The organism is Vibrio sp. 2130-1 (assembly GCF_033339515.1).
The window spans coordinates 1-115343 of sequence record NZ_JAWOUT010000002.1 but is presented as its reverse complement, the minus strand read 5'-3'; the positions used below and the strand labels follow the sequence as shown (position 1 = coordinate 115343).

95 protein-coding genes, 1 tRNA gene, 1 other RNA gene and 1 riboswitch (1 of these 98 running past the window's edge) are annotated in these 115343 nt (G+C 44.0%); of the genes, 45 read left to right on the top strand and 52 right to left on the bottom strand.

Annotated features, from left to right (window positions below; translation table 11 throughout):
* A protein-coding gene (gene aspS, locus R7Q09_RS03080) for an aspartate--tRNA ligase (protein ID WP_005378401.1) crosses the window boundary here: on the bottom strand, positions 1 to 373 show its start. It extends 1406 nt beyond the left edge of the window; only the first 373 of its 1779 coding nucleotides appear in the window; it begins with the start codon at positions 371 to 373; the stop codon falls past the left edge of the window.
* Positions 374 to 646: 273 nt separating this feature from the next.
* Between aspS and R7Q09_RS03075 the strand changes: the two genes are divergently transcribed.
* From R7Q09_RS03075 to R7Q09_RS03045, 7 genes are all read left to right on the top strand, one after another.
* Positions 647 to 1513, top strand: coding sequence for a DUF72 domain-containing protein (locus R7Q09_RS03075; RefSeq protein WP_239932280.1), 867 nt, complete (start codon positions 647 to 649; stop codon positions 1511 to 1513).
* A gap of 93 nt (positions 1514 to 1606) precedes the next feature.
* Positions 1607 to 2344, top strand: a complete 738-nt coding sequence (gene cmoA, locus R7Q09_RS03070) for a carboxy-S-adenosyl-L-methionine synthase CmoA (protein WP_054575109.1) — start codon at positions 1607 to 1609, stop codon at positions 2342 to 2344.
* A gap of 81 nt (positions 2345 to 2425) precedes the next feature.
* Entirely contained in the window at positions 2426 to 3397 is a 972-nt protein-coding gene (cmoB, locus tag R7Q09_RS03065; protein ID WP_005387902.1) for a tRNA 5-methoxyuridine(34)/uridine 5-oxyacetic acid(34) synthase CmoB, read from the top strand.
* 276 nt (positions 3398 to 3673) lie between these two features.
* Entirely contained in the window at positions 3674 to 4420 is a 747-nt protein-coding gene (locus R7Q09_RS03060) for an ATP-dependent zinc protease (RefSeq protein ID WP_005378391.1), read from the top strand.
* Between the two features lie 11 nt (positions 4421 to 4431).
* Positions 4432 to 5937, top strand: a complete 1506-nt coding sequence (locus R7Q09_RS03055) for an inactive transglutaminase family protein (RefSeq protein WP_005378389.1) — start codon at positions 4432 to 4434, stop codon at positions 5935 to 5937.
* Between the two features lie 3 nt (positions 5938 to 5940).
* Positions 5941 to 6909, top strand: coding sequence for an alpha-L-glutamate ligase-like protein (locus R7Q09_RS03050; protein ID WP_005378387.1), 969 nt, complete (start codon positions 5941 to 5943; stop codon positions 6907 to 6909).
* Positions 6910 to 7136: 227 nt separating this feature from the next.
* Positions 7137 to 7289 carry a hypothetical protein gene (locus R7Q09_RS03045; RefSeq protein ID WP_005378381.1) on the top strand — a complete coding sequence of 51 codons (153 nt, stop codon included), beginning with the start codon at positions 7137 to 7139 and terminating at the stop codon, positions 7287 to 7289.
* Between the two features lie 143 nt (positions 7290 to 7432).
* Here the strand turns inward: R7Q09_RS03045 and mukB are convergent, their stop codons facing one another.
* Genes mukB through cmoM form a run of 4 tightly spaced genes read right to left on the bottom strand, consistent with a single transcriptional unit; the run spans position 7433 to position 14736 of the window.
* Positions 7433 to 11896, bottom strand: coding sequence for a chromosome partition protein MukB (mukB, locus tag R7Q09_RS03040; protein WP_318070547.1), 4464 nt, complete (start codon positions 11894 to 11896; stop codon positions 7433 to 7435).
* Positions 11897 to 11898: 2 nt separating this feature from the next.
* A complete protein-coding gene (mukE, locus tag R7Q09_RS03035; RefSeq protein ID WP_005378379.1) occupies positions 11899 to 12624 on the bottom strand; it encodes a chromosome partition protein MukE in 726 nt (241 codons plus the stop codon).
* Positions 12605 to 13942 carry a chromosome partition protein MukF gene (gene mukF / locus R7Q09_RS03030; protein WP_017634722.1) on the bottom strand — a complete coding sequence of 446 codons (1338 nt, stop codon included), beginning with the start codon at positions 13940 to 13942 and terminating at the stop codon, positions 12605 to 12607. The genes mukE and mukF overlap by 20 nt, the downstream gene beginning before the upstream one ends.
* Before the next feature lie 2 nt (positions 13943 to 13944).
* On the bottom strand, positions 13945 to 14736 hold the full coding sequence (gene cmoM, locus R7Q09_RS03025; RefSeq protein WP_065275056.1) for a tRNA uridine 5-oxyacetic acid(34) methyltransferase CmoM: 792 nt from the start codon (positions 14734 to 14736) through the stop codon (positions 13945 to 13947).
* 114 nt (positions 14737 to 14850) lie between these two features.
* On the opposite strand from cmoM, the gene elyC reads away from it, so the two are divergent.
* Entirely contained in the window at positions 14851 to 15636 is a 786-nt protein-coding gene (elyC, locus tag R7Q09_RS03020; protein WP_005387893.1) for an envelope biogenesis factor ElyC, read from the top strand.
* A gap of 72 nt (positions 15637 to 15708) precedes the next feature.
* Here elyC and torR read toward each other — a convergent pair whose 3' ends face one another.
* Positions 15709 to 16419: a two-component system response regulator TorR gene (torR, locus tag R7Q09_RS03015; RefSeq protein WP_005378370.1), complete on the bottom strand. Its 711-nt coding sequence runs from the start codon at positions 16417 to 16419 to the stop codon at positions 15709 to 15711.
* 266 nt (positions 16420 to 16685) lie between these two features.
* Between torR and torD the strand changes: the two genes are divergently transcribed.
* The 5 genes from torD (at position 16686) to R7Q09_RS02990 (ending at position 21032) form a co-directional block, all read left to right on the top strand.
* Positions 16686 to 17333, top strand: a complete 648-nt coding sequence (gene torD / locus R7Q09_RS03010; protein WP_318070496.1) for a molecular chaperone TorD — start codon at positions 16686 to 16688, stop codon at positions 17331 to 17333.
* Positions 17334 to 17801: 468 nt separating this feature from the next.
* Entirely contained in the window at positions 17802 to 18806 is a 1005-nt protein-coding gene (purR, locus tag R7Q09_RS03005) for an HTH-type transcriptional repressor PurR (protein WP_318070495.1), read from the top strand.
* Positions 18807 to 19093: 287 nt separating this feature from the next.
* Positions 19094 to 19183, top strand: a riboswitch (cyclic di-GMP riboswitch).
* A 116-nt stretch (positions 19184 to 19299) separates the two neighbouring features.
* A complete protein-coding gene (locus R7Q09_RS03000) occupies positions 19300 to 19890 on the top strand; it encodes a TfoX/Sxy family DNA transformation protein (protein ID WP_318070494.1) in 591 nt (196 codons plus the stop codon).
* A gap of 114 nt (positions 19891 to 20004) precedes the next feature.
* On the top strand, positions 20005 to 20691 hold the full coding sequence (locus R7Q09_RS02995; RefSeq protein WP_005378366.1) for a TVP38/TMEM64 family protein: 687 nt from the start codon (positions 20005 to 20007) through the stop codon (positions 20689 to 20691).
* 20 nt (positions 20692 to 20711) lie between these two features.
* Complete coding sequence (locus tag R7Q09_RS02990; protein ID WP_017820033.1) at positions 20712 to 21032, top strand: DUF2007 domain-containing protein; 321 nt, start codon at positions 20712 to 20714, stop codon at positions 21030 to 21032.
* A gap of 31 nt (positions 21033 to 21063) precedes the next feature.
* On the opposite strand, the gene R7Q09_RS02985 is transcribed toward R7Q09_RS02990, so the two are convergent.
* From R7Q09_RS02985 to topA, 4 genes are all read right to left on the bottom strand, one after another.
* Positions 21064 to 21867, bottom strand: a complete 804-nt coding sequence (locus R7Q09_RS02985; protein WP_005387891.1) for an alpha/beta fold hydrolase — start codon at positions 21865 to 21867, stop codon at positions 21064 to 21066.
* Positions 21868 to 21976: 109 nt separating this feature from the next.
* Positions 21977 to 23434 carry a glycogen synthase GlgA gene (gene glgA / locus R7Q09_RS02980; protein ID WP_017820031.1) on the bottom strand — a complete coding sequence of 486 codons (1458 nt, stop codon included), beginning with the start codon at positions 23432 to 23434 and terminating at the stop codon, positions 21977 to 21979.
* Positions 23424 to 24641, bottom strand: coding sequence for a glucose-1-phosphate adenylyltransferase (gene glgC / locus R7Q09_RS02975; protein ID WP_017634726.1), 1218 nt, complete (start codon positions 24639 to 24641; stop codon positions 23424 to 23426). The genes glgA and glgC overlap by 11 nt, the downstream gene beginning before the upstream one ends.
* Positions 24642 to 25249: 608 nt before the next feature.
* Positions 25250 to 27880 (bottom strand): type I DNA topoisomerase, encoded by a 2631-nt coding sequence (gene topA, locus R7Q09_RS02970; protein ID WP_005378351.1) that lies wholly within the window; start codon positions 27878 to 27880, stop codon positions 25250 to 25252.
* 434 nt (positions 27881 to 28314) lie between these two features.
* Here topA and R7Q09_RS02965 point away from each other — a divergent pair, with 434 nt between their 5' ends.
* Entirely contained in the window at positions 28315 to 28563 is a 249-nt protein-coding gene (locus R7Q09_RS02965) for a YciN family protein (RefSeq protein WP_005387884.1), read from the top strand.
* A gap of 63 nt (positions 28564 to 28626) precedes the next feature.
* Here the strand turns inward: R7Q09_RS02965 and aroA are convergent, their stop codons facing one another.
* Both aroA and R7Q09_RS02955 read right to left on the bottom strand, forming a co-directional pair.
* The gene (aroA, locus tag R7Q09_RS02960; RefSeq protein WP_005387883.1) at positions 28627 to 29907 is read right to left on the bottom strand and encodes a 3-phosphoshikimate 1-carboxyvinyltransferase; all 1281 of its coding nucleotides are present in this window, start codon (positions 29905 to 29907) and stop codon (positions 28627 to 28629) included.
* A gap of 290 nt (positions 29908 to 30197) precedes the next feature.
* Complete coding sequence (locus tag R7Q09_RS02955) at positions 30198 to 30674, bottom strand: glycine zipper 2TM domain-containing protein (protein ID WP_005378348.1); 477 nt, start codon at positions 30672 to 30674, stop codon at positions 30198 to 30200.
* 39 nt (positions 30675 to 30713) lie between these two features.
* Between R7Q09_RS02955 and aat the strand changes: the two genes are divergently transcribed.
* The 3 genes from aat (at position 30714) to infA (ending at position 32419) form a co-directional block, all read left to right on the top strand.
* A complete protein-coding gene (gene aat / locus R7Q09_RS02950; RefSeq protein WP_005387881.1) occupies positions 30714 to 31421 on the top strand; it encodes a leucyl/phenylalanyl-tRNA--protein transferase in 708 nt (235 codons plus the stop codon).
* Positions 31418 to 32119, top strand: coding sequence for an arginyltransferase (locus R7Q09_RS02945; RefSeq protein WP_005378346.1), 702 nt, complete (start codon positions 31418 to 31420; stop codon positions 32117 to 32119). The genes aat and R7Q09_RS02945 overlap by 4 nt, the downstream gene beginning before the upstream one ends.
* 81 nt (positions 32120 to 32200) lie before the next feature.
* A complete protein-coding gene (gene infA, locus R7Q09_RS02940; RefSeq protein ID WP_001040192.1) occupies positions 32201 to 32419 on the top strand; it encodes a translation initiation factor IF-1 in 219 nt (72 codons plus the stop codon).
* Between the two features lie 135 nt (positions 32420 to 32554).
* On the opposite strand, the gene clpA is transcribed toward infA, so the two are convergent.
* Both clpA and clpS read right to left on the bottom strand, forming a co-directional pair.
* Positions 32555 to 34822 (bottom strand): ATP-dependent Clp protease ATP-binding subunit ClpA, encoded by a 2268-nt coding sequence (clpA, locus tag R7Q09_RS02935; protein ID WP_005387879.1) that lies wholly within the window; start codon positions 34820 to 34822, stop codon positions 32555 to 32557.
* 50 nt (positions 34823 to 34872) lie between these two features.
* Positions 34873 to 35193: an ATP-dependent Clp protease adapter ClpS gene (gene clpS, locus R7Q09_RS02930; RefSeq protein WP_005378419.1), complete on the bottom strand. Its 321-nt coding sequence runs from the start codon at positions 35191 to 35193 to the stop codon at positions 34873 to 34875.
* Between the two features lie 704 nt (positions 35194 to 35897).
* On the opposite strand from clpS, the gene cspD reads away from it, so the two are divergent.
* Complete coding sequence (gene cspD / locus R7Q09_RS02925; protein WP_005378407.1) at positions 35898 to 36116, top strand: cold shock domain-containing protein CspD; 219 nt, start codon at positions 35898 to 35900, stop codon at positions 36114 to 36116.
* A 183-nt stretch (positions 36117 to 36299) separates the two neighbouring features.
* On the opposite strand, the gene R7Q09_RS02920 is transcribed toward cspD, so the two are convergent.
* A complete protein-coding gene (locus tag R7Q09_RS02920; protein ID WP_005387876.1) occupies positions 36300 to 38525 on the bottom strand; it encodes an NADP-dependent isocitrate dehydrogenase in 2226 nt (741 codons plus the stop codon).
* Positions 38526 to 38836: 311 nt separating this feature from the next.
* On the opposite strand from R7Q09_RS02920, the gene R7Q09_RS02915 reads away from it, so the two are divergent.
* On the top strand, positions 38837 to 39538 hold the full coding sequence (locus R7Q09_RS02915; protein ID WP_005387874.1) for a pseudouridine synthase: 702 nt from the start codon (positions 38837 to 38839) through the stop codon (positions 39536 to 39538).
* Positions 39539 to 39623: 85 nt separating this feature from the next.
* Here R7Q09_RS02915 and R7Q09_RS02910 read toward each other — a convergent pair whose 3' ends face one another.
* A complete protein-coding gene (locus tag R7Q09_RS02910; RefSeq protein WP_017634732.1) occupies positions 39624 to 40301 on the bottom strand; it encodes a DUF2057 family protein in 678 nt (225 codons plus the stop codon).
* 76 nt (positions 40302 to 40377) lie between these two features.
* Positions 40378 to 41457, bottom strand: a complete 1080-nt coding sequence (locus R7Q09_RS02905) for a porin (RefSeq protein ID WP_318070493.1) — start codon at positions 41455 to 41457, stop codon at positions 40378 to 40380.
* A 514-nt stretch (positions 41458 to 41971) separates the two neighbouring features.
* Between R7Q09_RS02905 and dinG the strand changes: the two genes are divergently transcribed.
* From dinG to xthA, 5 genes are all read left to right on the top strand, one after another.
* Positions 41972 to 44047 (top strand): ATP-dependent DNA helicase DinG, encoded by a 2076-nt coding sequence (dinG, locus tag R7Q09_RS02900; RefSeq protein ID WP_318070492.1) that lies wholly within the window; start codon positions 41972 to 41974, stop codon positions 44045 to 44047.
* 14 nt (positions 44048 to 44061) lie between these two features.
* Positions 44062 to 44847 (top strand): sulfite exporter TauE/SafE family protein, encoded by a 786-nt coding sequence (locus R7Q09_RS02895; RefSeq protein WP_005387866.1) that lies wholly within the window; start codon positions 44062 to 44064, stop codon positions 44845 to 44847.
* Positions 44844 to 45389, top strand: a complete 546-nt coding sequence (locus R7Q09_RS02890) for a primosomal replication protein (protein ID WP_171345296.1) — start codon at positions 44844 to 44846, stop codon at positions 45387 to 45389. Before R7Q09_RS02895 ends, R7Q09_RS02890 begins: the two co-directional genes overlap by 4 nt.
* Entirely contained in the window at positions 45389 to 45553 is a 165-nt protein-coding gene (rsmS, locus tag R7Q09_RS02885) for a pleiotropic regulatory protein RsmS (protein ID WP_005378432.1), read from the top strand. Before R7Q09_RS02890 ends, rsmS begins: the two co-directional genes overlap by 1 nt.
* Before the next feature lie 93 nt (positions 45554 to 45646).
* Entirely contained in the window at positions 45647 to 46453 is an 807-nt protein-coding gene (gene xthA, locus R7Q09_RS02880; RefSeq protein WP_005378433.1) for an exodeoxyribonuclease III, read from the top strand.
* A 93-nt stretch (positions 46454 to 46546) separates the two neighbouring features.
* Here the strand turns inward: xthA and R7Q09_RS02875 are convergent, their stop codons facing one another.
* The 6 genes from R7Q09_RS02875 to R7Q09_RS02850 form a co-directional block, all read right to left on the bottom strand.
* On the bottom strand, positions 46547 to 49270 hold the full coding sequence (locus tag R7Q09_RS02875) for an ImpA family metalloprotease (RefSeq protein ID WP_318070491.1): 2724 nt from the start codon (positions 49268 to 49270) through the stop codon (positions 46547 to 46549).
* A 154-nt stretch (positions 49271 to 49424) separates the two neighbouring features.
* Positions 49425 to 50102: an ABC transporter permease gene (locus R7Q09_RS02870; protein WP_213871536.1), complete on the bottom strand. Its 678-nt coding sequence runs from the start codon at positions 50100 to 50102 to the stop codon at positions 49425 to 49427.
* 3 nt (positions 50103 to 50105) lie between these two features.
* Positions 50106 to 50846: an ABC transporter permease gene (locus R7Q09_RS02865; protein WP_005378436.1), complete on the bottom strand. Its 741-nt coding sequence runs from the start codon at positions 50844 to 50846 to the stop codon at positions 50106 to 50108.
* A gap of 81 nt (positions 50847 to 50927) precedes the next feature.
* Positions 50928 to 51698, bottom strand: coding sequence for an ABC transporter substrate-binding protein (locus tag R7Q09_RS02860; RefSeq protein WP_005378437.1), 771 nt, complete (start codon positions 51696 to 51698; stop codon positions 50928 to 50930).
* Positions 51699 to 51781: 83 nt separating this feature from the next.
* Positions 51782 to 52552 carry an ABC transporter ATP-binding protein gene (locus R7Q09_RS02855; RefSeq protein ID WP_005378438.1) on the bottom strand — a complete coding sequence of 257 codons (771 nt, stop codon included), beginning with the start codon at positions 52550 to 52552 and terminating at the stop codon, positions 51782 to 51784.
* Positions 52553 to 52816: 264 nt separating this feature from the next.
* Positions 52817 to 54292, bottom strand: coding sequence for a hypothetical protein (locus R7Q09_RS02850; protein ID WP_017820023.1), 1476 nt, complete (start codon positions 54290 to 54292; stop codon positions 52817 to 52819).
* A 453-nt stretch (positions 54293 to 54745) separates the two neighbouring features.
* Between R7Q09_RS02850 and R7Q09_RS02845 the strand changes: the two genes are divergently transcribed.
* The 9 genes from R7Q09_RS02845 to R7Q09_RS02805 all read left to right on the top strand — a co-directional run bounded on the left by R7Q09_RS02845 (position 54746) and on the right by R7Q09_RS02805 (position 67732).
* Entirely contained in the window at positions 54746 to 56293 is a 1548-nt protein-coding gene (locus tag R7Q09_RS02845) for a DUF3360 family protein (RefSeq protein ID WP_005378441.1), read from the top strand.
* A 303-nt stretch (positions 56294 to 56596) separates the two neighbouring features.
* Positions 56597 to 58873, top strand: coding sequence for a formate C-acetyltransferase (gene pflB, locus R7Q09_RS02840; protein ID WP_005378442.1), 2277 nt, complete (start codon positions 56597 to 56599; stop codon positions 58871 to 58873).
* Positions 58874 to 59026: 153 nt separating this feature from the next.
* Positions 59027 to 60004, top strand: coding sequence for a lipid A deacylase LpxR family protein (locus tag R7Q09_RS02835; RefSeq protein WP_167415101.1), 978 nt, complete (start codon positions 59027 to 59029; stop codon positions 60002 to 60004).
* A gap of 211 nt (positions 60005 to 60215) precedes the next feature.
* Entirely contained in the window at positions 60216 to 60956 is a 741-nt protein-coding gene (gene pflA, locus R7Q09_RS02830) for a pyruvate formate lyase 1-activating protein (protein ID WP_005378444.1), read from the top strand.
* A 155-nt stretch (positions 60957 to 61111) separates the two neighbouring features.
* Positions 61112 to 61777 carry an energy-coupling factor ABC transporter permease gene (locus R7Q09_RS02825; protein WP_318070490.1) on the top strand — a complete coding sequence of 222 codons (666 nt, stop codon included), beginning with the start codon at positions 61112 to 61114 and terminating at the stop codon, positions 61775 to 61777.
* A gap of 136 nt (positions 61778 to 61913) precedes the next feature.
* Entirely contained in the window at positions 61914 to 62414 is a 501-nt protein-coding gene (locus R7Q09_RS02820) for a YfbU family protein (RefSeq protein ID WP_318070489.1), read from the top strand.
* A 493-nt stretch (positions 62415 to 62907) separates the two neighbouring features.
* The gene (locus tag R7Q09_RS02815; RefSeq protein WP_005378447.1) at positions 62908 to 64842 is read left to right on the top strand and encodes a PrkA family serine protein kinase; all 1935 of its coding nucleotides are present in this window, start codon (positions 62908 to 62910) and stop codon (positions 64840 to 64842) included.
* 47 nt (positions 64843 to 64889) lie between these two features.
* The gene (locus tag R7Q09_RS02810) at positions 64890 to 66161 is read left to right on the top strand and encodes a YeaH/YhbH family protein (protein WP_005378448.1); all 1272 of its coding nucleotides are present in this window, start codon (positions 64890 to 64892) and stop codon (positions 66159 to 66161) included.
* 11 nt (positions 66162 to 66172) lie between these two features.
* Positions 66173 to 67732 (top strand): SpoVR family protein, encoded by a 1560-nt coding sequence (locus R7Q09_RS02805; protein WP_005378449.1) that lies wholly within the window; start codon positions 66173 to 66175, stop codon positions 67730 to 67732.
* A 79-nt stretch (positions 67733 to 67811) separates the two neighbouring features.
* Here R7Q09_RS02805 and kdsB read toward each other — a convergent pair whose 3' ends face one another.
* Genes kdsB through R7Q09_RS02780 form a run of 5 tightly spaced genes read right to left on the bottom strand, consistent with a single transcriptional unit; the run spans position 67812 to position 73775 of the window.
* Positions 67812 to 68567 (bottom strand): 3-deoxy-manno-octulosonate cytidylyltransferase, encoded by a 756-nt coding sequence (gene kdsB, locus R7Q09_RS02800; RefSeq protein WP_171344554.1) that lies wholly within the window; start codon positions 68565 to 68567, stop codon positions 67812 to 67814.
* On the bottom strand, positions 68567 to 68746 hold the full coding sequence (locus R7Q09_RS02795) for a Trm112 family protein (RefSeq protein ID WP_005378451.1): 180 nt from the start codon (positions 68744 to 68746) through the stop codon (positions 68567 to 68569). The genes kdsB and R7Q09_RS02795 overlap by 1 nt, the downstream gene beginning before the upstream one ends.
* The gene (gene lpxK / locus R7Q09_RS02790) at positions 68727 to 69734 is read right to left on the bottom strand and encodes a tetraacyldisaccharide 4'-kinase (RefSeq protein ID WP_054729263.1); all 1008 of its coding nucleotides are present in this window, start codon (positions 69732 to 69734) and stop codon (positions 68727 to 68729) included. Before lpxK ends, R7Q09_RS02795 begins: the two co-directional genes overlap by 20 nt.
* A gap of 5 nt (positions 69735 to 69739) precedes the next feature.
* Positions 69740 to 71488, bottom strand: a complete 1749-nt coding sequence (msbA, locus tag R7Q09_RS02785; protein WP_042522131.1) for a lipid A ABC transporter ATP-binding protein/permease MsbA — start codon at positions 71486 to 71488, stop codon at positions 69740 to 69742.
* Between the two features lie 31 nt (positions 71489 to 71519).
* Positions 71520 to 73775 (bottom strand): DNA internalization-related competence protein ComEC/Rec2, encoded by a 2256-nt coding sequence (locus R7Q09_RS02780; protein WP_318070488.1) that lies wholly within the window; start codon positions 73773 to 73775, stop codon positions 71520 to 71522.
* Between the two features lie 8 nt (positions 73776 to 73783).
* On the opposite strand from R7Q09_RS02780, the gene R7Q09_RS02775 reads away from it, so the two are divergent.
* Entirely contained in the window at positions 73784 to 74293 is a 510-nt protein-coding gene (locus R7Q09_RS02775) for a DUF2062 domain-containing protein (protein ID WP_005387834.1), read from the top strand.
* A gap of 149 nt (positions 74294 to 74442) precedes the next feature.
* On the opposite strand, the gene lolE is transcribed toward R7Q09_RS02775, so the two are convergent.
* From lolE to lolC, 3 genes are read right to left on the bottom strand one after another with little or no spacing between them, the layout of a single operon-like run.
* The gene (gene lolE, locus R7Q09_RS02770; protein ID WP_017820016.1) at positions 74443 to 75687 is read right to left on the bottom strand and encodes a lipoprotein-releasing ABC transporter permease subunit LolE; all 1245 of its coding nucleotides are present in this window, start codon (positions 75685 to 75687) and stop codon (positions 74443 to 74445) included.
* 2 nt (positions 75688 to 75689) lie between these two features.
* The gene (gene lolD, locus R7Q09_RS02765) at positions 75690 to 76397 is read right to left on the bottom strand and encodes a lipoprotein-releasing ABC transporter ATP-binding protein LolD (protein ID WP_005378457.1); all 708 of its coding nucleotides are present in this window, start codon (positions 76395 to 76397) and stop codon (positions 75690 to 75692) included.
* Positions 76390 to 77598 (bottom strand): lipoprotein-releasing ABC transporter permease subunit LolC, encoded by a 1209-nt coding sequence (lolC, locus tag R7Q09_RS02760; protein WP_318070487.1) that lies wholly within the window; start codon positions 77596 to 77598, stop codon positions 76390 to 76392. Before lolC ends, lolD begins: the two co-directional genes overlap by 8 nt.
* A 249-nt stretch (positions 77599 to 77847) precedes the next feature.
* Between lolC and R7Q09_RS02755 the strand changes: the two genes are divergently transcribed.
* The 4 genes from R7Q09_RS02755 to R7Q09_RS02740 all read left to right on the top strand — a co-directional run bounded on the left by R7Q09_RS02755 (position 77848) and on the right by R7Q09_RS02740 (position 83374).
* Positions 77848 to 78417 (top strand): hypothetical protein, encoded by a 570-nt coding sequence (locus tag R7Q09_RS02755; protein ID WP_054576371.1) that lies wholly within the window; start codon positions 77848 to 77850, stop codon positions 78415 to 78417.
* A 5-nt stretch (positions 78418 to 78422) separates the two neighbouring features.
* Complete coding sequence (gene mfd / locus R7Q09_RS02750; protein WP_132936528.1) at positions 78423 to 81884, top strand: transcription-repair coupling factor; 3462 nt, start codon at positions 78423 to 78425, stop codon at positions 81882 to 81884.
* A 7-nt stretch (positions 81885 to 81891) separates the two neighbouring features.
* A complete protein-coding gene (locus tag R7Q09_RS02745; RefSeq protein WP_005387825.1) occupies positions 81892 to 82665 on the top strand; it encodes a peptidoglycan binding protein CsiV in 774 nt (257 codons plus the stop codon).
* Positions 82666 to 82825: 160 nt separating this feature from the next.
* Positions 82826 to 83374 carry a GNAT family N-acetyltransferase gene (locus tag R7Q09_RS02740; protein ID WP_005387823.1) on the top strand — a complete coding sequence of 183 codons (549 nt, stop codon included), beginning with the start codon at positions 82826 to 82828 and terminating at the stop codon, positions 83372 to 83374.
* A gap of 76 nt (positions 83375 to 83450) precedes the next feature.
* Here R7Q09_RS02740 and R7Q09_RS02735 read toward each other — a convergent pair whose 3' ends face one another.
* The 7 genes from R7Q09_RS02735 to hinT form a co-directional block, all read right to left on the bottom strand.
* Entirely contained in the window at positions 83451 to 84740 is a 1290-nt protein-coding gene (locus R7Q09_RS02735) for an NAD(P)/FAD-dependent oxidoreductase (protein ID WP_005378463.1), read from the bottom strand.
* Between the two features lie 533 nt (positions 84741 to 85273).
* Positions 85274 to 85816, bottom strand: a complete 543-nt coding sequence (gene ycfP / locus R7Q09_RS02730) for an alpha/beta hydrolase YcfP (RefSeq protein ID WP_005378464.1) — start codon at positions 85814 to 85816, stop codon at positions 85274 to 85276.
* A 75-nt stretch (positions 85817 to 85891) separates the two neighbouring features.
* The gene (gene thiK, locus R7Q09_RS02725) at positions 85892 to 86773 is read right to left on the bottom strand and encodes a thiamine kinase (RefSeq protein WP_318070486.1); all 882 of its coding nucleotides are present in this window, start codon (positions 86771 to 86773) and stop codon (positions 85892 to 85894) included.
* Positions 86774 to 86797: 24 nt separating this feature from the next.
* Positions 86798 to 87388, bottom strand: coding sequence for a penicillin-binding protein activator LpoB (lpoB, locus tag R7Q09_RS02720; RefSeq protein WP_005378467.1), 591 nt, complete (start codon positions 87386 to 87388; stop codon positions 86798 to 86800).
* A gap of 66 nt (positions 87389 to 87454) precedes the next feature.
* On the bottom strand, positions 87455 to 87847 hold the full coding sequence (locus R7Q09_RS02715) for a YcfL family protein (RefSeq protein ID WP_005378469.1): 393 nt from the start codon (positions 87845 to 87847) through the stop codon (positions 87455 to 87457).
* Positions 87847 to 89244 carry a COG3014 family protein gene (locus tag R7Q09_RS02710; RefSeq protein WP_025766940.1) on the bottom strand — a complete coding sequence of 466 codons (1398 nt, stop codon included), beginning with the start codon at positions 89242 to 89244 and terminating at the stop codon, positions 87847 to 87849. Before R7Q09_RS02710 ends, R7Q09_RS02715 begins: the two co-directional genes overlap by 1 nt.
* A 69-nt stretch (positions 89245 to 89313) precedes the next feature.
* Positions 89314 to 89664, bottom strand: a complete 351-nt coding sequence (gene hinT / locus R7Q09_RS02705) for a purine nucleoside phosphoramidase (protein ID WP_005378473.1) — start codon at positions 89662 to 89664, stop codon at positions 89314 to 89316.
* 269 nt (positions 89665 to 89933) lie between these two features.
* On the opposite strand from hinT, the gene R7Q09_RS02700 reads away from it, so the two are divergent.
* The gene (locus R7Q09_RS02700; protein WP_318070485.1) at positions 89934 to 91925 is read left to right on the top strand and encodes a methyl-accepting chemotaxis protein; all 1992 of its coding nucleotides are present in this window, start codon (positions 89934 to 89936) and stop codon (positions 91923 to 91925) included.
* A 163-nt stretch (positions 91926 to 92088) separates the two neighbouring features.
* Positions 92089 to 93249 (top strand): DUF1887 family protein, encoded by a 1161-nt coding sequence (locus tag R7Q09_RS02695; RefSeq protein ID WP_005378476.1) that lies wholly within the window; start codon positions 92089 to 92091, stop codon positions 93247 to 93249.
* 156 nt (positions 93250 to 93405) lie between these two features.
* On the opposite strand, the gene udp is transcribed toward R7Q09_RS02695, so the two are convergent.
* The 7 genes from udp to R7Q09_RS02660 form a co-directional block, all read right to left on the bottom strand.
* Complete coding sequence (gene udp, locus R7Q09_RS02690; RefSeq protein WP_005378479.1) at positions 93406 to 94164, bottom strand: uridine phosphorylase; 759 nt, start codon at positions 94162 to 94164, stop codon at positions 93406 to 93408.
* Positions 94165 to 94478: 314 nt separating this feature from the next.
* The gene (locus R7Q09_RS02685) at positions 94479 to 96785 is read right to left on the bottom strand and encodes a zinc/cadmium/mercury/lead-transporting ATPase (protein WP_262627735.1); all 2307 of its coding nucleotides are present in this window, start codon (positions 96783 to 96785) and stop codon (positions 94479 to 94481) included.
* Positions 96786 to 96957: 172 nt separating this feature from the next.
* Positions 96958 to 97377: a CBS domain-containing protein gene (locus tag R7Q09_RS02680; protein ID WP_005378483.1), complete on the bottom strand. Its 420-nt coding sequence runs from the start codon at positions 97375 to 97377 to the stop codon at positions 96958 to 96960.
* A gap of 247 nt (positions 97378 to 97624) precedes the next feature.
* Positions 97625 to 98359, bottom strand: coding sequence for an RNA methyltransferase (locus R7Q09_RS02675; RefSeq protein WP_104975981.1), 735 nt, complete (start codon positions 98357 to 98359; stop codon positions 97625 to 97627).
* Between the two features lie 212 nt (positions 98360 to 98571).
* Positions 98572 to 98668, bottom strand: an RNA gene (ffs, locus tag R7Q09_RS02670) — signal recognition particle sRNA small type.
* 137 nt (positions 98669 to 98805) lie between these two features.
* Positions 98806 to 100809 carry a GGDEF domain-containing protein gene (locus tag R7Q09_RS02665; RefSeq protein ID WP_151514634.1) on the bottom strand — a complete coding sequence of 668 codons (2004 nt, stop codon included), beginning with the start codon at positions 100807 to 100809 and terminating at the stop codon, positions 98806 to 98808.
* A 152-nt stretch (positions 100810 to 100961) separates the two neighbouring features.
* Positions 100962 to 101705, bottom strand: a complete 744-nt coding sequence (locus R7Q09_RS02660; RefSeq protein ID WP_005389942.1) for a hypothetical protein — start codon at positions 101703 to 101705, stop codon at positions 100962 to 100964.
* A gap of 257 nt (positions 101706 to 101962) precedes the next feature.
* On the opposite strand from R7Q09_RS02660, the gene R7Q09_RS02655 reads away from it, so the two are divergent.
* Positions 101963 to 102265 (top strand): DNA base-flipping protein, encoded by a 303-nt coding sequence (locus R7Q09_RS02655; protein WP_005378570.1) that lies wholly within the window; start codon positions 101963 to 101965, stop codon positions 102263 to 102265.
* Positions 102266 to 102295: 30 nt separating this feature from the next.
* On the opposite strand, the gene R7Q09_RS02650 is transcribed toward R7Q09_RS02655, so the two are convergent.
* A complete protein-coding gene (locus R7Q09_RS02650; protein ID WP_005378572.1) occupies positions 102296 to 102730 on the bottom strand; it encodes a YbaY family lipoprotein in 435 nt (144 codons plus the stop codon).
* A 240-nt stretch (positions 102731 to 102970) separates the two neighbouring features.
* On the opposite strand from R7Q09_RS02650, the gene tesB reads away from it, so the two are divergent.
* Entirely contained in the window at positions 102971 to 103831 is an 861-nt protein-coding gene (tesB, locus tag R7Q09_RS02645) for an acyl-CoA thioesterase II (RefSeq protein ID WP_005378575.1), read from the top strand.
* 68 nt (positions 103832 to 103899) lie between these two features.
* On the opposite strand, the gene R7Q09_RS02640 is transcribed toward tesB, so the two are convergent.
* Positions 103900 to 106941, bottom strand: coding sequence for a cadherin repeat domain-containing protein (locus R7Q09_RS02640; RefSeq protein ID WP_318070484.1), 3042 nt, complete (start codon positions 106939 to 106941; stop codon positions 103900 to 103902).
* A 456-nt stretch (positions 106942 to 107397) separates the two neighbouring features.
* A complete protein-coding gene (locus R7Q09_RS02635) occupies positions 107398 to 107862 on the bottom strand; it encodes an Lrp/AsnC family transcriptional regulator (protein ID WP_025998626.1) in 465 nt (154 codons plus the stop codon).
* 140 nt (positions 107863 to 108002) lie between these two features.
* Here R7Q09_RS02635 and R7Q09_RS02630 point away from each other — a divergent pair, with 140 nt between their 5' ends.
* Positions 108003 to 109097, top strand: a complete 1095-nt coding sequence (locus tag R7Q09_RS02630) for a PLP-dependent cysteine synthase family protein (RefSeq protein ID WP_318070483.1) — start codon at positions 108003 to 108005, stop codon at positions 109095 to 109097.
* Between the two features lie 62 nt (positions 109098 to 109159).
* Here the strand turns inward: R7Q09_RS02630 and R7Q09_RS02625 are convergent, their stop codons facing one another.
* The gene (locus tag R7Q09_RS02625) at positions 109160 to 109477 is read right to left on the bottom strand and encodes a DUF1244 domain-containing protein (RefSeq protein ID WP_005378586.1); all 318 of its coding nucleotides are present in this window, start codon (positions 109475 to 109477) and stop codon (positions 109160 to 109162) included.
* Positions 109478 to 109691: 214 nt separating this feature from the next.
* Here R7Q09_RS02625 and R7Q09_RS02620 point away from each other — a divergent pair, with 214 nt between their 5' ends.
* Positions 109692 to 110267: a porin family protein gene (locus R7Q09_RS02620; RefSeq protein WP_318070482.1), complete on the top strand. Its 576-nt coding sequence runs from the start codon at positions 109692 to 109694 to the stop codon at positions 110265 to 110267.
* Positions 110268 to 110357: 90 nt separating this feature from the next.
* On the opposite strand, the gene R7Q09_RS02615 is transcribed toward R7Q09_RS02620, so the two are convergent.
* The 3 genes from R7Q09_RS02615 to R7Q09_RS02605 all read right to left on the bottom strand — a co-directional run bounded on the left by R7Q09_RS02615 (position 110358) and on the right by R7Q09_RS02605 (position 114984).
* Positions 110358 to 110555 (bottom strand): type II secretion system protein, encoded by a 198-nt coding sequence (locus R7Q09_RS02615; RefSeq protein ID WP_031781369.1) that lies wholly within the window; start codon positions 110553 to 110555, stop codon positions 110358 to 110360.
* A 221-nt stretch (positions 110556 to 110776) separates the two neighbouring features.
* Positions 110777 to 113890, bottom strand: coding sequence for a multidrug efflux RND transporter permease subunit VmeF (vmeF, locus tag R7Q09_RS02610; RefSeq protein ID WP_318070481.1), 3114 nt, complete (start codon positions 113888 to 113890; stop codon positions 110777 to 110779).
* Complete coding sequence (locus tag R7Q09_RS02605) at positions 113890 to 114984, bottom strand: efflux RND transporter periplasmic adaptor subunit (protein ID WP_318070480.1); 1095 nt, start codon at positions 114982 to 114984, stop codon at positions 113890 to 113892. Before R7Q09_RS02605 ends, vmeF begins: the two co-directional genes overlap by 1 nt.
* Before the next feature lie 292 nt (positions 114985 to 115276).
* Here R7Q09_RS02605 and R7Q09_RS02600 point away from each other — a divergent pair.
* Positions 115277 to 115343, top strand: a tRNA-Tyr gene (locus R7Q09_RS02600).

Genomic DNA, 115343 nt, shown 5'->3' with positions numbered 1-115343 from the left:
GATACTTCAGGCGCTGCTCTTCAGAGTTCTTTTGGTTGAAGTCTAGAGGCAGAACATCAGAACGGTTGATGATTTCAAGACCTTTCGCAAGGATCTCGACTTCACCTGTTGCCATGTCTTTGTTTGCTTGGCTCTCTGGGCGAACGCGCACTTCACCCGTTAGTTTGATACAGAATTCATTACGAAGTGTGTTCGCCACTTCATACGCATCCGCCATATCTGGATCAACAACTACCTGAACGATACCTTCGCGATCTCGCATATCAATAAAAATAAGACCGCCTAAATCACGACGACGGTTAACCCAGCCGCAAAGTTCTACAGTTTGTCCTGCAAGGGACTTGTTCAGGTGACCACAGTAATGGGTACGCATAATGAAATTCCCAATCTCTCAAATGTTGTTAACTACGCTCTGTCAGCCTCATTGCTAAGCAGAGTAAAGATTCAGTTATACGCTGAATGTCCACGAAAATCGACTACTCAACATACAATTACGTGTGTTTTATCATTCACTGGTGCTTTTTAGTACAACAAATGTTCAAAAGCGCACCAAAGCGAAAAAATTGGGGAGGATTATAGCGTGAAATTACCTATTTCAGCAAAACTCTCGTAAAGTATTCACACGAGTAGCAAGCAGTAAAGAATAATGGATAACTTACCTCTTCGACTTGGATTGACAATGTGGTCACACAATCAATGGCAACAAAGTTTTTACGGCAGCGGGACAAAGCCCGCTGAACGTTTAGAAAGGTATGCGCAAGTGTTTCATACCGTGGAAGGCAACACGACATTTTATGCCACACCGACGCTCAATACAGTGCAAAACTGGAGAGCCGCAACCCACGATGATTTTCGCTTTACTTTCAAACTTCCTAAAGCCATCACTCATGAGCAAATGCTAAGAGGTTGCAGCGAACAACTGAGAGACTTCATGAAGGTCATGGAGCCTTTGCATGACCGTGTGGGCCAATGGACAATTCAATTACCAGCCGCATTTGGTCCTGAGCACCTTGATCGACTGAAAAAGTTCTGTGCGAGCTTTCCACCTAACTTCCCTCTCGGTGTTGAGGTTCGTCATATGGCATTTTTCTCCAAAGGCGAAGAAGAGCGAGCACTTAACCAATGGTTAGTAGAGAATAATATTGACCGTATTATTATGGATAGCCGCCCAGTCTTTGCCGCTAAGCCCGACAATGAGGCGATCATTGATGCGCAAATGAAAAAACCACGAGTCCCTGTCCACGCCATTGCTACCGCTTCACACCCTTTGATTCGCTTTATTGGTCATCCAGAAGAACAGCAAAATTACGAGTTTTTTAAACCATGGCTCAGCAAGTTGCCACAATGGATTGCCGAAGGTAAACAGCCATATGTCATGATCCATACCGCAGACAATATAATTGCTCCAGAGTTGGCCGCAAACCTATATAAAGACATACAAAAGCGTATCACGATCCCTGAGTTAGCACCTTTCCCTGCTGACGATGGCAACTCGCAGTTACAGATGTTCTAACGCAACACATGACAGAGGCGCGAAATTCCCATAAAATACGCGCCTTTTTTGGTGCCTGACATTTTCAGGCGGCTTGTATGCAGAGACTTAGTTATGAACCCTAAGAGCAATCCAGATACTATTTTTTCGGCTCCAATCGATAAAATTGGGGATTTCACGTTCGATGAACGCGTAGCGGAAGTATTTCCTGACATGATTCAACGATCGGTACCGGGTTACAGCAATATCATTTCTGCAATCGGTATGCTGGCAGAGCGTTTTGTAAAACCTCACTCAAACATCTATGACCTTGGCTGTTCTTTGGGTGCTGCAACATTGTCTATGCGTCGCCATATCAAACAAGAAGGTTGCCAAATCATCGCAGTGGACAACTCTCCTGCGATGGTTGAGCGTTGTAAACTTCACGTCAACGCTTACCGCAGTGACACTCCTGTGGATGTAGTAGAAGCAGACATTCGCAATATCGAAATTGAAAACGCATCCGTTGTGGTATTGAACTTCACACTGCAGTTCCTTTCTCCAGAAGACCGCTATGCTCTACTAGAGAAAATCTACGCGGGTCTGCGTCCGGGCGGTATTTTGATTCTGTCTGAAAAGTTCGTGTTTGAAGATGAAGTGTCGAACGAACTGTTAATTGACCTTCACCACGACTTTAAACGTGCGAATGGTTATAGCGAACTAGAAATCAGCCAAAAGCGCAGCGCGATAGAAAACGTAATGCGCCCAGATTCAAAGAAAGAACATAAAGAGCGTTTCGCTAAAATTGGCTTTTCTAGCTACGATGTTTGGTTCCAATGCTTTAACTTCGGCTCCATGTTCGCGATTAAATAGACCATGCATACCAAACCTGAACCATACCGATTTCGGCTTTTGTTAATAATTTATACCCATCAACTCAGCGATTAACTAACTATGTTTAACTTTGCAAATTTCTACCAATTGATTGCCCAAGACACTCGTCTTCAACCTTGGCTTAATGTGCTTCCACAACAGCTAACGGATTGGCAAAATGCAGAGCACGGTGACTTTGGTCGCTGGTTGAAAGCCCTGAACAAAATCCCAGCGGGTAGACCGGACAACATCGACATTGTTGATTCTGTCACGATTTCAAACAATGAGCCGATGCCTCAAGGGGAACTTAAAAAGCTAGAAAGCTTACTTCGTACATTCCATCCTTGGCGCAAAGGCCCATACCACGTACACGGCATCCATATTGATACTGAGTGGCGCAGTGATTGGAAATGGGACCGCGTGCTTCCACATATTTCTCCATTAAAGAATCGCAGCGTACTCGATGTAGGTTGTGGTAACGGCTACCACATGTGGCGCATGCTAGGCGAAGGTGCACGCTTAACTGTCGGTATCGATCCATCTCACCTGTTCCTGATTCAGTTCGAAGCAATTCGTAAACTAATGGGCGATGACCAACGTGCACACTTATTGCCATTGGGCATTGAACAACTACCTAAGTTAGAAGCGTTCGATACGGTATTCAGCATGGGCGTGCTTTACCATCGCCGCTCGCCTCTCGATCATTTAGTGCAACTAAAAGATCAATTAGTATCTGGAGGTGAACTCGTATTGGAAACACTCGTGATTGAAGGTGATGAGAATGCAGTACTGGTCCCGACTTCTCGTTACGCGCAAATGCGTAATGTCTATTTCTTCCCTTCAGCAAAAGCCCTAAAAGTGTGGCTAGAATTGGTCGGTTTTGAAGATGTTCGTATCGTTGATGAAAACATCACGTCCGTAGACGAACAACGTACCACAGATTGGATGACGCATAACTCTCTACCTGACTACTTAGATCCGAACGACCCAAGCAAGACTGTAGAAGGCTACCCTGCCCCTCGCCGCGCGGTTCTTGTCGCTCGCAAATCATAATTCGCTGAGATTCCTGACATTGTCTTAACTCATTTTACGAGTTAAGACATTACCCTCTTTCCTCGTAATGAGCGAGTTTGTTTTTTGAATCCATTTGTCACGTCAAAATATAAGCACGCTCTAAATAAGGATGCGCTTTTATGTCCTTGATTTTTGGCTTTTCATCACTATTCCTCAAACAATAAGTAATAGAGAAACATTCTTACTTGTGAGGCTTTATCGATATAAGCTAAACTCCTAAAAAATAAACAACTTAATCCAATCCCAAGGTTTTCAATGTTATTACGATTGACCCCGATTGTTGCCATCGCCTTACTATCTGGATGCTCACTAACCAAAGGCGAACAGTACCACCAAGAAACGTTAGCGGCGATTCAAAATTCAGAAGCGAATGTCAATAATCGCATTACCAACCTAGAGCTGCAGCTCAGCAACCAATCGGACTATATCGACAGCCTTGAAGAACAAGTCGATAAACTACAGGTTGAACTTCTTACATTTCGCGATGAAGCAATGGCAGAAGTAAAAAAACCGAAAGAGCCGATTATTGTCCAATCTCCCGCTCCTGTGGAACCAACCCCAACTCACGATATTGTCCTTGGCTCTATCGAAAAGGTCACTGTAGAGTCGATTAAGCAAACTTTTGATGCACGTATCGACACTGGTGCCGCGACGTCGTCTTTAAATGCCGTTGATATTGAAGAGTTCGAAAGAAATGGCAAAAAATGGGTCCGATTCCACTTAGCAGACACCAGTAAATCCGAAGAAGAGAAAAGTACTTGGATCGAAGCTCCTGTCATTCGCTACGTCAAAATCCGCCAGGTTACCAGTGAAGAGTTAGAACGCCGCGCTGTGGTAGAACTTTGGGTGCGCGTTGGAAAAATTCATGAAAAAGCGCAATTTACGTTGGCAGATCGCTCACATATGAACCATCCTATTTTACTGGGTAGAGAATTTATGCGCGACATAGCACTTGTCGATGTAAGTCGTACCTATATCCAAACGGACGAAGATAAAAAATAATAAGGTAGATTATGACGTCAAAAATACCGTTTTACCTTTCTATCATCTTATTGGTGATTGCGGGCATTGCTCTGAGTGTTTTCAGACATGAAAACTACGGCGTGCCTTGGACGCCAGGCGAAACTCGCCAGGTGTGGGATGTAGAAGCTCGTATTGAGTTCAATGCTAACGGCAACGAAGTAAAAGCGTCACTTGCAGCACCGCATACGCAAAGTGGTTACACACTTATTGGTGAATCTGCTTCCTCATCAGGTTATGGCGTTTCCTACATCAATGACGATTCAGGCCGTCGTGCAGAATGGTCAATTCGCCAAGCTCAAGGGCCACAAACCATATACTACAAAGCCCAGTTCTTAGTAGACCCTCAGGCTAAAGTCACTCCTTTACCGCCAACGGAAGACATTACGCCACCAACGCTTTCAGCACCACAAGCAGCAGCGGCAAATGCCCTTATCGAACGTGCGATGAGTCGCTCAGCCGATAATGTGACGTTTACTCGTGAGCTTATCAAAGCGCTTAATGACCCTGATAGCCAAAACTCGTCGCTACTACTGAACGATTTCAGCCGTACTGATGCACTGCATAACATTTTGCTTACCGCAGGTATACAGAGCAAAACCGTCGGTGTTATCGAACTAGAAGATGGTCGTCGACGCCAAACAATTCAACCAATGGTTCAGGTTTGGTCAGGTAAAGATTGGGTACTGTTTTCGCCAAAATCCGAACAAAAAGCAGTGAAACCCAACTTGTTAGTGTGGGACGAATCAAACGTATCCTTACTTGACCTTGTTGGTGGTAAAAATAGCCAAGTGCATTTCTCGATGATTAAGCAAGAAATGACACCACAACAAGCTACAAACAACAAAATAGAAGCAGATGGATTACTGAATATTTCAATTCATAGCCTACCTTTGGAAGAGCAAGCGATGTTCAAAACCATCATGCTCATCCCTATTGGTGCTCTGATCGTTGTGTTCTTGCGTGTGATTATCGGCCTGAAAACATCCGGTACCTTCATGCCTGTGTTGATTGCCGTTGCTTTTGTTCAAACTCAACTATTAACGGGTATTGTCGGTTTCTTGCTAATTGTAGGTACAGGCTTGATTATTCGAAGCTATTTGTCTAGGTTGAACTTATTGCTGGTAGCAAGGATATCTGCGGTCATTATTACCGTTATTATGATCATCTCGGTGTTCACCGTTGTTGCGTTTAAAATGGGCTTAACAGAAGGCCTAACAATTACCTTCTTCCCTATGATCATCTTGTCTTGGACGATTGAACGTATGTCAATCCTATGGGAAGAAGAAGGTGCGAAGGAAGTTGCTCTGCAAGGTGGTGGTTCATTGCTGACAGCGGTATTAGTTTACCTTGCAATGACGAACTCATACATTCAACACTTAACCTTTAACTTCATTGGTCTACAGTTGATTGTTCTGGCCGGTATTCTATTACTAGGTACTTACACAGGTTACCGCCTCACTGAGCTACGACGCTTCAAACCACTAGCGGAGGACTAAACGATGTTCGAAAGTTTTACTTCGCCGTCTAAGCTTCGCCATAAAGGCATTATGGGGATGAACAAGCGTAACCACAGCTATATTGGCCGTTACAATGATCGTTCTAAATACCCACTTGTCGATGACAAGCTAAAGACCAAAATTATTGCACAGGCAGCAGGAGCAACAGTTCCTGCCCTGATCGGTGTCATTCATAACCAAGCTGAAGTTAAGACTATCCACAAAATGGTTGAGAACTGGCCTGGTTTTGTAATCAAACCTGCACAAGGTAGTGGCGGTAAAGGCATTCTGGTTGTTACGTCTCACAAAAACGGGGTATATACCAAACCCTCCGGCTCTACAATTGGTAGGGATGAGGTCGAGCGTCACATTAGTAATGCGCTTGCTGGCCTTTTCTCTCTTGGTGGTAAAAATGACGTTGCTGTGGTTGAAAACTTAATCAAGTTTGATGACTGTTTTGATGGCTTCAGTTATGAAGGCGTACCAGATGTTCGGATCATCGTATTTAAAGGTTATCCAGTTATGGCGATGATGCGCTGTTCTACAGCGGCTTCCGACGGCAAAGCAAACCTTCACCAAGGTGCGGTAGGAGTAGGCATTGACATCGCGACAGGTAAAGCCGTCAGAGCGGTGCAGTTCGATCATCCAGTTACTCATCACCCTGATACAGGTAAAGACCTTTCGACCCTTCAAGTACCGCATTGGGAGCGCTTGCTGGAGCTTGCGTCAAGTGCCTGGGAAATGACAGGTTTGGGATACATGGGTACGGATATGGTGCTGGATAAAGATGAAGGACCTATGGTTTTAGAGCTTAACGCTCGCCCTGGTCTGGCAATCCAAATCGCTAATGGTGCAGGCTTACTTCCTCGTTTGAAACACATAGAGAGCCTTGGCACACCTGCTGAGTATCCAAAACCGATTGAACGCGTCGCTTACGCGGCAGAGCAGTTCGGTGTGAAGCCGTTGTTCTAACCCTCCGACATAATGTTCGTTATTACTCGCCAGTAATTGTCATGATTACTGGCGTTTTTGATCCCGCATCCAAAAACCTTGCACTTACTCTCCTTATTAAACACATCCTTCTCATATATAAGTTGAATCAATGATCGAGCTAACAAAATCAACATAGATCGTTTCTTTTCTACTTTGCCTTTTGAGTATGATGAGAGCTCCCCTTACTCAACTTGAGAGGTTGGGAAATGCTAATAAAAGAAACAAATAATGATGAACCAGAGCTTGAAGAACAAGAGAGCTTAGACCAACACCTACAACGCTTGTCTGAGCTTTCTGTCCAAGCACTCGAAGAGCTTGCTGAAATGATCGAAGTCAGGGACGATATTCCAGAGGAATAAACGTCGCTTCCTCGTGAAGTTCCGCTAATAAGCCGAGACTGCCGTCCTACAGTCTCGGCTTGTCTTATGTTGTTCGAAGCCTACCTCGTAAATAGATACAAAAACGCCCGCGTTCATTGCGGGCGTTTTATTAGATTCGGGGTTTACGATTCAAACTCTTCAATCATCTCTTGCGCTTCAGTCTTAGGCTTATCCGTTTGACCAAAACCACGCAGACCAACTACGTGTACGTGCTCGTGGTCTTTAAACACCTTACGCACCAGTTTGTAGGTCGTACCTTTCTCTGGGCTGATGTTTTCAGGTGCCGCGATGAGAAGCTGCATATCCAGACGGTCACACAATTCGAACAATGTCGCGATCGATTTCGCATCCAGACGCGCGGCTTCATCCAAGAAGAGCAGACGACAAGGCACAATGTCTTTGCTGCGTAGACGACGAGACTCTTCTTCCCAGCTTTGTACTACCATCAATAGGATTGACTGACCAGTACCGATCGCTTCACCTGTTGATAGCGCGCCAGACTCAGCCTGTAGCCAACCATCTGTACCACGGTTCACTTCTACACTTAGCTCTAGGTAGTTACGGTAATCCAGTAGCTCTTCACCCAGAACCTGAGGAGAACGTTGACCCATATCAATATGTGGGTTCACACGTTGGAACAGCTTCGCCATTGCTTCGGAGAAAGTAAAGCGAGTCGATTCAAACAGGTCTTTGTGCTGCTCTTGCTGTGTCGCTAGACCGTTCAGTAGCACTTCGTGACTTTCGCGGATCTTCACGTTTAGACGTACGCCCTTCACCTGACCAAACGAGATGTTCGACAGGCCTTGGTTCAGCATACGAATACGGTTTTGCTCACGCTGAATCGTCTTCTTGATGATGCTCGCTACTGACTCAGAGCTGATCGCTAAGCGATTTTCACGTTGCGTTAGCTCTTCCGTTAGACGCGCCAGCTCTACTTCCATCTCTTCGATCGCTTCTACAGGATCATCAGTACGGATGATATCCTGACGAATACGCTCACGAAGATGTTGGTAAACCGCAATGTAGAACAGAACTTTACGCTCTGGGCGAGCGTTGTCTTCTGATAGACGCAGCGCATCACGCAGGTCGTCATTGTTCGCAACCGCTAGACGCAGCGCACCCAGTGATTTATCCGACATCGAACGCAGTTCATCCGCTGACATGTAAGCCAGTTCACGCTTGTGTAGACGACGCTCAACATCGTTCTCACGCGCCAAACGAAGTACTGAACACCAGCCAGCTTTCGCAGCAACCACGAACGTACGCAGCTCAACGTATTCTTTCTGAACTTTCTTCAGACGTTTTGCCAAGCCTTTCATCTCTAGTTCAGTAGAGGTGATCGTGCGCTCGTATTCGCTCTTACGGCTGCGAGACGTGTGTAGACGCTCGTGCAATTCGTCACGACGACGCATTGCACGTTCTTCCGCACCTTCGTCTGCATTAACACCAAACTCTTGAAGTTCTTGTTTGAACTCTTGAATCGTTTCCAGTTTCGCTTGGTGTGAACTCTTCAATGATGCCAATACTTGGTTGTATTGGTTCATTTGACCTTGCGATTGCTTCAACTCTTCACGAGAGCGAGTACGCATTTGTTCAGCTTGAACCAGTTTAGCTTTTAGCTGTTCACTCAGTTCGCTGCTCTTGTTCAGTAGGTCTACTGAATCAGAGTAAGCGAAGTAGTGGCGGCGTTCAACGAGATCCGAGAGTGCAAAGATTTGCTTCTTAAGATCTTGTAGCCGCTCGTCTGCCGCTTTGTATTCTGCTTCTAGTGCATCGAATTGCTCTGGGTCAGCATCAAGCGCAGACGCAATATTCTCTAATTGCGCGACGGCTTTTGCATGGTTGCTTAAGAAGTTCTTCGCCTCTGCAAGCTGAGCGATTTTCTCTTCTAGCTCATCAAAACGCGCTTGCAATGACTCATCTTCAACAAGCACCATGTGTGACGCTAGCTTGTCCAGAGAAGACAACGCTTGCTTGCTGGTTTGAAGCTGAGAACGTTGTTGTTGCTCTTTCGCATCCAGATCCGCCAGCACGCGAGCAATTTGGTTACGCTTATCACGAATAGTTGCCAGTGCTTGTTCTGGATCGGCGTCAAAAGCAACCTGAATGTGGTTAGACACAAATAAGTTAAACGCTTGGTACAAGCGCTGCATTTTCTGAGAATCAAACGCCGCTTTTGCGTGTTTCTCTACCACTTCTTCTCGTTCGTTACGCAGCAACTCTAGACGCTGCTCACGTGCCGCACGGCCAAACAATGGGATCTCAGGCAAGCGAGAGTAACGCATTTGGCGATCGTTCATACGAACGCAAACCGCGCCCTCTAACTCTTCTGCATCGAACGAGCTGTCATCAAAGGCATCGATGTCACCTTCAATGATGTACAAGTCTTCTGGACAGTCGTCTAGCTCTACCAGTTTCTCTTCGATGCCTGACAAGTCAGAAACAACGATAGCGTGACGAGCCGGACCGTACATCGCACTGAAGTAAGGCGCGTCATCAATCGTGATGTCATCGTAGATCTCAGACAGCAATACACCGCCCAGCGTATCTGCCAAACCTTTCAGGCGAGGGTCATTTGAACCACCAGGAGAAGCAAGACGCTCAATCTCAGAGTCTAGCTGGCTACGGCGCTCAGCAAGCTTATCTTTAGCTAAAGACAACTCCCTTTCTTGTTCAAGGACAACTTGCATGTGGTTCATTACCGCATGGCGATCATCAAGCTCTTCACCGCTCTGCTCTCTCAGTTTCTCTAGCGCATCGTTCGCCGCAATCCAAGCTGGTGCTATTGCTTCAAGCTTACTGATTTCTGCCACCGCGTTTTGCTCTAGACGGCGCTGTTCACCACGCTGATCACGAACTTCTTCTTGAGCTATCTCTAGTGATTCGATTTGCGTCGCATGACGTTCACGTTCTTGTTCAAACGTAACCTCATCGGTTAGTTCAACGTGATATTGCTTTTTGTATTCAGCAACCAGTTCACATGCTTGACGCTGCTGGTTAAGGCTGCGTTCGAGATCACGGTGTTGTGCTCGCCATTGTTGTTCGTTTTGTGCAATTTGTTGTGACTCACGCGCTTTCGCAATTGCAGTTTTCGCATGCTCAGACGCGTCTTTGCGCTCAACTTGACCAACGATGCTTTGTACCAGTTTAAGCGCGGTTTCAAACTGCTCTGCCGCTGCAGAAGACATGTCCAGTTTGTGCTTAACCGATAGCAACGCATTGGTGCTTTCTGATTCTTTGCTCTTAAGCTCAGAGACAAGCGCTTGAGCCGATTCCGCCGTTAGGCTGTCATCGCCAAGTAGCTGCTTCGCTTTCTCCAGCGCTTGAACTGCTTGTTGATATTGAAGGGCGCGAGTTTGCTGAACGTCAAGAGCTTGCTGGTAATCAGCAAGTTGCGTCTTAAGGCTATCCACCTCTTCTTCTGCAACGGTAGCTTGCTCTTCAGCCATCATCACGCGTTCTTGCGCTTCTTCGACTACCATCATTTGTTCTTCAAGACGCTCGCTCAGCTCTTCAAGATCTTCTTGGTAGCGTTCGATCTTCTCTTGCTGACGCAGCGCGTTTTGCACCAGTTGCAAGTGATCAGAAGCCGCTTGGTAGTCTTGCTCTAAAGAAGATTCTGACTCGATCAGCAGTTCCAGCTCTTCTTGAACGCGGTTAAGCAGATTGTTTTGCTCAATCAAGGTCTCGCGAGAACCAAATAACTCTGAACGCAAAGACAATGTCTGTTCTAGTTTTTTACGACGCTCGTTAGCATGGCGCATATAGTCCGCTGCCACGTAGTTGGTCGACTCTGTAATCAAATGTTTGAACAAGTCACGGTCTGCTTGCGTGGTTTTGATCGCTTCTAGCGTCATGCGGTTTTCACGCAGCGCCGATTCCATATCTTGGAACGCTTTCTTCACGCCGCCGTTTTGTGGCAGAAGGTAGTCACGTAGCGAACGGGTAATCGCACTTGAGATACCACCGTAAAGCGATGCTTCGATCAGGCGGTAGAATTTAGAACGGTCACCAGAGTTACGCAGTTTCTTCGGAATCACACCGAATTCGAACATCTGCGAGTGGTAATCCACGATAGAAGAGAACGCTTTGAATTGAACGCCTTCAAATTCTGCGATTGATTCTTTTACTTCATTGATTTGACGTACACGAGCTTGAGTCGCAGATACGCTTTCAACCAAGATATCCGTTGGTTTCACATGGCTTGGAAGACCTTGGATCACAAACGGTTTGATGTCTACTTTCTTATCACGACCCGCAACTTGCTGTAGTTTTACTGCAAACAATAGGCGTTGGTTACGTGAGTTCACCACGTCTAGCGCCGCATAACATGCGCCCGGCTGTAGCTTACCGTACAAACCTTTGTCGCGAGACGATTGGCTGCTGCCCGCTTCTGTCGTGTTACGGAAGTGCAGCAGCGTTTGGTCAGGAATCAATGCGGTGATGAACGCCGCCATTGTGGTTGATTTACCTGCACCGTTACCACCTGATAGCGTGGTGACCAGACCATCGATGTCAAACGTACGGGCAAAGAAGCCGTTCCAGTTGACCATGGTCAGCGATTGGTATTTACCGCGTTCAATCATGCTCATGCTTCACCCTCTTCTGTTGTTTCTTCTTGGGCTTGGTCGTCTTGATCTTCTTCAGACAATAAGCTGCCTTGGCTTGGCTCTTTGGTGTGCACTACTGCTTCACCATCACGGATTAGACGCAGCTGCGCTTCACGCATGTCATCGCCAATACGTACATCGGCACCAAAGCGGAATACCGCTTCACTGATGCTGAATTTACCGGTTTCACCGATGTTGATGATCATGCCTAGGCGACGCAAACGACGAAGTGACGTACGTACTTTTTCAAACAGCTTTTCTTTATCAAGGTCAGAACCAGTCGCACGGTTCGTCACTAGCTTCATCAGCTTGTTTTCGTCTGCTAGAGCAAGCAGTTCGTCGTACAGCTCTTGGTTAGTAAAGATGCCTTCGTGCGCAAGACGCTCTGGGCTTAGGTAAAGGAAACACAGTACCTTCCCCACCAGCATATCCAGTTCAGAAAGAACACTACGGCCAATCAGAGACGTTGAACGAGGACGAAGGTAGAAGAAACCTTCTGGCGCTTTCACCAATTCGGTGTTGTAGCGTTGGTAGAAAGAAGAAAGCTCAAGTTCGAAATCCGACAACAACGCGTGGTTGTCTAGATCTTCACTTGAGATATGACGCCCTGCTCGAAGCATGCTGTCTAGCGCTGGGAACAGAGGGTTAGAAATTGCTTTTGCCAGATTCTCTGACATGTATTCATTAGTATCGGTCGATGACATTCGCTTGTACCTTTGCCCCAAATTCGTTGATTGCTTTCCAGTCTGGTTGAATCGCTTGGTAATCCGATTCTGAATACCCTAGACGTACAGCTTGATCGACGATAATGCGAGCTAAATCAAAATGATGAGTGTAAGGGTGCTGTGCAAGGTAATCTCGCAGTACCACACTCAAATCGATTGGTGTGCCTTGATCTTTATGCGCTTTTAGCATGTCACCAATTCGTTCAGACAACTCATCATTGACTTGTTGAAACTCTTCGTATTCTACTTCCATCGGAACTTGACCCGTGACCTCGTCATCACGCAGTACTAGGGCCTCATCACGAAGGTCGGAAAGCCTCTCCGCATCTGCATAAGTCAGATACCAAGGCGCATCGAAGTAATCTTTGACAGATTGACGCAGACGCGAGCTAAACGCACGATTCTTATCCATATCGATTGCAGTACGGATAAACTTGTGCACGTGTCGGTCGTAACCAATCCAAAGGTCGATAGCTTGCTGGCCCCAGCTTGTGATTCGGTCCAGCTTCATTTGCAGACCAAACAAGGCTTCTTCGATAAACTCCAGCTCAGGGTCACCGTAAACAATTTCTTGAATATCGAGGATCTGAGTTTGCAGTTCATCACTGGCGGCTTGCAGCGTATCTTGAAGTTCACGCAACGTGCTTGATGTTTCTGACAGAAGTGCTTCACAGTTGTTGATCGCTTCACGCCAGTCTTTGTTAAGCAGGTCAGCAATCTGTTGTTTCACTGACTGTTGCTGCTCATCCATAACACGTTGGTTGAGGTCAATTTGATCGAAAATTTCGCCTACAGAATATTTTAAAACACCGTATACGTTTTTCTTCCAGTGACCCGGTGTACCACCTTTTTGTGCTGCCTCAATCGCTTTCGCCATTTCATCCGCTACCATGGATAGCTGGATAGATAGACGCAGTTTTGAGAACTCACGATGACGCACGTAGTAGTCGGTTATTCCTATCGCTAATGGCGACAAGCGGTAAATGCTCGCTCCGTCAGTAATCTCACTGACAAAACGGCTCATAAGACGCTGCTTAACCATCTCGTTGATCGCATTGTTCGCACGAAAAGCGGAGGCTTCGCCGGTCTCATCAAATAGTCGAGTGACGATGGCAAATGCATCATGCAGTTCACCTTCACCCAGTTCTTCATCGAACCTTTCATTACTCAGTACGGCAATGGCTATCAAAAATGCCAATCGCTCTGTGGTCAGGTTCAACGAGAAATCGTGCTGCTTAACCCAGCCAACCAGCTCATCGATTGGTTGCTCTGCAGCATTGAGAGTCATCTCACTCATTGTTATTCCTGTTTATCGTTCTTTTTAGCCCACACATGAATGTAGCGGCCTAATGAGAGGTATGGCTCTTGTCGACAAAGTTGTTTTTCTAGCGCCAACACATCTTCAAACTCGTAATCACCCATGTATTCCATATTGCCTATGTAATCACTAAATGAGCGAATACCAGATTTGCCACAAATATTAAAACCTGAATTTTCTATCCACTGGTAGACTTCTTCAGGTTTTAAGCCTTTTTGCGGCTGTAGTTTAAATCTTTTTCGGTGAGGCATGCCGTCTAATATATGAGGAATGTTGCCACAAACCACGTTTTTATAGACTAAACCGTGGTGGTTGTAGAACATGACTGATGCGATGCCTCCCGGTTTTACTTGTTCTAGAACTGTTTCAAGTGCGGCCTTAGGATCAACCAGCCACTCCATCACAGCGTGGAACATAACCAGATCGACCCGTCCATCCATATGTTCACCGATGGATTGGACAGGCGAATGAATCAGGCGATACTGCTCAAGCAAACCGTTTTTTTCAATATCCTGCTTAGCCAACTGCAGCATTTCCGAAGATAGATCACATAAAGCGATTCGATGTCCGAGCTTAGCAAGCTTTTGCGACATTTGTGCCAAACCACCACCAGCGTCTAACACTTCTAGGGGTTGCTGGTCAGCATCTAATTCACTTAGAATCTGTAGAAAATCTTCCCACACAATGATTTGGCGGATCTCCCCTTTATCGGAGCCGTAAATATTTTTTGCAAATTTGTGGGCGATATCGTCGAAATTGCGGTCTTCTGTCACTTCTGCTGAGTTATCATAACGGATTGTGCCGCTATTCTGGCACAAGGAAAGCAGGAATAAAGAGGGATACCCTCATTTTTATTATCAATTGATGTTTTTTCGGACTATTTATGTATGTTTGAGCTGAAAAAAGTAGTGTCAGCCATGCTTATGCCCCTTCCGGCATTGCTGCTGATAGGCTTGTTGGGTCTTGCTCTCATTAGTTTTACTACAAAACGTAAAACTGGCTGCTTCGTTGTTCTATTCTCTTTTGTTGGCATTTTTCTTGTTGCCTTCCAACCTGTTTCAACCAAGCTTCTTATGCCGTTAGAGCGAGAGCATAAAGCCTTTTTGCCAGTTTCTGGCACCATCGACTACGTGATGGTTTTGGGGAATGGTCATGTTATCGATGACGAAATTCCACCCACCTCGCAGTTAAGCCGTGCAGCATTAATGCGCTTAACTGAGGGCATTCGTATTTTAAGAATGTATCCAGGCGCGAAATTAATCTTATCCGGCTATGCTGGCGGATCTGAAATTAGCCACGCGCGAATGATGGCGAACGTTGCCCTAGCCTTAGGTGTAGCAAAATCCGATATCATTTTATTAGAGGATGCAAAGGATACGTGGGAAGAGGCACGTCAAGCTGCTGCATTCGTTCAGCAAAAGGAGATTGTGTTAGTCACTTCTGCGAGTCACATGAGCCGTGCATTGTATGAGTTCAACGCAGCAGGCATTAAACCAATCCCAGCCCCGACCAACTTCTTAGCTATTAGCGAAATCAGTCAACCTTGGGATAAATACTCACCTAAAGCGCGTTACTTAGAACAAACAGAGCTTTATTGGCATGAGTACTTGGGCAGTATTTGGCAAAGGTTGCGTGATACTGTCGGGCAAACACCAATGGTTGAAGCAAACTAGTATTATCTTGAAGCCACAAAAAAGGAGAGCCGAAGCTCTCCTTTTTCTTTTTACGATTGAGTTATGCTCAAACTAGTCACCAGCAAACATATAGCCTTCGCCGTGTACCGTTACAAAAATCTGTGGGTTCTTAGGATCGAACTCCATTTTTGCGCGCATACGTCGAATAAGAACATCAATGGTGCGGTCATTCGGCGCATCCACTCGATGGCTGATCATGTTCAAAATACGCTCACGACTTAACACCTGGTTAGGGTAAGACGATAATGCCACCAAAAGTTCATACTCTGCTTTAGTTAGTTTTACTGGCTCACCGTTGCGGCTAAGTGCGCGACGTTGAATGTCGAATGTCCACTCCCCAAAGCGCACAATGTGCTCTTCACTGGTTTCATTCGCTTTCGAGCTGCCACTGCGCGCTGCTGAAATACGCCACAGCAAGTTTTTAACGCGAACTAACAGCTCTCTCAATTCAAAAGGTTTTGTCACATAATCGTCAGCACCCATTTCTAGGCCTACGATTTTATCAATGCTATCCGTGCGTCCTGTTACTAATATGATACCAATATCCGATTGGCTACGTAACTCACGAGTAAGCATCAGGCCGTCTTCACCAGGCAGGTTAATATCCAGCATGATCAGGTCTACATCGCCCGCTTGCAAAACTTCACGCATTTCTGCGCCACTCTCTGCTTCGCTGACTTGGTAGCCCTCATTTTGGAAATATCCCGCAAGCTTACTACGAGTTACAACATCATCTTCTACGACTAATACGTGATAGCTCATTTACACCACTTTTCTGTCTTCTTATTATCCAAGACGTATTCTATTCATAACTAGTAACATTTCTAGTCATAGATACATTAAAACGCAAGATTTAGCGTTTTTATTGATTCAAAACAAGCTTGCCCATTGCTATTAATAAACGGTCATTTTTGACCATAAAACATAACAATTATAGTTACTGCTATTCATTTTAATTGATTACACTTAGGGGATATCCCTAATTGACTTTGTGATGCATGACTTGAAGCATCATTCAGGAGCCCAAAATGCAAGAAGTGAAAGCTTTTAATGAAAAACGCGCTGAAATTTACTGGTGGTTTTCGAGCTTGTTCGCAAAAGAACTAACAGAGAAAGAATTGGAAGCCTATCACAGTGTTGAAATTCGCAGTTTTCTCGCAGGTTTAGGTGAAAATGAGTCGCTGAAACCAGCTGTTGATAGCCTAGTTGATGCATTGAATCGGTTACAAGATCGTGAAGATGCACAACTAGAGCTTGCAGCTGACTTTTGTGAACTGTTTTTGAAGACAGAAAAATACGGCGCTCTTCCTTACGCATCCATGTACATTGGTGAATCAGGTTTACTGAATGACAAGCCAGCTGAGGAAATGGAAAAGTTGATGGCTGAATTTGGCGTTCAAGTAGACGAAAAACTAAAGGAACCTGCGGATCACTTAGCCGTTGAGCTCGACTTTCTCGGGAACATGATTATCCGCTCAAACGAGCTTGAACAAGAAAAACACATGGAAGAAGCCTTCGTTAAACAAAACGACTTTATCCAGCAACAATTGATGTCTTGGTTACCTCAGTTTTCAGACAAATGTAAAAAATTCGACGAATTTGGATTTTACTCGAGTGTCGCGAAACTATTAGTTGCATTTTGTAAACTAGACAGCGCCTACCTTCTTGGTGAATAATTGCCGCCTATTTTTAGGGAGCCTGCCTATCGGGCTTCCTGTATGCCTGAAAGTGACCAATTGTAAGTAACTTGGGTATAATATTCGTTTGCCTTAACTTAGCGCAAAGACGCTTGGTTATTTAGCAGTCAAAATGTGACTTCAAATACACAAATCTCTTGCTGAAAACATTGCTAGTCAGTCCACATAGGGCTAAAATGTGAGCGCAAACGATTAAATATGATTTATATGTAAACCGCTGAAATATAGCGGTTTTTGTGTTTTCTTAACAGGTTGATGGCAATTTCTCATCAGATAGAAAAAAGATAAAATTCATCGACCGATGCTGCTACGCACCCTTTTGTCGCACTTGGATCAACCGCTGCCGAGACACTTAGCGCCAATTTTAGATTGCTAGGTGTGAAACCATTAGAGCATCAGGTACATCCAATACGACATATTTCAGTAGCTCGATACAGGACACCATTTATGGCCACGATAAAAGACGTTGCTCGCTTAGCCGGCGTTTCCACTACGACAGTTTCGCACGTTATCAATAAAACGCGTTTCGTTGCAGAAGCAACGCAAGAAAAAGTAATGAAAGCCGTTGACGAGCTGAATTACGCGCCAAGTGCCGTTGCACGCAGCCTAAAATGCAACTCAACTCGTACGATTGGCATGTTAGTAACTCAATCAACTAACCTATTTTTCTCAGAAGTGATTGATGGCGTTGAGAGCTACTGTTACCGCCAAGGCTATACTCTGATTTTATGTAACACAGGCGGGATTTACGAAAAACAACGCGATTACATTCGTATGCTGGCTGAAAAGCGCGTTGATGGCATCCTAGTGATGTGTTCTGACTTAACCGAAGAACTAAAAGAGATGCTTGACCGTCATGCGGACATTCCTAAAGTGGTCATGGATTGGGGCCCAGAGAGCTCACAAGCAGACAAGATCATGGATAACTCAGAAGAAGGTGGCTACATTGCAACCAAACATCTGATTGACAATGGTCATACGGATATCGCTTGTCTAAGCGGTCATTTTGAAAAGCTTGCTTGCCAAGAGCGCATTGCAGGTTTCCGTCGCGCAATGAGCGAAGCGAACCTAGCTGTAAATGAAGACTGGATCCTTGAAGGTAACTTTGAATGTGATACGGCCGTATTAGTTGCAGATAAAATTACCGCAATGGACAAGCGCCCGACGGCGGTATTCTGTTTTAACGACACAATGGCTCTAGGCGTAATGAGCCGCTTGCAACAAAACGGGATCAAAATTCCTGAAGATATTTCAGTGATCGGCTACGACAACATCGAGCTTGCAGAATACTTCTCTCCACCGCTAACGACTATCCACCAGCCTAAACGTCGTGTTGGTAAAAATGCATTCGAAATTCTACTTGAGCGTATCAAAGATAAAGAACACGAAAAACGAATTTTCGAAATGCAACCTGAGCTTGTAATTCGAAATACTGTGAAAAAAATGAACTAAATTTCACTGTATTTAACCGTGTTAAATAAGCGCTCTACAGGGGCGCTTATTTTTTTGGAAAAATTAAGCAATCTCTAATACTTCACCCCGCTCTAATAACAATTGACTAACGTTAACTCCCTGTTTTATATAAATGTAATATATATTAAGAACTCCTTTTCAAAGGCCAATTTGCACCTTTCCATATGCAAAATAGAGCATTCAATCTATCATTTTTATTGAACTAAAATCACACTTTTAACGCTAAACCGTGATGTTAATTCAATATAAGAAGTATGCTCATTGTGTCACGCACAGGGCAAACCATTCGAAAGAGTGGGACGCAAAGCCTCCGGCCTGAACCATATTACGATATGGAAGGTAGCGGGGTTACCGATGGCAAGTGTGTAAGCAATGACTTTACTCTGTAATGACATTGTTTTTACGCATGTTTGCTACTCTCTCGGACCTGACTTTTGGTGGCGTAATATTAATTACACCGAGATAACAAAACATGGATAAACCGATACTCAAAGACTCTATGAAGCTATTTGAGGCACTTGGTAATATCAAGTCGCGCTCAATGTTTGGTGGCTTCGGACTATTCGCTGATGAAACAATGTTTGCACTAGTGGTAAACAATCAGCTTCATATCAGAGCAGACCAAAAAACTTCATCTGACTTCGAGCAACAAGGGCTAAAGCCTTACGTTTATAAAAAACGTGGCTTCCCAGTCGTTACAAAGTACTACGCTATTTCCAGCGATTTATGGGAATCAAGCGAACGCTTAATCGAAGTAGCGAATCAATCATTGAAAAAGGCAAAGCTTGAGAAAGAACAGCAAGCAAGTACAAAGCCTAACCGTTTGAAAGATTTGCCTAACTTACGACTGGCTACCGAGCGCATGCTAAAAAAAGCCGGCATCGAATCCGTAGAGAAGCTTGAAGAGGAAGGTGCGCTTAACGCCTATAAAGCGATAAGAGATACGCACTCTGCAACCGTCAACATTGAGTTGCTATGGGCACTAGAAGGTGCTATCAACGGCACTCATTGGAGTGTGGTACCTCAAGCTCGCCGAGATGAGTTGATGAACGGCCTCCAATAAAAGTCGGCCTAAAAACTATCTTGTAAAACCGCAGTCTAATCTGCGGTTTTTTTGTGAAATTTTTTCGGTTTTCCTACTGTCTTATTACATATATCCCAAATTGGAATCAAAATTATGAATAAGAAACTGATTTTAGGTCTCATCCTACTAGCGGCTATCGTCTTTTTAGGTATTAACTTTGGCCAGTATTTAACCTTAGAGAATGCAAAAGCCCAACAAGAAGCACTAACTACATACATCGATCAGAATTTTGTATTCTCGGCTGCGATTTACTTTTTTACCTACATTGCAATTACCGCTTTTTCTATCCCAGGAGCGGCAGTAGTCACCTTACTTGGTGCAGCCTTATTTGGTTTTTGGACAAGCTTGCTACTGGTTTCTTTCGCTAGCACTATGGGGGCAACACTGGCCTTCTTGAGCAGCCGATACTTATTGCGTGACTGGGTACAAAACAAATTCGGAAATAAACTCAACGCAATTAATCAAGGTGTCGAAAAAGACGGAGCTTTTTATCTATTTTCCTTGCGTCTAATCCCTGTATTCCCCTTCTTTCTAATCAACTTACTGATGGGCTTAACGCCGATGTCTGTAGGTAGATTTTATCTCACTAGCCAAATAGGTATGCTGCCAGGCACAGCTGTATATCTGAATGCAGGTACTCAATTAGCAACAATTGAAAGCCTATCGGGCATTGTTTCACCCGCAGTATTAGCGTCTTTTGCGCTATTGGGACTATTTCCAATCATCACTAAATGGGTTATGAATAAAGTAAGGCCGACACCAAGTCAGCAAAATTCGTAATTGGTGAAGTGGGTATTTTGATGAAAATATTTATCGCTAAAAACCCAGCAGAAGCACACATTGTATGTGAGCTGCTTAAAGTGGAACAAATTTACTGTGAAGTTCGTGGAGAAGGTATTTTCGGCTTAAAAGGAGAACTGCCGTTTGGTGATGATACCGATCCTTATGTGTGGCTTTTTGACACTGCACAAAAGATGAAAGCTGAAGAAATAGTAAAAGCATATCGAAAACAATCCGATAGGCATGAGTATCAAGATTGGCAATGCCCAAAATGTCATGAAATAAACGAAGGGCAATTTGGTGCATGTTGGCAATGTGGATATCAACTAGGAGAGTTATAGCGGCTCTCCTATTCAGTGGATGCACTCAGTTTTAAGCACATACAGCTTGCTGTTTAATAAACTCGATGGAGTGTTGATTGAAGTCTTCTGGACGCTCTACATTGCATACATGACCACAATTCGGGATTTCTCGTAGAATGCTGAGCTTATGTGCTGCAACCATTTCTTTGACAGGTTTAATAAACATGTAATCCCTGTCGCCCATTAAGTAGAGAGTCGGAATGGGTAACTCTCGATCTTTAAAATATTTCATTAACGGATTTACATCAGCAGCAAGAATAAACCAACGTTTAAATTCTTTTTGGCAAAGCTTCTTGGCTTCGCGAATAAAAAGGTGGCGAGATTCTCGTTGGCTTCTTTGAGGCATAACAATATAAGCGAACAGTTTGTAGAGCCACATGTACGGTAGGATATGCTTACAAAAATTACCTAATTTCACCAATATCTGAGAACGAGTGTTAAGCCTTGTGACAGCACCGCCGAGCACCATCGAACGTACGCGCTCTGATGACAATTCAGCAAGGTTTCGAACAATAATAGTACCAAGCGACATACCGACAAAATGAGCGGATTGGATCTTTAAATGGTCCAATACTTTCAAAATATCTTGGGTAACTTCCGTAAAGGTATAACGGCTAGCAATGAGCTCTTTAAGTAACTGATTTGACTTTCCATGACCTCTTAAATCGATCAGCAATAAGTTAAAGTGTTGCTTGTAAGCTTTAATTTGCTTGAACCAGATAGAAGAGCTACCACCAGCACCGTGCACAAATACAACCCACTCATGACTAGTAGGGTGCAAATAGGTTTTATGAAAAAGTAGCGGCTGGGTCATATTGAGTATCAAAAAGATCGTGCTATTGAGTAAAAAGCCATCCTACCACACTCCCCTTACTCAAGATAATAAAGGCACCTCATTCGGTGCCTTTCGTTACAATTTTAAGTCAAACTAACGCTGAGTGGTAAAGCTGCAAATAAGATTCTGCGGCCTTTTGCCAACAAAAGTCTTGTTGCATCGCGTGCAACTGTACTTTATTCACTTCAGGCTCGTTTTGAGCGTAGAGCAACAGTGCCCTTAGCATCGTTAACAACAATGCCTGCGGTGTCGGTTCGAAAAAAACAAACCCCGTTGCTTCAGATGGGTTTACATCATAATCGCTAACGCTGTCCTTTAAGCCACCAACACCGCGTACTATCGGTAATGTCCCATAAGCCATACTATAGATTTGGTTTAAGCCACATGGTTCAAACTCAGAAGGCATCAAGAAGAAATCAGAACCAGCTTCAACGATATGCGCAAGTTCATTGTCATACGCTTCTACAAAGGCAAATTTGCTAGAAAACTGCGCGGCAACCTCTCGTAACTGAGCGGCAAGAACAGGGTCTCCGGTCCCAACGACAACTAGCTGAACATCGTGCTTCAAAAAATCGGCCAAAGCAGGCAACAAGTAATGAACGCCTTTCTGCTGGGTCAACCGACAAACCATACCGAACATAGCTACATTTTTTTCGGGCAAATTTAGTCGTTGTTGTAATGCTTTTTTACAAGCTTTCTTCCCTTGCGACATACTTTGCTGGTCGGCGCAGTAATTAACCGGCAAGTAGGTATCAGTTTCCGGATTCCAAGCGCTGTAATCACAACCATTCAAGATGCCGACTAAGTCCTGCGCACGTTGCTGAAACTCCCAAGCCATGCCGTGACTGCCAAGCTCTGTTTTTAGTTCCTCTGCGTACGTAGGGCTAACCGCGTTTATCTTATCTGCATTCATTACACCAGCTTTAAGCATCGTAATATGCGTTGCACTCACCGCAGCATCGGGAACGTTTCTACAATGAAACTCTGGCAAACACTGCACGTCTTCATAACTAAATACGCCTTTAAAGACCGCATTGTGAATTGAAATGACGCTTTTAGTATGAGCAAAAAACGGATCATTGCCATACCTGTGCTTGAGCAAAAATGGAACAAGACCTGTGTGCCAATCGTTCGCGTGTATGATATTAGGTTGAAAGGCGAGCTTGGGTAACATATCGAGACATGCTGCACTAAAAAACGCAAAGCGCTCGCCGTTATCAGTATACGCTTGGTTGTTCTCCGCATACATTGATGGTCGATTGAAATACGGCGGACAATCAATCAGGTAAACAGGATTTTGACCTAACATGAGCCGCAAAACTCGATACTCCGTATGCGGCCATGATGTTAATTCTGTTTCTAATACAACTTCTGCGTCTGCGAGTTTATCAATACTGCTGTACGCAGGGATGGTAATTCTTACGTCTTGCTGTAGGTTTTGAAGGGCTTCCGGTAGTGCCTTGGCAACATCTGCCAAGCCACCACTTTTAATGAGGCCTTCAACCTCAGAAGCTACAAACAGAATAGATAAGTTGTTAGTAGCCAACTCGAGCTCCTTTCGGAATAACAACAATGCCCTCCTCAGACACGTGGAAGTGTTTTTTATCTTCTTGAAGATTCACACCAATCTGAGTACCAGGAGCAATATCGGCATCCTTGTCGACAATCACACGACGTAAAACACAGCCTTCGCCAATTTTTACGTCACCAAGAAGTATACATTCGCTGATATCGCAAGCAGAAGCAATATTACTGCGAAAACCAAGCACCGACTTTTCGATTCTTGAGCCTCTAACATAGCTGCCATTACACACTAAACTATCGATTATCTGCACACGACCATTATCAGAGTCGGTAAATGTCGCAGGTGGCAATGGTGGGTAGTAGGTGTGCAATGGCCATTTACGGTTGTACAGCGAAAATGGAGCATCTTTTTCTAGCAGATCCATATGCGCTTGCCAGTACGCATCAATAGTTCCGACATCACGCCAGTACACCTCTTCTTTTTCGCCACTGATTTTGTTGGTACTGAAGTCATACACGAACACATCACCTCTAGGGAACATCTTTGGAATGATGTCCTTTCCAAAATCATGTGATGAAGCTTCATTATCCGCATCTTCGACCAACTCTGAGAACAGTACCTGAGCTTCAAAAACATAGTTACCCATTGAAACTAAAGCGTAATCAGGGTCACCAGGAATCGACTTCGGATTTGCTGGTTTTTCTTCAAAGCCAATCATACGACCTTCACTATCCACTTCGATAACCCCAAATTGCGACGCCTCTTTTAGTGGCATGCGCAATGCAGATACCGTCAGAGAAGCCTGCTTTTCTGAGTGAAAGTTCAGCATTTGTTTGATATCCATCTTATAGATATGGTCAGAGCCAAAAATACAAACTTGCTCTGGTTCCTCTAATTCCATAAAACGCAGGTTTTGATAGATCGCGTCCGCCGTCCCTTCGTACCAACGTTTACCAGTACGCATTTGAGCGGGAATAGGATCGATAAAGCGGTCTGTAATGCCGTTGATGTTCCACCCCTTTTTTAAGTGATGGAATAAAGATTGAGATTTAAATTGGGTTAGGACGTAAATGCGCATCAGATCCGCATTAACAAAATTGTTTAGAGCAAAATCGATCAATCGATAACTACCACCAAACGGTACCGAAGGTTTACTGCGAGATTCCGTTAAAGGTCTCAAACGAGAGCCTTCACCGCCAGCAAGAATCATTCCCAAAACACCAGCCATTTGTTGTTCTCCATATCGTTATAGCTTGGATTTGGTACTCGCTTGAATGAGTCATACTCGGGGAGTCAAGCGAATACATTTAGCAACCGTCTCTGAGTTTCTGTGAACTCTTACAACACGGATAAAAAAGCTACGGCACTTCCAGTATGCAACGTCCACTCTTTCCTTATTTTTTGACGCAAACAATGCACACAGTTGCACTAATTTTTGTAATAAATTATCTAAGCGGGTTCTAAATTACAATTTTTAATACGCCATTCTGTGTACCATACAGCTCTTGCGTACTCAAGACGATATCTAGATCACACATGGAAAAGCAAACGATTACATTGTGAAAACAATTTACGAACGGATTCACTACACCGCCGATTTTTTAGCCCAATGTATAACAAATATGTGAATGCAAAATGAAAGTTACAACGAATATTTTTTACATAAAAAATACATCAGCGACTACGAAATATTGATGCTGGGATCTTCTCGCGTCAGCAAAACTCAGTCAAAGCAGCAAAGATCTATACGAACAACACAGTGGCCTTTACGCAAAAACAAAACGCAAAAAAGGCAGCGATATCGCTGCCTTTTTACATTACTTAGATCGTACGTTTTTATGCTTTCGCTTTTTTACGCTTATCAGTGACTTCCCACTTACCGTCAACAAAGAGCGCTGTCCAACCACTTGGTTTGCCATTCTCTTCCGAACGAACGTAGTTCTCTTTTGTTTTGCGACTAAAGCGTACAACAGCAGGACGACCATCAGGATCTTCTTGCGGCGCAGTTGCTAGGTATTTGAACTTCTCAGGTAAACGCTCTTCAAAACGTGCCAGTTCAGCAACCAAAGGAGCACGTGTCTCGCGCGATTTCGGGAAATTGCTTGCCGCCATAAATAGACCCGAAGCACCATCACGAAGTACGAAATACGCATCTGAGTTTTCACATGGCAACTCGGGGAAATGAACAGGATCTTCTTTCGGGGGCGCGACTTCGCCATTCTTCAAGATCTTACGAGTGTTCTTACACGTTTCGCTCGTACAATCCATGTATTTACCAAAGCGACCGTTCTTAAGCACCATATCAGAGCCACATTTGTCACATTCAACAACTGGACCATCGTAGCCTTTTACTTTGAACTCGCCGTATTCAACAAGGTAGCCTTCACAGTTCGGGTTATTACCACAAACATGCATCTTACGCTTGTCATCAATCAGGTATGCGTCCATCGCTGTTTCACAGATCGGACAACGCTTTTTAGCACGAAGAGCTGCGGTTTCAACGTCTTCTTCTAGAACGTTAATAATACCTTCTTCGTCACCCAAGTTGATGGTTGTCTTACAACGCTCTTTTGGTGGTAACGCGTAACCTGAACAGCCTAAGAACACACCTGTTGAAGCAGTACGGATGCCCATTGGACGGCTACACGTCGGACACTCGATATCCGTCATGACGATGTGGTTTAACTTCATACCGCCTTCTGACTCATCCAGCTCCGCTTTTTCAAGATCGCCAGTAAAATCAGCAAAGAAGTTGTCTAACACAGCTTTCCAGTTCACTTCACCTTCAGCGATTTGGTCCAATTTCTGTTCCATACGCGCAGTAAAGTCGTAGTTCATCAAATCGTTAAAGCTGTCATCAAGGCGGTCAGTAACAATTTCACCCATTTTTTCAGCGTAGAAACGGCGCTGATCAACTTTCACGTAGCCACGATCTTGAATCGTAGAAATGATCGATGCGTAAGTCGACGGACGACCAATGCCTCGTTTCTCCAGCTCTTTAACCAGTGCTGCTTCAGTGTAGCGCGCAGGTGGCTTTGTAAAGTGCTGTTTAGGGTCAAGTGACTCTAAGCTTAGCTTATCGCCAAGTTGTACCGCTGGAAGGATTGTATCCTCGTTTTTGCCCATTGGACGCTGTACACGAGTCCAGCCGTCAAATTTAAGGATACGGCCTTTCGCTTTAAGCGTGTATTCTGCCGCTTTTACGCTAATGGTTGTTGAATCGTATTCTGCTGGCGTCATTTGACACGCTACAAACTGATTCCAAATCAAAGCATAAAGTTTGTGCGCATCAGCATCGACACCTTGCAGGTCTTCCGCCTTAACACCCACATTTGAAGGGCGGATCGCTTCGTGCGCTTCCTGTGCTCCTTCTTTGCTACCGTACGTCAATGGTTTCGCTGGTAGGTACTTATCACCAAACTCAGAACCAATAAAGTCACGTACAGCGTCCACAGCCTCGGCACTTAGGTTAGTCGAGTCAGTACGCATATAAGTGATGTAACCGGCCTCATAGAGGCGCTGAGCTAGCATCATGGTCTTTTTCACGCCGTAGCCCAGACGTGTACTTGCTGCCTGTTGAAGCGTAGAGGTGATGTAAGGTGCTGAGGGCTTGCTCTTTGTAGGGCGGTCTTCACGCTTACATACTTCGTAACTTGCATTCTCAAGTACAGACATCGCTGCTTTGGTTTCTGCCTCATTAACTGGCTTAAACGCAGAACCGTCTTTCTGAGCAACAAGCAGTTTAAAGTCCGCTTTGTCTTTCGTTTTCGTATTCGCATGAATGTCCCAGAATTCTTCTGGTACAAACGCGTTAATCTCACGCTCGCGCTCAACTAACAGTTTCACCGCAACAGACTGCACGCGACCAGCAGATAAACCACGAGCCACTTTTTTCCAAAGTAAAGGTGAAACCATAAAACCAACGACACGGTCCATGAAGCGACGTGCTTGTTGGGCATTTACACCATCCATGTTCAGCTCGCCAGGTGTCTGGAAAGCTTGTTGGATCGCGTTTTTCGTAATTTCGTTAAAAACTACACGTTTGTATCGCTCTTCATCGCCACCGATGATCTCACGAAGGTGCCATGCGATTGCTTCTCCTTCGCGGTCCAAATCGGTTGCGAGATAAACGCAATCTGCGTCTTTGGCGAGTTTTTGTAGTTCGTTGACAACTTTTTCTTTGCCTGGAAGGATTTGGTAATTCGCTTCCCAGTCATGATATGGGTTAATCCCCATCTTTTTGATCAACGCTTTGCGGTCTTTCTCTTTTTTAACGCGCGCTTTCTCTTCCGGACTCATCCCTTTAGTTGAGATGGCTGCGGCTTTTTTCTCACCAGTGCTTTGACCGGCCGTAGGCAGATCACGCACATGACCAACACTAGACTTAACAATAAAGTCTTTACCAAGGTACTTATTTATCGTCTTTGCCTTGGCTGGTGACTCCACTATAACGAGTGATTTACCCATAACTGACTCTAACGTCCTTCATAATAATGCGGGTAGAAACCTTGTTTAAAGGCCACCCGCATAATGTTCTATTTCATTGCTTCTTTTTTTACTATTGTGCGAGATGAAAAGAAGATCAACTGCTTTTTTGAAATTCAGATCCGATTGGTTGACAATTCATCGTCTTTATACTTCAAAGAGACAGGGTTCTGAAAGGTATTGAGCGGCATATCTAAACAGGCAAACTTAGCATCCGCTAATCCAATGCAATAAATTTTGTTACCCATCACAAAATAGTTTGGTTCAATGCTCTGCCATCTTCCTCCGCATCATGCTTATACTCTAAAAATTGATCTGTTTAGTCTTACTGAACGATTGACTGAATTAATCATGCAAACCCATTTTAGTTGTAGGTATACTCAGCGTTCTTAACTGAATAGGATGGTAGAAAGAATATGTCTGATAGAACGTTTATCGAAGAGTTCGACCTTCTTTTGATCGCTAACCAAATCATCCAAGAGCACGATGATTACATCGAGGGGATGCGAGCAACAAGCGTAGAAGAAAAAGAAGGTGTTTTAGTTTTTAAAGGTGAATACTTCCTTGATGACAAAGGTTTACCAACTTCAAATACGACTGCAGTATTCAATATGTTCAAATACTTAGCGCATCACCTTTCTAAGGAATTTACGCTGGTTAAATAGTATTGGGAAACAAAAAAGCCAGAGTGTTATTCACTCTGGCTTTCCTGTTTTAGGTCAGAATATTTAGCAACTTAAAGCCTTAAGTTTGTCGAAGTAGTCAGGGAACGTTTTCGACGTACACTTTGGATCGTTAATCGTCACAGGCGTATCACTAAGTGCCACCAGCGAAAAACACATCGCCATACGATGATCATCGTAAGTATCAATCGCTGCATGCTTTAACTGAGAAACAGGTTTGACGATGATGTAGTCTTCCCCTTCTTCCACTTCCGCACCAACTTTACGTAACTCAGTCGCCATAGCTGACAAACGGTCTGTTTCTTTTACACGCCAGTTATAAACGTTACGAATAGCGGTAGTGCCTTCGGCAAATAACGCTGTTGTCGCGATGGTCATTGCAGCATCAGGGATATGGTTGTAATCCATATCAATGCCTTTTAATTGACCAACACGTGAAATTACGTAGTCATCACCCCATTCAATTTCTGCACCCATTTTTTCAAGCGCATCAGCAAATTGAATATCACCTTGAATGCTGTTTTTACCGATACCCGTGACTTTAACTTCTCCACCTTTGATGGCTGCCGCCGCCAAGAAGTAAGAAGCAGAAGACGCGTCACCTTCAACCAAGAAATCACCTGGAGCGATGTATTGCTGACCGGCTGGAATCACAAACTCTTGATAGTCGTTGTTGATCACATCGACCCCAAACTGCTTCATAATATGCAGGGTGATATCGATATAAGGCTTAGAAACCAAATCGCCTTCGATGTTGATGCGAATTTCACCTTCAGCCAATGGCGCAGACATTAAGAAAGCGGTCAAGAACTGACTTGAAATGGACCCATCGATAGAAACTGTACCTGCTTTTAGGCCAGTACCAATTATTTTGAGAGGTGGAAAGTTCTCGTTTTCCATGTACTCAACGTTCGCACCAGCATCTTTCAGTGCCGTGACAAGGTGACCAATTGGACGCTCTTTCATACGAGGTTCGCCCGTCAGTACATACTCCCCTTCTCCAAGACAAAGAGCCGCAGCTAATGGTCGCATCGCAGTGCCAGCATTGCCGAGAAATAATTCTACTGGTTCTGAGACAGAAAACGGACGCCCAAGGCCTTCAACGAGACATTCTGTTTTATCTTCGGAAAGTTGGTATTGAACGCCTAGTTTAGTCAGCGCATTCAGCATATGACGAATATCATCACTGTCGAGGAGATTAGTAAGGCGAGTTCTGCCTTTAGCAAGAGCAGCAAGTAAAAGAGCTCGATTAGAAACGCTTTTAGAGCCAGGAAGGTTCACTTCCCCTTGAATTTTATTGATAGGTTGTAACGTTAGGCTTTCCATTAAAAGTTGATAATCCTTTGTGCCCTCAACATACGATTTTTTATGAGGGCTAAACAATTCTTCGTGAATTCAGACTACCCAAAAAAACATGACAAAACCAGAGTAAATCGGCGCTAATTTATGAATATCCTCAAGCAGCCTAAAGATACAGAATTAAAGGCATTGCCAGCGATGTAAATAAGAGCGAAAGAAGCACGGCGAAACAGCAAACTATTTCGACTTGATTTGACAATAAGCCAGCCCGACTGTACATGCCTGATTAGGCTTCGTTAGGCTAAAACAACCTAGGGTTAATAAGTGATATCAACCCTGACTCCATCATCAAAATATAAAATACGAACTTCATCCCCTCGACTAAATAACATATTTTTATCAACATCTTGGATGACATTAATTAGCTTATCACCCTTCACTTTGATGAGTAGCTCAACTAACTTATATTCAACCGTGTATTGGTAATTACTTTGGTTTTGAGCAACTGCGGCACCTGCAAGCGCACCCACTGCCGTCGCGACTTCTCTTCCCGTACCGCCACCAAATTGATTACCGACTAAACCACCGATAGTGGCACCAAGTAGTGTCTTCCAACCGTTACTTTTCGATTGAACAACCTCTTGTTGAGTAATATAACGGACAGAGTCAATCTTCCCGTAAACTACTTCATTAACTGGCTTGGCAACATTTCTTTCATAGGCTGCGTTGGCGACAAGTGGTAAAAACAGTATGATCCCAAGCCATACTTTTACGATATTTCTTAACCAGGTCATCATAAACTCCTCTGACTCCAATGTTGGTAACGACTTCTTATGGCTATTTATTTAACTGAACTCGATGAAACGTTCAACTTTCCCTCACCCTATAAAGCACTCAGCGACCCCAATGGTTTGCTGGCTTTTGGTGGTGACTTAAACCCCATGAGAATCCTCAATGGTTACTATCAAGGCATTTTCCCTTGGTATGGTCCTGGTGAACCTATTTTATGGTGGAGCCCTTCTCCGCGCGCTGTGTTTGACCCATTGCAGTTTAAGCCATCTAAAAGTCTCAAAAAATTTCAGCGTAAACATAACTATAAAGTAACACTCAATTTCGCGACAGAAGAAGTGATTAGACTATGTTCTTCAACACGCCCTGCAGAGGAAACATGGCTCAACGAGGAAATGCAAGCTTCCTACATTGAGTTAGCCAAACTTGGTCACTGTCACTCTGTAGAAGTATGGCATGACAACAACCTGATTGGCGGACTATATGGCATTTGCGTGGGCCAACTTTTTTGCGGAGAGTCGATGTTTAGTCTAAAAGATAACGCATCCAAAATTGCATTGTGGTACTTATGCAACCATTTGGCGTCAAAGCAAGGTCAATTAATCGATTGCCAAGTTATGAATTCTCACTTGGCATCACTTGGCGCATTTGAACTTGAGCGTGACGAATTTATGCAAAAACTACTATCTTTAAGAGAAAAGCAAACACTATTTGATGCCTATCAGCCCCAAGTTTTGCAGGATTCAGTATGAGTACGGATATACAACATATTCGAATAGGGTTGACGAATAATCACCCTTGTAGTTATTTGCCTGAACGGCAAGAGCGGGTTGCGGTGGCGCTTGATGAAAGGCTGCATACTGAAGAAAATTACCAGTTGCTCATGGCTAACGGTTTTCGTCGTAGCGGAGATACCATATATAAACCGCATTGCGAGCATTGCACCGCTTGCCAGCCAATTCGAGTCTCGATTCCAGACGTTAGATTATCAAAAAGTCAGAAGAGGCTGCTTAATAAAGCACAGTCTTTACGCTGGGAAATGAAACCTGAAATGGATGAGGAATGGTTTGAGCTTTACAGTCGGTACATCTGCAAACGGCATAAAAACGGCACTATGTACCCACCAAAGCGTGATGAGTTTGCTCGATTTGCTCAAACGAGCTGGCTGACAACGTCGTTTTTACACATTTACGATGAATCAGATCAATTGCTCGCCATTGCAGTGACAGATTTGATGCCACAATGCTCGAGTGCTTTTTATACTTTTTTTGACCCTGACTACGAGTTATCTCTTGGCACGTTAGCAGTGCTTTATCAAATTAAATACTGCCAAGAAAACAAACAACAGTGGCTATATTTGGGATATCAGATTGATGAGTGCCCAGCAATGAGCTACAAAACACGCTTTCAACGCCACCAAAGGCTAGTAAATCAGCGTTGGCGAGGGTAGAATACGCCTCAACTTTACATAATTACTATTTAGCGGCAGAATATAGCCCGCTAATATTGCCTAATTTCTAAAGAGGATTAAATGGCTAAAGAAGACGTAATCGAGATGCAAGGCACAGTCCTTGACACTCTACCAAACACTATGTTCCGTGTTGAACTTGAAAACGGTCACGTTGTGACTGCTCACATCTCTGGCAAGATGCGTAAGAACTACATCCGTATCCTAACGGGTGACAAAGTAACTGTAGAGATGACTCCATACGACCTGTCAAAAGGCCGCATCGTCTTCCGCGCTCGTTAATCTCTGATTTTCGGATGCAATAAAAAACGGAGCAAGCTGCTCCGTTTTTTATTGCACAATTTTTTCCGATTTAGTTCAGATAAAAAAAAGCGTACGATCTTCTCGTACGCTTTTGCGTTTGTTACCGACTAACGATTAATGCATCGCTGTCTCTTTCTCACTTAAGTATTCAAACTCAAGCGTATCGTTGACCAGCGTTACCTTCACTGTACCGCCGTCAACTAAAGATCCAAACAACAGTTCGTTAGCCAAAGGCTTCTTAAGCTGTTCTTGGATAACACGCCCCATTGGGCGAGCCCCCATAGCTTTGTCATAACCTTTATGTGCTAACCAATGGCGAGCGTCTTGCGATACTTCCATTGAAACGCCTCTCGCATCAAGTTGCACTTGCAGTTCGACAATGAACTTATCAACCACTTGATGGATAACGCTTTCATCAAGGCTGTTAAACCAGATGATGTTATCAAGACGGTTACGGAACTCAGGAGTAAACACCTTCTTAATTTCCGCCATTGCATCGTGACTGTTGTCTTGTTGAATCAAACCAATTGATTTCTTCTCGGTTTCCGCCACACCTGCGTTAGTTGTCATAACAAGAATGACATTACGGAAGTCTGCTTTGCGACCATTGTTGTCCGTTAGCGTACCGTTATCCATGACTTGCAACAACAGGTTAAAGATATCAGGGTGCGCTTTTTCAATCTCATCAAGTAATACGACTGAATGTGGGTGCTTAATAACAGCATCAGTTAGCAAACCACCTTGGTCATAACCGACATAGCCAGGAGGCGCACCAATTAAGCGACTTACGGAGTGACGCTCACCATACTCAGACATATCAAAACGAAGTAGCTCGATACCTAGAAGCTTAGATAACTGCACCGTCACCTCTGTTTTACCAACCCCTGTTGGGCCTGCAAACAAGAATGAACCAACAGGTTTGTTGTCTACACCTAAACCTGCACGTGTCAGCTTGATCGCCTCGGACAATGCATCAATCGCATTATCTTGACCAAATACCAACATCTTCATTTTGCTATCTAAGTTTTTCAAAATGTCTTTATCTGAAGAAGAAACCGACTTCTCTGGAATTCGCGCCATTTTGGCAACCATTGATTCGATATCAGCCACTCCGACTGTTTTTTTACGACGGCTTGCAGGAGCAAGACGACTACGCGCACCAGCTTCATCAATGACATCAATGGCCTTATCTGGTAGATGGCGTTCATTAATGTATTTAGCCGACAGTTCTACCGCGGCACGCAGAGCTTTATTGGTATAACGTACTTCATGGTGAGCTTCGTACTTCGGCTTCAAGCCCATCAAGATTTTAGTTGTGTCATCTAATGAAGGCTCTACAACGTCTATCTTTTGGAAACGGCGAGACAACGCACGCTCTTTCTCGAAAATGTTGCTGTATTCTTGGTATGTCGTCGAACCAATACAACGCAACTTACCGCTACTCAAAAGAGGCTTAATAAGATTTGCTGCATCGACTTGCCCCCCAGATGCCGCGCCTGCACCGATGATGGTATGTATTTCATCGATGAACAAAATGGCATCCTCTTCTTTTTCAAGTTGTTTCAAAATCGCCTTGAAGCGTTTTTCAAAATCACCGCGATATTTGGTACCAGCGAGCAAAGAGCCAATATCTAGTGAATAAATCACGCTGTTTTGAATGACCTCAGGGACCTGCCCTTCGACAATTCTCCATGCAAGACCTTCCGCAATAGCTGTTTTACCAACCCCTGCCTCACCCACTAGTAGTGGATTATTCTTGCGGCGTCGACAAAGTACCTGAATAGTGCGCTCTAACTCTTTATCACGTCCAATGAGTGGGTCGATGTTTCCATCTTTAGCGACTTGATTAAGATTCGTCGCAAAGCTTTCTAGGCGTTCTTCAGAATTAGGCTCTTCAACACTTTCTGAGCTAAACGAGTCTGATGATGAATCCTCACCTGCACCTGATGCTTTAGTAATACCGTGGGAGATGAAGTTAACAATATCTAATCGGGAGATGTCATTTTTCTTCAGAAGGTAAGCGGCATGCGACTCTTGCTCACTGAAGATAGCAACAAGCACGTTGGCGCCTGTTACTTCATTACGACCAGACGACTGTACATGAAAGACGGCGCGTTGTAGTACACGTTGAAAACTCAAAGTCGGCTGCGTTTCACGCGTCTCATCACTATCTGGGATAAGAGGCGTAGTTTGATCGATGAAAATATCGAGTTCGTTGCGTAAAGCGTCAAGATCCGCCTTACAAGCTAGAAGGGCTTCCTTAGCTGCATCATTTTCCAACAATGCAAGTAGGAGGTGTTCGACAGTCATAAACTCGTGGCGTTTATCTCGCGCCCGAGCAAATGCACCGTTAAGGCTTGACTCTAGTTCTTTATTTAGCATAAGTACCTCCCGAAAAAACAACTGGGGTTGTTCGAGCAAGTCTTCTTTGTTTACGCTTGCTCCATAGTGCAAAGTAGCGGATGTTCATTTTCCCTTGCGTACATCGTAACTTGCGCTACTTTTGTCTCGGCAATTTCTGCGCTGTATGTGCCGCAGATTGCCTTTCCTTCATAGTGGACCTGAAGCATGATTTGAGTTGCTTTATCAATATCATGTGAGAAAAATCGCTCAAGCACCTCTATGACGAAATCCATAGGTGTATAGTCATCATTATTGAGTACGACATTGTACAGCTTAGGTGGCTGGACTTTCGTACTTTCTCGCTCCAGAAGATCAGAGTCCGGAGTGACCCATTCAAAATTTTTACTCATGGCAATCTAAAGATATCGTATCAAAGGGTTGATGTTTTCGACCTATAAAAACAATCTACCACAAGCATGCAGCGCGGTGTAGTGAGTTATGGCACCGAATTCGATCTTTGATCGATAAAAGTTGCTACCTAATATAGAGACTAATGCACGTCTTGATACGGCGCAAATAAAAGATGCTTGTCGATAAGTTACACATTTTTTCTTATAAAAGAACTTTCTATTTATTGCTCTCGGACTATTGCAAACCACCCCATCATCTTCTATCTGGGTCACACTTCCTCATTGAGAATACGGTAATTATCACGAAAACTTCATTTTTTATTCAGTCAGAGGATTCTTCTCCCATAAGCAACACGGACAGTATGGCTTTTTCAGTATGAGCCACTTTATAGGCAAATTGACTAAACTTCTGCGTATATACGAAAAACTGTTTGCAAATTTGTTAATCTCAAAAGTGATTTGTTTTCAATTATGTTTCTGTTTGTTGCTCACTGCTATTGACTGTCGAAATTCATTGACTACAGTGGAAAGTGTCGATGCATAAATCATCATTTTGAAACTTCTCTTCTTTAAGTGGTTTGATGAATGTGACTTATCATTGATTTGACGTTTGTTGGCATTCGCTGACAATGGTAGTACCAAGTTAAAGGTATAACTTGGTTGCAGTAACAACATCAGTAAAAAATGCATGAGGGATGTAAAGCATGGCTACAGGTACAGTAAAGTGGTTTAATAATGCCAAAGGATTTGGGTTTATTTGTTCAGATGAAGAAGAGGGAGATATCTTTGCCCACTACTCAACTATCCAGATGGACGGTTATCGTACACTGAAAGCAGGCCAACAAGTCTCTTACGAGATTGAAAAAGGTCCCAAAGGCTGTCACGCGAGTAGCGTCGTGCCTCTTGAAGGCCAAGCCAAATAATTAGAGCGCTGTCGAAATATAAAAATATTGCTCTCGAAACGCCACGTTGATGTTTTGAAGAGAAAAATAAACCCGCCAAGATAGCGGGTTTCTTACTATTTAGAGCACGTGTTACAAAAGGAACACTTACAACGCACTTACAGGATAGGAAACACGCCGAAAACGACGTGTTTTTACACTAACTTACTTGTTAATGATTGCGTTAAAGGTTTCGCTTGGACGCATCAATTTAGAAACCAATGCATCGTCTAGTAAGTAGTAACCTCCTAGCTCACCTTTCACGCCTTGCGCATTATTTAGCTCAGCAACGATCGTTTCTTCCTGCTCTGACAGCGCTTTTGCAATTGGTGCAAATTCAGCAGCAAGATCCGCATCATCCGTTTGCTCTGAAAGCGCTTTCGCCCAGTAAAGTGCAAGATAGAAGTGGCTTCCACGGTTATCTAGCTCACCCACTTTGCGTGACGGAGATTTGTTGGTGTCTAAAAACTCACCGGTCGCTTTATCTAGTGTATCTGCGAGAACCTGAGCCTTAGGATTGTTTGTCGCTACACTTAAATGCTCTAACGAAGCTGCAAGCGCTAGGAACTCGCCCAAAGAATCCCAACGAAGGTGATTCTCTTTTTCTACTTGTTGAACGTGCTTAGGAGCAGAACCACCAGCGCCTGTTTCAAATAGACCACCACCATTCATCAATGGAACAATAGATAGCATCTTAGCAGACGTACCTAACTCTAGAATTGGGAACAAGTCTGTTAGGTAGTCGCGAAGAACATTACCTGTAACAGAGATAGTATCTAGGCCCGCTTTCATACGCTCTAGTGAGTACTTACAAGCTTCAACAGGAGATAGGATCTTAATCTCTAGACCGTCAGTATCGTGATCTGGTAGGTAGGCGTTTACTTTCTTGATGAGCTCAGCATCGTGCGCGCGGTTTTCATCTAGCCAGAATACAGCTGGAACACCTGTTGCACGTGCGCGAGTCACTGCTAGTTTAACCCAATCTTGGATTGGTGCGTCTTTAACCTGACACATACGGAAGATATCACCTTCTTCAACCGCTTGCTCTAACAGTACGTTACCTGAAGCATCAACAACGCGAACAGTACCCGCAGCGTCTAGAATGAATGTCTTGTCGTGAGAACCATACTCTTCAGCTTTCTGAGCCATTAGACCAACGTTAGGTACGCTACCCATAGTGGTTGGATCAAATGCGCCGTGCTCTTTACAGAAATCAATAACCGCTTGGTAAATACCTGCGTAGCTACGATCTGGAATCATCGCTTTGGTGTCTTTTTGTTTACCATCTGGTCCCCACATTTGACCCGAAGAGCGAAGCATTGCTGGCATAGAAGCATCTACAATAATGTCACTTGGTACATGTAAGTTTGTGATACCACGATCAGAGTCAACCATCGCAAGTTCTGGTTGAGTTTGGTAAACCGCTTGAATGGCCGCTTCAATTTCTGCTTTTTGCGCTTCAGGTAGAGACTCAATTTTTGAGTAAACATCACCGATGCCATTGTTTACATCAACGCCTAGCTCTTCAAACAGCTTACCGTACTTATCGAAAACGTCTTTGTAGTAAACTTTTACGGCATGGCCGAAAATGACAGGGTCAGAAACTTTCATCATCGTCGCTTTCATATGAAGAGACAGCAGCACGTCTTGTGCTTTCGCTTCAGCAATCTCTTTCTCGAAAAATTCAACCAACGCCTTCTTCTTCATTACTGAAGTATCAATGACTTCTTTATCTAGTAATGGGAACGCAGACTTAAGCTCTTTAACTGTACCATCATTACCGACAAACTCGATTTTGACATCTGTTGCACCAGAGATAGTTGTAGACTTTTCGCTACCAAAGAAGTCATTGTCTGACATGCTCGCAACATGAGACTTAGATTCTGCTGACCATGCACCCATTGAGTGTGGGTTTTTCTTCGCGTAGTTCTTAACCGAAGTCGGAGCACGACGGTCTGAGTTACCTTCACGAAGTACTGGGTTAACCGCACTACCTTTGATTTTGTCGTAAGCCGCTTTAATCGCTTTCTCTTCGTACGTGCTCGGCTCTTCTGGGTAGTTTGGTAAATCGTAACCTTTCGCCTGAAGCTCTTTAATCGCCGCTTTAAGCTGAGGAACTGAAGCTGAAATGTTAGGTAGCTTGATGATATTTGCTTCTGGAGTTTGAGCTAGTTCACCAAGCTCAGTCAACGCATCGCCAATGCGCTGTTCTTCTTTTAGATGCTCTGGGAAGTTAGCGATAATTCGACCTGCTAGTGAAATATCACGAGTATCTACATTGATGCCAGACGATGCTGTGAATGATTGAATGATTGGTAGTAATGAATAAGTTGCTAGCGCCGGCGCTTCATCAGTGATGGTGTAGATAATTGTAGGTTTTTCTGTAGGCATGAAATTTCCCTATTTTTTAATCAACTTGTTGGCTGATCAACTCAGCGTCTGAGTTGGTTTAATTGACGCATTGCTGCACGTTAGCAGTACATGTCTCCTCACTAACGCCACATGCGGTTCGCACTCTTTGTTGTAGTTTGAAGCTCTAAGCTCTGAATCCATGAGTGCACTGATATAATTAAACAAATAACACGAATTAGTCTATCATTCTGTGCGCGTTTGTTAGTTTTAGGCGCGCAAATCATATCCGATCATGAGAAAACTTAAAACTTTCAAACACAGTTCATTTACATTTTTGCAGGGTAGTTAACATGTCATCTCGTACAGGTCAGGAAAAAGGTCGCAGTCGTAACCAGTCTAAAACGGGCCATTTTAAACACTCAGGAGCTCGCAATGGCTCGAAGACTCGTACTCAGCAAGACCGCCGCCCTAATCGCCCAACAAAAAGCCAAAAGCCAAAAGTGGCCCCTAAAGATCGTAAAGTCATTATTTTCAATAAGCCTTACGATACGCTCAGTCAATTTACCGATGGCGATGGTCGCAAAACGTTAGCGGACTATATCCCAATCAAAAATGTCTATGCGGCTGGCCGATTGGACCGAGACAGCGAAGGTTTGATGGTACTCACTAACGATGGCATCTTGCAGGCGAAGTTAACGCAGCCAAAGTCAAAATCGCCGAAGACTTATTGGGTTCAAGTCGATGGCGCTCCTCAGGAGCAAGATCTTGAAAAATTGAGGAAGGGAGTAGAGCTAAAAGATGGTATGACTCTACCAGCCGAAGTTGAAGTTATTCCAGAACCACAAGTCTGGGACAGAACGCCTCCGGTTCGTTTTCGCGCAAATATCCCTACCACTTGGTTAGCCATTACCATTATCGAAGGAAGAAATCGTCAGGTGCGTCGCATGACTGCGCACATTGGCTTCCCTACTTTGCGCCTCATTCGTCATTCGATGGGTGATATCGTCCTTAACGACCTAATGCCTGGTGAATGGAGAGAAATCTCTCTCTAATAAGCAGAAAAGATAAAAGCAGGCTTAAAGCCTGCTTTTTAGATTCGTACTTTTTCAGTTAAGCCCTATCTAATGAACTAAGGGATTACTGCTCAGCAAGCCAGTTTTTAAATGCCTCTTTTTCCGCCGGAGACGCTTTCTGGTACATAGTCTTTAATACATCAACCATTGGGCTGTCGTTCGATGCGGCTGTTGAACGGGTATCACTAGTCTCAACTCGAGGCTCGATATCACTTACTGATTGTTGATGCTGATTCACAGTTACATAACTAACGGCAACACTCGCGATACCGCCAGCAATATTGTAGTTACGAGATTCTTGAGGGTAATTACGACCAATTTGAACACCATCTGACTCTAATACATCTTCGACCAAAGCAATAGGTTGGCCTTTGGTATCCAGTAATTGCCAATCTAGAGGCGAGATGTTGTTTTGCGCTTGGCGAAGAGTTTTAAACTCTGGCAGTTCAAACGTTAGCTTTTCGTTTTCAGCATCAAATTTAGCAACGATTACATCACTGTAAACCGTCTTAAGGTTTTCGTTAATTTCGAATGTAGGTTGATATTTGAAGACAATTTGATTCGTTCCGTCAGGTAGTTCGATTGTCTTCTCACTAGAAAAAAGACCACCTTCTAGATCTGGCTTCTCCATGTTGACGGCCAATAACTTCACGTCTTCTGGAACCACTAAAGTCGTTGCAGCGTAGAGGTTTGTACTGGCAAAAATAGACAGTGCCATTGCCACTTTTAATGATAACTGCATAGAATTTTTCATCCTTATCTTCATAGTAAAAGACCCAGCATATAGCTGGGTCTTACAATATCAAACTGGGTATTGATTACCAGTAGAAACGAGCACCAACACCGAAGTTAGTTGCGTCGTCTGTGTCTTTGTTGTCGAAGTCAGTACCTTCGAAAGTGTAACCCGCTTCTGCGAATACACGTGCCCATTTAGAGAACTTGTATTCAACACCAGCGTAGAACCAAGAAGAGTCTGCGTCTACTTTACCTGCTTCGTCAGTAGACTGAGCTAAGTACTCGTAACCAGAGTATAGAGTTGTTTTAGGAGCAACAGCGAACATACCAGCTACAACGATGTAGTGTGAATCAACTGTTGATTTACCTAGCTTATCTTCGTTTTCGTTGTAGTAGTACGTAGCACCTAGAGTGTGCTCGTTTAGTGCGTACTCAGCAGTTACTTCAAAAGATAGGTTTTCGTTATCAGTACGCTCTGTGTGAGAAACTGTTTGCTCTACACCATTAAGAACTAGTTTTTTCTCTTTAGTTACGTTGATGTCGTTGTTTGCAGTAAGTACACCAGCGTGTAGAGATAGGTCGTTGAAAGATTTACCAACGAATACTTCTAGTACTTCTTCGTTAGAATCTTTTTCGCCTAGCGCGTAACCAGCTTTTAGCCAGAATGCGTCACTTTCGTAAGCGTATTTGATTTGAGAATCGTTGTTCCAAGCGTGACCGTATGCAGTTTCCGCTGCGTTACCACCGAAGAAGTAAGAGTAATCTGCGAAGTATACGTCATCAGCCCAAGTACCTTCTTTACCGAAGCGAAGAGTACCCATATCACCCATATCAAAGCCGATGATGTGGCGACGTACGTATACAGAGTCATCTGTACGCTCGCTTGAATCAGCACCTGCGTCGTAGTTGTCACCTAGAGCAACACCGATTTCAACTTCACCCAGAACTTTTAGGCTTTCGTCAACAACGTAAACCGCGTTCACACCAGTACGAGAAGAGCTAGTGTTTAGCTCTGCTGTGTGATCAGTTTTTTCTGTGAATAGAAGAGTTGGACGTAGCTGACCGTAGAAATCTACAGAACCTTCTTCAGATTTGAATACTTCAGCTGCGTTCACTGAAGTTGCAGACGCAACTACAGCTAGTGCTAATAGAGTTTTTTTCATAATTAATCCACTGCCTTTTCTTAGTTCGGGATATCCTTGTCCGGTTCCCTTTTTTATATGTTTGAGGTAGAGCGTTAACAAAACGTTATACAGCACCTCCTCAAAATCTGGAGCTAAGAGTGCAAAAGATTATTCTGGCTGTCAAATTTTCTAAATACCAATGTAAAAAAAACAAAATACCATTACAAAACAACAACTTAATAGGTTTACCTTTATTTATTCGACGAACATCTAACCAATCCCCATTATTATTTGTAATTTACAAAATTATTAACAAATGGTTTTTTAATCCAATAAGTAAATTTTAAAAAAACAAAAAAAGAATAAAAACCTACAAATAAGACCAAGTTGGAGTTTTATATTTTTCATATAATGAAATTAATTTCATTAAGATAAGGTTCAATATTTTTTTGTGAAGGAGATCTACATTCCTTATAAAAGCATTCCGTTTTGTGAACTACTGTACAACTAGTGATGTGTGCTACTATTCGCCTCCAACGCATTTGAGGCCCGTATGCTGACCAGTAACATTCAAAAATCGATTCGTAATAGCTATCAAAACCTTCAAGATCAACTTGATAACTTTGTGCCTAGAAGAGCACAAAACTACCTTGTTGCAGAGATTGCAAAAACGCTGTGCGGTCAGTATCACAAATCTAACCGAATACTCGTTGCAGAAGCAGGGACTGGAATTGGTAAATCGCTCTCCTATCTAATGGCGACCATTCCCGTGGCTGTACATAACAATAGAAAAGTGGTTATCTCAACGGCGACCGTCGCTCTGCAAGAGCAGCTCATAAATAAAGACCTCCCTCTTTTTCGTCGGATTACTGACCGCGAGTTTTCTTTTATTTTGGCAAAAGGCCGTCAACGCTATTGTTGTGCAGAAAAGCTCGCCACTGCTAGCGGTGCTGATGGTGGTCAGTTAGCCATGTTCGAAACCAAGCCTAAGCAAAAAGATATAGAGCTGTTGGAAACAATGCATCGCTCTCTTGCGCAAGGTAAATGGGACGGTGACCGTGATTCTTGGCCTAAACCCATCGACGATAAGCTTTGGCAACTGATTGTCAGTGATAAACACAGTTGCAATAACAGTTTACCAGGCCACCGCGGCTGCCCATTCCAAAAAGCGCGCTCAGAGTTGGATAAAAACGATGTCATCATTGCTAACCACTCTCTCGTCATGGCAGACGCAGATTTAGGTGGCGGCGTGATTTTACCTGAGCCAGAAAATACAATATACGTCTTCGACGAGGCACATCACTTACCTCACGTCGCTCGTGACCATGCTTCAGCATCTGCGAGTTTAAAAGGCGCGGCAGCATGGCTTGAGAAGTTAAATCAGTCGATTAGTAAGTTTTCATCACTCGCAGACGAGAAACGCGTAGCTCGATTTCGCAACGACCTTCAAGACGCGGTTCAGAACTTGATACCGGCACTGACTCAATTGCCCAAACAGTTCGACCCAGCTCAATTTGAAGAGGGTATCTACCGCTTCGAAAACGGTGAACTACCTGAGTGGCTAGAGAACCAATCCAAAGAACTAAAACAGTTCAGTAAAAAAGCAAATCAGAGTGTGGCAAAAATTGCCGACCTTATTGCGGAAAGAGTAAAAGACGGGGAGCTTGCGACAAGGTTGGCTGAACCAGCGCTTGCAGAGCTCGGTTTCTACATTCAAAGGTTAGAAAACCTAGCGCAAGTATGGCATTTAATGGCTGAACCAACTCGTGAAAAAGGTGCGCCTTTAGCTCGCTGGTTAGAAACCCACCCCGATCGCGAGGGTGATTTCATTGTGAGTGTTTCGCCACTTGAAATTGGATGGCAACTCGACCAACAGATTTGGAGCAGATGTATTGGCGCCATTTTGGTTTCCGCAACGATGCGTGCATTAAACTCTTTCCATTACTTTTGCCATCAGGTTGGTATTGATGGAAAACCAGAATCAGGCACTCAGTTTTTAGCGCTTGCGTCACCATTCGATTACCAAAACCAGGCAGAATTGCTCATCCCTGCGATGAAATATGAACCACCAGCGCCTCAATTTACTGAATATCTTATCGAGATATTGCCTAAGTACTTGGAAGACAAGAAAGCCAACTTAGTATTATTCTCATCCTATTGGCAGATGAACCAAGTCGCGAAGGCACTCTCTTCGGAGTTCATAAAAAAAGGCTGGGCGTTGCAAGTTCAAGGTGAAAGCTCACGTCAAGAAATTCTAAAAAAACATAAAAAGCTAATAGAATCAAATAAAACCAGCGTCTTATTTGGTACTGGCAGTTTCTCTGAGGGGCTAGACTTACCTGGCGAATTACTTGAAAACTTGGTGATTACAAAAATTCCATTTGGCGTTCCAACCTCCCCTGTTGAGCAGGCGCATTCCGAATACATTGAGAAAAAAGGAGGAAACCCGTTTATGCAAATAACTGTACCAGACGCAAGCAAAAAGCTGATCCAGAGCGTAGGTCGCTTACTGCGTAAAGAGAGAGATTCTGGTAGAGTAACGATTCTTGATCGACGCCTAGTCACTAAGCGATACGGACAAGCCTTAATCGACTCACTACCTCCATTTAAACGTAAAATAGAATATTAGAAGAATCACCATTTATGGAAATGATTGAGCCAACCATGCTGTTGGTGTTGGCGCTTGTCGCTTTTGTCGCAGGATTTATTGATGCAGTTGCCGGTGGTGGTGGCATGCTTACCGTACCTGCTCTACTGTCGCTAGGCTTGCCGCCTCATATTGCACTAGGCACCAATAAACTTGCCGCTACCTTTGCTTCTTCTACTGCAGCATTTACGTACTACAAAAAACGTCTATTCAAACCTCAATGCTGGAGGCGTGCATTCGTGGCAACACTCGTCGGAGCCACATTAGGTACGCTATTTGTAGATGCGATTAGTACGGATTGGCTGGAAAAAGGATTGCCGCTTGTTATTTTGGCGGCAGCGTTGTATACCGTTTTTCATAAAACACCCCACTCTGCTCATCAAAGTCCAATACCCGAGCCTTGCCCAAAACTTCATAAAAAACAGTACATGCAAGGCTTATCCATAGGATTCTACGACGGACTCGCAGGGCCTGGAACTGGGGCTTTTTGGACAGTAAGTTCAATGGCGCTGTACCGGCTGAATATCTTGCTCGCCTCTGGCTTAGCAAAAGCAATGAACTTTACCAGTAACTTTACCTCTTTGATCACTTTTGCATTCCTCGGACATATCAACTGGGTGCTAGGCTTAACAATGGGAGTATGTTTAATGGCTGGTGCTTTTGTTGGCGCGCACTCCGCTATTAGATTTGGTTCTAAATTCATTCGTCCTGTATTTGTTACTGTCGTCAGCATACTAGCCATTAAATTGGCTTATGACGCATGGTTTGTAGGTTTGTCATGAACATTTCTCAACTCCAGGAAAATCTAGAACAAATGGCGAAGCAAGCCGCTGTTCTTGACCGTCAAAGAGGCGAACATCATGTTCCGCTTTTTGATGAGCGTTTATTTGGTTGCCGCTCTCGCTTACTTACTCCTTGCGTAAAAGAAGCAAAAGCCACGCTGGATGCGATTGTGCGTGAGCAAAATGAAGGTAAGCTCACCGCTTTGCGTGCTGAGTACCTCACTGAACGGTTAGTGGCGCAAATCGGTGCGATTCAACGCGAGATTTCTACCACTAAAATTCGTAAGAATGAAATCAAACATAGCAGCCATTTCCGCAAGCCTATCAACGTGCTTTATCAGGAGCTCGCTCAACACCAAGAGTGGGCAAGACGCTTGCGCGAGATGGTGTTAGAAAAAGAACGTGCTGTCGAAAGTGCTCCTAGTTTTATGCGTGCCGACGCTCAAAAAGTATTACTAGCAACCGAGCAACGTTTAGAGCGTTGTGAAGCAGCACTTCTTAAGCTAGAGAACCAAATTACACATAGGGAAAAACATCAATAATGGCTGACCAACCAACCTCGCCTTTAGATGACGCACCTGAAGAGATCAAACTGGCTGTCGATTTAATCTATTTGCTTGAGAGCAATGAGATAGATCCAGAAGTTGCGCTTAACGCTTTAAAGATCGTGCAAAACGACTTAGAAAACAAATTAAAAGCAAAGTAGCTCAGAGCGTTTCACTCCTCTCACCGAGACTCATTTTCAGTGCTCTTACACAATGATACTATTCATAAAAAGTACGCCCCAAAAGGATAAATAATGAAAGTAATCAGCTTTAACATCAATGGACTACGTGCGCGACTGCACCAACTCCAAGCGCTAATCGACAAACACCAACCTGATGTGATTGGTCTTCAGGAAATTAAAGTTCACGATGAAGCATTCCCGATTGAAGCTGTCGAAGCCATGGGCTACAAAGTGTATTTCCATGGTCAAAAAGCACATTACGGCGTAGCAATGCTTTGTAAGCAAGAGCCTCTACACGTACAAAAAGGGTTCCCGACGGATAACGAGGAACATCAAAAGCGCATGATCATGGCAACGTTTTTAAATGAAAACGGCGAAAAGGTCACTGTGCTAAACGGCTATTTCCCTCAAGGGGATAACATCAGCCACGAAACCAAATTCCCATACAAGCGCCAATTCTATAAAGATCTGATGACCTACCTAAACGATCATCACAATAACGACGAGCAATTGATTGTTATGGGTGACATCAACATCAGCCCTATTGATGCAGATATCGGTATCGGCGAGCCAAACCGTAAACGTTGGCTAAAAACAGGTAAATGTTCATTCCAACCTGAAGAGCGCGAATGGTTGAAAACCTTACTAGACTGGGGCTTTGTGGACACCTTCCGTAAGCTATACCCAGAGGTGAACGATCAATTTTCGTGGTTTGACTACCGTTCTCGCGGTTTTGATGATAACCGTGGCCTACGAATTGATGTCATTTTGGCAACCCCTTCTCTAGCGGAAAAGTGTATTGAATCTGGTATCGACTATGAGCTTCGTGGTATCGAGAAGCCTTCAGATCACGCACCAATCTGGTCAACATTTAAGTAATATATTGCAAAGCTATAAGCGAGACTCAACGCTAAGCTTAGTCCAATAAAAAGGGAGACTCAGTCTCCCTTTTTCATACAAATTACCATTTAATCACTGATTCAGCGGCCAAACCGTTTGACCATCAATAGTTATCGGTGTTTGAGCAAATTCGTTCAGACAGTAGCCTGTATTACTACTTGCAAAGTAAGTGAGCGGCATCGGCGGTAGATTCAGCGCCACAACCTGCTGTTTCGCTTTTTCTGTGAACGAGAACCCCCACATATCGAGATAGTTAGTCATATCTCGCTGAGAGATGTAGCTCAGAGCAATAAGCAACCAGTCGTTGTTCGAGATGCTATTTGCTTCTTCCCGAGAGTAGTTGGCGAAACCAATGCTCAATCGTCTCTCATCCCAAAGCGCATCGTCCGATTTTAAGCGGTTAAACTCACGTTCAATCAGGTGCAAGCGCGCCAATAAATGCCAACCATTTTTAAGCACACCTTCATGCTGCGCCGCCATCATCATTTGAATGTAAACACGAGCGCCCCAACTCCAACTGGTTTGATTTTGCGCAGCCATGTATGCGTTTGGATCCGCTTGAGTTCGGCTAGCTTGCAATAATTCAAACTGGCCTTTGAAATCCAAGCTTTGGCAAGTTGAAACTTTTCCCGTATTCTGGAAGAAACGAGACTTACTGTAATACGAGTAGTAATTGGTCGTTGAATGCCCTTCCCAGCCTGAAAATCGGAATCGACCTTTTTCTAAACCATGACCAAGCTCATGTAAATCACCGTGACCGAGTGGGCTGAATGACCAGTAAGCATCGTAAGGGTTACCCGAACAACCATAACCACACGTCGCTTGGTCAGCGTTCATGTGCTTCACTATATCAATATTGGCGATTTCCCAACCTTGGTTTTGGGCGTATTGAATAATTTCAGGCACTTCATCTATGCCCGGCCCTTGGAAACCTGCCAGCACATGCGGGTAGTTGTGAACATATTCTTCTGTTGCAAGCGCCATTTCCGAAGGGGTAGACCACATTTCATCGTTGACCGACTCCAACATTTTGTCGCGCTTTGAGTGTACTTCAAACCCAGGAGTGATCAGCTCAGCCCAATCGAATAAATTGGCTTCTAACTGTTGAATAAAAGCGTCGTTGTCCTTCTCACTTCTCCAAACTGGATGCTGTGCCACATGATTAAATTTCAGTTCAACCGGAACATCATTTTTGTCAAAGTGAACCTGTACTGGACCACCATAAGGAGAAGTCAGCGTGATGGTTTCACCCGGCTTCACTTCATAGCCGAATGAAGTCAGCAGTTTTGGTCGCGTGTATCCATCTTTGCTGAACTCATGAGTTGCACCACTTCTTAAAGTGTTGATGACAATCTTAGTCGCCACATCATTGCTGTCATTACGTTTAACCGTAAAGGTTTCCCCAGGAAGCGCATACACACCAGCCGAACGGAAGTTACGCTTTGATTCCATATTAATCGTTGCACTGATTCTCTTTATGTCAGGGCTAAACTCACTACGGCTGAAGTTCCCCATATTTGGTTGTTTTGGGTTTACGCTTCGGCTGTTGTATTGCACGTAATCGGCAAAGTACGACTTTAGGAATTCGGTCGTTTGGGTTGATTGTTTGTCCATCGGGAAGACAACCGTTTGACGATAATGATCAGCCAGCAATACCATGAGTTTTTCGTATTGGTAGCCGTTTTGATTAAACAAATCTACTTTTTGTTCATCAAGCTTTTGCAACCAATGGCGAATGCTGTTTGCCCCTGCATAAAATTGACTGTCCATATTCGCAGTGTCAGGGCAGGTTTTGTCATCACACTGTGACAAGTCAACGTTGAAATTTTGAGATTCAAAACGAGACAACAGCGCTTGTTGTGTGATGACAGAGTCCGGCACAACGTTCATCAACGATGAAGGTTCCCAGTCGACCAAGCCTAACTTACGCCAATAGTTATCTCCCACATAATCAACATGGAATTTTTCCAAAATGTCTTGGCCAAGATCAGTTAGTCCTCCATCCCAATGCAGGTATAGAACAGGAATTTGGGCTTGCTCAGCGTATTCCAAAGCTTCGAGTACTGGTTTGTTGGTATCTCCAGATTGCAGATGCTGTGACAAGATCAATAAGTTTGGAGTATTGGTTTGCAAGCAGCTAAGTAGCTTCGAACCATCGCATAGGTTGGCCTCGTTAAACGCCAGCTCTTGTGAAACATTGTCTTTCAGCCAATTCCGAGTCGCTTGCTCATCCGGAAAGTAATAAGACTGATCCATTTGCGCGATGACGACGTTTGAAGTAACTCCGCCCGACAACCAAGTGACCAGGTTACTTAACCATTTCGTCATCGCTGCGTTGGAAGAGTCGGGAAAACGTTGTGCCGTTCTAAATGGGTTACTACCTAATAGTGCGTAACGTTGACCATTAGACTTTTCCCCGGCAACGCCAATTGACAGAGCTTGATCTTTGTAACCGCTTGCCATGGCCGTATTGGTCATCAAGATGGTGTCGTTGAAGCCATACTGAGGTGCCAAGATCGCGGCATCATGGGTTGGATCCCAATAAAGACCTGAAAGGCTTTTCGCAATTGCAGATTTGATCGTATTCGACTGCATCTTGTGAGCTTCCACAACCTGATGACTTTTACGAATGAAATCGCTCGGGTCAGAAACGAGCAGTGCATTACCAGTTTCCAGAGCTTGTTGAACTGGAGCTGGCGTTGGTTTTACTTGAGCATTAGGTTGTGATTCTCCCTCTCCCCCACCACATCCTGTGGCTAAGGCGGCAATGCCCAACGATAGAATTGTTTTTTTCATTTTTACTTACTAAACAATGAGTTTACTGAATGTTAATGTAAGTTAATGAATAATAAGAAAGAGTCTTTTATATCGGCTGGAAAAATAGGAATGAAGATAACAAAATTATCAAAAGCAATAGCACCCATTCCGGTGCTATTGCCTCTATTGATAATTAGCTTAAAGGACGTAGATAAGCTAAGAAACGCCTCTCTGCCACTTTGAAACACCACAAAATCATAAACGTCAGTGCCATGTAGAACAGCCCCGCCGTCAGGAAAGACTCAAATGGTGCATAGTAGCGCGAGTTAACTAGACGCGCAGCACCAGTTAAATCCATGATGGTAACGATGCCCGCGACTGCACTTCCGTGCAGCATAAATATGACCTCGTTTGAATAAGCTGGTAATGCTCGACGCAATGCACTCGGCAAGATAATACGTCTGTATGTCATAAACTTACTCATGCCATACGCTTTCGCAGCTTCCACCTCACCTTTCAGCAAACCATTAATCGCACCACGAATAATTTCTGCGGTGTAAGCCGATGTATTAAGAATAAAAGCGACCAAAGCACAGAACCAAGCGTTCTCCCATAAGGTATCTTTCACAGGGAAAAACTGATCCATGCCGTAGTAAATCAAATACAGCTGAACCAATAGCGGCGTTCCACGGAAAAAGTAAATGAATCCCCAAGAAGGTAAGCTTAGAGCGTAATTGGTACTATTGCGTGCCACGGCTAATGGGATAGAGACACACAAGCCAATAACCAACGCTAATCCCACTAACCAAACTGTTGTCCAAAGTCCCTGAAGATAAGTTGGAAAGCTTTCAATAATCAAAGAAAAGTCCATAACTTACCTCGCATGAATACTGAACTTACGCTCAACAAGCTTGAGTAGCCCGGTCGAAACGCTGGTAAAAAATAGAAAGATGAGCGCGACAGCCATGTAAAAGGTGAACGGCATTTTGGTTGTACCTGCTGCCAATGAGCTCATTCTCACCATGTCATCCAGACCAATAATGGAAACTAACGCAGTGGTCTTAAGTAACACTAACCAGTTATTACCAAATCCAGGTAATGCATGACGAATCATCTGAGGCAGTAAGATTCTTCTAAACGATAAAGCAGAACTCATCCCATAAGCTTTCGCCGCTTCTAGCTCACCTTTGTCCACCGCCATGATCGCTCCACGAAAAGTCTCCGCCATGTAGGCGCCAAAGATAAAACCAATCGTGAGTACACCAGCAATAAATGGGCTGACATCAATATAATCAGGTAAGTAAGACGTCCATTCATGGTTTGGATCACTCGAGGCAAACCACTCGTTGAGCGTTTCGTTGATGGAGTAAAGGCTGTTATTTAAAAGTATTTGTCCACCAAAGAAAATTAGCATCATCAGAACCAAATCTGGAATGCCGCGAATGACGGTGGTGTAAAGAGTGGCAATCGCCCTTGCCCATTTGTAAGGCGCTAACTTAGCTAATGCGCCAAGCATGCCTAAGACCATGGCGAGAATGAGTGAAAGCACTGCAACTTCTATTGTTACTAAAGCTCCTTTCAAAATCGAAGCTTCGTATCCTTGTAAATCTAGCATAGGTGAGTTCCTAATCCCTAAACTCAAAAAATCGACCGTTGACTACTTCTAGGAACAAGCCAACGGTCGCTTAATTACGGTTTATTCACCGTACACATCGTAGTTAAAGTATTTACCAGCAATTTCTTGGTAAACACCTTTCTCACGTAGTGAAATAATTGCTGCGTCGAGTTTCTTCGTCAGATCTTTGTCTTGTTTACGAACAGCGATCCCCATACCTTCACCAAACCATTTTGGATCGGTTAACGACGGTCCAACAAACTCATAAGCTTCTCCACCTGCTTTGTTGATCACACCCTCTTCTAGAGCCGACGCATCACCTAAAACGGCAGCAATTCGACCATTTTCTAGATCAAGATACGCTTCATCAAAAGAGCCATAACGCACAATTTCAACATCATCGCCGTAGTTGTCAGTTAAGTACTTGTCATGTGTCGTCGCACGTTGCACGCCAATTTTGACATCTTTAAGATTATCAAAATCTAGACCAGCACCTTTCTTAGCGATAAATTTATTTGGAATTTGTGCGTACTTGCCAGTGAAATCGACTTTTTTCTTGCGCTCTTCAGTGATAGACATTGCTGCGATGATGGCATCGTACTTACGTGCAAGCAGAGAAGGAATAATACCATCCCAATCTTGAGCGACGATTTTGCACTTCACTTGCATCTCTTCACAGAGTGCATTTGCCATGTCTACGTCAAAGCCTTTTATTGAGCCATCAGTTTCTGTCCAGCTAAACGGAGGGTAAGCACCTTCGATACCAAAGCGAACTGTTTTCCATTCTTTCGCTTGAGCAACACCTGATACTGCCGTTGCAGCAATCGTTGCTGCTAATAACCACTTTTTCATTTCCATACTCCTGTGATTGCTATTTTATTTCGTTTTGTTTGTTGTGTTGGCTTAGGAGGCAATAGTCTGCCGCCTAACAAATATTAGTAAATGGATGAGATAAACTGCTGTAATCGTTCTGAATCCGGGTTTGTAAATAGCTTAGCTGGATTTCCCTGTTCTTCCACTAAGCCTTGATGTAAAAACATCACATGGTTTGATACGTCACGTGCAAACGCCATTTCGTGCGTGACCACCAGCATAGTTCGCCCTTCATCTGCCAAATCTCTCATTACCCCCAAAACTTCTCCTACAAGTTCTGGGTCAAGCGCAGAAGTTGGCTCGTCAAACAACATCACCTCTGGGTCAACTGCTAGCGCACGGGCAATAGCTGCACGTTGCTGCTGGCCGCCAGATAAGTGCCCAGGGTAATAATCTTTACGCTCATACAAGCCTACTTTCTTAAGCAAGACTTCTGCATTTTCAATCGCTTGAGCTTTTGGCACGCCTAAGACATGAACAGGCGCCTCAATCACGTTTTCTAGTACGGTTAGGTGAGACCAGAGGTTGAAACCTTGGAAAACCATTGCCAGGCGCGAGCGAATACGTTGGACTTGCTTTTCATTAGCAGGAACAGATTCACCTGCTCTGTTGTTCTTCATTTGGATTAATTCACCATTTACCCAAATTTCGCCCGCGGTAGGCGTTTCTAGCAAGTTGATACATCTGAGAAAGGTACTCTTACCTGAGCCGGAAGAGCCAATGATGGAGATAACATCTCCTTTGTGCGCGGCAAGTGAAATGCCTTTTAAAACTTCATTTTGTCCAAATGTTTTGTGCAGGTCTTTTATATCTAGCGCTGGTACATCATTCATGCGCCCTACTCCCTGTGTTTTTGTCACTGCAATTAAGGGACTCCGCCCTCTCTAATTCGGAACAAATTAGCACCGCCCCTTGAAACTTGCAACAAATTATTAACCTAAATAATTCGAATAGAAAGATACGATAGGCAAATTAATATGCAATATATAGCAACATATTCTTCAAAAGTTGAATATTAAATATAAAAAAGCCCCTTTCAAAGGGGCTTAATAAATTTACAAAAGTGTTAATTGAAACCTATTCGAGGTCGCAATGAATTAATTAAAACGACTGACTACCAACGAGTTTGAAGTACGTAATGTCACTTCATTTTCTAAGCCTTCTTTTTCAGAAGTAATGATGCCATCTAGGTCTTCATCTAGTTCAGGCTCTGACGCTTCACCATTGGAAAAGAAGCTCATGAAAACTTTAGAATCAATATTACTATCTTCATTCACTACCAAAGCAGTGCGATTAAAATCGTCCGAAGCTGAAACTTTCAAACCGTTAACGGCCGATGTTGGGAAGTTGTAGTAATGCAATTCTGGAACAACAACAGAATCACTATCACTTGTTGTGAAAATGCGATGTGTGACTCTGTAGTCGCCTGAAGTTGCAAAGTAAGCGACACGAGTAAAGCCTTCAGTAGACGATGTTAAGCCCATGTCCAGATCAATCACGGACTCTGCACTTCCTTGCGTTGATACACTTGGTTTTGTGTTCGGCAGGTTATCAATATTTAAGTAAGCACTCGGATCAACGTCAATATCCCATCCGTCAGAGATCGTTTCGTTAAGTAGAGACTCCCAACCATTAACTTGATTCTCTGAGAACGCCATGTATACCCAAGTTTCTTTATTCGTTGCACTAGGGCGATTATATTCAACGGCCGTTTTATCCAGCTTCAACGCGTCATATGCAAAGCCGTTAGTAACAAAGCCAATGTTGAGCGAGTCGTAAGTATAGTCAGAAGACGAATAAATGTTTGACGTATTATCCGCTCTAACTAAGGCTATCTCACCAGTTCCCCACGAACCAATACCATACTGGTAAAGCGCTTTGTCGCTTGAACCTGATTCATACTGAAACAATGCCGTTGGTTCACCTTTAAGCCCCATCAGTTCATCAGTAGGCAACATATCAGGGTTCGGAGACGTGAAAATATCGGTTTGCGAGACAAAGTTGTAATCTCCGCCACCTGATTCAGCGTTTCGGTAATCTAAGTTAGTAAACTTATTGCTTGCTAAGTTACCGCCAGTAAAGCATTTGTTCAAAGAGTCTCGGTTTAGTGCAAAAGTAGCATTACGTAGTTTCTTATCTTGCAAGAACTCTTTTGAAAACGTGTTTACGCGAGCTTCTTTGCCGTTAAATTCTATTGCTTGAAACGTTACAAAGCCGCCGTCAGGGATATCTTCAAGATAAAACTTAAAGTTATCAGTGGTAGGTTTGATAATGTCTCCGGATCTTTTGCCATCGGCATCAGAGTAGTAACCGATAACATAGTTGGTCACTTGCTCTTTTGACGCTGCACTATAGGTTAAAACCGTTTTATCGCCGTTCAGCTCAGTTTTGTGGTCATATACAGTACAACCTTTCGTAGTTGCTTCACTTTCAGTCATTGTTGCTGGTATAGCAAAATCAAAAGTAAACGCAGTTTTCGGCGCTGCACCACCGCCACCGCCGCCACCGCCGCCACAACCGACCATTAACCCTGAGATGATTGCCACTAGTGGCAGTACTTTAAGCTGTTTCATGTCTTTTTCCTAAACTGAGCGGCAATGATTAGCCAAAAAATTGTCTTTGCTCTGTCCAAAGCAAGAATAAAGCCAGCTTTATATAATCATCGTGAATATTGACATTTAATCTGCATCTCGTGCAAAAGGACAAAAAGTTCTAATTTTATGCAACTTGTGTAATGAAATTACACAAGTTCTCCGCATCTCATTCGCATGCCAGAAACTTTCTGTAGTTTTATTTCACAACCATTCTTAAAGTGATCTAAATCAATCACCCTAAATGGCTATCTTGCTAGACTCCTGCCAAAAGATGAGGCTTTTTTTGTGCCTCAACACAATAAGTTATTAGCTATGCTTAGGCACAGTGTCGACGTGTAACAAATCTAATAATAGCTAGCATAAGCGTGCCGCAGGATGCGGACTAACACAATTGAATGAAGAATTCATAACTTTTAAATATATGAGGAATCTATGTCAGACGCAGTTAACAAAACGCACTCTGATTCAGATATCGAGACCAAGAGCTACCGTGAGCTTCATCGTCCAGCATCTGAGTTCGCAAGCCGTTCAGACTACCTAGACCACGAACTACAAATTATGAAGCCACGTCGTTTTGGCTTGAACTTGCCAGGTCGTGACTTCCGCTTTGAGCTTGAAGACCTTGTTCCAGCGCTTGCTGGTACTATCGGTATTATCGCAATGTACTCTGCGGTAATGATGTCTTGGGCTGAAGGTCTTACTGCAGCATGGGACCACGTAAACTTAGGCAAGGACTTTGCTATCGAAGTTGCGCGTGTAGAAATGCTCATCCCTGCACTTCTTTTCTGTGTACTTGCCTCTGGTTTTATTAACCCTAAAGCCAACCTAGCAGGCAACCACGGCCCAATGATCCCTCTTATTGGTACCATCGCTCTTGCTGGTGCTCACCCTCTTGCATTAGCAATTCTCATTGGTGTGTTTGGTTTGATTTTGAGCCTCTTAAAAGGTGGGTCAAAACTGGTTAACCTCACCTCTGAAGGTACGGCTGGTGGCCTTCTTATTTTCCTAGGTTTAACCGGAACCATGAGCCAAATTAACTCTATTCAAGCTTGGGCTGTTGGTTTGCAATCCGATACGGTTGCCGCTGGTAGCATGGGTTACATCGGTCTAATTGTTCTTGCGGTTACCATTGGCTTATACGCGTTCCTTGCTAAAGTGAACAAACGCTGGCTAGCGATCCCTGTTTGTGCCTTCACTGGGCTTGCAATCGCACTTGCTCTTGGCGCAGGCTTCGATATTAAATTCGTAACCGAGACAGGCCTTCCAAACCTAAATCCAATCTACTGGTGGGGTTCAACAGAAGAAGGTTGGATGCTTGGTCTTCCTAATATGGAACACTTCATCGCTTCTCTACCATTCGCCATTCTTGCGGTAGCAATGTGGTCACCTGACTTCTTGGGTCACCGTATCTTCCAAGAGATGAACTATCCACGTAAGAGTGAGAAAGTGCTGATGGACGTTGATGACACAATGACAATGTGTTCCGTTCGCCAAATGGTCGGTACTGCAGTGGGTGGTGGTAACATCACATCATCTTGGGGGACTTACATGATCCCTGCTGCAATCGCGAAACGCCCTATTCCTGCTGGTGCCATCTTACTAGGCTCTCTATGTATTATTGTTGCAATCCTTGGTTTTCCTATGGACGTTGCAGTATGGCCTCCAGTTATGCGCGTTGCTCTTCTCGTTGGTGTATCTCTACCACTGCTTGAAGCTGGCATGCAGATGGTGAAGGACTCAAAAGACTCACAAGCAGCAGGTATCTGTATCTTTGGTTCTGCCGTTGTTAACCCAGTTCTAGCTTGGGCACTAACTATGCTTTTAGATAACAACGGTTTAATTGGAGATAAAGAGCGCGCGTCTCGCCTATCATTTGTAGACAAGATTGTGATCCCAGTAAGCGTACTCGTTATCTGTTTAGTTGCTATGCTTGCAGTTGGTATGCTTGAAGGCCAGTATGGCATCCAAGCTTGGCTATAAGCTAGCAGTCCAGAAATTTGTGGGTAGCGCTCGTCGCTACCCCATTTTTATCGAGATTTTTGAGGATTTATTGATTTAGTTTAAGGTTTGCAAAAAAATTTTAGTTTAACCTCTAACTGTTGCTTAAAAAGAGAAACGTTAAAACTAGTGACAATATTTATAGTTTTGTAAATCGAATACGTAAATTTAAGACTATAAATATTGTTATTCATAAGAGTGTACTGTTCCCCTCTTTTATCTGGGGATAGCTGGCTCAACGGCGAAGCAGTACGTATTTTTTTCTACTAAAAAGGTAGGTATGTCATGGCAGAGCAATTTGCTAAAGCTTGGGAAGGTTTTGCTGCAGGCGACTGGCAAAACGAAGTAAACGTTCGTGATTTCATTCAGAAGAACTACACTCCGTACGAAGGCGACGAATCTTTCCTAGTTTCTGAAGGTACTGAAGCGACTAACAAGCTTTGGGCTAAGGTAATGGAAGGCATCAAACAAGAGAACGCGACTCACGCTCCTGTTGATTTTGATACTTCAGTTATCTCTACCATCACTGCTCACGATGCAGGCTACATCGAAAAAGACCTAGAAACTATCGTAGGTCTTCAAACTGACGCTCCTCTAAAACGTGCGATCATCCCTAACGGTGGTATCCGCATGGTTGAAGGTTCATGTAAAGCCTACGACCGCGAGCTAGACCCACAAGTTAAAAAAATCTATACAGAATACCGTAAAACTCACAACCAAGGCGTTTTCGATATCTACACTCCTCAAATCATGGCGTGTCGTAAATCTGGCGTACTGACTGGTCTTCCAGATGCATACGGTCGTGGTCGTATCATCGGTGACTACCGTCGTGTTGCTCTATACGGTATTGACTTCCTAATGAAGGATAAATTCGCGCAGTTCTCTTCTCTACAAGAGCGTTTTGAGAACGGCGAAGACCTACAAATGACAATGCAGCTTCGTGAAGAGATCGCAGAGCAACACCGTGCTCTAGGTCAAATCAAAGAAATGGCTGCAAAATACGGTTGTGATATTTCTCGTCCTGCTGAAACTGCGCAAGAAGCTATTCAGTGGACTTACTTCGGTTACCTAGCTGCTGTTAAATCTCAAAACGGTGCGGCTATGTCTCTAGGTCGTACTTCTACGTTCCTAGACATCTTCATCGAACGTGATATCGCGGCTGGTAAGCTAACTGAAGAACAAGCTCAGGAAATGATCGACCACTTCGTAATGAAACTACGTATGGTTCGTTTCCTACGTACTCCTGAGTACGATGATCTATTCTCTGGCGACCCTATCTGGGCAACTGAGTCTATGGGTGGTATGGGTCTTGACGGTCGTACGCTAGTTACTCGTACAAACTTCCGTTTCCTAAACTCACTATACACTATGGGTCCTTCTCCAGAGCCAAACATCACTGTTCTTTGGTCTGAGCAACTACCTGAAGGCTTCAAGAAGTTCTGTGCGAAAGTATCTATCGATACTTCTTCTATTCAGTACGAAAATGACGACCTAATGCGTCCAGACATGAACTCTGACGACTACGCGATCGCATGTTGTGTATCTCCAATGGTTGTTGGTAAGCAAATGCAGTTCTTCGGTGCTCGTGCGAACCTTGCAAAAACAATGCTTTACACCATCAACGGTGGTGTGGATGAGAAGCTAAAAATCCAAGTTGGCCCGCAAATGCCTAAGATCGAAGGCGATGTTCTTAACTACGATGAACTGTGGGAGAAAATGGACCACTTCATGGATTGGCTAGCGAAACAATATGTGACTGCACTAAACGCTATCCACTTCATGCACGATAAGTACAGCTACGAAGCGGCACTAATGGCTCTACACGACCGTGACGTTAAACGTACTATGGCTTGTGGTATTGCTGGTCTATCTGTTGCGGCTGACTCACTATCTGCAATTAAATACGCAAAAGTTAAGCCAATTCGTGACGAAGACGGTCTAGCAATCGACTTCGAAATCGAAGGCGATTACCCTAAATTCGGTAACAACGACCCACGCGTTGATGACATTGCATGTGAACTTGTTTCTGTATTTATGGGCAAAATCCGTAAGCTTAAGACTTACCGTGATGCAATCCCTACTCAGTCAATTCTTACTATCACTTCAAACGTGGTTTACGGTAAGAAAACTGGTAACACGCCTGACGGTCGTCGTGCTGGTGCTCCATTTGCTCCAGGTGCAAACCCAATGCACGGTCGTGACGAGAAAGGTGCTGTAGCATCACTAACTTCAGTTGCTAAACTGCCGTTTGCTGACGCACAAGATGGTATCTCTTACACATTCTCTATCGTACCTAACGCGCTAGGTAAAGATGAGGGTTCACAACGCGCTAACCTTGCTGGTCTTATGGATGGTTACTTCCACCACGAAGCGGGTATCGAAGGTGGCCAACACCTAAACGTGAACGTTCTTAACCGTGAAACTCTAGAAGACGCAGTTAAGCACCCAGAGAAATACCCTCAGCTAACAATCCGTGTATCTGGTTACGCTGTTCGCTTCAACTCTCTAACTGCAGAGCAACAAGCTGACGTAATCGCGCGTACATTCACTGAGTCTCTATAAGACTATAGCGAAATAACGTTCTAGTAATACAACAAAGGCTGATGCTAAGTAGCATCAGCCTTTTTTTATTTCTTGAATGAAAGTTGTGATATCGCGAAAGACTTTTGCCCGCATTCTTACGTATGATGCGAAAAAAGTTAGCAAATAAAGTCTATGAGATTTAGTAAATTAATTATTCTTACCCTTCTTTCTCCAGTTGCAATAGCATCCACTAAGTCTACGGTTTCTTTTACCATCGACAACGATGGTATTTTTGGCGTCGATCAAGACTATACGAATGGTGTTTTCCTTTCTTACGCGACAGGCCAACTGATACAAGAAAGCCAATGGAAATGGCTGAGTCTAGCTAACTCAGAGCACGCCAATATCGATAAAATAGAGTTGGTTCTTGGCCACAAAATGTGGACTCCAAGCGACATTGAAGCCGATTATCCACTAATCAATGATCGCCCATATGCCGGTTACCTACACACCGAAATCAACTACCTTTCCCTAACGAGTGACAAAGCTGTACGGTACAATTTCACCATAGGAGCTACGGGTGAAAGTTCGCTATCAGAAAAGGCGCAAGAAATCGTTCACGGCATAACAGGATCGACGGACCCTCAAGGTTGGGATTACCAGATTGAAGATAAAGTTGCGTTCAGCCTTGGTTACCGCGTATTTAACAAATTGATGCGCAGCGAAGAACAAAAAACACAATGGGAGATCACCAACATTAACGACATCAATGCGGGTAACTTCCGTAGTGATGTCTCTCAAGGCGTCATGTTTCGTTGGGGTACAAACCTAGCAAATAGCATCGGAGCCGCCAATATCAGTGTCGAAAGCCCTTTCTCAGCAAGTATGATCGCTCAGAACACGTCGAGTTGGTTCTTGTTCACCGGGTTTGAAGGTCGTTACCGCTTTAATGACATGACTATCGAAGGAGATCGTCCTGGCATTCCTGAACCGTCAGCGCCATACGACGTCACACTGCAAAATTGGCAAGCAAGTGCCGTCGCGGGGGTATCTTGGTACAACCAAAATTACGGTGCAAGCATCACCTTTACGATTAAAACACCGGATTATGAAGAAGCCCAAACCGATGTTTATGGGACAGGCTCGTTCTCCGTGTTCGCCTTTTTCTAAAAACTGGATTATCCCAGCATCGAAGTCAATCTAGATACACGGCAAGTTCTCGGGGTAGGTATTAACCACCTCGTGTTCAAGCGTTTATGTAGATTGGCTCCATCTATTTTCTTTCTTCAAATAACCTTGCCTTTAGTACCGACAAAGCTGTTTTAACCCTGCTTTTTGTAATAAAATAACAGCTAGAATTTACTAGTAATGAGAGCAAAAGATGTCAACAGCTGGTCGTATTCACTCATTTGAGTCATGTGGTACCGTAGACGGACCTGGTATTCGATTTATCGTCTTCTTGCAAGGTTGTTTAATGCGCTGTAAGTATTGCCATAACCGCGATACTTGGGACACGCATGATGGCAAAGAAGTCACGGTTGAAGAAATCATTTCCGAAGCGAAAAGTTACCGCCACTTCATGAATGCATCAGGTGGTGGCGTTACTTGTTCTGGCGGCGAAGCGATGCTTCAACCGGAATTCGTACGTGATTTTTTCCGCGCAGCTAAAGCCGAAGGCATTCATACATGTCTAGATACTAACGGTTATGTTCGTAAGCACACTGATGTTATCGATGAAGTACTGGATGCAACAGACTTAGTCATGCTTGACATCAAACACATGAAAGACGAAGTGCACCAAGATCTCATCGGTGTATCCAACCGACGCACATTGGACTTTGCTCGTTACTTGCAAAAAATCGGAAAGAAAACATGGATTCGCTATGTCGTCGTGCCTGGTTACACAGATGACCCAGAAGCAGCACACATGCTTGGTGAATTTATTAAAGACATGGATAACATCGAAAAGGTCGAGTTACTTCCTTACCACAAATTAGGGGCTCATAAGTGGGAAGCGTTAGGCTTAGAATACCCACTCGAAGGCGTAAACCCGCCACCAAAAGAAACCATGGATGAAATTCAATCCATTCTTGCTCAATACAACGATAACGTAAAATACTAAGTGAACCGCAAGACTAACCTCTTTAAAATACCAGCTTATTGCTGGTATTTTTTTTGATTATATCTAAGCCTTATCAGTGAGTTTCTCTGCGGTTATTTAGGTATAAAAAGAACGATAGAAATGATTGCGTCATGTTCGCATAGGAAGGAAGTAACATGGATATGTTTAACTTAGGCTCTCTTGTTGTCTCAATTTGGATAGTAGTAGTCTACTGCCTACCAGATTGGAAAAAAGTCGTTTGGCCCAAACTGGAAAAAGAGAAAGGATTTCAGCACCTCGTTTTTGCAACGCTCTTCTTTTTCAGTATTTTATGGGCCGCTCAAGCAGGTGTAAAAGAAGGATTACAGATTCATTTTCTTGCACTAACAACGCTGACGATGATGTATGGTTGGCGCATGGCATTTCTACTCAGCATTCCCGCTATGTTGGTCAACCACCTACTACATGATGTGTCCTTGCTACTCTTACCCACGTCGTTAGTTCTATCTGCCCTAATTCCGATTTTCATTAGTTACTTAGTGTTTCTTCTGAGTTACCACTACTTGCCACGAAACATTTTTGTTTTCATCTTCGTTGCTGGATTTTTCAATGGCGCGATAACAGGAAGTCTGCACCTCATCATTAACTCTTTTTATCACCTATCAGTTGGTCACTACGATTGGGAAACCATTCAACATAACTACTTTGTTTTTGTGCCGTTGCTCGCCTTTCCAGAAGGTCTATTAAATGGTATGGCACTGGCGGTTTTAACCGTATTCAAGCCAGAGTGGCTGAGAGTATTTTCAGACCGAGACTACATATACAATCATTACCATAAATAAGTGTTTTCAAACTGGTCAAAAGTGACAGTTCTTGCCATTTTTTAGTATTAAATATGTGTTGAGATCATGTTTCACTCATGTCTTAAGCGTTAACCTAAGCACATTAAAAATGTATTAGATATCTAGTGAGGTCACCATGGAAATGTCAAACGCTCAACGTTTGATTCTATCAAACCAATACAACCTTATGTCTCAACTTGATCCAAGTAATGCGGCCAAATACAAACGCTTACAAACGATCGTTGAACGTGGTTATGAACTACAAATGCGAGAGTTGAACAAAGATTTCGGCTGCCTCTCAGAAGCAGAGTGTCGTGAGCTCATCGACGTTATGGAGATGTATCATGCGATGCAAGAATCTTACAACATGCTAGACGATGAAGATCGCAGCAACGTAGATCAGCGCCGCTTGAAGTTCTTGGGATTTGATATTGCTTCAGAAGCGCAACAAGTACATTACGTACGTTTTCTCATCGATTCTGAAGGTTTGTACCCTCAGTTTGACAAGGCAGATCATCACTTTAACAGCCAAATGCCGATGCTAGATAAATACCGCCGTATGCTGCAAACTTGGCGTAACTGCCCTCGTCAGTATCATTTATGTGAAAACGAACTAGCGCAAATCTTCAGCGCATAAAATGGTCGTCTAAGAATGAGGAGAGCGCCCGCTCTCCTTGTTATTTACCCTGTCACAAACTTATCTAAGACTTTGCTCTCTTCCTACCTCTTTCACTTACCTTGCTCAATGTAGAACAACGAATCACTGAGACTCTTCTGTCTTTGCCAAATATTTGATTTCTATTGCACCTATTCACGACATAAATTCGTCCTTAATAAAAGAGTGATTCAAATGTCACTTTTACAATAAATTCATAATTGTTAAGCAAAATTGCAAATCCCCGACTAGGCTTAAGTAGAGAAAGGCTGTGATTGAAAAATTCATATCCACCGCTCACCGTTGTAACGAAAAAACCGTCCATAAAGCAAAGTCTTTGGTGTCGCCAATCTTACATTCTGTACGAACCAAATGTGATAACAGGACGTATATTCAAACAACAACGAGCATAACTGTTGGTGGAAAGCCTGAATCAACGTTCGTCGGTAGACTGACTATTAAAGGGGAAAGCGACATGAGTATTTTCGACCACTATCAATCAAGATATGAAGCTGCAAAAGATGAAGAGATGTCGTTACAGGAGTTTTTAGCCCTGTGTAAAGATGACAAAAGCGCTTATGCTAATGCAGCAGAACGCCTACTGATGGCGATTGGTGAACCAGAGATAATCGATACGGCAAAGGATCCGAGACTAAGCCGAATCTTCTCGAATCGTGTTATCTCTCGTTATGAAACCTTTAAAGACTTTTATGGCATGGAAGATGCCATAGAACAAATTGTGTCTTACCTAAAACATGCGGCGCAAGGCCTAGAAGAGCGTAAGCAGATTCTTTACTTACTCGGCCCTGTAGGTGGCGGTAAGTCTTCGCTTGCAGAAAAGCTTAAGGCTCTGATGGAACAGATGCCTATTTATGTTCTTACTGCTAACGGCGAACGCAGCCCAGTGAATGACCATCCGTTCTGCCTATTCAAAGCCACAGAAGATGGCGATATTTTGAAAAAAGAATATGGCATCGAGCACCGTTATCTTCGCTCGATCATGTCTCCTTGGGCCGCTAAACGTCTTCACGAGTTTGGTGGTGATATCACCAAATTTAAAGTAGTGAAAGTACGCCCTTCTATCCTTGACCAAATCGGTATTGCCAAAACTGAACCAGGCGATGAAAACAACCAAGATATCTCATCATTGGTTGGTAAAGTCGATATTCGTAAGCTTGAACACTATTCGCAAGACGATCCAGACGCTTACAGCTACTCCGGTGCGCTGTGTAAAGCAAACCAAGGTTTAATGGAATTCGTTGAGATGTTCAAAGCACCAATCAAAGTGCTTCACCCGCTGTTAACAGCAACGCAAGAAGGCAACTTCAACGGTACAGAAGGCCTTTCTGCGATTCCATTCGACGGTATGATTCTGGCTCACTCAAACGAATCTGAGTGGCAGACCTTCCGTAACAACAAGAACAATGAAGCGTTCTTGGACCGTGTTTATATTGTGAAAGTACCTTACTGTCTACGTGTTTCAGAAGAAGTCAAAATCTACCAAAAACTTCTTGAAAACAGTGAGTTGTCTCAAGCCCCTTGTTCACCAAGCACGCTCGAGACTCTGGCACAATTCAGTATTCTTTCTCGACTTAAAGAGCCTGAAAACTCGTCCATCTTCTCTAAGATGCGCGTATACGACGGTGAAACGCTGAAAGATACGGATCCAAAGGCAAAAAGCTATCAAGAGTATCGTGATTATGCTGGTGTCGATGAAGGCATGAACGGTCTCTCAACACGTTTTGCCTTTAAGATTCTGTCACGCGTATTTAACTTCGACCAAACCGAAGTGGCAGCCAACCCTGTACATCTATTCTATGTGATTGAACAACAGGTTGAGCGCGAACAGTTCCCTGCTGAAACAGCAGAGAAATATCTCGAGTTCTTGAAAGGCTACCTAGTACCTCGATACGTTGAATTTATCGGTAAAGAGATTCAGACCGCTTATCTTGAGTCTTACTCTGAGTACGGCCAAAACATCTTCGACCGATATGTCACCTATGCAGACTTCTGGATTCAAGACCAAGAGTACCGAGATCCAGAAACTGGTCAGCTATTTGATCGCTCTTCACTGAATGCTGAGCTAGAGAAGATCGAAAAAACAGCTGGTATTTCTAACCCGAAAGATTTCCGAAACGAAATCGTTAACTTTGTGCTTCGTGCGAAAGCGAATAACAATGGTCAAAACCCGGTTTGGACCAGCTACGAAAAACTGCGCACAGTAATCGAGAAGAAAATGTTCTCCAATACCGAAGAGCTACTTCCGGTTATCTCATTTAATGCGAAAACCTCTTCTGAAGATCAGAAGAAGCACGACGACTTTGTCGCTCGCATGATGGAAAAAGGCTATACCGAGAAACAGGTTCGCCTACTTTCTGAGTGGTACCTACGAGTACGTAAGTCATCCTAACCCAGTATTGAGTTAGGTCGCTTGTGAAACATGAAGAGGGCTATTTCATGGCGCAATTTATAGACCGAAGGCTCAATGGCAAGAACAAGAGCGCTGTTAATCGACAGCGCTTCTTGAAGCGCCACAAAGAGCAAATAAAAGAGTCGGTAGCAGACGCAGTGAATCGACGCTCGATTACGAATACGGAAACGGGCGAAGACGTCTCTATCCCTCACAAAGACATCAATGAGCCTATATTTCATCAAGGCAAAGGTGGTGTTCGCGAACGAGTTCATCCCGGTAACGACCAATTCATTACTGGTGATAAAATTGAGCGTCCCAAAGGTGGCGGTCAAGGTAGCGGCTCTGGAGAAGGGAACGCCAGTCCAGATGGAGAAGGCCAAGACGAATTTGTATTCCAAATATCAAAAGATGAGTACCTCGATATTTTGTTCGAAGATCTCGAGCTGCCTAATCTAGAAAAAAACCAAATTGCCAAAATCACAGAATGGAAAACGCACCGTGCAGGCTTTCAAACTGCCGGTATCCCTTCCAATATCGCCGTAGTACGCTCTCTGCAACAATCTCTTGCGCGCCGTACTGCAATGACTGCTGGTAAGAAACGACTTCTCAAAGAGCTAGAAGACGAACTTGCTCGCATCAAAAATATTGAGCCTGCTCAGCAGTTTGAAGAGAACCGCTTGAAGGCTGAAATTGAAGAACTGCGCAAGAAAATCGAAAGCGTGCCGTTCATCGATACCTTCGACTTACGCTTCAAGAACTATGAGAAACGCCCGGTACCATCGAGCCAAGCGGTCATGTTCTGTCTAATGGACGTATCCGGTTCTATGGATCAGGCAACGAAAGACATCGCAAAACGCTTCTATGTTCTTTTGTACTTGTTCTTAACTCGTACCTACGAGAATGTCGAAGTCGTCTTTATCCGCCACCATACCCAAGCGAAGGAAGTGGACGAGCACGAATTTTTCTACTCACAAGAAACCGGGGGTACCATTGTATCTAGCGCGCTCAAGTTAATGGATGAAATAGTAAAAGAGCGATACCCGATTGGTCAGTGGAACATATATGCAGCTCAAGCATCCGACGGTGACAACTGGGCAGATGATTCGCCAAGATGCCGGGATCTGTTAGTGAACAAATTACTTCCAAACTGTCAGTACTACTCTTACATAGAGATCACGCGGCGCTCGCATCAAACTCTATGGCATGAGTACGAAAAACTCACTGAAGAGTTTCCTAATTTCGCAATGAAAAACATTCGCTCTGTGGAGGATATTTTCCCAGTCTTTCGTGAACTATTCCAAAAAGAAACGGCGTAAGGAGGCTAGCGATGAATACCGCAACGAGAAACCTCTCAGGAGAGGCGCCTAAAAAGCGTAACAGTAAAGTGTTGCCAGATGGACCAGATTGGACATTTGAGCTGTTAGAGCGATACCACAAAGAAATTAAGCGTGTCGCGGAGCATTATCGCCTAGACACTTACCCTAACCAAATAGAAGTGATTACTTCAGAACAGATGATGGATGCCTACTCAAGTATCGGCATGCCAATCAATTACAACCACTGGTCATTTGGTAAAAAATTCATTCAAACAGAGCAGAACTATAAACATGGTCAAATGGGGTTAGCCTACGAGATTGTGATTAACTCCGACCCTTGTATTGCTTATTTGATGGAAGAAAATACGGTAACAATGCAAGCACTCGTTATAGCGCACGCGTGTTACGGCCATAACTCTTTTTTCAAAGGTAATTACCTATTCCAAACGTGGACTGACGCCAGCTCTATTATCGACTATCTGCTGTTCGCCAAAAAGTATTTAGCCGAGTGTGAAGAACGATATGGCGTAAAAGAAGTGGAAAAACTGCTCGACTCTTGTCACGCGTTAATGAACTTTGGTGTAGACCGCTACAAGCGTCCAGAGAAAATCTCAATTACAGAGGAAAAAGCAAGACAAGAAGAACGCGAAGCATACCTACAATCTCAAGTTAATGAGCTTTGGCGCACGGTACCGACAGCCAAGACGAAAGAGGAAGACATTAAAGAGCGATTCCCAAGCGAGCCTCAGGAAAACTTGCTCTACTTCTTCGAAAAACATGCGCCGTTGCTAGAGCCGTGGCAACGTGAAGTTGTTCGGATCGTCCGTAAGATCAGTCAGTATTTTTATCCGCAAAAACAAACGCAAGTTATGAATGAGGGCTGGGCAACGTTCTGGCACTACACCATACTCAACCATCTTTATGATGAGGGCTTGGTGTCTGAAAAATTCATTCTAGAGTTCTTACATAGCCACACCAGTGTCGTGGCTCAGCCGCCTTATAACAGTCCTTACTTTAATGGCATTAACCCCTACGCGTTAGGCTTTGCCATGTTCCGAGATATTAAGCGTATCTGTGAAGAACCAACTGATGAGGACAAAGAGTGGTTTCCAGACCTAGCAGGAACCGACTGGTTAGATGCAGTGCATTTCGCGATGCATAATTTCAAAGATGAAAGCTTTATTAGCCAATACCTTTCTCCGAAATTAATGCGTGATTTCAAGCTGTTTGCGATCAACGATGATGATCATAAGAACTTTATTGAAGTCGCTGCGATACACGATGAGATGGGTTATAAACGCATTAGAGAAACCTTAGCTGCTCAGTATAACTTATCTAATCTTGAGCCAAACATTCAGGTGTTTAATGTCGATGTCCGTGGTGATAGATCGCTTACGTTGCAGTACGTTCCTCACAACCGCATCCCACTTGATGATAGTTACGAAGAAGTTCTAAAGCACGTGTACCGATTATGGGGCTTTGATGTCATTCTCCAAGAAGTGAAAGACACCGGTCACCGAGAAGTGTTAGCAACCTGCCCTAAACGGAACCAATACGACACTAACATTTAACTAATACCGCGATACAAGTAAAACAAAAAGGCTCCTAATTCAGGAGCCTTGTTTATTCTTAAATCTATATGAGCATTTGTTACGCTTGCTTTGCAACAATCGCGCGCACGGCTTCTAGGTCTTCGGGCGTATCAACCCCTGCCGCTGGTGCTTCTTTCGCTACCGCCACATGAATTTTTTCACCGTACCAAAGCACTCGCAGTTGCTCAAGACACTCAATCTGCTCTAATGCACTTGGTGCCCAGTTGACATACGTATTAATGAAACCAGCTCGATAAGCATAAATACCAATATGACGCATTAATGGGTTGGCAATAATTTTGTCTTGTTTAGCAAAGTTATCGCGATCCCAAGGGATGGTTGCTCGACTAAAGTACAACGCATAGCCTTGCTCATCTGCGACAACTTTAACAGCGTTCGGATTGAACACTTCCTCTTCCGAGTCTATTTCTACAGCTAACGTCGCCATCGGGGCTTCACACCCAGATAAGTTATCAGCAACCTGACGAATGATGGACGGCGGAATCAAAGGCTCATCCCCTTGCACATTAACAATAATGTGGTCTGACGGAATAGCCATCTTTTCAACAACTTCGGCAAGACGCTCCGTACCTGATTCGTGGTGGGGAGAGGTCATACAAACTTTACCACCAAATGACGAAACCGCTTTCGCAACACGCTCGTCATCAGTTGCAACGATGACATCTTCCGCACCCGCTTGTAGCGCTTGTTCATAAACCCACTGAACCATAGGCTTACCACCAATATCCGCTAGCGGTTTACCAGGCAAACGGCTCGATGCGTAGCGCGAAGGGATGACAACCGTAAAAGACATTAGCGTCCCTCATCCATGCTCATAGTGCGAGCTTCAGGCTCTAGCAGAACTGGAATACCCTCTTTGATCGGGTAAGCAAGGCGATCCAATTTGCAGATCAACTCTTGATTATCTTTATCGTACGTCAGCTTACCTTTGCAAACAGGGCAAGCTACAATCTCAAGTAGACGGTGATCCATAAGCCGCTTTAACCTCTTTTATTCTATTTAAAATTTGCTCTGCATCGTTTGACTCAAACTGGGCAGATACAGGCAGATACCACCAATTATCTTGCGCATAATGGCTGCACTTGACGGCATCTTTCTCGGTCATAATCACATTGGTCCCTTGTTGAGCCAATGCTTCTAATTCTTGTTGATCAAAGTCTTGATGGTCAGCAAAACCTTTTGTGACTTTAACATCTGCGTTCATCGAGTTTAGTGTATGAAAAAAACGCGGAGGATGCCCAATGCCCGCAAATGCGACGAGATCTTTCAACTCCGAGACATCCACATGTTGCTTAGTCTTAAGATTAATAGCTTTAGAGGGTGCTAAAGCCATTGCGATTTCGCCCGTATGCGCTTGACCGCCATTGGTGATGATAAAGTCGACTTCTTTAAGTCGCTCAATACCTTCACGTAAAGGACCTAATGGAATCAGGCTTTCATTCCCAAACCGGCGATTCCCATCCACAATCACTAACTCAATATCACGGCCTAACGCATAATGTTGTAATCCATCATCTGTAATTATGATATCCACATCCAAATCTAGCAGTGCTTTCACTGCATTTGAACGCACAGGATCTACCGCAACAGGTGCTCCTGTACGGCGATGAATCAACTTAGGTTCATCGCCACAATGCTTCGCAGGCGTATCTTCTTTTAGCACTAACGGATAGGCAGGAGCCTTTGCCCCATAACCACGAGAAACAACCCCCGGCTTAAAGCCCATTTGCTGTAGTTGCTCAACAAGCCACACAACAACTGGTGTTTTACCATTGCCACCAGCAGTGATATTGCCAACCACAACAACAGGTATAGGCGCATTATAAGCTTGCTTGCGGCCAGTTTGGTATTGCTTTCGCTTTGACTTGCTTATCGCTCCAAATAATAAACTCAGTGGCCACAAAAGCGGCCACAAGAGATATTTTATTGGATGGCTTTCAAACCAGATTTTTTCAATCACCGCGCTTATTCACCAAACTGAATACGGTGCAATTGTGCATACGCACCATTTTTCTCAATAAGCTCAGCGTGGTTGCCACGTTCAATGATGGCACCATCATCAACCACAAGAATTTCATCGGCTTTCTCGATTGTGGATAAGCGGTGCGCTATTACAAGTACCGTTTTGTCTTTTTGCAGCTCATCAAGTGCAGCTTGAATAGCTCGCTCGGATTCGGTATCCAAAGCCGAAGTTGCCTCATCAAGAATCAGCACTGGAGCATCACGCAATAGAGCTCGCGCAATCGCAACACGTTGGCGTTGACCACCAGACAAGCTAGCACCATTTTCACCAATCATGGTATCAAGTCCATCATCCATTTTGCCGATGAACTCCATCGCATGCGCGAGTGTTGCCGCTTTCTCGATATCACTGCGCTCATATTGGCCATCCGTTGCGTACGCAATATTGTTTGCTATCGTGTCATTAAACAAATGAACATTTTGCGATACTAGTGCAAATTGCTGGCGTAAATTCTTTAGCTCGTAATCACGAATATCATGCCCATCTAATGTGATAGATCCACTGTCAACATCGTAGAAGCGGTTGAACAAGTTCGCGATGGTACTTTTACCTGAGCCAGAACGGCCAACTAGCGCCACCGTTTTTCCTCTTGGAATATCGAAGCTGACATTTTCCAATGCTGGTTTTTCTGCACCAGTGTAAGTAAAGCTTACGTTTTTAACTGAAACATCGCCATTTGCGCGTTCAACTGTCAACTTACCTTCGTTTTTCTCAGGCTCGAGGTCAATTAACGCGAAGAGCGTTTGGCTCGCGGCCATACCACGTTGGAACTGAGAAGTAACGTTAGTCAGCGCTTTAAGTGGGCGCATCAGACCAAACATTGCAGAGAAGACAACAGTAAATGTACCTGGAGTCAGTTGCTCTTTAATCGAATCAATACTTGCCAAATAAAGAACGGCAACAATTGCAAGTGATGCAATCATTTGGATGATTGGGTTAGCCGCCGCTTGAGCCGTCACCAACTTCATGCTTTGTTGACGCATTTGGTTGCTGACTTTTTCAAATCGTTTACGTTCGATGTCTTGGCCGCCATAGCTCAACACAACTTTATGGCCTTTCAGCATCTGCTCTGCTGATGCAGTTACGTTACCCATCATGGTCTGCATATTTTTGGATATTTTTCTAAAACGTTTAGAAACAACACCAATACCCCATGCCACAACGGGAGCAACAGCAAACAGCACTAGCGACAATTGCCAGCTGTTGTAAAACATCAAGACTAACAGACCAATGATACTTGCGCCTTCACGGACAATGCTCACCAACGCTTGGCTAGTTGCCGCTGACACTTGCTCTGAGTCGTAGGTTATACGCGACAATAAATTGCCCGTCTTTTCCTTATCAAAGTAAGACACTGGCATATGCATAAAGTGATTGAACACCATGCGACGGACTTGCATAACTACGTTGCCAGATACCCAGCTCAAACAGTAGGTGGAGACAAATCCACTTATGCCACGGATGAACATCATGGCAAAAATAATCAATGGAAGCGTGCGTAAAAAATCAGATTCAGCGTTCCCAAAACCTTCATCGAGTAGTGGTTTTAGCAGGGAAATCATATAGGTATCTGATATGGCATTAATAACTAATGCAATGACTGCAACGACAAGACCTGACTTATAAAGGCGAATAAATTGCCATAGACGCTTAAACGTCTGCCAAGTCGTTTCATCAGTATTTATCGACATAGAAGTGCTTTATTTTCTTACATTAAGACTCTCATTCTACTCCCTTACGCAGCATCTGCCTATACCAAGGCTCAAATGTATCGCTACGTTTGGTTTCTGAGCGCCAATTATCACGGTGAATAAAGAAGCTTACCTGACCACCCTCACCAGTATCAAGCCAAGTGACGCCAAGTTTTCGGTATGAAGCAACGACACTTTCCGCTGGCATTCCCCATCGATTGTTTTTTGCTAAAGAAGCAACCGCCACACTCGGGCTCACCGCCTCGATAAATCGAGGATTCGATGAACTTTTACTCCCGTGGTGAGGGACTAGCATCACATCGCTTTGTAACTTTCCGGGTTCTCTAAGCAAAATCCACTCGCTAATGGCCTCAATATCACCAGTAAAAAGCATACTAAAGTTAGAAATAGGGTCAGTAAGTCGTAATACACAGGAGTGCGGATTATACGCACGTTGAACAAGTGCAGGAGGCCAGAGCACTTCCATGTTTAATCCTTGCCATTTCCATTGGTCGCCTCTAGTGCAAGGCTCATATTCGATAAAGAATTGACTACTAAGTTTACGCTGTGGAGAAAAGGCATCTTCAATGAAAAAGCGGCCGCCTGCGTGATCATTATCGGAATGGCTTAGAATCAGTGTATCTATGCTTTCATAACCTCGTTGATGCAAAACCGGAGTGACGACCTGCTCTGCGATACTGCCGCTTTGCCATGCTTTACCAGTGTCATACAGCAACACCTTGTCGTCTTTTTCTACAACCACTGCAAGGCCATGACCTACATCTAATACATCGATACGCCAATGCGGTTCATACTCCGCTGCAAACTTGATACTAATAACGATGCCGAGTAACAAATACCACGCGTACTGAGACATGAACCGTTGAAATATTAAGCAAACCACTATCACCATAACCAGCATTGTCATTTCCATGCTAATGGGTTGCCAAGAACCTACTGCGTACTGTATTGACGTGCTCAATGGCTGTAATGACCAGTCCACCAAATGCCACAGAGGCTTCGCTATCATTTCAAGAAACAAAGATGAGAACAGGGCTAGAAACATCAAAGGTACAACGATAAATCCGAACCAAGGAATAAATACCAAGTTGTAGGCTATTGAGGACAAACTAAAACCGGAGAAGAAATGGCCACTAACAGGTACGATTAAAGCGCTCAACATCAATTGAGTAAGCAATAACGCTTTTAATCGCGCTTTCCAACCTCCCCTTTGATGTCGAATCAAATTAATTGCGAACAATACCGCACAAACGGAGAGGTACGATAACCAAAAGCTCATTCTGTAGGATGCAAAAGGTTGGACAAGCAGTTGTAGAGATACTGCAAGCAAAAGAACTCGCCAAGAAGTCCAGTGCACCAGAGTATACTTCAGGAGAACGTAAACAACGCATACCGACACTGCTCGCGTAGTAGGCAGAGAGAAATCCGCTAACCAAGCGTAGGCAACAGCGAAGATCAGCCCATATAAGCTAGGTAACAACTGGTATTGGGGTAATAGATAACGAACGGTACCGCCCACGACTAGCCCAAAAGTAAACGCCATACCAATATGTAAACCAGAAATGGAGACCAAATGCAGTAAACCACTGTCCCTGAGCGCTTGCCAATCTTCCTTAGACAACCAAGAACGGTCAGCAAAAACTAACGCACTTATTAACGAGAAATGATGAAGGGAAGACACATCATCAGCGACATCGGCAATAATGGATTGACGCAGAGATACATTAGAACGAACAATCCACTTAGCATCTTTGTTAACAACCGCTCGGGCGATAATATTTTTACCCATCGCGTGCTTTTCAGCATCAAAGCCAGCTTCGTTGCGTAGACCTGTAATCGGCTTTAACGAGATGGATGTCGTAAACTCACTGTTAACATCGAGTGGAAAAGGCGTAATAAGACGGATTTTAGGTTTAAGAAAAGGTAACAGAGTTTGAGAATTTACCGCTTCTATAGCGACAATACCTTCATAACCGTGACTTATTTGCGTAAAAGGGCTGTCAACTTTACCAATTATGGTAATATTCTCCCCTGCTTGAAAAAGGGCTTGTCTCTGAGACTCCAATACATTGCCGTGGACGATGACAACCATAAAGCCCGCAATTGCGCCTATGCTAATTAAGCCACGACGTAATTTGATTATTGAGCCAGTGGTTATTATTCCCAGCAGCAACCAACGCCAATCTGGTATTGTCGGCCACCAAGCTGACGAGATTACGCTCGCTACAAATAACGCCAAGGTCCAACTTTTTTCTGAGAGAGTCATGCTGTCCTATGCCTAGAAAGCTGATAAAACGCTTCATGCCAGATCATGAATTGATCAAACGCCAAAAAGCATTGAAGGTCTTCGGCAATGTGTTGTACAACCCGAACTTGTGGTGCTTAAACCGCCGCTCGGCATCAGGGGCTTTTGCTGTCGGGTTATTTATGGCTTTTGTTCCGCTGCCGAGCCAAATGATCATGGCCGCTGGCTTGGCCATTATGTTGGGTGTCAATCTGCCCCTCTCCGTCGCTTTGGTATGGATCAGCAACCCTATCACTATGCCTGTGCTATTTTACTTTGCGTACAAGCTAGGTGCTCTAGTGATGCGTCTTCCCCCGCAACCTTTTCACTTTGAACTATCGTGGGAATTCATCATGCAGCAAATGAGTACCATTGGACCTCCATTTCTATTGGGCTGCGCAATTTGTGGGGTTGTATCCGCGATTATTGGCTACTTCGGAATTCGAGGGCTTTGGCGCTACTCAGTGGTACGGAGCTGGCAAAAACGCAAAATAAGATAAGACCTTACTGCGTAAAAATCAGCATTTGAGCTATCAGTTGAGGGGCATCTAACAGTTAGAATGAAACGCGATGTTACTCAAGTCGGATAAATACAAAAAAGGACCGAATTCGGTCCTTTTTTGTTTTTCGCATATTGTAAAACAATCAGCTATTTAGAACTCAGTACAGCCGCCGGATTCAACCTTGCGGCACGAGAAGCAGGATACCACGTCGCAAGTAAACTAAGCACTATCGCCGTCACTGACACCAATGCCACATCTGGCCAGTGTAGTTGTGATGGTAAGAAGTCGACGAAGTAAATATCGCCCGATAAAAACTGATGACCAATTAAGCTCTCTAACCCTTTAATTAACGGAGTCAGGTTTAACGCCACTAAGACACCGATAACACTGCCGACGAGACTGCCAAATACACCAGAGAATACACCTTGCCAAACAAAGATCCGTTTGATTAGGCTATCTTTTGCTCCCATTGTTCGCAAAATTGCGATTTCCGCCGCTCGGTCTTTCACTGCCATCATCAACGTAGACACAATATTAAAACATGCCACGCCAATCACCAGTACCATCACCAAGTACATAATGGTGCGCACGAGCTGAATATCGCGATACAAAAAACCAAACTTTTGCTGCCAGCTTTTCAAATACACATAAACATCAATCATGCTACCAACCTCGCGAACAATAGAAGGCGCATTGAGAACATCGTCAGTTTTTAGTGAAATGCCAGTGACCCCTTCCCCTAATCTCGCGTATTGCTGAGCATCCGCTAATGGTACTAACGCTAGAGAGTGGTCGATTTGGCCATTCAATGTTAAGAACCCTGACACCTTCACGCGCACTCGCTTAGGAGCCTGCACTTTATTTGCGCCGCCTGTTTGCGGAATCATCAACGTAACGTAATCCCCCACGGCGACATTTAGCTCGTTTGCTACACCTCGTCCTAAGATCACTTGCTGCTGACCGGCATAAAAGTTTTGCCAAGCTTCTTGGTCAATAAAATTCGATAAGCTCGACACCGCTTGCTCGAAAGTAGGCTCTACACCACGAACTTCTATCGCTTTTAGCTTACTGCCTTTTTCTGCCAAGCCCGTAAAGCGAACGTACGGTGCTGCCGCAACAACATGTTCATGTTTTAGAGCTTGATTCATCGTTTTGGTGTAGTCATGAAGTGGTCCATTAACACCTTCTAACTCGCCGTGTGGGATCACAGACAACACACGCGATTGCAGCTCGCGCTCAAAGCCATTCATTGCAGACAAACCGATAATGATCACAGCAACGCCAACCGCAATACCAATAGTCGAAGAAAGCGATATGAAAGACACCATCTTGTTGCGCTTTTTCGCTCGACTGAAGCGACCACCAATCATCAAAGCTAAAGAGGTAAACAAAACTAGCCCTCCGCAGATGCTGTATCAGTCACAAAACGATCTACGAGCAAACCATCTTGCATGTGCATTTGACGATCCATTTTTGCTGCCAGCTCTTTGTCATGCGTGACAACCAAAAATGCAATGTTTGACTCTTTATTGAGCTCGCGCATCAAATCATAGATAGACAGTGCCGTATTGTGATCTAAGTTCCCCGTAGGTTCATCAGCCAAGACCAGATCAGGTTTATTCACCAATGCACGCGCAATCGCAACACGCTGACGCTCACCGCCCGATAACTCGGAGGGTCTATGTTGCATCCGATGACTCAAACCAACTTTATCTAACAGCGCTTTAGCCGCCTGTTTTGCATCCGCTACTTTAGCACCGCCAATCATCAGTGGCATCGCCACATTTTCAAGCGCAGTAAAGTCAGCCAACAAGTGATGAAACTGGTATACAAAACCAAGGTGCTTGTTGCGTAATGCCGCCTGTTTGTTCGAGCTCAAAGCTGATAGGTTTTGCCCTAGAAAATCAACTTCACCATGAGTTGCGTCATCTAACGCACCTAAAATATGCAATAAGGTACTTTTTCCCGAACCAGAAGAGCCAACAATAGAAACCAACTCCCCTTTGTCGATATCGAAACTTACGCCTTTCAACACTTCCGTATCTAACGAACCCTCTCGGTAGACTTTACGAATATCACGACATTCTAATAGCTTATTCATAGCGAAGTGCCTCAGCAGGTTTAACAGAAGATGCTCGATAAGAAGGATAAAGCGTAGCAGCAAGGCTAAGAGCAATCGCCAACACCACCACTAAAAGAATTTGCAGTGAATCAATCAAGATGGGTAGATGACCACCAAAGCTGAATAGCGCCACACCAGCAGATTCAAGAATCGCATTTAGATTAAGTGACAAGATCACGCCCGCAGCGCCACCAACAATCGCGCCAATTACACCACTGCTTGCACCTTGCACCATGAAAATGGTCATCACTTGAGATTGAGTCATGCCTTGAGTTTTCAATATTGCGACTTCTGATTGTTTCTCCATTACCACCATGATCAAAGCGGAGATAATATTGAATGCAGCGACACCCACAATTAGACCTAGCATAAGTCCCATCATGTTCTTTTCCATTTTCACCGCTTGGAAAAGCTCACCACGCTGTTCGCGCCAATCACTCCATTCCCATCCATCAGGCATGGGTTGGTCAGCAAAATCCGTCACCATAAATGGGTCAGAGAAAAAGACACGCCAACCAGAAACCGTGTCTTTAGGGAAACGCATCAGCTTAGATGCATCCGTCATGTTCACAATCATTAATTGACCATCAACGTCCGATCCCGTATTGAAAATGCTTGAGACAGTGAAGTTTCGCTGGCTAGGAATACGACCAAGTGGGGTAAACTGCGTCGCGTTGGTCACCATCAAGCGTACTTTATCCCCGATTGAGACCTTTAGTGAACGTGCCAAACTGTGACCCAAAAATACATTGTAGTCACCTGCTTGAAGTGACGATAATCGTCCGGCAATCAAATGGGTGCTAATCGGATCGCCTTTCTTAGGTTCAATACCGATGAGGTAACCAGCCGTCAGCTGTGCAGAACTCTGAATAACAGCCTCTCCTCTAACGATAGGCTCCGGCTGGGATTCACTCGACATCGCTTGAACAAATGGAGGAGCAGACTCGGTCATAGGCGTTTTTCCATCGTGTTGCGAAACAACGGCATGAGGTAGCACACCTAAAATGCGTTCTTTTAACTGCGATTCAAACCCGTTCATCACAGAAAGAACCGTCACCAACGCCATTACACCGATCGTAATACCCGCCGTCGACATATAAGAAACAAATCGGCTGAACCTATCTCCAGAGCGTCCCCGAAGATACCTTAAGCCAATAAACAATGAGATAGGATGATACATATAAGACAAACCAACTGGTTGTTTTGATATAAAGCTTTAGCGGATTATCTTACCTTACTCTTCTCATTAAGAAGACAAGAGAATCGCTAAATTTGTCAACGACATGCAATAAGTCTGTATTTAAGGCAAAAAGTTCAAGGACAAATCGGCTAAACTTGATAACTTCATTCAGTTAGCGATAATCAGTGCCCTATTTCTCTTTGTTTGTTGAGTGAACAGGGAGCGCTCACTGGCAAAAGGATCGACTATATGACAGAGCAAGAATACTTTACCGTCCATCATAACCTCACCATCAACGTCGAAACGTTAAGTGCGGACTTTGCTTTGCCAGATGAAGAAACATTTGTCTCCGAAATTCCAGCACCATTTATTGTCGCCAGTGAATTTAGTCACTTAGATATGTTGGCAGACAACGCGCGTCTAGAGCTGAAAAACAAAGAGTTAAAGCATGTGATCAACTTGCTTGATACGCAAAACGCGAAACTTAACCTCTTGTTGAGCTTTATGCTTTCACAACAAGATGACGCCTCCATTCGCTATCAAACGACGCAGTTTGGTGCTAGTCAACTCAGTTTCCGCTCAGATACAGCGTTAACTACTCAACAACTCGTTCGTGTTAAACTGTTCCTCGATCACCCTGCTGCGGCGATTTACTGTTACGCTCAAGTAGAAGAATGTGATGCTTCAGAGCAAGATTTCATTATCACGCTTAGATACAAGATGCTCCGAGAATCTGATCAAGATTTACTGATAAAGGCAGCACTGTATCAACAACAAAAACTTTTACGTCAGCGCTCGATGGAGCGAGATAAAAAATAATTCCTATGACAAAAGCAACGATTCTTTCCGTCACCAACCCTTCAGAGCGTGGCGACAAAAAACAGCTAGGTAATTTGCCGGGCGCAGCTCTACCTCTAGCCATTGCAGAGCTAGCCAAACAGCATTCGAGTCACTCGCTACTCGTTGTGCCTGACCCGCAAATTGCTTTAAAGCTTCAGGCAGAGATTGAGCAATTCACCGACCAAACGGTAAGCCTGTTCCCCGACTGGGAAACGCTGCCTTACGATAACTTTTCTCCGCATCAAGAAATCATCTCTGAACGTATCGCACGCCTATACCAACTGCCAAGTCAACGTGATGGCATAACCATCGTCCCGGTCAGTACAGTATTGCAACGCCAATCGCCACGTGATTTTTTGTTGCAACACACTTTAATGGTGAAAACTGGTGATCGAATCTCGCTAGAGAAGTTACGTGTACAACTTGAAAATTCAGGCTACCGCCATGTAGATCAAGTATTTGGGCCAGGTGAATATGCAAGTCGTGGGTCTATTCTGGATCTCTTTCCTATGGGCAGCAATGACCCGTACCGCATCGACTTCTTTGATGATGAAATAGATACCATTCGCACATTTGATCCAGAGAACCAACGCTCTATCGACGATATTCAGCAAATCCAATTGCTGCCTGCACATGAGTTCCCAACCACTAAAGAAGCGATTGAAGATTTCCGTACACGTTGGCGCACCCAGTTCGACGCACGCCGCGAGCCTGAATCAATCTACATGCAAGTGACCAAAGGCACGTGGCCCGCTGGTATTGAGTATTGGCAGCCGCTGTTTTTTGACCATACCGAGACTTTATTTGAATATTTGCCAGAAGACTCTCAAGTCATCACATATGGTGATATCGAATCTGCGGTCGATACTTTCTTAACCGATGTCGAATATCGATACGACCAGAAAAAAGTTGATCCGTTGCGTCCTCTTTTGACTCCTGAACAGCTTTGGTTGAAAAAAGACGAACTTTTCAGTCAACTAAAACAGCTCCCTATCGCTCAATTGAGCCTAGATAAAGTGGTTAAGCGTGCCGGTCGTCAAAACCTACCCGTACAATCGTTAGCCGAGCTTGGCGTTCAGCAACAAAATAAAGAGCCGCTCTCGCGCCTTCGTCAGTTTAGTGAGCAATTCAGCGGCAAAATCGTTTTCTCGGTAGAGTCAGAAGGTCGTCGTGAAGCACTAACGGAGCTGTTGCAAGGCATCAAAGTTCGGCCAGTCGTACATGGCTCACTTTACCAAGCTCTAGACTCGGGTGATCGATTCAGCTTGATCTTAGGCGCAGCAGAGCATGGTTTCATTCACGAAGAGCTGAACTTCGCTCTGATCTGTGAAAGTGATCTACTCGGTGACCGTGTTATCCAGCGACGCCGCAAAGATAAAAAAGCCGTCAACAGTGACACCGTTATTCGCCACCTTGCGGAGTTAAAACCCGGTCAACCTGTGGTTCATATTGATCACGGTATTGGCCGCTACATCGGTTTACAAACACTTGAAGCCGGTGGCATGAAAACGGAATACGTCACCCTTGAGTATCAAAACGATGCCAAGCTCTACGTACCAGTTTCATCACTGAATCTTATCAGCCGTTATTCTGGCGGCGCTGAAGAGAGTGCGCCACTGCATAAATTAGGTGGTGAAGCGTGGGCAAAAGCACGTCGTAAAGCGGCAGAAAAAGTGCGTGATGTCGCGGCAGAATTGCTGGATGTGTATGCAAAACGAGAATTAAAACCGGGCTTCAAATTTGAGCTAGATCGTGGGCAATACGCAACATTTAAAGCAACATTCCCGTTTGAAGAAACAGATGACCAAGCGATGGCCATCAATGCTGTCTTGTCAGATATGTGCCAAGCAAAAGCGATGGATCGCTTAGTGTGTGGTGACGTGGGCTTTGGTAAAACGGAAGTCGCTATGCGCGCAGCATTTGTCGCAACGGATAACAGTAAACAGGTCGCCGTACTCGTACCAACAACCTTGCTTGCTCAGCAGCATTTCGAAAACTTCCGTGACCGTTTTGCCAACTTACCAATCCGAGTTGAAGTACTGTCTCGTTTTAAATCTGCCAAAGAACAAAAAGTCATTTTGCAAGACGTTGCCGATGGTAAAGTCGATATTGTCGTTGGTACGCATAAGCTGCTTTCGAGCGACATTAAATTCAAAGATTTAGGTTTGTTGATCGTTGATGAGGAACACCGCTTCGGGGTTCGTCAAAAAGAAAAGGTCAAAGCAATGCGTGCGGATGTGGACATTCTTACCCTCACCGCAACACCAATTCCACGCACACTGAATATGGCAATGAGTGGCATGCGAGACCTGTCGATCATCGCTACACCTCCTGCACGCCGTTTAGCCATTAAAACCTTTGTTCGACAAAAAGAAGAGCCAGTGGTCCGTGAAGCGGTACTGCGTGAAATTATGCGTGGTGGTCAGGTTTACTTCCTGCACAATCAGGTTGAAACCATTGAAAAAACGGCAGAAGACTTACAGAAACTCATCCCAGAGGCACGCATTACCGTGGCTCATGGTCAAATGCGCGAGCGCGAACTTGAGCGAATCATGAATGACTTCTACCATCAGCGCTTTAATGTGTTGGTGTGTACAACCATCATCGAAACCGGTATCGACGTACCAACGGCAAATACCATAATCATGGATCGTGCGGACAATCTTGGCTTGGCGCAGTTGCATCAATTGCGTGGCCGTGTTGGACGTTCACACCATCAGGCCTATGCTTACTTATTAACGCCACATCCAAAAGCCATGACCAAAGATGCCATCAAGCGTCTTGATGCGATTGCTTCACTGGAAGACTTAGGTGCTGGCTTTACGTTAGCAACCCACGATTTAGAAATCCGTGGTGCTGGTGAGCTGCTTGGTGATGAGCAAAGTGGGCAAATTCAATCCGTTGGTTTTACACTTTATATGGAAATGCTGGAACAAGCAGTGCAAGCATTAAAAGAAGGCAAGGAGCCATCTTTGGATGAGCTGCTTCGTGAGCAAACTGAAGTGGAAATGCGAATCCCAGCGCTCTTACCAGATGATTACATTCCGGATGTAAACACACGACTGTCGATGTACAAACGCATTGCGAGTGTCACAAGCAGTGATGAACTATCAGAGCTAAAAGTGGAACTGATTGATCGCTTTGGTCTGCTTCCAGACGCAACAAAGAACTTACTTGCCGTCTCAGAATTGAAAATTTCGGCTGGTAGTTTAAAAGCGAAAAAGATAGAAGCCCATGATAAAGGTGGATTTATCGAGTTTTACCCTGATGCTGACATAAATCCAGCGTATTTAGTTAAACTGCTGCAATCACAGCCGCAAAAATTTGCAATGGAAGGTCCAACTAAGTTCAAGTTTAGCGTACCATTGGTGGACCGACGTAAACGCATTCAGTTTGTTCAAGACTTACTGAATGATTTTAAACAGAATTTATTACCAACGAGCTAATAGTCGAATGAGAATACTGATCCCGTTATTGCTTCTATGTGTCTCAATGCCCTCTTGGGCACAGCGCCAATTTGATATTGAAGTGATCATTTTCAAGCGAGCAGTCGACGCTGAAAGCACAACAGAATCTTGGCCGAATCAACTGCCAAAAATCGATATGGAAAATGTCGGTAGCCTAGAGAGTGAATCCTACCGCCGCTCTAAAGGCGTGACACTTTTGCCAAGTTCTTCTTTCCGTCTCAACGCGCAAGAAGCGGCACTAAATAATCATGCCGGCTTTAAAGTGCTTAAACACGTAGCCTGGCGTCAAGGTGACCGAGGTAAATCTAGCGCCCCAATTTTCCGCATCGTTGGCGGGCGAGATTTCTCTGATTCTTATCAAGCAGATGGCCGCCCAATCAATGGCAATAGCAATCAAACATTTTCCAGCGACGGTTACAGTGAAGAGACGGTCAATGGTCCTTTATATGAACTAGATGGTCGATTCCAAATATACGTACAGCATTACCTCTTCGCCGAAACAACACTAGATCTGCGCGAACCAAGTGTTAGAGAGGTGCGTTTTGAACCAACCTCAACTGAGCAATTGGCGGATGACTTAGGTGAAGTAGATGGTAACGTCCAAGTCGGTAACTTGGCAGAAATATCGCCGACAGTAACCGAAGAGAAATTCCTGAAGAGTTATCGAATGGATCAAAAACGTCGTATGCGTAGCAGCGAGACTCATTACCTAGATAACCCGTTGATGGGTATGATCATTCAAGTTCGTCGGGTTCGATAAGCACGAGCGGTTCGACAAAGCGCAGCAAAGCTGCGCTTTGTTTTTATCTGCTATACCTCAATTATTCCTAACCAACGCAGAGCAAGGAAAATAGCTGCGTTCAAGTATAAATAGACAGCTTTCAATTTACTTACACTCAACATGGAAGTCGTATTAGTTCATGAGTCCAGACTTTGAAATCATTGCGCCCCGCTTAGCGCTCAAGCTCATCCCTGCTGAAGAAGCACATTCACTACAACGATTACTTGCAGAATCCCCTTCGCTGCACCAATGGCTTGATTGGTGTGATAAAAACGTCACATTGAAAACCGCGCAGGACTTTCTGTTGGCAACCCGTCTTAACTGGGTCAAAACTGAGGCTTTTGGTTTCGGTATCTATGAGCGGCAAAGTAACACTTTGGTTGGAATGGCAGCGGTTAATGAGTTATATCATACGTTTAATATGGCGAGTATTGGTTACTGGGTTGCCGACCGCTATCAACGGCAAGGCTATGCCCAAGAAGCCGTTAAAGCCTTAGCAGAATTCTGCTTCGCAAAGCTAAGTTTAACTCGACTAGAGATTGTTTGTGACCCCGACAACGAAGCTAGCCAAGCCTTAATTGAGTCCGTCGGTGCACAAAAAGAAGCCATCGCCAGAAACCGGTTTATTTTTCAGGGTAAGCCTAAAGATGGCGTTGTGTTCTCACTTTTACCGACAGATCTAACATAAACAAAAAGCCACCGACTTGCGGTGGCTTCTGCATTTTTTAAGATACAACACATCCACACAGAGTGGATTTAAAACCTTAGTGCAGCTTAAGGTTTGGACGCAGCACGCGATTAATGCGGCCGACGAGCATCATCAGACCGGTTTTGAATACACCGTGCAACGCCATTAGGTGCATGCGATACAATGAGATGTAAACGACACGAGCAATACGGCCTTCTACCATCATCGACCCTTTAGTTAGGTTCCCCATCAGACTACCAACGGTTGAGAAGCGACTTAGAGACACTAATGAACCGTGATCTTTATATACGTAGTCTTTCAACTCGCGCCCGTTGATCTTCGCGACGATGTTACTAAATGCCTGGCTTGCCATTTGGTGTGCAGCTTGAGCGCGTGGCGGCACGAACGAACCGTCAGACTGGGTGCATTGTGCTAAGTCACCAATAACAAAGATGTCATCATCTCGTGTTGTCTGTAGTGTGTTTTTCACTACAAGCTGATTGATACGGTTCGTTTCTAAGCCAGCGATATCTTTAATAAAGTCTGGAGCTTTGATACCCGCAGCCCAAACCATGATTTGAGCTGGGATCTTCTCACCATCTTTTGTAGTAAGGCCATCTTTTTCAGCTTTAGTCACCATAGTGGCGGTGCGCACGTTTACGCCCAACTTCACCAACTCTTGATGAGCAGCAGAAGAAATACGTGGAGGTAACGCTGGTAAAATACGCTCACCTGCTTCAATCAGATTGACGTTCAACTTGCTAGAATCAAGATCACCGAAGCCATAAGTGCGCAGCTCTTTAACAGCATTATGTAACTCAGCTGATAGTTCAACGCCAGTTGCACCAGCACCAACAATCGCAATATCGACCGTACCGTTACCGTTTTTCGCGTGCAGCTTTAGGAACTCGTTGTTCATTTCTGTACGGAAACGGTGTGCTTGCTCAGGGCTGTCTAGGAAAATACAGTTTTCACGAACGCCAGGCGTGTTGAAGTCGTTTGATGTCGAGCCAATCGCCATCACTAGAATGTCGTATTCTAGCTCACGGCTTGGCATAAGAAGTTCACCGTGTTCGTCTTTAAGCTCACTTAAGATGATCACTTTACGTTCACGGTCGATGTCTTGAAGGCTACCCATTTGGAAGTCGAAGCTGTGGTTTTTTGCATGAGCTCGATAGCTCAGTGCATCTACTCCTTCGTCCAAAGAACCTGTAGCAACCTCATGCAATAATGGCTTCCACAAGTGGCTCGCTTTTCGATCGACTAGCGTAATTTGCGCACGGTTTTTGCGACCTAGAGTTCGACCAAGCTTAGTTGCCAACTCAAGACCACCTGCACCGCCGCCTACAACGATAATGCGTGTCACAATGATTTTCCTCTACAAAAATGAATATATGGGGTTCAGCTCGATGCATGACTCACAAATATTTGTGGCATCCATCCAACCGATGAATTCTTGGTTCTTAGAGGTGTCTCAATTACTTGGATTAAAAAACTGCCACTCACCTTGATTCTTTATCTATCAATGACTTGTCAGGGTTTGGCATGTTTATCTGGTACGCATACGACGCCAGAATTTTTTGGGCAAGTTTATTACTCGCTCTCAATTTTTTTTGATATTTATCAAATTATTTTAGTCCGGTTCATTATATAGAGACCAACTTTGAAGGCAACCAAAATCCGTGTAACGAGTACGGATTGACTACTTTTCGACTACTCTACAACAAGGTGTTCGTGCTACATAGGAGGGAAGTAAGAAAACGGTAAGGAGAACACAATATTCAAAGCGTTAAACCAAGAAAATGTGCCTTTCAAAGAGACAGTGGCTCGGCATACTCAAGAGAAGGAATCGCAGCAAAGCAGCCGATAAAAACGCCGCTTTACTGTCTACACTCAACATTAATAAGTATTTTTAAATGCCTTTATCGCTTGTAAATGATGAGAGATTTTTTTGAACTTATGAGACTGAGTTTCATCCCAAATAATTTGATAGTGTTTTTCTAGCTCAGCTGCCGTTTTCGAATTGTCATGCACTTCATCATCTTTAGAGAGAATCACTAAGCAGTGAGCTTGATTTTTCGCTCGGAACTGATCAACACATTTTGTTGCGATATCTTCGTACTCTTCTGGACGATCGATTCGACCAGCCATCGTTTTTTCTGGGTGCAAGTTCGGGTTGAACATCACTTGCTTGATACCGCATAGAAAACCAATTCGCTCAGACCAGTAACCACCTAAACCAACCCCGCAGATTAATGGGTTTGGGTCATCAGATTGATCGATAACTTTAGACACTTCTTTTAACAAGTGTTGCATGTCGTGCTTTGGGTGAAGGGTGCTGTAATTGATAAAACGAACGTCGTCGTCGATAAATTGCAGTTGAAGAACTTTTTCGTGGTTACCCGGGCTTGTACTGTCAAAGCCGTGTAAGTAAATAATCATGTGTACCTCTCCCTGTGTGTATCTGGTACTTTTATTAAAACTACCACTATTTCCTTACTGTTAAAGGGGAAAATATCACGAGTTCTCAAAACAGTGATCTTCCATACACAATGAGCCTTTCAACTCATACGCACTGTTTAAGTATTGTTCATCTCCCCACAATTTATAGGCAAGTAGATACCAGAGCATCGCCATCACCAAGGTTCTTGGTTGCCAAGCGTGTACACCTCTCAGCCAAAGAGACACATCTTCGATACCTCGAATTTGGCAATACTGCTTTACCGCTTCTTCCACAGGCGCATTCGCGACCTGAATAGTTAAGGTCAAATCAAGCCTAGGGTCAGCAATCCCGGCATACTCCCAATCAATGACTTTCACCCCACTCTCTCCTCGCACTAGGTTGTAACACCCCAAATCGAAGTGACATAGGGCAAGCGGAACAGGTGCAACGTTCGGTTCCGTGCGCCACTTCATGTACAAAGCCTCAAACTCCGTACCCACATACTGACCATCAAGCTCAAGCCAATAATGATCGATGCGAGAAATATATGAAAATGGAACCAAAGGAATTGCGCTTATCGGATATTGATGAATCTTCGCCGCAATGGATAATAAATCGCTTAATGCTAAGCCTGACTCCGTCAGTGCCTCTCCTTCTATCCATTCCACCAGCAACCCTTGCTCATGAATAAAAACTGGCTTGGGGCCAATTTCCAATGAAGAGACTGCATTCAGCACTTGATATTCACCGTGACGAGAAATTGAAAAAGCCTTGCAGACATGACTGGTCGGTCGCCAGATGTATGCAAGGCCTTGAGAAGATTCCAACCGCCAACAGCGGTTGGTTAGCCCCCCGGTAACAGTTTGTACTTTTACCGGAGGCTCCGTAAAGAAGCCATCGAGAGATTTAAGACTCGGATCTAACTGTTTTGCTTGTTGCCAAGAAAACCATGCCATTGATGACTTCTCCACCCTGTTCGATTAAAGACCGAATAGGCTCTTAGATTGCGCTTTACGAATTTCAGTTTCATCCGCCCACTCAATCAAACCTGTTTCTAGGTCCATTAGGCGCATGGTCATCTTGTAGTATACATCTTTATCGCTACCTGCATTTTTCACAATGCTAGATAGGTTGCCGTAAAGCATGTATTGAGCACCAACCATTTTACCAAATTGGATCGCTGTGCTTTGGTTAACAAGCTCATCCGTATTTTGGAAGTTAAGTTGTTCACGCACAGACTCAACACGATCCATATCAACAAAACGGAACTTACCTGAGTTCAACATCTTAGTAGAGATCGTGTCAGTAATGGATTCAGTGTCAATATGTTCACTGGTTTTGTTCTTAATTCGCTCAACAAAAACGATAGGACGTTGGTCACGAGTAATTGCTGCTACAGAGCCCGACATCATCATGCTATCCACCATTTCAGCCGCGATTTTTTGTAAATCTGTTGAGCCAAAATCGATAGTCGTGGTTTCTGTTGCTTGCGCATCGCCGTAAGAGACTTTGTTAGAACAGCCACCTAAAATGACGGCAAGACCTAAAAGAGCAATAATACTTTTTTTCATGAGAGTTCCTTAGTTTTTCAATACCAGCGCATCGTTAGCGCGGCAGCTTCGGCAGAGCCGTTAAGATTAATCGTCTTGTGCTTCTCTAATTTGCACACGGAATTTTGTGCCATTTGGATTCACAGTAACTTCAGATAACGTGACTTGCTCAAATCCTCGCACAATCATTTTTCGCCACGGACCAGGTTTGGTATTCACTTCTAAACCATTGTTGTCATACCAATAAAATCGGTAAAGAATGTGCTGATCACCTTTGTAATTGCTACTCAGCTGCACGACTCCTCGTGGGCGATCATCAACGTAAGTGGTGGTGATGTTGTCAACTAATAAGCGACTACCTAAAACGTTATCATTAAAAAATACTTTTTGCGTTTGGCCATCAATTCGAATACCAGCCGTGTTTTCGGCGCATCCAACTAAACCAATAGCCATTGCTAAACAAACAAGCCATGCTTTCATTACAGTCTCCCTAGCTGTTTATGCCACACGGTTGAGTGTGCTCCCTGACGAGATACCCATACCAATGTAGTCTGCTGTGCAGGCACTTCAAACTGATAGGTTTGATCACCCAAGTTTAAACTTTGTGTTCCCGGTTTCACGATTTTTGAAGCCGTTTTCACTTGCGCTGGCAATGTTTGCCAACTTCTTGTATCTGGCTGTTCGGTCAATGTGTTCCATACATTGAAAAGTATGTTGCCCACATCATCGCCTTTTTTCGCCGCCTCTTTTCGGATTCGATCTTTTGCCCAAACACGAAGAGCTTGACGGATCACTATTGTAGTAAGACGTTCATTAAGATCGTTTTGCGCCATCGCATTAACATCAGTCAGCGTACTGGAAGGCAATACCTGACCATTTAAAACAACATCGCTAAAACGTTGAGCACCTCGGTTCTGATAATAAGGAAGCGCCAACGAATAAATCGCGCCATTATCGCGACTGTCGTAAATCGGTAAATCAATACGCCACCCTTTCATCGCCTCAACAACACCCTGCTCATCAATAACGATGACTCGCCCTTGTGACTGAGTTAATCCAGAAGGTGCTTTACCATACCGCTTCTCTAGCATGCGCAAGTCTTCACGCATGCCCAGCTTCTTAGCAGCGTATAAGGTGCTTTCCACAACTTGCTTGTTGTCTGGCATTACAGCGAGTGCTCGTCGGTAATCAACGTAAGCACTGTTTAAGTCTCGCGACGCTTCATATAACAAGCCAGAAAGATAGAACAGATAACCATTTTGTACCGCGCTTAGTTTTTTACCAGCATCAGGGTAGTTCGCTAACACACTGCCTAAATTGGCAGACATGCCTTGCTTGTTAAGGTCTTTCTCTGCTGCTTTTAGCTCTTTTTCACGCGCCTTTCTTGCCGCTTCCTGAACTTGATTAGCTCGACGCACTTCAACTAGTGCTCCTTCTAAATCGTTTTTCTGTAAGTAATTTAGTCCTAGATACAGGTGCAAAAAGCCAAGTTCGTAATCGGCGGGATGATAGTCTTGGAGATTGTCGTTCACTGCGAGAGAGCCGACGCTCGTTGCCGTGTCTGACACAGATATCGTCGCTCGATCTTGTTGAACACGTACGGCACGATCGCTGCTTTCTAGCGCATTCAAACTTGTCGGGTAATCTTCAGCAAGAAAAGAGATACGACCTTTTTCAAAATTGCCAAGTATCTCGCCACCCACTTCACTTGATTGAAGTTGTTTTGCTTTGGCATATTCCCCTGCAACAACGGCTTGATAAACTTCTTGATTCTGGTTGCTGTAATGACTAAACAGATTGCCCGCAGATAAATTCGCGCAGCCAGAGGCCATTAAAGCCCAGCTCATCAGCCCTAACAGCTTTACACCTAGTTTCACATTTATCTCCACAAATGTGTCATTCGACAGGAAAAAGAAGTGGGTGAATCACCACCCACTTTTAAAAGCTTAGCTCAATACCATTGGACCTAGAGGGCGGCCGCCTAGTAGGTGCATGTGAATATGGTAAACCTCTTGGCCACCATGTGGATTACAATTAACGATCAGGCGATAGCCGTCTTCAGCAATACCTTCTTCTTTAGCTAACTTTCTAGCAACAGTGAACAAACGCCCCATCATTGCCTCATCTTCAGCTTCTACATCATTCGTTGTTGGGATCAGTTTATTCGGAATAATGAGAATATGGCTTGGTGTGCGAGGGTTAATGTCGCGAAACGCAGTCACCAAATCATCTTGATAAAGGATATCGGCAGGGATTTCCTTGCGAATAATTTTACTAAAGATCGTTTCTTCCGCCATGAGGACTCCATTTTATAAACGTAATTAGACCCCAGTTAGTATGCGCCAACCAAAAGCGGAGCTCAATAAAAACAGTGTTCACTTAACATTATTAATCAAATGCTAATTAACGAAGCTTTTTTTGTCGTGTGCGTCATAAAATGCGCGTCACAAACTGAATACAATCCAATGAATTTTGTTACTTTTTTAAGACAATTATTATTTTTATACCCAAGTAAACTCAAAAATGCTTGGGTAGCTTGTCTATTTTTGGGAGAGGAAGCTCACTTATGCGAGGTTCAGTTATTAAAAGGATGTATGCCGGCTTTGCACTGATCATCATCCTATTTGCCGTCACAATTGCCATTATGATGGGAGGAATGAGTGATATTCACGGAAAATTTGGCACGGTTTCTAAATCATCCCTACCGTTGGTATCGTTATCTAATCAAACCAGTGTTGAGCTGCTTTCTGCCGACAAATCATTTAAAGACTTCCTGACGACAGAGAATAAACAACGCATGGATGAAATGCGTCAGGAATTTGCTAGATCTCAACAACGCTTCGAATCCACATTGGCTCAACTGAAAACCGCAAGCCAAATCTACCCTTCTCTTGCCGAACCGTTTTCACAGTTAAAAACGTTAGAGCAGAGCTATTTTACAGAAGCTCTAGAGGCCATGGACAACTACGAAGCAATGTTCGCGGCTCAAGAAGAAGTGCAAAAATCCTCACGCCGCTTCCAAAAACTGAATACCGAACTTTCGGTTGGTCTTAAAGAATATGTGGCAGATCAAACCAGCATTTCTGTCAAAGTCATGGCAAAGAGCTACTTTATCAAGTTAAAAGATGCCGAAGTAATTACCTCTGATGCCCTCGCCAGTTCCAACCCTGAGTTTGTTACGCAAGCCGTAGCTAAAAACCGCAAAGCAGTAACGCACTTGAATTACGCATTCCGCGGGTTGGTGACTCAACTTCCTGAGCTAGAAAAAGCATTTGGCGAATCTGTAGAGCAATTTACTCGCGACGTTGGTATGCGTGGCGGTGTGTTAGACCAACATAATAATTACCTCAATGCTCGCGCCGCTTTGTATAACAATATCGCCAACCTAGCAAATAAAGTGGATTCAACCATGGCGATTCTTGAGCAATTCACGACAACCGCAACAGATAAGCTCAATGAATCATTGGCAGATGCAGGTGACATATATTCAGCGGGTGTAACGAAAGCCATCATCATTGGCGTTATTGTCGTTTTACTCGCGACAGCGATTGGCTACCACATCGCACAAAGCGTTCGCGAACCGTTGACTCGTATTCTAAAAGTGTTAGAAGGCCTGACTGAAGGTGATATGACACAGCGTATCGATATTCGCTATAACAACGAATTCAGCCGTGTGAGTGGACACATTAACTCACTGGCCGACAACCTTCACGAGATCTTGGTGAAACTCAACGAAGCGTCAGAAAACCTATCGTCAACCGCGACAACCAACGAACGCACCTCTTCGCAAGCACAAATTAAATTGAGCTCTCAACGCGAACAAACGGCAAACGTCGCTACTGCGATGACAGAAATGTCTCATTCAGTGCAAGAAGTCGCGCAAAGTGCGCAAGGCTCGCTAGAAATGGTGCAACGCGTCGAAGCTGCCTCTGAAGAAGGCAGAAATGTTATGAGCAGTAACATCTCAACCATTAATCAACTAGAAACACGTTTGAACGAATCGGTTTCCGCAGTTTCTGAGCTACAAAAGATGAGTGGTCAAATTGGATCTATCCTTGATGTGATCCGCAACATTGCGGAGCAAACCAACCTACTGGCATTGAACGCGGCAATTGAAGCGGCTCGCGCTGGTGAACAAGGTCGCGGCTTCGCGGTAGTGGCAGATGAAGTACGAGTACTCGCATCAAGAACGACTCAATCAACCACTGAAATTGAATCTATGATCTGTAATCTGCAATCTAGCTCACAATCGGCAAACCAAGTCATACAAAGCTGTATGAGCGATATGGAGATGTCGGTTGAGCAAGCGTCAAAAGCGAACAGCTCAATGGAAGAGATCCAGGCGCTAATCATCGAAATCAGCCAAATGAGTACGCACATTTCACAAGCAGCAGCAGAGCAAAGTGAAACATCAACAGACATTGCTCGCAGCATCGAAGATATCAACAGCATCGCCGATGAAAGTTTCCATGCCATGTCGAGTATCGCACAAACCAGTGAATCACTGACCCACTTGGCTCATCAGCAAAATGAATTGGTCCACCGATTTAAGTTATAAATACTTTATAATTAAGAGCATTAATTAGTGCAATCAACTGTATAAGGGCGACTTTTTGTTAAGTCGCCCTTGTTTTTTGTCGGCCATGTCTACATATGATTAATAAGGCCAGCTCATCCCCTTGCACAACTCTTTTCGAGCGGCCTCATAAAAAGGAAAATCTATGGCTGTTCATGTTGGTATTATCGACCAAGACCCAGTGAGATTGGTCACTCCTCTATTAGATAATCGTACGCTAAGCACACATATCGTCTTCATCGGAGACAAGAGCCAGTTAGATATATTTGACCGACTGAGTGCCGTTTTAGATCAACGAGAAATTACTTCTGAATTTTTTGAAATTCCATCCGCTGTTAATACATCTCTGATCAAACAAGCAATTCAAAAACTGGCAAAAGATCTCCATGAACGCGGCGAAGATGTAAAATTGAACGCGAGCTGTGGTCTTCGTCATCGCTTGTTGTCGGTGTACGAAGTTTTCCGTACCTATCGCTGGCCAATTTTTGTGGTTGAGCCTAGTAGCGATAAGCTTTGTTGGTTATACCCTGATGGCAAAGAAGATACCCAAGTCGAAGATCACATTACGATTGCAGATTACCTCACTATCTTTGGTGCACGCGGCGAGTTTCACCACGTTGATTTACCACCTCTTCTTGATAAAAAATTGTATGAACTTGGTGAACGATGGGCCTCAAATGCGCTTGAGCTTGGGCCAGGTCTAGCAACACTTAACTACCTTGCAACCACATGCCGCAAAGAACAAAAGCTTGATGTCGAGCTCTCCGAAAAACAGCAGGGCTACCGTGAGCTCAACATGTTGCTTTCAGATTTAGTAGAAGCAGAAATCGCCACCTATGAGAATGGCGTTTTAACGTTTGCAGATGAAGATGCTCGACGCTTTTCAAACGGTGAGTGGTTAGAAACTTTGGTTCACAGCACCGTGAAGCAAATCCAAGACACCATGCCGACGATTCAAGATCGATCGTTAAATGTTCAGGTTTATCGTAAACTTGGTGAAAGTGAAGTACGCAATGAGTTAGATGTCGCAACAGTTGTAAACAACAAGCTGCACATCATCGAGTGCAAAACCAAAGGCATGAGAGATGACGGCGACGATACTTTATATAAGTTAGAATCGCTTCGCGATCTATTAGGTGGCTTACAAGCGCGCGCAATGTTGGTGAGCTTCCGTCCTCTTCGTCACAATGACATTACTCGTGCTGAAGACTTAGGGCTAGCCCTGATTGGCCCTGATGAGCTTAAAGATTTAAGAACGCACTTAACTGCTTGGTTTAAAGACGCGGGCGGTTCAGACGAGATATAGTGCCATTAAGAAAAGCTAAAATTCACAACGATAAAAAGCAGCATTAATGCTGCTTTTTTATACCTAAATTTTAGCTGTACGCATTTCTATAAGTAGAAAAAAACCAGAGGTTAGCCTCTGGTTTTTTCTGTTTGTTTAAATGCCAACTATAGCGGCTTAAAGCATTTTACGCGCTGCTTCTACAACCACTTTAATTGAACGCGCTTCCGTTTCTTTCAGAGTTGAATGATCTGGAATCTCTTTTTGTGTACGGTTGATGATAACACCAGCCACACAACCCGCTTTTAAACCAGAGCTCGCACACATTGTTAGCAGTGTTGCAGACTCCATCTCGAAGTTAAGTACGCCCATGTCTTGCCATTCTTGCATAGAGCCTTGGAAACGCTTAACAACACGACCAGAGAACGTATCGTAACGTTCTTGACCAGGGTAGAACGTGTCGCTTGATGCAGTCACACCCATGTGAACTGTAGCGCCAGACTCTTCTACTGCTGCTTTCATTGCGGTTGCTACTTCAAAGTCAGCAACTGCTGGGAATTCCATAGGAGCAAAGTGTAGGCTCGCACCGTCAAGACGAACTGACCCCGTCGTTACGATCATGTCACCCACGTTTACATGTGGTTGAATTGCACCCGTTGTACCAACACGTAGGAAAGTACGAACACCAAGCTGTGCCAATTCCTCAACTGCGATAGAGGTAGAAGGACCACCAATACCTGTAGAACAAACCACAACAGGTTTACCGTCTAACTCTGCACGGTATAGCGTGTATTCACGATGGCTTGCTAGAAATACTGGATTTTCCATTTGTTCTGCGATTTTTTGAACACGCGCTGGGTCACCAGGAATGATCGCTAGAGTCGCACCATTAAGATCAGCTTCAGTAACACCTAAATGGAATACAGCTTGAGACATAAGTCGCTCCTTATTGTGGCTTATTTTATGAACAATAAGCTCATTAATCAGTTATTGGGTACAGATGCACTGTAGCGAACCTTTCACCAACATAGAGTGATCACAATCACAATGACAAAATGTAATGAAAATTAAATTTCAAACAAAACTGGTATTGATCACACTTTAAGGGGCGTTAGATCATTTTGTTGCATAGCAATGCGTGATTTCAAGGACGAGAAAAACGTCTGATCGCATCAGGTTAATACGGTTAAAAAAAGCCCGATACACGAATGCCTCGGGCTATTAATGAGTGGGATCAATGGTTAGGTCAGTTATTTGATCTGCTTGGACTCAAAACGAAGTAATCTCAACGCATTCAATGTCACCAGTGCTGTTGCACCACTGTCGGCTAATACAGCAACCCACAACCCAGTTACACCAAGTAAACTTGTCACTAAGAATACACCTTTCAAACCTAGCGCTAACGCGACATTCTGACGAATGTTACTTAGCGTCGCACGCGACAGTTCTATCATGGCAGGTAGCTCAATCAAACGGTTGTGTGTTAACGCCGCATCAGCAGTCTCGAGCGCAACATCCGTACCGCCTCCCATCGCAATGCCGATACTCGAAGCTTTCATGGCTGGAGCATCATTGATACCGTCTCCCACCATCGCAACGGTATGTTGTTGTGATAGCTTCTCGACGTAATGCACCTTGTCTGCAGGTAACAAACTCGCTTTATAATCCAAGCCTATTCTATTTGCCATTGCTTCTGCACTTCTCGGGTTGTCACCCGTTAGCATCACCGACGTGACCCCAAGTTCCTTCAACATTGCGATGGCCTGCTGGGCATCTGAGCGCAATGTATCTTGCCATGCGATCACGCCAATGACCTCGTCATCGAAACGCACAATGACAACCGTTTTACCTTGTTGTTCCAACGTAACCACTTGCTCTTTGGCTTCTTGAGAAAGTGGAAAGTCTGCCTTTGAAGGCGTGACCACTTGGACCATTTTTCCATCGACGTAACCAGTGACACCAGAGCCTACTTGCGCGGTTTTATCCAACGCTTCAGGAATAGTAAGCCCCTGCTCTTGCACTTTGGTAACTAAAGAAACCGCTAGAGGATGACTTGAACCAACCTCGATTGACGCAGTTAGGCTAAGTAACTTGTCTTCATCCATATCAAAAGCAAAGACGTCAGTCACTTCTGGTTTACCTTGCGTCAGTGTCCCAGTTTTATCAAATGCGACAGACTCAACCTTGCCAAGCAACTCAAGCGCCGCTCCACCTTTGATCAATGCGCCCCGCTTAGCCGCTGCCGCCAAGCCAGAAGTGATCGCCGCAGGTGTTGAAATTACTAATGCACATGGACAAGCAATCAACAGCAGGGCGAGTCCTCGATAGATCCACGTTTCCCACGGTTGGGCAAATAGTAATGGCGGCGTAACGATAACCATCAGAGACACCAGCATCATTAGCGGCGTATACCAACGGCTAAATTTATCAAGAAAGCGTTCTAATGGTGCCTTACGAGATTCGGCTTCTTCAATCAAATGAAGAATTCGGTCTATCGCATTCTCGCCCTGACGGGAAGTCACCTGTAAGCGAACCACTTTATCGACAACCACAGCCCCGGCCATCACTTTGCCACCGGTTTGATGTTCAACGGGAACAGATTCTCCCGTTAACGCACTTTCGTCAAAACTCGCAAGCGCATCTTGCAAAACACCGTCGGCAGGCAAACGACCTCCGGGTGCGACTTCTATGATATCCCCTGGTTTAAGCTGAGCAGCTGGTACTTCTTTACGCTCTCCATCAATAATTAAAATTGAATTTTCTGGGACTAAGTCCATTAACGCCTGGACACCGCTTCGCGCGCGAGATGATGCATATGCTTCTAACTTTTCACCAATAAGGAAAAGCAATAACACCATTGCGGCTTCGGCGGTTTCACCTAAATATAAAGCGCCGAGCGCCGCTACACTCATTAACGTTTCAATCGCAAAAGGCGTACCGCTACGCGCCAACTTAAATGCTTTGAGCGCGATTGGGTATAAACCAAGTAAACACGTCAAAGTGAATAACCAAGCGCTTATTTGAGGGTCGATCTTAGAAATGACTGCCGCAGTAGCCATTGCACCAGCAATCGAGAGAATTTGGATGTTGTCTCTTATGACGCCAAGCCAGCCTTTCTTTGTAGTGATTGGTTTTGGAGCATCCAGTGAAGAGAGCGGGAAACCCGTTTTTTGGGCTGTCTGCTCTATCGTAGCTATCAGCTCTAGACCATCAAAATCGACGACCAGTTTTTCTGTTGCAAACAAAACCTTGGCTTGGCTGACGCCTTGTAAAGACGTAATGGCTTTCTCAAGCTTTTGCGCACAAGATGGGCAATCCATACCTGACACAAGCCAAGCGTTCCGAACGGAGGAATTACTCTCCCTTGTGGGATCGTCTTCCTCGCCTGTGTCAACGCTGCAGCCTCCTCCACTACAGCAAGAGCTTTCAGAAACATCAACACTGGCCTGAGAGATATTGAGCGAAGATTTTACTGGCGCACAGCATGACTCGCTTGCACCAAGCGGCACCGCAGTTTTGATTTTGCTAGATTGGCAACCTTGATGTTTTGTACACATAATTTTTTCCTTATTGGTATCGGTGATTTACCTATTGCTAAGGATAAACCTTAGAGTAAGCTCCAAGGTCAAGATAAATTTGTACAGTTCGGCGATAGAAAATAAAAAAGACGCCGAAGCGTCTTTCCAAACCAGTTTAAAAGCAATATTCCGTAAAGTTTAAACAGAGAGGTTAAACGGGATGCTTAAAACACTCATTTAATGTCATTCCTATGGCACGCAGCACGTCTCTTCTTGTGATAACACCAACCAACTTACCTTTGCCATCCACCACTGGATACATTTTCGGCTTTCCAACTTTCATCATGTCAGCCAGTTCAATTACTGACATTTCTGGAGAAACAGATAAGACATCATCATGCATACACTCTTGTACCGTATGTGTATCTTGGCAGTGATAACTTGCTTTCACCAACTTATCTAATAAGTCTTGCTCCGATAAAAACCCAACCACTTTTTCATTTTCATCAATGACAGGGCCACCTAGTGTGACACTTTGCATTACTTTGTTTAAAGCTGCCGAAAGTGACATATCTTTCGTGAAAGTCACCGCTTGCAACGTCATGTAATCTTTTACTTTTAATGAATGCATTCTTATCTCCTTAAGGGCATTTTATTGCGGCCTTTAGATAAGTGTCGCCTAATTTCCTGATTTTACTAAATGGAAAGGAGTAATTTTATTTATAGGCACAGCCTATTGAACTAAAACAAAATTAACTCACCGAACAACATTCACTGTATTTCGTTAAACGCAAGATTCAGCCAGGCTGATTTTTCTAGGCAATAAATACAACAAAGCCAGTCAAATTGACTGGCTTTGTTATTAAGTAATTGTTGCGTTAGCTATGTTGGCGGCGCATGTTGTCTAAAATAATGCCAGTCGCCATCGCGACATTCAGTGATTCGGCACCGCCAAACGCCGGAATCGTGATCTTATCTGTCACGAATTTTGCTGCGGCTTCGCGCACACCATGAGATTCGCTGCCCATCAACAAAATACCTTCAGCAGCGAAATCCGTTTTATGAACGCTCTCTCCCTCCAAAAACGCGCCATATACTGGCAATTTGGCGTGTTCCAAATAACTTGGCAAATCCACCAAACTCACTTGTACGCGGCCAAAGCTGCCCATGGTCGCACTGATCGTTTTAGGATTATAAGGATCAGCACAATCTGTACTCGCAATAATGTGCTTGATGCCATACCAGTCTGCAACACGAATAATCGTACCTAGATTACCAGGGTCGGATACACCATCTAGCGCAATCATCAAGCCTTTCGCTTGAGGCTCTTTTACACTCGGAATTTCAACCACAGCAATGGCCGCATTATTGCTCACAAGCGTGCTCGCTTTGGTCAATTCATCAAGCGATGCTTCAACACAATCAAAACGATTTAGCGTACCAGCATTTTGTTCGAGAAATGCCGCTGTTGCAAAAACCTGCTTCACCTTCAATGAACTACTTGCTAGCTCTAGTACGTTCTTTTCACCCTGAGCTAGGAATAAGCCATGCGCTTTACGCTGTTTCTTTTGACCTAAAGCACGAAGCAGTTTTAATTGGTTTTTTGAAATCATTAAAGTATCCCAGGTGAAAATGGTTATTCGACGAGCGTACCCTAAACAATCTTCACGAAAGTTCGGTATCGAGCGGATGAGATTATAAATTATACCTAAATAACCTCAAGAAGCTTGATCATCAGAAGACGTTGAACACCAAGCGTAGCCAAAATAAAAGAAGGCTCAAAAACGAAAAAAGCCCTGCGATAACGCAGGGCTTTCAAAGGGTGGGACCCCAGCCACATCCCGGCACACAAGTCACACGCTGCGGCTGCTTCCTTCCGGACCTGACCGAGTTCACGAGCTATTGTTGCGAGAGGACCAGAGCCCCATAATTCTTTTCGAGAGGTCTTGCCTCAATCGATGGGGCGATTATTCAGTATCAGCTCTCATAATGCAAGAGCAAAAACCTTGAATTTCATCATTTCATTACCGTTTGAACAAAACTCGATCAATTCATTCCTTTATGATGAAACCGTGCAGTCACGATAAGAGGAGTCGTGCCGTGAGGACTGCTTACTCATGTACATGTCTTCATCAGCCAAATGCATCGCTTGCTCTAAGCTCATGTGCCGTTCCCTTTTTGCAGAGAAACCAATAGAGATACTTATAGACTCCAAATCACTACATAATTTGCCTTTCACATCGATTCTACTGAGCTCTCTCATTGCTCTAGTTAACTCGGCTTGCGTTGGATAACCCAGCAATATGAACTCATCCCCTCCAATTCGATAACATCTTCCCGACCAGACATAATGAATTTTTAGCGCCAGTAGTTGTAAAACTTCGTCCCCAGCGCGATGACCATAAGTGTCATTGATTCGTTTGAAATGATTAATGTCTAAGTAAAGTATGGATAGATCTTTGTTTACTCCTTTTCGATACTTTACTTGCAACGCACGACGGTTCCTTAACCCTGTTAAGTTGTCAGTGTTCGATTGACGGTAAAGATAAAGCGAAACACAAATAGCAAACAATAACACAAAGATAAACACAGCTTGTGTTTGCGTCGCTAATCGAATCTCATATTCAAGTGCGGTACGCCAATCTGGGCGTACATCGTACTGAGCAATGATCTTATCAACTTCTAACATCGCTATCGCTCGACTGAAGAAAGGCGCAAGCATGGCTCCTTTTTCATTCGCGACCAATCCAACAGAGAGTTGTGACTCATAAAACTCGCCAATAGCGGTATCCTGCTCTATCGGAACCAATTCACTGAGACGTAAAAAATGATTGAGCATCGCCGTATCCATCGGAATGTAATCGACTTCTTCATTTAGTAGCCCCTGAATGAGCTCTTGTTGGGTACGATAACGTTTGAGTTCTTTTAGCGGTAACAGTTGCGTCATCATTTGATCGAAAAAGTCATCCTTAACTACGCCAATCCGCTCAGATATCAACTGTGAAACATGAGAGTATGTGCTCGGTTTGTAACCTAAACGCTTGACCATCACCGATGCTGGCGCGTAATGGGGCTTTGGAAAGTAGCTAAATGCACGCCGCTCACGGCTGACCGTTAACGGCGCCAAAATTTCGAAATTACCTTGGATAAACTCATGGTACATAGAACCCCAGCTTTCACCAGGCTCACTAATGATCAAGCAGTTTAAAGCCAAGATCTCACAGCTTCTCAGGACTACATCAGCCGTCATCCCTTCGACACTACCATCTGCGTTGTATACAACATATGGAAAGATAGATTCGAGCTTAATCCGTATTGGTTCATTAAAATCAAGGGGCAATAAACGAATAGAATCACGCAACGCTGCTCGCCTTAATTCAAATTGATACTGGGAAATTTCTTCGCGAAGCTGCTTTTGCACCGCTTCCCCGTGAATAAACGTAGCGAACGTGTCCAACTCCTCAAGATGATGATCTTTTTTACTGATGATGGATACGGGCTTTATCGAAATCTGATCATTGAGCATCTTGGCGTCAAACCCCTCCATCAGCATCGGCTTGAGCTGGTTAATGGCATCGACAACGCCGTCCACAGCACCTGAACGTAGCAGTGTTACTGCTTGTTCATGACCTTGATAAGAGATCTGTTCTAGACCAGGGTAGTGTTGTTTAAGTAATTGGGCATAAACTGTATCTTTGGGGACGCCAACACGCGAAATATCACTCAACGTCGAATCTTTTAAGCCAAAGAGGTAGGTATATTCGATATTTGTTGGGCGGGAATAACTAAAACGTTGAGCACGTTCTTGTGTGTAAGTGATATTCGCAGCAAAGTCCGCTTCCCCATTCGCTACTGAATTTAGAATGGCATCAAAGCTGGAGTAGTTCACGTATTGAACGGTAAAGCCAAACTCCTTTGAAGCAGCATTGAAAAGAACACGAGTGACGACATCATCCGCTTCAGTCGCGACTTTATAATGAGCAATTAAAGGGGCTTCGGCTTTTACATTCAAACTCAAGAGGCAACATGCAAAAAGCAACAGTGTTCGAGCAAAAGTTGTCATGACAAACTTATCTTAAATCAACCACTTATATTGTGGTTATTATTATTGGAAGTGTAGTAAATATGAAATGAAGAACATATACTAATCTCCATTTTGTTCCACAACCAATTCGATACTCTGCCGCACATGTCACTTTTTACCTGACTAAAAACTCATAATTCAGCCTGTTCATCGCTACTACGTAAAATATAGTCAGTCATCCAAGCCGTCCCTAACAAACAGATCCAAACCACGAAAACAGGGTTTGGCACATCCGTGGTCGGGCTGACGACTAAAGCGGCAAAACCCACAGTCGGCAATGTCCAACATAATAATTTGCTCCAACGAATGGTATGTTGAAGCTTCGCAAGTGCTTCCATTGACGCTAACATTCCCGTCAAACTTAACGCCATAAGAACGGCGTACGGTAGGCCTGCAATCCACAATGGGAGCAACAAAAACAACGGCCACCAGCTGTGTTTATTGGATGGCGTCCAATGTGCAGCCGACCACCACATCGCCATAACCGCAATGGTTTGAACCACTGTAACCCAAGCAGACCCATCCAGCTTACCGCCTTGCTGTGTGACCATAAGACCAACTTGCAGTGTAAGTACAATAAGACCAGCGGTGAGCAACACGCCTAAAGAGCTTCTACGAGAAAACACCACCATTAAAAGTGGGAAAAGGATCAAAACACCAACCGACAAAGCAATTGGCTGCATTGAGAGTGTCGCACCAAAAGCCATCATCGCGCCCAGCAATACTAAGCCAGCGAACCCACCTTGTGGCAGAACCCACAGCGCGGGGATCATAAGTGCAAGAACGGGAATGTCACCCTCGCTCAAACTCATCGCCCGAACGCAGACAACAGCGAGTAAGGTCGTAACGAAAAATTGAAGTGTCGATAAAATCATAGCGCCTCCTGGCTTCCCCACCTACTTGGTAACTCAACGGCAAAAACTGGGATTGAAAGTCGTTGAGAGGGTCTAGATTCAAGCTTAGCTTGCGTTTGCTTCATGCTGTTTAAGGCTCATCAACCAACGACACTAAAGAACAGAAAATGTAATTCTTCAAAGTGAGTCGCTGGCAACACAAGGGTTAAGAACCGTTAGCAATATACAAGTCCAATGGTTTACCATTCCTTAGTAATCCAAAATAGACACTTTTGAGTATGGACCAATTTTTAGCGCAAATCTTTGCTGTAATTCACCAAATTCCAAAAGGAAAAGTCTCCACCTATGGGGAAATTGCAAAAATGGCCGGTTATCCGGGCTATGCGAGACATGTTGGTAAAGCACTGGGTAACCTACCAGAAGGCAGCAAACTCCCCTGGTTTAGAGTGGTAAATAGCCAAGGAAAAATATCTTTAAAAGGCAGAGACTTAGAGCGACAAAAAAAGAAATTAGAAGCAGAAGGGATTGAAGTATCGGAAGTTGGCAAAACTTCACTTAAAAAATACAAATGGCAGCCTTAAGCTGCCATTTTTTGTTCTCAGTACGTCGTATTAACGTGTTCCAACTAGACGAATATCTAATTGGTGAGTTTGTGCTTCATCTGTAATAACACCGTTATGTGTGTCGCTGATAAAACGCAGCTTTCCATCTACCTCAATGCGAGCACGAACGCTGTAACGATGGTTTGGTTTGATTTCATTGCTGTCGTAACTCAACTCAAAAGAAAGAGGAACTTGCTTACCTTCCGTTTCGAATGTCTGTTTCGCCAACACTTTTGCTGGGGCATCCGCCAAGGACACATCTTCTAACGCAATAGTAACCACTGCGTTTGGTGGCAAGGCAATCCGCTCGCGATAAGCCACTGTACCTGTAATCGTCTTCATTGACGCTTCTGTAGATTCCATTTCTGTATTTTGAGAAGTTTGGCAACCCACTAACGCAGCCCCAAAGAGTAGAGAAGTAACAAGTAGTAGTGTTTTTTTCATATATTCCTCGAAAAGAGCATTAAACCGAGGCAATTATAGGTGTGGAATATAAAACTGTCTGCTTCCTGTCACTTTATTTGACAATAGTTTGACTGAGTTAGAATTTATCAAACAATTGATTTTGTTTCATAATTGGAACAATACTATTTCTAAGTTACTCAATAGTTCTTAACTATGCCACTTCACAAGAGTGAGGCTGTTGAGGTAACTTGGAATGAAAGACAACGGTGAGGAGACACAATGAGTAAACCACTACGAGAATTGCTCAGCCTACTACAACTCGAAAAATTAGAAGAAGGCTTGTTTCGTGGCCAAAGTGAAAACCTAGGTTTGCCTCAAGTTTATGGCGGTCAAGTAATTGGGCAAGCGCTTTCTGCTGCGCGCTACACCGTTGAAGAAACACGCACGGTACACTCCTTCCATAGCTATTTTTTGTACCCTGGCGATCCAGAAAAACCTATTATTTATGATGTAGAAAATCTGAGAGATGGCCGTAGCTTTAGCACTAGACGCGTAAAAGCAATTCAAAATGGACGCCCTATTTTTTACCTAACCGCATCCTACCATGGCGATCAACCTGGGTTTGATCATCAAAAAGAAATGCCAGATATCCCTGGTCCAGAAAACTTTGCTTCAGAGAGTGAGCTCGCAAGCCATATTGCAGAATTTCTACCCAAACGCTTACGCAAAACATTTTGCGGGGAAAAGCCAATCGAAACTCGCCCCGTTACGGTTATCAACCCTTTGAAGCCCAAAAAAGCAGAACCCAAACAGTACCTTTGGATTCGTGCTAATGGTGAAATGCCAGAGAATCAGCTAATTCACCAGTACCTTCTGGCCTACGCATCCGATTGGGGATTCCTTGTGACAGCAATGCATCCACATGAAGTCTCATTAATGACGCCTAACTTTCAAGTGGCCACCATTGACCACTCTATCTGGTTCCATCGTCCGTTTAAGATGGATGAATGGCTTCTATATGCGATAGAGAGCCCAACGGCGAGCAATACTCGTGGGTTGGTCCGTGGCGAAATATACAACCAGCAAGGTCACTTAGTGGCGACCGCCGTGCAAGAAGGGGTGATGCGTTACACGAAATAGCTCGTGTTCGCTAGACGAAAAAAGGAGTGCTGTTCCGCACTCCTTTTTTAATGGGTATCAAACGATGATTAATTTGGTTGATACTTCATGTTAACAACCGACCATTCGTAAAGTGATTTCGGGTAACCATATTCACCTTTCCCGTAAATGACATTTGGGTCGGCATAGAATCCACCTTTATTCGTTGCTAAAAATTCACGACCCCCACGACGGTAAGTAATCACAGGTGCTACTAACTCATACTCTACCTTTTCCATCTTCGAGTCATCAATTATTAAGAACCGAGTCATACGAATCGTGCTGCCGCTGGTGCAGTACCCTGGGTCATCATAGTCAATTGCTTCAAAAGGCTTGAGATCATCTTCGAACAGCTCTGATGTACATCCATCAAATCGAGCTAAGTGTACCCACGCTCCTTTTATTAGAGTTTGGTCATCGTTACCCACCGGCTTGAATGCAAGTAGTGCAATCTTACCTTTGCCGTATAATTTCAATTCTTCGTCCGTTGGCTCACGCACTGAACGAACGTTCATCAAACCAAACTCACTTTCTTCTAAGTTAGAAAACTCACGTGCATTTAGCGTGCTAAACAATACTGTTTGTTCAGTTTCAAGCAATGTATATTGATCCGCAACACCTTCATCTGCAAAGCTTAGATACAGCTGGACTTTCTTACTTTCCAACGCTTTGTAATCTCGAGATTCTCCTTCCGAAACGTCGAGAGAAATCCAACGTCTTTTTACTGGTGGGAGGTCAAGTAACGTCAGCTCTTCCTTATCAACATCTAATGAAGCGACACCGTTAGTTGTTGAGCCGGATATTTGATAGCTGCGTTTTCCTATTGGTGTACCAAAATCTAGCTTAACCTTTTTAAATGGTTCAAATTCCACCTTCATTGTAGAAGTACTTAAACCAGGGTGCTTCGCTTTGTTAATAGTGCCATTTACGACGATTGTTTTAGCTTTGTAGTTGCGTCCAGTAAGAGTAACCTCTACTTGGTACTCGCCTGCGTGCAAAATCTTCAAACGCCCCGTATCAGGGGAAACTAGCTCGACCACAGGATCTTTTTGGTTAATAAGACGGTAACTTGCCTTCGCAGTCCCACCACTCATCACTGGTGAGATAACACTACCAGCGGAGAATTCTACCGTTGGGTAAGTAACCGATACAGGGTTTGTGCCTTGTTTAATCGTGACCGAGAAACTACTTTCACCCGGATCCACTTTGTCGTCCCCCGCATCCGAAACAATAATTTTTGTGCTACCCGCGTTAAGAATTTGCATGGCACCCGTTTGGCTGTTTAAGGAAACTACATCTGTTGCTGCGTTGTCTGCAAATCGGTACGTAACTTCCCCAACCGTACCAGAGATTTTCGGCGCAACAAATGTTTGGCCAACCTTCCAAATCTCTTCCACATCGGATTGAACTTCAATTCGGCTCGGCGCACTCAAAATTGTCACGTAGACTTTTTGATCAGGACCAACAGTATAATTCGCGCTCTCTTTTCTGCGCACAGTTAGCGTCGCTTTACCCGCTTTATACACATGGAGACGTCCTTCACTAAAACCACCGACAACATCTGGTGCGGTGTTATCTACAATCTCAATTTGCTCGTCAGCACTCAAACCAAAATCACGGTGAAGATCAAAACTGTATTTGTTGCTGTATACAACGTCATAATCGTGCGTTGCCATGGGTTGGCCTTCAGCCTTTGCAACTTTAATGACGACATTAAATTGAATAGGTTGGTAGAACTCCCCACCATCGTCTTCAAACTTAAGGTCGTACTCACCCGCAGTCACTACCTCCAACTTGCCGTCAGTCATTCGTAAGCCATTAGGTAAGCTGCTAACTAGATTTACGTTACCTTTTTGCCCTTTAAACGCCAGAGGGATTGAAAGATTTGGTTGATAGGTAAGCGGCATTTCAATGTCTTTTATAACGGGATGAGGCGCGCGATTAACTTCAAGATCAAAACGAGTTTTGCTTGCAGGATAATTACGCATGTCATGCTCGTAAATTTCCACTTCAGCAGCACCAACACCTTTGATCAGTAATGCTTCACCATTTTCAGTTTTAGCGACAACGTCTTCACCACGAATGATTCTCAGCTCATAGTCACCGTAGGCGTTCGTCACCTTAGGGAAAATTCGTCCACCTTCCTCATAAGTTGTGACGATATCCGCTGCGCTGATTTCTTGACGCTTGCCTTGTTTTACATCCACAAAAAATTGCGCTGTTTGCTGTTTATCCAGAAACGCGTCGCTGTAAGTTGCTGTCGCTTCAACCGTTAATTGCCCAACATTATGAACAAGAAGCAAACCCGTTTCAGGGTCTAGCAACTCGGCCACCTTGCTGTCTGGTACGCTATTTATAATTTTGTAAGAAATACGTTGCGTTTGAGCTTTATCTAAACGCACTGGTTCTAACGTCAACCCTTCTCGATACTCGTCTTCAAGCAAAGCGAACTGTAATTGCCCCGGAGCTACTGCATGCAGTTTAACCGTAGCGCGAACTTGTTTCGGCAAGTAAAAGTCGTTACCTGAATCAGTAATCAGCACCGATGCCTGACCAACTGAACCTAATGAATATACCGAACCGTTCTCATCAACACGAATCAAGTTATGACCACTTTCTACCTCATAACTCAGTTCGCCTTTTTGGCCACGGACGATCAACGCTTTTCCTTCTGACTCAATCGCATTGAAATTCAGATCACTCACTGAAAGTTCAGTATTGATGCCTCGCTCTACAGTGACAGAAAATCTTGCTTCAGAAGATTCATAAGCAGAGCTACTATCTGTAGCAAGAATCGTCGCCGTTCCTGGGCGCAGAATTTGTAGTATTCCTGAGTCATTAATTTTCACGACATTTGGCGGATTAGAGTCAATGACTTGGTAAGATACCGACCCATGTACATTGCTCAGTTTTGCTTCAGTAACCGTTCCCACTCCTTCAAACTTCAACACCGTGTCTTCCACTTTTAATTGCGGGCGGTTCTGCTTTGTTACCGTAGTTGGTGTCTTCGTATTGTTCGGCTTAGAGTCTCCCCCACCGCCACAGCCAGCGAGTAAAGCTGCGAGAAAAAGCAAATAGTAATTTCTGTTCATTTTTAGTAATACTTTGTTACATACAAGATGGGGCGATAATAATACGATGTTTTATTAATCACTATCCCCATTTTTGAGTACTTTATTACTTAAGTAATTGCTACTGTATTAATCCTAAAAACAAATACTCAAAAATAGCGACCAAATTACATGAAAACACAAAAAGCAAACGTTTAAATCAAACTCTTCCATTAATTTAGTAAAAATTAATATTCAATAAAATAAAACATGAAAAAGAAAGAGAAAAAATTGCGTTATTTTTTCTTTCATTATGATGTATAGGATTAATGGACTTTAAAAAAAAATGGTTAATGAAAAATAGAAGAGAGAATAAATATCGTTTATATTTATAAAAATCTGGTAGGAAATAGTTTTAAAAGCATAATCAAACTACCTTTTAACATTTAAAATACTAAAAGGTAGAATTAACATTAGATAGAATTCTTATAGGGCGAGTTATTTTAGGATTGGTAACTCTGTTGTGTATTTAATGGACTCCATAGCAAATGTTGAAGTCACATTAGATAGCCCTTTTACACTATTAACTAACCGCTTATAGAATTCGTCAAAACACTTCATATCTTTGACTAGTACTTTCATCATGTAGTCATACTCGCCAGCCATACGATAAAACTCCATTACCTCAGGAAAGTCACTCACAGTTGTAACAAAATGGTGATACCAACCTTCGGAATGATCAATCGTTTTTAACTGAACAAATGCAATGAAAGATAGCTCGAGCTTTTCTGCACTTAACAACGCCACGCGTTTTTCGATGTAGCCCTCTTCTTCCAACCTTTTCAAGCGCTTCCAGCATGGTGTTGTAGTAAGATTGACTCGCTCAGCCACGTCATTTAATGACAAGGTGCTGTCGGTTTGTAGTAAAGCAAGCAGCTGCTTATCTATTCGATCTAAACTCATTTCTATAAAACCCATAAAATGTAGAAAATTTTTCTAAAGATATCTTTATTAAGAGTAACAATAGCAAAGTTTTTCTCGGAAATTATAGATAAATTATCCCTATCTAATACTTATCTATCGATTTCCCAAGGAGAGACGCCATGTGTACTGACCACAATTGGATCAACAATGCAGTGCGTAAAATTGAAGCAGACTTCCAACGTTCTGCTGATACTCACTTATTTAAACTCGAACTACCTTCTCTTGATGGTATCGATATCTATCTAAAAGATGAGAGTACGCACCCTACAGGCTCTCTTAAGCATCGATTGGCGCGCTCATTATTTCTTTACGCTATTTGTAATGGATGGATTGGTCCTGAAACCACTGTAATCGAGGCGTCCTCAGGCAGCACTGCCGTTTCGGAAGCGTATTTTGCGCGTTTACTTGGCTTACCGTTCATTGCCGTCATGCCGAAAACCACTGCACGTAAAAAGATCGAACAAATTGAATTTTACGGTGGTAAAGCGCACCTTGTTGAACGATCAGATCAGATTTATGACGAGTCTCGACGCTTGGCTCAAGAGCTAAATGGTCACTACATGGACCAGTTTACTTATGCTGAACGTGCGACTGACTGGCGCGGTAACAACAACATCGCGAACTCTATCTTTAGCCAAATGGAGTTAGAAGATCACCCGATTCCTAGCTGGGTAGTGATGAGTCCTGGAACAGGCGGCACATCAGCAACCATTGGCCGTTTTATTCGTTACCAAAAATACGACACCAAGCTTTGCGTGGTAGACCCTGAAAACTCAGTGTTTTACGACGCTTTCCAGTCAGGAAATCACTCATTGAAAAGTGATACTGGCAGCAAAATTGAAGGTATAGGGCGACCACGTGTCGAACCAAGTTTTATTGCTGGTGTCATTGATGAAATGCGCAAAATTCCAGACGCAGCCAGTGTGGCAACCGCCCATTGGGTATCTCAGCTGATTGGGCGTAAAGTCGGCGCATCAACAGGCACCAATCTTTACGGTGTGCTGCAATTGGCTTGTGAGATGAAACAACGCGGTGAGAAGGGTTCTATCGTGACGCTTCTATGTGATTCTGGAGAGCGTTACCTAGATACGTATTATGACTTAACATGGGTAAAAGAGAACATCGGCGATATTCAACCTTACTTAGCTCAACTCGAAGTCATTCAAGCAAAAGGTTGCGTTGAGCCAGCTTGTTGCGGCTCAACTAACGCTTAACGTGCAAACTGGACTTTAAAAAAACAGCCCAACTTCATGCGGGCTGTTTTTATCGCTGGGTTTTACTTTTTCTGGCGCGCTTCAAACGCAGCCAATTGTTCTGGCGTTGCCGCTGGTTGATGATTTTGTTTCCATTCATCGTAAGTCATGCCGTAAACACGTTCGCGAGCGTCATCAATATCTAAATCCAAACCGAGATTTTCAGCCTCAGATTTATACCATTTGCTAAAGCAGTTGCGACAGAAGCCCGCAAGGATCATCAGGTCGATGTTTTGTACGTCTTTGTTGGCATCTAAATGCGCCAATAAACGGCGAAATGTCGCCGCGTCTAACTTATCTTGTTCTTCTTGAGTCAAGTTTTTGTATTTGAATTCAGCCACTTTCCTTTCCTTCTCTCTTATTTAACTAGCTTTCGTCACCATATCTAGTTAGTCGGTAGTCATGAGTAAGAAGTATGCTTTAGCGCAACAATTCCCATTCTAAAATCACTACCTTTGATAAAAGCTGATATGATAATTACCATCCATCCTATTGATTAAATTAACATTTAAACAAATCATTACAACGGTCTTTTACCAAGGTTATCGTCTAGTTATGAAAAACGCCATTCTATTATTGTCTGCCTTGACCATTAGCGTGCCAACTTTAGCTGCTCAAGAACAAGCTCATCAATCTTATTTTTATCTGGGTACTGGTAACGTTGGTTTTGATACACCGTACTTCGGCTCGGATAGAGACAATGAGTGGTCAACACCACATATCACAGTTGGCTGGGGTTACCATGTAAACCAATACCTCGCGTTTGAAGGGGTTCTGCGCTATTCACAAAATGAACTTAAGAACGATGCTCTAAAAACTGACTTAGATCTTCACTATTACCAAGCAGGTATGTCTGCTGTTGTAACAAGTGATAACTTAGGCGATACGCCGCTGTCACTGTTTGGTCGCGTAACTGCGCTTGGCACTCAAGCTGAAATGTACGTACCAAACGAACAAAAAGTCACAGATGACTCAGGCGCACTATTCAACATCGGTGCTGGCGTCCATTGGGATATGAGTACAGATATCTGGTTACGCGCAGAGTACATTTATAATGTCGCAGATATGGATTTTGAAGATTTTTACGACAGCTACGAAGGTGTACAAATCAGCCTAGGGAAACGCTTCTAACATTAGATAGCACCAAGTTTCCATAATTGAAAAACAAAGAAGCCGAGAGTTTTGCCTCGGATTCTTTTAGATTCTATAGTATGTCGTCACTTACTGAACAGAGAACGTTTCTGTTGCCTCTTTGTTCACATGGTTGCTTGGTTGACCAGCATCGAGAGAATGCAAAATACCATCTTGACGATCTTTTAATGCATTCGTCAACGTTGGAAGTGCGGTAGTTGCTAGCAGCGCCATAACACCTGCAACTAAAACCATTTCGACCATGTAACTACCACGTACTTTTTTCAAGGAAACACCTCAATAATAATAGGCATAGGCTGCTTTCCTAGCATTAAACCTAACAAGACCCAACATTCAGTCAAAACGATGAGCGAGTCCTGTGCCCCTCGAAGAAGTGGCGAAATAATAAACAAAAATAATCATTAAATCTATAAGTAATCACTATCTATATAAAAAAACACCGAACAAAAATTGCCCGGCGTTTTCAATCAAAGCTTTACGTGCTACTGCTAGGGGTGGGCAACACGGCCCTTCGTATCATGGCTAATTGCTTTGTTTAACTCTGCTTCTATATGACCTGGTGCTTGTGTTTTCGCCGAAATCAATCGGTACATTGCCGGGATAACAAACAAGGTCACCAATGTCGCAAACCCCATCCCGAAAAAGATTACCGTACCCACGGCAATACGACTCTCATAACCCGCCCCTGTCGATACTATCAACGGAATTGCGCCAGCAAGTGTGGTAAACGCAGTCATCAAGATTGGACGTAGACGTCGCGCAGCTGCATCAATGATCGCTTTTTCAAACCCAACGCCACGATCACGTAGCTGATTGGCAAATTCTACGATCAAAATACCGTTTTTCGTCACCATACCAATCAACATGATCATGCCGATCTGGCTATAAATATTCATACCTTGGCCCATAATAACCAAACCAAGGAAGCCACCAAATACACCCATCGGCACCGTAAACATGACCACTAACGGGTTTACGAAGCTTTCAAACTGAGCCGCCAACACGAGATACGCCACTAGTAGTGCCAATGCAAACACAACAGCAACACTTGCTTGGTTCTCTTTAAAGTCTTTCGACTCCCCCGAATAACTCACCGAAATGTCACCCGGTAAGTTGTCGATGGCTTCCTGGTCTAGGTAATTCAGCGCATCTCCTAATGTATAACCTTCCGACAGGTTGGCAGTAATAGTGATGGACTTCTGTTTGTTGTAGTGAGAAAGACGAATAGAGGCCGCCACTTCTTCAATTTTTGTGACCGCATCTAACGTCACTAGCTGACCGCTATTCGTGCGCAGATAAATCTGACTTAAATCTGCAGCATTATTAAAGCTATTTTCATCACCGCGAAGATACACATCGTACTCTTCGCCACGCTCAACATAAGTCGTTTCGCTTTTACCACCGAGCATGATTTCTAGGGTGTCAGAAATGTCTTTAACACTGACTCCTAGCTCTGCGGCACGCTGTCGGTCAACTGTAACCAATAACTCAGGCGTTTTTTCCGAGTAATCTATCTCTGCTCCTTCCATCATTGGTGATTCTTCTGCTTTGTTCTTTAGCATTTCAGCCCAAACAACGAGCTCATCGTAATCAGAGCCGCCTAATACGAACTGAACTGGCTCACTCGAACCACCTTGGAAACCTGGCATAAATGGGAACACTCGAACATCTGGGATACCCGCCAATTCTTTCCGTACTTTGTTAAGGGCTTGCTGAGCCGTGATATCACGTTCGTTCCAATCTTCTAGAATCATGATCACAAAGCCTGTCTGGTCTCCTGCCTGGCCACCAAACGCTGGCGTTTGGATACTGAATGACTTCAGATAACCTTGCCCTAGTAATGGCATCAATCGGTCTTCGACAATATCCATATTGGCTGACATACGATTGTACGACGTAGCATCTGCACCGCGCACAAACGCGAATATCACACCGCGATCTTCTTGTGGGGTCAGCTGGGCCGGTACCTGATTCATCAAGAAATAGCTACCGCCCAAACAAGCTAGAATCACCAGCGGAGCAGCCCAACGTACTTTCAATGCACCTTTCAATAATGCGCGATAGCCACTCTCAAGCTTGCTAAACAAGCGATCAACCGCTTCATTGAATCGATTTGGTTTTACATTCGCTTTCAAAATCTGACTACCTAATACAGGAGTCAGCGTCAGGGCAATCAAAGAGGAGAATATGACCGACATAGCCAGCAATACAGAAAACTCTGTAAATAGTAGACCTACCATGCCATCCATAAAGGAGATCGGTAAGAACACCATCACCAGCACTAATGTTGTTGCTATAACAGCAAAACCAACCTCTCTTGTGCCTTTATATGCGGCGAGTAATGGCGATTCACCGCGTTCAATATGGTGGAAGATATTCTCTACAACCACAATTGCGTCATCCACCACCAAACCAATCGATAATATCAACGCCATCAAGGTGATCAAGTTGATAGAAAACCCAAAGTAGTACGCGGCAATGAACGAAGAAATCAGAGAAACAGGTACCGTAACCGCAGGAATTAAGGTTGCACGAGCTTGGCCGATGAAAATGTACAACACCAAAATCACCAAGCCGCCCGTGATAAATAGCGTGCTGTACACCTCTTCGATTGAACGCTCGATAAATACTGTCGCGTCGTAATCTATCGCAAGACGTGTACCTTCTGGTAAGAACTTCTGGATGTTATCGACTTCAGACCTAACCAGCTTCGCAACCTCTAACGGGTTTGCGTCTGACTGCGGTACCACACCAAGACTGATGTTTACTACACCATCACTTTTGAAGGTTGAATTTTCGTTTTCTGCACCAATGAAGACATCTGCTACATCTTTTAAATAGATAGGTGTATTGTCGCTTGCGCGTTTAATGACAAGATATTGAAAATCTTCAGGCGTGTTATAAGTACGAGCCGTACGCACGGACATTACCGTTGAGTCGTTGCGAACTTCACCACCTGGGCTTTCTAGGTTCTCACTTCGCAAAGCTGATGTAATGTCTGAAGCTGTAACTGAACGTCCAGCCATTAGTTCTGGCTTAAGCTTCACGTACATTACCTTGTACAAACCACCGGAGAGATCAATGGAGCTAACCCCAGAGATCAGGCTAAAGCGGTCCATCAATACACGTTCGGCATAATCGGTTAATTGAGTACGGTCCATCTCTGCAGAACTGAGATTGATATAGAGCGACGCCTCTCCCGAGCCATTGTTCTTATAAACAATAGGGTCATCCGCTTCATCAGGTAGCGAGCGCTGAGCACGAGCCACAGCATCACGCACGTCGCTCACACCTGTGTTGAGATCGTAACCTAATTCAAACGTGATCGTGATACGCGACATGCTGTTACGAGTAGTGGAGCTAATTTCATCAACTCCACTGATCCCAGAAAGCTGGTCTTCCAAAACGGAGGTAATTTGGCTTTCAATAATAGTCGCCGATGCACCCTCATAACGCGTACTGATAGAAACGACTGGGCTTTCTATATCAGGCATTTCACGAACGGCTAATTTGGTGAATGACACAAAGCCAAACACACACAACAGCATGCTCAGAACCAACGCCGCGACAGGGCGTTTAACTGAAACGTCGGACAGTAACATTAGTTTTCTTCCTCATCCGATTCACTGTCATTGCGTGTCACATCCGTGGTGTTCGCTTTTAGTGGCGCGACAATTTCTTTCACTTCGACACCATCACGCATGTTAACAATGCCTTGAACCACAATCTTGTCACCAATCTCAACACCAGATTCGATCACCACCTCGTTACCAACACGAGCACCTAGCGACACTTCTTGACGAGTAGCTTTGTTGTTTTCATCAATTACATATACAAAACGTTTAGTTCCGGAGTATTCAAGCGCTTGAACAGGAATGATTGGCGCCTTAATAGCAGGAAATGCTAGTGAAGCGTTCATCAACATGCCCGGCTTCAATTGATTTTCTGGGTTATCAAACTCAATACGCACGCGAAGATTCAGTGTTTCGGCGCTGATCCGCGTATCAATACCTGTGACTTGACCAGTAAAGGTCTGGCTACCCCATGCACTGGTTTTAGCGATGACTTCCATACCAATAGAAAGCATCGATAAATAGCGCTCCGGTACTTGTAAATCCAGTTCCATGACGGAAAGATCATCCAACGTCAAAAGTTCAGTACCGGCACTGACCATTTTGCCGCGGCTAAAATCGATAAAACCAACAGTGCCAGAAAATGGGGCAGTAATATGGAGATGAGCTAAATTGGCTTGAGCAGCATCTAGCCTCGCTTGTGCTATTTCAACACTGGCTTTTTGTGCATCGATTTCAGTTTGAGTAATCGCATTCCGCTTAACCAAACGTTGGAACTCTTTTAACTTACGCTGTTCATCTTTTAGATACGCCTTTGCCTCAATCAAAGCGGCTTGAGCCTTATCGTCATCTAACTTAATTAATAGCTGGTCTTGCCGGACATTTTGATTCGCTTTAACAGCGATTTGATTCACTTTGCCGGCGACTTCCGATGCGACAACCACAGACTCCGCTGCCTTTAATTTGCCGATAAGAGTTAAGGATTGATTGATCTCGTGCGTTTCTACTTGTTCAGTCACAACGGTAACCGCTGAGCCTCCTCGCATCGCAGCGCAAACCGATGGAGAACTCAGTAATATAGAAAGCGTTAAAACAGATAACGATAACGTGGCTTTCATGCTCATGATATTGACTTCTAAACGAATAAACTTATGTCATTAAACTGCTTACAGTTTATCAGTAGATACGGTGTTTAACGTCAAGTAGTGTAAATTCAAGTAAAAAGCGCGCCTCTCTTCTGTTCAAAGGACAAACAAAACGCTGACTTTCTACCATCTTTGCCCAAAAAGACAGCATTCAACGTAAAAACGTAAGAAAAACGCTTTACAGCCTGAGCGAGTTTGCTATGATTCGCTCCGCACTTGGGAGATGAGTTGGGAAAACATCTTACTAAGTATAAAAATCCTCTGGAGGGGTTCCCGAGTGGCCAAAGGGAGCAGACTGTAAATCTGCCGGCACTGCCTTCGATGGTTCGAATCCGTCC

Bases quoted from the DNA above. Each gene is read 5' to 3' on its own strand.
- R7Q09_RS03075 (WP_239932280.1), top strand. From the start codon at position 647: ATGGATAACTTACCTCTTCGACTTGGATTGACAATGTGGTCACACAAT.
- cmoA (WP_054575109.1), top strand. From the start codon at position 1,607: ATGAACCCTAAGAGCAATCCAGATACTATTTTTTCGGCTCCAATCGAT.
- cmoB (WP_005387902.1), top strand. From the start codon at position 2,426: ATGTTTAACTTTGCAAATTTCTACCAATTGATTGCCCAAGACACTCGT.
- R7Q09_RS03060 (WP_005378391.1), top strand. From the start codon at position 3,674: ATGTTATTACGATTGACCCCGATTGTTGCCATCGCCTTACTATCTGGA.
- R7Q09_RS03055 (WP_005378389.1), top strand. From the start codon at position 4,432: ATGACGTCAAAAATACCGTTTTACCTTTCTATCATCTTATTGGTGATT.
- R7Q09_RS03050 (WP_005378387.1), top strand. From the start codon at position 5,941: ATGTTCGAAAGTTTTACTTCGCCGTCTAAGCTTCGCCATAAAGGCATT.
- R7Q09_RS03045 (WP_005378381.1), top strand. From the start codon at position 7,137: ATGCTAATAAAAGAAACAAATAATGATGAACCAGAGCTTGAAGAACAA.
- mukB (WP_318070547.1), bottom strand. From the start codon at position 11,896: ATGATTGAACGCGGTAAATACCAATCGCTGACCATGGTCAACTGGAAC.
- mukE (WP_005378379.1), bottom strand. From the start codon at position 12,624: ATGTCATCGACCGATACTAATGAATACATGTCAGAGAATCTGGCAAAA.
- mukF (WP_017634722.1), bottom strand. From the start codon at position 13,942: ATGAGTGAGATGACTCTCAATGCTGCAGAGCAACCAATCGATGAGCTG.
- elyC (WP_005387893.1), top strand. From the start codon at position 14,851: ATGTTTGAGCTGAAAAAAGTAGTGTCAGCCATGCTTATGCCCCTTCCG.
- torR (WP_005378370.1), bottom strand. From the start codon at position 16,419: ATGAGCTATCACGTATTAGTCGTAGAAGATGATGTTGTAACTCGTAGT.
- torD (WP_318070496.1), top strand. From the start codon at position 16,686: ATGCAAGAAGTGAAAGCTTTTAATGAAAAACGCGCTGAAATTTACTGG.
- purR (WP_318070495.1), top strand. From the start codon at position 17,802: ATGGCCACGATAAAAGACGTTGCTCGCTTAGCCGGCGTTTCCACTACG.
- R7Q09_RS03000 (WP_318070494.1), top strand. From the start codon at position 19,300: ATGGATAAACCGATACTCAAAGACTCTATGAAGCTATTTGAGGCACTT.
- R7Q09_RS02995 (WP_005378366.1), top strand. From the start codon at position 20,005: ATGAATAAGAAACTGATTTTAGGTCTCATCCTACTAGCGGCTATCGTC.
- R7Q09_RS02990 (WP_017820033.1), top strand. From the start codon at position 20,712: ATGAAAATATTTATCGCTAAAAACCCAGCAGAAGCACACATTGTATGT.
- R7Q09_RS02985 (WP_005387891.1), bottom strand. From the start codon at position 21,867: ATGACCCAGCCGCTACTTTTTCATAAAACCTATTTGCACCCTACTAGT.
- glgC (WP_017634726.1), bottom strand. From the start codon at position 24,641: ATGGCTGGTGTTTTGGGAATGATTCTTGCTGGCGGTGAAGGCTCTCGT.
- topA (WP_005378351.1), bottom strand. From the start codon at position 27,880: ATGGGTAAATCACTCGTTATAGTGGAGTCACCAGCCAAGGCAAAGACG.
- R7Q09_RS02965 (WP_005387884.1), top strand. From the start codon at position 28,315: ATGTCTGATAGAACGTTTATCGAAGAGTTCGACCTTCTTTTGATCGCT.
- aroA (WP_005387883.1), bottom strand. From the start codon at position 29,907: ATGGAAAGCCTAACGTTACAACCTATCAATAAAATTCAAGGGGAAGTG.
- R7Q09_RS02955 (WP_005378348.1), bottom strand. From the start codon at position 30,674: ATGACCTGGTTAAGAAATATCGTAAAAGTATGGCTTGGGATCATACTG.
- aat (WP_005387881.1), top strand. From the start codon at position 30,714: ATGGCTATTTATTTAACTGAACTCGATGAAACGTTCAACTTTCCCTCA.
- R7Q09_RS02945 (WP_005378346.1), top strand. From the start codon at position 31,418: ATGAGTACGGATATACAACATATTCGAATAGGGTTGACGAATAATCAC.
- infA (WP_001040192.1), top strand. From the start codon at position 32,201: ATGGCTAAAGAAGACGTAATCGAGATGCAAGGCACAGTCCTTGACACT.
- clpA (WP_005387879.1), bottom strand. From the start codon at position 34,822: ATGCTAAATAAAGAACTAGAGTCAAGCCTTAACGGTGCATTTGCTCGG.
- clpS (WP_005378419.1), bottom strand. From the start codon at position 35,193: ATGAGTAAAAATTTTGAATGGGTCACTCCGGACTCTGATCTTCTGGAG.
- cspD (WP_005378407.1), top strand. From the start codon at position 35,898: ATGGCTACAGGTACAGTAAAGTGGTTTAATAATGCCAAAGGATTTGGG.
- R7Q09_RS02920 (WP_005387876.1), bottom strand. From the start codon at position 38,525: ATGCCTACAGAAAAACCTACAATTATCTACACCATCACTGATGAAGCG.
- R7Q09_RS02915 (WP_005387874.1), top strand. From the start codon at position 38,837: ATGTCATCTCGTACAGGTCAGGAAAAAGGTCGCAGTCGTAACCAGTCT.
- R7Q09_RS02910 (WP_017634732.1), bottom strand. From the start codon at position 40,301: ATGCAGTTATCATTAAAAGTGGCAATGGCACTGTCTATTTTTGCCAGT.
- R7Q09_RS02905 (WP_318070493.1), bottom strand. From the start codon at position 41,457: ATGAAAAAAACTCTATTAGCACTAGCTGTAGTTGCGTCTGCAACTTCA.
- dinG (WP_318070492.1), top strand. From the start codon at position 41,972: ATGCTGACCAGTAACATTCAAAAATCGATTCGTAATAGCTATCAAAAC.
- R7Q09_RS02895 (WP_005387866.1), top strand. From the start codon at position 44,062: ATGGAAATGATTGAGCCAACCATGCTGTTGGTGTTGGCGCTTGTCGCT.
- R7Q09_RS02890 (WP_171345296.1), top strand. From the start codon at position 44,844: ATGAACATTTCTCAACTCCAGGAAAATCTAGAACAAATGGCGAAGCAA.
- rsmS (WP_005378432.1), top strand. From the start codon at position 45,389: ATGGCTGACCAACCAACCTCGCCTTTAGATGACGCACCTGAAGAGATC.
- xthA (WP_005378433.1), top strand. From the start codon at position 45,647: ATGAAAGTAATCAGCTTTAACATCAATGGACTACGTGCGCGACTGCAC.
- R7Q09_RS02875 (WP_318070491.1), bottom strand. From the start codon at position 49,270: ATGAAAAAAACAATTCTATCGTTGGGCATTGCCGCCTTAGCCACAGGA.
- R7Q09_RS02870 (WP_213871536.1), bottom strand. From the start codon at position 50,102: ATGGACTTTTCTTTGATTATTGAAAGCTTTCCAACTTATCTTCAGGGA.
- R7Q09_RS02865 (WP_005378436.1), bottom strand. From the start codon at position 50,846: ATGCTAGATTTACAAGGATACGAAGCTTCGATTTTGAAAGGAGCTTTA.
- R7Q09_RS02860 (WP_005378437.1), bottom strand. From the start codon at position 51,698: ATGAAAAAGTGGTTATTAGCAGCAACGATTGCTGCAACGGCAGTATCA.
- R7Q09_RS02855 (WP_005378438.1), bottom strand. From the start codon at position 52,552: ATGAATGATGTACCAGCGCTAGATATAAAAGACCTGCACAAAACATTT.
- R7Q09_RS02850 (WP_017820023.1), bottom strand. From the start codon at position 54,292: ATGAAACAGCTTAAAGTACTGCCACTAGTGGCAATCATCTCAGGGTTA.
- R7Q09_RS02845 (WP_005378441.1), top strand. From the start codon at position 54,746: ATGTCAGACGCAGTTAACAAAACGCACTCTGATTCAGATATCGAGACC.
- pflB (WP_005378442.1), top strand. From the start codon at position 56,597: ATGGCAGAGCAATTTGCTAAAGCTTGGGAAGGTTTTGCTGCAGGCGAC.
- R7Q09_RS02835 (WP_167415101.1), top strand. From the start codon at position 59,027: ATGAGATTTAGTAAATTAATTATTCTTACCCTTCTTTCTCCAGTTGCA.
- pflA (WP_005378444.1), top strand. From the start codon at position 60,216: ATGTCAACAGCTGGTCGTATTCACTCATTTGAGTCATGTGGTACCGTA.
- R7Q09_RS02825 (WP_318070490.1), top strand. From the start codon at position 61,112: ATGGATATGTTTAACTTAGGCTCTCTTGTTGTCTCAATTTGGATAGTA.
- R7Q09_RS02820 (WP_318070489.1), top strand. From the start codon at position 61,914: ATGGAAATGTCAAACGCTCAACGTTTGATTCTATCAAACCAATACAAC.
- R7Q09_RS02815 (WP_005378447.1), top strand. From the start codon at position 62,908: ATGAGTATTTTCGACCACTATCAATCAAGATATGAAGCTGCAAAAGAT.
- R7Q09_RS02810 (WP_005378448.1), top strand. From the start codon at position 64,890: ATGGCGCAATTTATAGACCGAAGGCTCAATGGCAAGAACAAGAGCGCT.
- R7Q09_RS02805 (WP_005378449.1), top strand. From the start codon at position 66,173: ATGAATACCGCAACGAGAAACCTCTCAGGAGAGGCGCCTAAAAAGCGT.
- kdsB (WP_171344554.1), bottom strand. From the start codon at position 68,567: ATGTCTTTTACGGTTGTCATCCCTTCGCGCTACGCATCGAGCCGTTTG.
- R7Q09_RS02795 (WP_005378451.1), bottom strand. From the start codon at position 68,746: ATGGATCACCGTCTACTTGAGATTGTAGCTTGCCCTGTTTGCAAAGGT.
- msbA (WP_042522131.1), bottom strand. From the start codon at position 71,488: ATGTCGATAAATACTGATGAAACGACTTGGCAGACGTTTAAGCGTCTA.
- R7Q09_RS02780 (WP_318070488.1), bottom strand. From the start codon at position 73,775: ATGACTCTCTCAGAAAAAAGTTGGACCTTGGCGTTATTTGTAGCGAGC.
- R7Q09_RS02775 (WP_005387834.1), top strand. From the start codon at position 73,784: ATGCCTAGAAAGCTGATAAAACGCTTCATGCCAGATCATGAATTGATC.
- lolD (WP_005378457.1), bottom strand. From the start codon at position 76,397: ATGAATAAGCTATTAGAATGTCGTGATATTCGTAAAGTCTACCGAGAG.
- lolC (WP_318070487.1), bottom strand. From the start codon at position 77,598: ATGTATCATCCTATCTCATTGTTTATTGGCTTAAGGTATCTTCGGGGA.
- R7Q09_RS02755 (WP_054576371.1), top strand. From the start codon at position 77,848: ATGACAGAGCAAGAATACTTTACCGTCCATCATAACCTCACCATCAAC.
- mfd (WP_132936528.1), top strand. From the start codon at position 78,423: ATGACAAAAGCAACGATTCTTTCCGTCACCAACCCTTCAGAGCGTGGC.
- R7Q09_RS02745 (WP_005387825.1), top strand. From the start codon at position 81,892: ATGAGAATACTGATCCCGTTATTGCTTCTATGTGTCTCAATGCCCTCT.
- R7Q09_RS02740 (WP_005387823.1), top strand. From the start codon at position 82,826: ATGAGTCCAGACTTTGAAATCATTGCGCCCCGCTTAGCGCTCAAGCTC.
- ycfP (WP_005378464.1), bottom strand. From the start codon at position 85,816: ATGATTATTTACTTACACGGCTTTGACAGTACAAGCCCGGGTAACCAC.
- thiK (WP_318070486.1), bottom strand. From the start codon at position 86,773: ATGGCATGGTTTTCTTGGCAACAAGCAAAACAGTTAGATCCGAGTCTT.
- lpoB (WP_005378467.1), bottom strand. From the start codon at position 87,388: ATGAAAAAAAGTATTATTGCTCTTTTAGGTCTTGCCGTCATTTTAGGT.
- R7Q09_RS02715 (WP_005378469.1), bottom strand. From the start codon at position 87,847: ATGAAAGCATGGCTTGTTTGTTTAGCAATGGCTATTGGTTTAGTTGGA.
- hinT (WP_005378473.1), bottom strand. From the start codon at position 89,664: ATGGCGGAAGAAACGATCTTTAGTAAAATTATTCGCAAGGAAATCCCT.
- R7Q09_RS02700 (WP_318070485.1), top strand. From the start codon at position 89,934: ATGCGAGGTTCAGTTATTAAAAGGATGTATGCCGGCTTTGCACTGATC.
- R7Q09_RS02695 (WP_005378476.1), top strand. From the start codon at position 92,089: ATGGCTGTTCATGTTGGTATTATCGACCAAGACCCAGTGAGATTGGTC.
- udp (WP_005378479.1), bottom strand. From the start codon at position 94,164: ATGTCTCAAGCTGTATTCCATTTAGGTGTTACTGAAGCTGATCTTAAT.
- R7Q09_RS02685 (WP_262627735.1), bottom strand. From the start codon at position 96,785: ATGTGTACAAAACATCAAGGTTGCCAATCTAGCAAAATCAAAACTGCG.
- R7Q09_RS02680 (WP_005378483.1), bottom strand. From the start codon at position 97,377: ATGCATTCATTAAAAGTAAAAGATTACATGACGTTGCAAGCGGTGACT.
- R7Q09_RS02675 (WP_104975981.1), bottom strand. From the start codon at position 98,359: ATGATTTCAAAAAACCAATTAAAACTGCTTCGTGCTTTAGGTCAAAAG.
- R7Q09_RS02665 (WP_151514634.1), bottom strand. From the start codon at position 100,809: ATGACAACTTTTGCTCGAACACTGTTGCTTTTTGCATGTTGCCTCTTG.
- R7Q09_RS02660 (WP_005389942.1), bottom strand. From the start codon at position 101,705: ATGATTTTATCGACACTTCAATTTTTCGTTACGACCTTACTCGCTGTT.
- R7Q09_RS02655 (WP_005378570.1), top strand. From the start codon at position 101,963: ATGGACCAATTTTTAGCGCAAATCTTTGCTGTAATTCACCAAATTCCA.
- R7Q09_RS02650 (WP_005378572.1), bottom strand. From the start codon at position 102,730: ATGAAAAAAACACTACTACTTGTTACTTCTCTACTCTTTGGGGCTGCG.
- tesB (WP_005378575.1), top strand. From the start codon at position 102,971: ATGAGTAAACCACTACGAGAATTGCTCAGCCTACTACAACTCGAAAAA.
- R7Q09_RS02640 (WP_318070484.1), bottom strand. From the start codon at position 106,941: ATGAACAGAAATTACTATTTGCTTTTTCTCGCAGCTTTACTCGCTGGC.
- R7Q09_RS02635 (WP_025998626.1), bottom strand. From the start codon at position 107,862: ATGAGTTTAGATCGAATAGATAAGCAGCTGCTTGCTTTACTACAAACC.
- R7Q09_RS02630 (WP_318070483.1), top strand. From the start codon at position 108,003: ATGTGTACTGACCACAATTGGATCAACAATGCAGTGCGTAAAATTGAA.
- R7Q09_RS02620 (WP_318070482.1), top strand. From the start codon at position 109,692: ATGAAAAACGCCATTCTATTATTGTCTGCCTTGACCATTAGCGTGCCA.
- vmeF (WP_318070481.1), bottom strand. From the start codon at position 113,890: ATGTTACTGTCCGACGTTTCAGTTAAACGCCCTGTCGCGGCGTTGGTT.
- R7Q09_RS02605 (WP_318070480.1), bottom strand. From the start codon at position 114,984: ATGAGCATGAAAGCCACGTTATCGTTATCTGTTTTAACGCTTTCTATA.